Raw genomic sequence first — 115,343 nt, 5'->3', positions numbered from 1 at the left:
GGTGTCAACACATATGGGATGAACAAGATTGGGTTCAAGACAACGGGTAACCCAAACATCACTGGTTCATTGATCATGAACACACCTGGTGCAACGGATAGTTTTGCGACAGTCATATACGCTTTATGATGACGAGCAACTAAAAAGATCGCAATCAGAAGACCTAGTGTCGCGCCTGTTCCGCCGATGTTCACGAAAGAATCAAAGAATGGTTTGTTGACGATATAAGGCAAATCTGTTCCTGCTTCTAATGCTCGTGCGTTTGCTTCGATCGCTGGCACATTGATCGTTTGCATGAACGGGTCGATGATGTTGGCACCATGCAAACCAAAGAACCATAAGAATGCAGAGATAAAACCTAATAGCAAAGCAGCTGGGTAAGAGTTTGCCAAGCCCATGAATGGTTGTTGCACCAATTCATAGAAGGACAATACGATACTTGTCACACCAAATGCTTGGAAAATTGCTGTAAACAAAGCAAAGATCGATACGGTGATCATTGCTGGGAATAACGCAGCAAATGAACGTGAGACTGCTGGTGGTACGCCATCAGGCATGTTGATGACTAAGCGTGGGTTGCCAGCTAGACGACGGAAGATCTCAGTAGAAATGATCGATACGATTAATGCTAAAAATAATCCTTGAGAACCAAGTCCGGCAGCTGTTAACAAACCATCTGGGCCTGTCGCCATTGCACCTAATGCGAAGAAACTTGCAACTGAGATCGCCCCAGCACCTAATGCGTCTTGATTGTAGCTTTTAGCTAAATTATACGCGACTGTGAAAGCGATTAACAGACCAAGTATTGAAAAAGTACCTGCTGACAAGTTGTTCCCAAAGGCTTGCCATGTCCCTTCACCAAAAATGCCATTCATAAAATCAATATAGGCAGGAATTGGTAAGTTGTTGATCAATACCCCAAAAGAGCCTAAGATCATCAACGGCATCGTTACGATAAATCCGTCACGAATGGCCACTAGATGTCTTTGAGAGCCTATTTTAGAAGCGATCGGAATAAAGTGCTTCTCCATAAATCCAATAAATTTATCCATTGTTTTTTCTCCTTTCAAACCCTAAACAAAATAATGAAACCGATTTCTACTAAAGAATACCACGAGAACGTTTCCATGTCTAGTCTTTTCTTTATCAAAACTGCGCTTTTGTTTAACCCAGCTTATCATTTGCAAAAACAGGTGGTTTTTTAATAGAGAATTCCCTTCGGAACAAGACAGAAAAATCCGCGATTTTACACAAAAAAAGCAATGCTGGCCCCTACAGCATTGCTTTTTTCATTGTTATTAAAAGCCGTTATTATCTGAAACTTCTTTAAACCAACGACCTGATTTTTTCACTGTTCGTTTAGCATCATTTGCTAAGTCAACGGAGATAAATCCGTAACGGTTCTTGTAAGCATTGGTCCATGACCAGTTGTCCATGCAGGTCCACATATGGTAGCCAACACAATTGGTTCCTTCTTGGATCGCTTGGTGGACATACTTCAAGTGGTCAGAGACAAACTCGATGCGGTAATCATCTTCGATCACGCCATTAGCATTGACGAAACGTTCTTCTCCTTCGACACCCATGCCATTTTCAGAAATGTAGCACTTGATATTGCCATAGTTTTCTCGCGTGTTTGTCAAAATATCATAGATCCCTTTTTCATAGATTTCCCATCCACGATACGGGTTCATTTTCTTGTTCGGCATATCATAGTTATCAAAGTAATCATCTGGCATTGGACTTTTCGCTTGATCGATCGGTGATTCTTTCTTCATGATACGACGAGGTTGGTAATAATTGATCCCCAACAAGTCGATCGTATTTTCGCGAATTGTTTGTAAATCATCAGCTTCCATCGCTGGTACCATATCTAATTCCTTGACGATGGTCACTAATTCTTCTGGGAACGTGCCTTTGACCGCAGGGTCTAAGAAAGAGCGATTAAAGAAGGCATCTGCGATTTGCGCTGCTTTGACATCCTCTGGATCGTTCTCATCTCTTGGATAGCTTGGCGTCAAGTTCAAGATGATGCCGATCTCCCCACCAAGGTTCATCTCATGGTAGACTTTGATGGCTTTAGCACTCGCCAACGTTTCGTGGAACCCAACTTGGACTGCATGTTTCATGTTGATCTCATTCGGATAATGGAATTGGTAAAGATAGCCGCCTTCAACAGGGACGATCGGTTCATTATGAGTGAACCATTTCTTGACACGATCACCAAATAACGTAAAGCAGGTTTGCGCAAACGCGACATAGGCATCCACGGTCTCTCGGTTCAACCAGCCGCCTTTTTCTTGCAGCGCCATTGGCATATCGAAGTGGTATAAATTCATGAAAGGTTCGATCCCGTTGGCGATCAACTCATCAATGTAGGCATTGTAAAAATCAACGGCTTTTTGATTGACTTCTCCTTTGCCCTGCGGGAAAAGACGACTCCATTGGATCGACGTCCGAAACGTCGTATGGCCGGTTTCTTTCATGAGTTGAATATCTTCTTGATAGCGTGTGTAGACTTGCGAGGTTTTTTCAGGACCTACCCTATTGAAAAATTTCTCTGGTTCTTGCTGATACCAGTAATCCCAGATGCTTGCCCCTTTGCCATCACCTTCAAATACACCTTCTGTTTGTGGGCCACTAGCGGCTGACCCCCACCAAAAGCCTGCTGGAAATTGATAATCCATCTTCATTCACTCCTCATTTTTTCTTTGCTGCCCTAATCATAAAGGAAGCAGTTACAAAAATCAATCTTTTTTAAAATAAATGTATAGACATTTAAAATAAAACATGATACATTATCAATGTAATCGATTGCAAAAAGAAATTTAAGGAGTGAACTAATAATGAATGGTTTTATGGATAAGTTATCTGAAAAGATTTTGCCCTTGGCGAATGCCTTAGGACAAAATCGCTACCTGACCGTCTTGCGGGACGCGTTTATGCTTTCGTTCCCAATCACTATGTTTGGATCGATCGTGGTCGTTTTAAACAACCTGCCCTTCTTCAGTGATGCCACTAAAGGAACATTAGGAACGCTGTTTGGCAATGGGCAAAATGCAACAATGAGTATCATGACTGTTTTCGTTACTTTCGGTATCGGCTATTATTTATCAAAATCATATGATGTGGAAGGGATTTTTGGCGGCGCCGTTTCTTTTGCCAGCTTTTTGATCTTAACTCCTTTCTTTATGACTACTGAATCTGGCGAAACGATCTCCGGCGTGCTGTCTCTTGATCGTCTTGGCGCAAAAGGGATGTTTATCGGGATGATCGCAGCATTTTTGGCAGCTGAAATCTATTGCCGCATCACAAAACGCGGCTGGCAGATCAAAATGCCTGATGGGGTACCACCAGCAGTTTCTAAATCTTTTGCCGCTTTGATTCCAGCAATTATCACCTTAACGGTATTCTTAGTGATCAATGCCATCATGACGGGTGTCTTCAATGCCAACTTGCATGACCTGGTTTATGAATTGATCCAAAAACCATTGACTGGACTAGGCAGCAGCTTGCCAGCAACTCTATTGGCTTTGTTCTTTGTTCAATTCCTTTGGTTCTTCGGTCTACATGGTCAAATCATCGTCAACTCTGTGATGGACCCGATTTGGAATACATTGATGTTAGACAACTTAGAAGCGTATCAAAATGGGGATGCACTGCCGCATATCGTCACAAAACCATTTATGGAAACCTTTACTGTTGGATTAGGCGGTTCTGGTATGACGTTAGCCGTTGTTATCTTGATGGCTTTCGTATTGAAGAAAAAACAATACCGCGATGTGGGTCGCTTGGCTTTAGCACCAGGGATCTTTAACGTCAACGAACCAGCAATCTTCGGTATGCCGATCGTCTTGAATGCGACAATCCTGATTCCTTGGGTCGTGGCACCTCTTGTGGTAACGACCTTCAACTACTTAGTGATGGCGGCTGGACTTGTTCCTGCACCAACTGGTGTTTCTGTTCCTTGGACCGTTCCAGTGGTCTTCAGTGGTGTCTTAGCAACCAACTCTTGGTTAGGTGGTTTGCTGCAAGTCATTGACGTGGTGATCGTCGGCTTAATCTGGTATCCATTCTTACGTGTTTTAGATCGCCAAGCAGAACCATCGATCGATTAAGCGCAACGGCTGGCTGAATTTTTTCAGTCAGCCGTTCTTTTTATAAAAAAACCAAGGTTTGATTGTCGAAACCGCTTTTTTCAGCTATACTTCTTGCGAGGTGATCAGATGCCAAAATACCAAGAAATTGCCAATATTTTACGCACACGTATCAAAAACAAAACGTATCCGCCTGACAGCTTACTGCCGAATCAAACTGATTTAGTCGAAGAATTCGGAGTCAGCCGGATGACCGTCAAAAAAGCCATCGGTATTTTAGCCATGGAAGGACTGGTTTATTCTCAGCGGGGCGCTGGAACAAAAATATTGAACCACCCATTCTTAAAAAAAGACACCACTGCTTTAACGGTCTATGAAGGCTTGTCAACAGAAATGGGCAAAGCTGGCCGCAAGCTAGTCAGTCAGGTCATCGATTTTCAAGTCGAATTTCCTGACCAAACGATCCAAGAAAAGTTGATGTTGACGGAAGAACAGCCGATCTATAGTATTGTCCGCTTGCGGATTCTTGAAGACCAGCCGTTTATTTTAGAATATACCTATATGCCGGTCCATTTGGTGCCCAATTTAACTCGTGGCCATTTAGAAAGTTCTATCTATCGTTATGTCAAAGAGGAACTAGGGGTCCAGTTTGCTGGGGCCTACCGCACCATCGCCGCTGATAAAAGTACCGCGTACGATCAACAGTATTTGGACTGTAAAGCCGATGATCCGGTCTTAGAGATTGAACAGATCGTCTATCAGAAAAATGGCTCACCCATCGAATTTTCCCGTAGTCGCAACCGTTATGACGTGCGGGCCTACTCTTATTTAGATGTCCAGCACTAAAAAGACCTATCCACGGTTTTCTTCCATCAGAAACCGTGGGCAGGTCTTTTTGTTGTTGCATTCGTTGCTTCGTTTATTTTTTTGCTGAGGGTTGGAATCGTTTCAGCCGCAAGGCATTTAATAAAACGGATACCGAGCTGAAGCTCATGGCCGCCCCGGCGATCATTGGATTGAGCAAGGGGCCGCCGAAAAGATGCAACACACCCATTGCGACAGGAATGCCTAAGACGTTATAAGCAAAAGCCCAGAAAAGATTTTCTTTGATGTTTTTGATGGTTGCCCGACTTAACTCGATCGCTGATGGGACGTCCATCAGATCGCTGCGCATCAGTACGATGTCTGCCGATTCGATGGCGACATCGGTACCAGAGCCAATCGCGATCCCTACATCGGCTTGGGCTAACGCCGGCGCATCATTGATCCCGTCACCTACCATCGCAACCTTTTGGCCTTTGGCTTGCAGGCCGGCTACTTTGGCGGCTTTATCTTCTGGCAAGACGTCACTGATTACTTCATCGATACCGACTTGTTTGGCGATGGCTTGGGCTGTCCGAGCATTGTCGCCAGTGATCATTGCTACGTACAAGCCCATTTGATGCAGACGTTCAATGGCTTTTCGACTGCTTTCTTTGATAGTATCTGCCACAGCGATGATCCCGATCGCTTCGCCGTCTTTGGCAACATACATCGGTGTTTTCCCTTCGTGAGCCAATTGTTGGGCTTGCTCGATCAGGCCATCGATGGCAACGTTTTGTTTTTCCAGCCATTTCTGGTTGCCTAATAGGACTGGACTGCCAGCAATCGTGCCTTGAATCCCATGCCCCGGAATCGCTTCAAACCCGTCAACTTCTTGCAGGGCGAGGGCTTGCGTGCGGGCTTCGATCACAATGGCTTCGCCTAATGGATGTTCTGAGCCTTTTTCAACAGAAGCCGCCAGCTGCAGCAATTCCGTCGGCGTGTGGTTGCCGGCAGGCAGGAGATCGGTTACGACTGGTTTGCCTTCTGTGATCGTGCCGGTTTTATCAAAGACGATCGTCGTCACGTTTCTAGCTGTTTCTAACGCATCGCCGCTTTTGATCAAGACGCCATTTTCTGCCCCTTTGCCCGCACCCACCATGATGGCGGTCGGTGTCGCTAATCCTAAGGCACACGGACAAGCAATCACTAATACAGAGATCGTAATGGTCAATGAGAAGATCCAGGTTTCTTGTCCTAAGAAAAACCAGGCAAGTCCTGCAAAAACCGCCAAGACCATGACAATCGGGACAAACACACCCGAAACTTTATCTGCCATGCGGGCAATCGGCGCTTTGGAGCCTTGGGCATTTTCTACTAACTGAATGATTTGCGCTAACGTTGAATCTTCTCCCACATTGGTGGCTTCGTATTGAAACGAGCCATTTTTGTTGATACTAGCGCCGATCACCCGATCACCGACTTGTTTTTCGATAGGTAAGCTTTCTCCGGTGATCATTGATTCATCGATGGCAGAGCGTCCTTGGGTAACGATCCCATCCACAGGAATCTTTTCACCAGGTCGTACGACTAAGATATCGCCGGCTGCGACTTCTTCAATACCCACTTCGACTTCTTCGGCTTGATTCCCGCTGCCGCGAAGCACGCGGGCTTTTTTCGGTGCGAGATCCAACAACTTCTTGATGGCTTCGGAGGTTTTGCCCTTTGAGACCGACTCAAGGTATTTTCCTAAGGTCACTAATGCCAAAATAACGGCGGCCGTTTCATAGTACAAGTGCATCGCATAGTGGGTCGTGCCCAGGTAGACCATCACGGTCCCATAAATACTATAAAAGAAGGCAGCACTGGTTCCCAATGCGACGAGGGAATCCATGTTAGGATGGCCTTTCCAAAGCGCTTTGAAACCAGCAATGTAAAAGGCGCGACCGAGGACCATCACCGGTAAGACTAAAATCAATTGAGTGGTAACGAAATTGACTGGATAGGCCATTGGATCTAAAAAGCCAGGGATCGGCAAACCGATCATTTCCCCCATCGTCAAATAGAACAAGGGGATCGTAAAGAGCGCCGAAAGCCAAAACCGTTGCCATAAAGCACGAATCTCTGCCTGTTTTGAATCCGCCTTGTCGGCAGAAGCGGTCGGCAGCTGTGCGTCATAGCCCGCCTCTTTCACGGCAGCTGCGATCTTCGCGGCGGACACTTGGTCTTGTTGATAGCTGACCGTCAGTTTTTCTGTCGCCAGATTGACGGAGGCTTGCTCCACACCCGCTAATTTTTGGACAGCTTTTTCTACTGTTTGGGCACAAGACGCACAGGTCATGCCCGAGATGGCAAAGGTCTCTTGTCTTTGAGAGCCGATCAGTTGATAGCCCGCTGCTTTGATGGCCTCAGCGAGTGTTTCTTCGGTGAGCTGCTGCTCATCATAACGAATATGTAATTTTTCAGTAGCCAAATTGACAGCTGCTTGGTCGACCCCCGCCAGCTTGCTGACTGTTTTTTCGACTGTCTGGGAACAAGACGCACAGGTCATCCCTTTTACCCCATAATTCTTTTCGATCATTGTTTCCTTCCTCCTTGCTTGCTATGCAAACCCATTCACCTTTTGTGTTTACAGTTGTAATCTTCTTCTACTTTACAATTATCGTTTACACTTGTCAACGATAATACTCAAAAAAAGGACGTTCTCCTTTGAAGCGGCCCAAAAAGCGAGACTTTTGGTCTACCTTTGGGCGGTCGCTACAGGTGGAACGTACTTTTTTCTAAGAAACGATCACTGCCGTTGCAGGGGTCGTTTCGCTTATTCAGGTATTGGCTTTAGGAGGCTAGCACTCTTGCCCGTTGGTTTTGATCAGCTCTTGATACCAGTAGAAGCTGTCTTTCTTGTAGCGTGCCAGTGACCCTTCTTGGGTTTCATCTTGGTCGACATAGACAAAGCCATAGCGTTTTTGGTAGCCGTTCAACCAGCTTAGCAAATCAGTGAAGGACCAGGTGCAATAGCCAAGAACTTCCGCGCCGTCGCTGATCGCTTCTTTGATGGCATGGACATGCCCTGCTAAATAATCGATGCGGTATTGGTCATGGATTTGGTGATCGTCTGTTAGTTTATCGTATTCACCAAGTCCGTTTTCCGTAATGATCACAGGCACCCGATAACGGCTAGTGATTCGGCGTAAAGCGATCCGCAGCCCTTGAGGATCGATCTCCCAATCCCAATTCGTCCGTTCCACAAATGGATTTTCAGCTTTTTTGAACATTCCTGGTGTCCCGGTTTCTTCGGAGCTACCTTTTTTCCCAGTGGTGTTCATTTTACCGGCACCGACACCATCTAATGGATTGTAGGCATTCGTTGCTGTTTGGTAATAGTTGATCCCTAAGAAATCTGGTTTTGCTGAACGCAGCAAGTCCATATCTCCTGGTTCAATCGTTGGTGCGATCCCTTGCTCTTTCAAGTAATTCATTGCGGCAATCGGGTATTCGCCCCATAGATAGACGTCTAACCAATAATGCGCCATCAAGTCTTCGGCATTTTCAGCTGCCAAAATATTTTTCGGGTCGCTGTTGATTGGGTAGTTTGGTGAGTAGGCGAAACTTGGTCCGATTTTCCCTGGGATTTTCATCTCATGGAACTTGTTGATCACCGACGCATTTGCCAAGTTAGCGATATGATTGACTTCATACATCCGTTTAGGATCGGTCACTCCTGGTGGATGGGCAGCTAAAAGATAGCCTAAAGAAGTAAAGATATTTTGTTCATTCAAGCTGACCCAATAGTGAACTTTGCCGCGAAAGGCTTCAAATAATACGGCCGCATAGTTGGTGAAATCTTCAATGATTTTGCGAGATTCCCAGCCGCCATATTCTTCTTGCAACGTACGTGGCAGATCCCAATGGTACAAGGTCACCATTGGTTCGATCCCTGCTTTAATCAGCTCATCGATCAATGCTAAATAAAAGTCTAACCCTGCTTGATTGACTTCTCCTCGTCCTTCTGGAAAAATCCGTGTCCATGCAATGGAAAAACGATAGGTTTTCAATCCTTGTTCTTTCATCAAGGCAACATCTTCTTTGAAGCGGTGGTAATGGTCGACCGCGACATCTCCGTTCGTTGCTTTAAAGGTTTTGCCTGGAATGCGGACAAAATCGTCCCAAACTGAAGCGCCTTTGCCGTCTTCTTGCCATGCGCCCTCTACTTGATAGGCTGCTGATGCTGAACCCCATAAGAAATCGTTGGGGAATTCTTTTAGTTGTTTATGATCCAATTGTTTCCCTTCTTTCTGTTTGATGATACCCCTTTCTTAAGTATACCGATAATTGCCTGATTTGTCATAAGAAGATTTTTTACCTGTGCCAAGAAAGCCGATGGCACGCAAAAAACATCCGTGCAAGCAGTGGGTTACTCCTTGTACGGATGCGGACTAGCTATGGATCATGCGTCAAATTGTGCCTGATAGAGTGAGGCATAACGCCCCTCTTTGGCTACTAACTCTTCGTGGGTCCCTTGCTCTACGATATTGCCCTGTTCCACCACGAGGATCGTGTCGGCATGTCGAATCGTGGACAAGCGATGGGCGATCACAAAGGAGGTTTTGCCTTTCATCAATTTGGTCATCGCTGCTTGGATCAGCAGCTCCGTTTGCGTGTCGACATTTGATGTGGCTTCATCAAGAATCAGCAGATCGGCATCTAACAGCATTGCTCGCGCAATCGTCAATAGTTGTTTTTGCCCTTGTGAAATACCGGTCCCGTCTTCAGAAATCAAAGTATCATAGCCTTTTGGCAGGCTCATAATAAAGTCATGGATATGGGCGGCTTGTGCAGCAGCTTGGACTTCTGCCATCGTCGCATTCGCCTTGCCGTAGGCCAAATTTTCAAAAATCGTTCCCGTGAACAGCCACGTGTCTTGCAGCACCATCGCATAGCTTTGCCGTAAGCTGCGGCGTGTCGCTTGGCGGATATTTTTGCCGTCTAACCGAATCGCTCCTTGGTCAGGGTCATAAAACCGCATCAAGAGGTTCACGATGGTGGTTTTCCCGGCTCCGGTTGGTCCGACGATCGCGACCAAGCTGCCAGCTGGTACTTGCAGCGAAAGGTCTTTGATGATGGGCTGCTGTGCTTGATAGCCGAAGGTCACATGGTCAAAGGCGACCTCACCAGACACCTCGTGGTATTCGTAGGCTCCAGGAACATCAGAAACTTCCGGTTCTTCATCCAGCAAACGGAAGATCCGTTCTGCCGCCGCCAATGCCGATTGCAAATCACTGAAGATGTTGGCTAACTCATTGATTGGTCCTGAGAATTTTCTGGAGTAAAGAACAAAGGAAGAAACATTCCCTAATGTCAGATGACCGAACAAAAACAGCAAGGCGCCAAACATACTGATCAAGGACAACGACAGATTGTTGATAAAGTTGATGGAAGGACCAGTCATACTACCGTAGTACTCGGCATTGTAATAGGCATCCACCGCTTCTTGGTTTTTTTCGTCAAAACGGCTGATGATCGCTTCTTCTTGGTTATACAGCTTGATCGTTTGCTGACCAGAAATAATCTCTTCCACAAAGCCGTTCAGCTCACCTAATTTGCGGGAACGACGGCGAAACAATGGTTGAAATTTGCTCATCAAAAAGCGGGTCAAAAAGATCGAAGCGGGAACCGTTACGACAAAAATCAGCACCAGCAGCGGCGAAATCAAAACCATCATCACAAACGAACCAATGATCGTCACAAGACTGCTGAGGACTTGAATGGCATCGCTGGCCAATGACGTATTGATGGTATCGACGTCATAACTGATGCGGCTGATGATATCCCCAGTGGCGACCCGGTCAAAATACCCCACTGGCAATTCGGTGATTTTATCAAAAATCGCCTTGCGCATCGCTGCCACCACCCGCTGACTCAAGCGGATCATCATGAGCGAAATCAGATAACTAAGAAGGGAAGACGCAAGATAAAACAGGAGCATCAGCCCACAATAAAAGAAGACTCGTTCAAAAATGACCTTGCCGGGACCCGGTTGAATAGCATCAATGGCGTACCCGGAAAGCAACGGGCCCACCAAGGCGAAGATGTTGCTGACCATCATTAAAATAGCGGCTGCCAACAGGAGTCCTTTGTACTCGTAGAGATAGCCCCACAAACGCCGGAGTGTTTTCTTGCTATCCTTGGGTTTTTCCGTTTTTTTCTTCGGCATCGTCGGCACCTCCTGTCTGACCTTGATAAATGGCTTGGTAGATCGCATTTTCTGCTAGTAATTCTTGGTGACTGCCAAAACCGTTCATTTGACCATTTTCCAGTACCAAAATTTTGTCGGCATGCTGGATCGAGCTGATCCGCTGCGCGATCAAGACCGTCGTCGTCTGTTGAAACTGCTGTTTCAGGACCTTGCGCAACTGAGCGTCGGTCCGATAATCCAGCGCACTGGCAGAATCATCCAAAATCAAAATTTCCGGATCCCCCGCCAATGCCCGCGATAACAAGACCCGCTGCTTTTGACCGCCGCTTAAATTGCTGCCTTTGGCATGCAGTGGATGAGCTAAGCGCATGGGTAGTTGATTGATAAACTCCTTGGCTTGGGCGCGAGCCGCCGCTTCTTCGATCTGCTCTTTGGAAAACCGCCGGCCAAAAGCGATATTTTCTTCGATCGTTTCCGCAAAAAGCACGTCTTTTTGTAAGACGACACCGAATAACTGATGCAGCTCCGTCGGATCGATGGAGCGAATGTCGCGACCAGCGATGCGAATCATGCCCTTCGTTGGGTCATAGAGCCGCAGCAGTAGTTTGACGATCGTTGATTTTCCACTACCAGTCGCACCGATGATCCCTAAGGTTTCTCCCGGCTGCAAGGAAAAATCGATGTCTTTCAGCACCCGAGTGCCATTAGGATAAGTGAAGGAAACTTTTTCAAAAACGATATGCGCCGACTCTTCTTTGACAGGCGCCTCAATGACTTGCATATTTTGCGGCAGGCGCAAGACGGATTGGATCCGATCGGCAGAAGCGAGCCCCTTCGACACGATTACAAAGATGCGAGTGATACTGAGCATGGCATTCAAAATGATCGTAAAATAGGTCAAAAAGGCAATGATGACCCCTGGTTGGGTCAACCCTTGATTGACGCGAAAGGCACTGACGACGATCACTAGCGTCAGTCCGATATTCAAAAATAGGTCCATCAGGGGTGGTGTCGCAGCCATGGTTCGATTAGCAGTGGTTTCCGCAGCTACTACGTCTTGATTGACGTGGTCAAAGCGCTTTTTCTCGTAATCTGCTTTAGACAAGGCCTTGATCACCCGAGCCCCAGTTACATTTTCTCGGACAGTCCGCACCAACACATCCACTTGCTTTTGCAATGAGGCAAACAAGGGGATCCCCCGTTTTGAGATGGTGACTGCTGCCACTAAAGTGAAGGGCAAGACGCCTACTAAGACCAGTGTCAAAACGGGATCTAATGTAGCAGTGATCATGATTCCCCCTAATAACAGAATCGGGGCACGAATCCCCATCCGTTGGATCATCCCTATCGTTTGATGGATGTTGTAAGTGTCTGTCGTCAAGCGAGACACCAAGGAAGGGATCCCGACTTCTTCGACTTGCGGAATCGACAGATAGGAAACTTTTTCAAATAAGTCATGGCGTATACTACCAGTGGTATCGCGAGCAACACTGGAGGCCATCCGATTGGCGATGATATTGGTGACAACTGCGATGATGGAGCAGACCACCATCGCCCCGCCCCAAGCAAAAATTGCTGATACTTGCTTCGTGGGAATCACAGAATCGATGATATACGCCAAAATCCAAGGCAATAGCAAGTCCATCAATGACCCGAAGAATTTGATGCTGACGCCAAGGGAAATGCGGCCGATATAGGGTTTTAAATATTGAGTCAAAAGATTCATTCCATCGCCTCAACTTTCGCTAAAAGCCGTTGGGAATTTTCTTTGACGATTTCCAGATCAGCGATCAACTGCTGCTGTTGGGCAGCAGAAAAACCTGCTACGACTTGTTCATTCCAGCTTTGAAGCAGCTGTTGGATCTTTGGTTGGACAACAAGTGCTTTTTCGGTTGGATAAACCAGTAATTGTCGTTTGTCGGTGGGACTGCTGGTTCTAGTGACAAATCCTCGTTCTTCTAAGATCGCTAGTTGACGGGCAACATTGCTTTTATTAACAAAAATCTTCTTGGCTAAGGCTTCTTGACTGATCCCCGGTTGACGGCAAATGTTTAAGATATAGGTATGATGCATCCCACCTAAACCAAATTTTTTCAGTTCTTTTTCCCGATAAAGGGTGGCGAGACGGGCAATATGATTGATTGAGCGGATAATGGCTTCCATGAGCACTCCTGCCTTTCTTGGTTCTTCAAAGTGTCTTATCTATTATAAGGAATAATCGTTGCGCACGCAACGATTATTGTTTCTCTCGGAAAAAAATAGGTACACTGTTGCTGATCAACAAAAAAAGAACTTCAGCCCTCTCGCTGAAGTTCTTTTCTGATTCATTTTATTCAGATTCTTTCAATAAAGCTTGTACGACCTTACGACGACGATACAGCTGTCTTGTTTTCCAGCTGATAAAGCCGATGAGTAAAGCGATCCAAGAAATGATCGTCAGCCATAAAGCTCCGTCGAAAAACCAAGGTGCGTCATAGTCAACGACTAAGACATTCTCCCCTGCTTGCTGTTGGACAGAAACGGCACCAATGGCACTCAAAGAGACATCTTTCTCAGTTAGTGGCTGCTGATTGAGGGTCAATTCAGTATAGCGGTAATTGATGATCGGTAACGCCTTCCACGCCTCTTGATCACCTTGCCAACGTAAAGTAAGTTTCCCGTTTTCTACGGTTTTTGCCACGGTATCATTTTTTTCAATGATTTCTTCCCCGTACAAATTGTACTTGTTCTTCTTGGTCTCTTGATAGAGGGGCAGATAATCTGGGGTAGAACGTTGATACAGCGCTAATGCTAAGGACTTGTCTTTACTAAAATAGGCTTCCTTCAATTGCGCTTCAGATTCCGCCGAGAGATAGGTGTGGTTTCGCAGTGAAACTGCCGCTTCATCGGAGTGCCAGTCCTGCATTTTGACCGTGTTTTGGATCAGGATTTGACCAACACTCAAAACTAAAACGAGGACGAACCAACGCGGATTTGCCAATGGCTTGCCCCGATAATAAGGAACCAGCAGGCACAAACCGACTAAGATTAAAATCGTGGCAGGAACAAAGAACCGAAAAGGGAATTGTAGTAAATTGATCACACCATTGTCCAGACTGCCTAGCCATTGCCAAGGAATAGCGTTCGATGATAAAACGAAAAAGACCGCTGCAGCTGCTGTCATTAATTTGAAGCCGCCGGATAGACGAGGCCATACACGAATCGCACCGCAAAAGAACAAGGCACATAAGATTGGCAGCAGGTACGGAGTCGTCCACCAATAGCTGCTGGTTCCAGTAATGGTATTGTTCTGCATGTTGCGATTCACAAAAGGCGCGATCAACGTGTTACTCGTATAGAGATCCAACATCCCTAACCAAATATTGGCGGTCAGCAGCAAGAAAATCCCGATCGCTCCTGCTAAGCGCAGCACCAATTGTCGTTTTTCTTCGCCGGAAGTTCCAACAAAAAAGGCGCGTAAGAAAAAGGGCACATATAAGAGCACTAACAAGATGCTTGAAAACACATGGATTTGAAATAAGACCGCCACGGAAACCCCTACCGCAAAAGGCCGCAACCGTTTATGTTCCCCTAGTGCGATCAGTGGAATCAGACACAGCGGTAACACGGCTGCTCCCCAAGCAGAAAAGCCCTGCCGCTCAATCCAATACTGGACAGAATAGGTCGCCATAAACAGGATGCTCATCCCCACTGACAGCCAGCCATTGACTCGTAGTTTCTTTAATAAGCCAAACATCGAAAACCCTGCTAGCAGATAGAGCAGCCCATTGGCGAGCAGTTGGTAGGAAAACCACGAAGGACTCAGCAAGACCAGCAGACCTTGGAAATAGGCAAAAAAGGGACCGTATAATGCATTGACGATACGAGCAGATTGCTGAAACCCGTAGATAGAAAGAAAATATTGAAAATTGCCCTCTTTGATCTGCTGGCTGGTCTCATAAAAACGATTGAAGTGAAAGACCACATCAGAGCCCAAAATCATGCCTTGGCCTAAGATCTGCGGTAATAAAAAAACACCACTCATTGCAATCAGAATCACCACTTGCCAGAAAAGCGGCTTTTGTACTATTTTTTGTTTCAAAAAAAAACCTCCTTGCACCTTTTCGGTACGCTCATAAAAAGAGTACCAGATAGGGACGAGGAGGGGAAAAAGAAAGCTTAGTGAAAAGGGATACATGGTAAAAATTTAACCAATTACTAAACTTTTCTAGGTTTTAGGTGGTCGTTTCTTTACTTTTTCTCAAATTTATTGGGTGATCGTTTGCCAGCTTTCCAGTAGTTCGCTTAAAAGCGGGACGACCGTTTCTGCAGGGGCTGCCTCTTTTTGGACATTGGCACTGACTAGCTGATCGTACATATAGCCATACAGCTGATCGAGATCTTCAGCAATAGCGCCGCCTTGCTCACGGTCTAAAGAGACCCGTAATTCCAATAAAATATTCTGCGCCTTGACAAATTGCTGATGGGCTTGGCTCAACTCTTCTTTTTCCAATGCGATCACTGCTAATTTGATGTTTTTGATGGCTGCTTGCAACAGCATTTCAATCAGTTTGTTGGGGGAGGCACTCATTACTTGGTTCTGCAGATAGTTGTTTTGCATTTTTTGATAATTCATCTTTTTTTCCTCACTATAAATCAAATTCGACGAAGGCGGCACTGTCTTCTTGCTGCAAATACGTTTTGACAAGATTGTTTTTGCGGTTCAAACGCCCCAATTCTTGTTTGATCTCTTGCTGCTGGGCTTTGACCTGGTCTAGGAACGCTTGATACGCTTGGATCACTTGTTGCGCCAATGCACTGGTTTGTGGACTATGGCTCTGTTCTTCTGCTTGCATGGCTGCTATGACCGCTGCATTGGCTGCCATCAAACGACTGGCTTCTTCGCTGTCGCCGCGCCATTGGGCAAAACCAGTTAAAATCTGATTCAAACGTTCATCTAATGATACGTGTGGCTCCATAGGTTGTTTCCTTTCTTGTTGACGAGGGTTTCTTATGCGAATGAAAAAGTGACTGCTTTAATCGGCTATCCTGCCTAGTTTGACGTATTGGCAAACTGATTGCTTAGGTAACTCAGCTGATTTTCAGCCTCCATCATCACGGAGTCTAATTTGGTAAACATTGTGATGTAACGCTCTTTTTTCATTGCTAAAATATCATCAAACCGTGTAATCTGTTTGTTCAAATCCTTGATGGTACTGTCATAGGTCGCAGATTTGGTGGCAATGATCCCTTTATTGGCTGAAGTATTGACGACATAGCTGTTGGCTAATTCTTTTAGCGCTAATGTATAGCCGGTCTCTTTCGTACTCGCAGTGCCATCGGCTTCTTTGGTTTTCGTACTTGCATAAAAGAAGGACTTCACAGCAGCGGGATCTTCCGCTAGGGCTTCTTTTAACTTGGTCGTATCCAGTCCCAATGTACCATCATTATCGACGGTGGAGATGCCTAGCTTATTAGCAGTCAGCTTTGATCCGCTGACGGCTGGAATGGTGATCAAATTTCGCAATTGAGTCTGTAGACGGGTCAACGCACTGTCTCCCACCAAGGTCCCCGTCTTGTTGTTTTCACTACTAGGATCTCCCACGGTCAAATTATCGCCGATAAAACTCATCAAGCTATTGTATTGATCCACTAATCCTTGTACTGCATCAACGACTTTCGAAGTATCATTGGCTAAAGAAAGCGTCACATGCTCCTCGCTTTTTTTCGCTAACGTCAGAGTGACACCATCGATAACATCCGTCACACTATTGCTGTCGCGGGTGATCTCCATGCCGTCTAGTTCAAAAATAGCCGGTTGGCCTTGCGTCGTAGCCGCAGTTGAACCGATCCCTAATCCTTCGGCGGCATTGCCGTCGATCAAGAAGTTTTTGTCGCCCATTTTCGTATTCGTTAAAATCAAACGGTTATCCACGATGCTCGCTGCAACGAAGGTCGTCTTGCTTTGGCCATTGATCTTAGCTGCCACATCTTTTAAGCTGTCTTCGGCAGTGATCTCGATCGAAGCGGTGATCGGTTTGCCATCTTCATCGACTTCCGAACTGGTCAATGACAGCTGACCACTGACATTTAGGGCCGTTTTGCTACTTTGAGCTACTTGACTCCCCGTCACCTTCGTGGCTGTTGCTAGTTGGTTGACTTTTAGATCATAGGTGCCTTCTGGGGCTTCCGTTGTTCCTGCAATTGAAGCGATACTACTATTGGTGGTCGTCGCTTTTTTTGTTTGATAAGCATCATCTTTTTGTAACGCATCGACTTTTGACAAAAAGTTAGTCAAGCGAGTGCTGATATCACTCCATGCCGTTTTTTGTGCTTTAAGCGACGTGATTTTATTCTCAGCACGGGTCTTATTGATCGCATCTGCCGCCAATAATTTTTCAATATCTTCTGAAGTCACGCCAGAATAACTCCCTAGCGTTGTACTGATTCCTGAACTGCTGGTTACACTTGCCATAGTTTCATCCCTTTCGATCGACCGCAATGCCCATGTCATCCCATATTTTTCCAATCACATCTAGCATGTTGGCTGGTGGGATCTCTTTGATCACTTCGTTGGTCTGCATATCCACTAAACGCACCATCGTACGCCCTGTGCGCTCATGTACTTCATAAGCCAATTTCATATCTTTGCCAAGTAGTCGCTGATTCACTTCCTCCACGGAGGCTGCGATCTTGTGCTGATCGGCTACTGAAAAATAGTGGATCGGCGGTTCAGTGACCACTGTCCGTTCCTTTTTCTCCGCCATTTTCCCCTCTTGGTGTTGCGGCTGAAGGTTGGCGGTCTCTGGATCTAGGGATTCGATCGGACGTGCTTTAGCGACCGACGCAACGGCTTCGATCGGGTGTATTCCTGACATTGGCTGAATATCCATCAGAGCTTCCTCATTTCTAAGCGTTTTTGTGCTGCTATGTAAAACACAAGAACTGCGCTTCCCCTAGGCAGTCCTTGTGTCAGTGGTTCACTTGATCAAAAATTATCCTTGTAACAAGCTCAATACGCTGTTAGGCATTGAGTTTGCTTGTGCCAACATTGAAGTTGCTGCTTGAGAAAGGATGTTGCTCTTCGTAAAGCTCATCATTTCTTGGGCCATATCAACGTCACGGATACGTGAGTTTGCTTCAGATAGGTTTTCTTGTGTTGTACCTAAGTTGTTGATTGTGTGTTCTAGACGGTTTTGCGCCGCACCAAGATCCGCACGTTGTGCAGAAACTGCTTTGATCGCTTCATCGATTTTCGTGATTGGGTTGTTTTCAACGCTGACAGTTGCCGCTGCTGCTTTGCCTTCATCAGAAGCGGTAAATGTTGCTAAAGCATCATCGTATGTTTTTTGAGCTGTTGCTTTTGCTGTATCATCCGCAGCTGTATCGATGGCTGTTTGTAATTCAGCAACTGTTTTACCAGCTGCCGCATCAACTGTGCCGTCCGCTGCATATTTTGTTGTAGCATCTGCTTTGAAGGCAGTCGCTACTGCTTTATCTTTTGCTGCAGCAACAGCTTTGGCATCGCTTGTGTCAATGGCTTGTGTTAAATCTAAGCCTTTTACTTTCAATGCAGATGAGCTCATGTTGTTGATTGAAACGCCCATTGTTTGGTTTGCGTTGGCACCGATTTGGAAAGTGAATGATTTCGCATCATCGCCTTCACCAGTTAACAAGCTTTTTGTATTGAATTCAGTGGTATTGCTGATACGATCGATTTCATCAGACAATGCGGTGTATTCTTTGTTGATCGCACTGCGGTCGTCATCACTTAACGTACCGTTTGAACTTTGAACCGCAAGGTCACGCATACGGCCTAAGATGCTGTGGGTTTCATTTAATGCACCTTCTGCTGTTTGGATCAATGAGATACCATCTTGTGCATTGCTTTTTGCTTGTGACAAACCGCCGATTTGGCCTTTCATTTTTTCAGAAATTGCTAAGCCAGCTGCGTCGTCCCCAGCTTTGTTGATGCGTAAGCCTGAAGATAATTTAGACAAAGAATTGCTTTTAGAAGCATTTGCTGCCGTTAGGCGTGAGTAAGTATTCAATGCTGAAACGTTTGTATTGATTCTCATGTGTAGTTCCTCCTAATTTTTATTCGCTAAGGTTTCCCTCTGCTACTATTTATCGGAAGAAACCGTTCAGGGTTAAGCCTTTTTTCTAAAAAAAATAAAAAACTTTTGCTCCCGTCAAAGAACAAAAGTTTTTTGGGTTAATTTAAATAATCTAGAATGGACATCTGCATGATCTTTGTTCCCATTGCTAATGTTGAGCGGTAGGCAGTCATTTGATTTTGATATTCCATATACTTTTCCGCAATATCGACGTCTTGTTTGTTGGACAGTGTTTCGGTCAAGTTCAGCTTTTCCGTCTCATTTCGATCAGCTGCCGCCTCCAAGCGATTGTAGAGGGTGCCGATCTGCGCCCGTACATTCACTACATTGGTGGCATGCTGGTCATGAGCAGTTAAAAGCTCGCCCCCTAAGGCATCTTTATCATCACTGCGCAACGCAGACAATAAATCATTGAAGTAGGTGCTTAAATTTTGGGGATCCGTAGCGGTGCCCGTCTCGTTCATCAGTCGATCACCGCTGGCTAACAGATCCACCGAGACCCCGTTTGCGATTTCTCGGGGCAAGTCTTCACTGGTGCCATTGTATTTGATACCGACGATGGCGTCATTTTCTTTGACGATCTCAAAAGGCGCCGTCGTCGTATTCGTTCCGCTAAATAAATAGCGGCCATCAAAGTTGGTATTTAATGATTCAACGATACCTGCGATCTCTTGCTCGATCTCTGAACGATTTGCGCCTAATTCCTCACTGCCGGCTGTCGCATTGGCAGAAGATTGAACCAATGAGCGAATCCGCAGCATCGAGGTACTGACGCTTTCTAAAGCAGAATCTTGGGCTTTTGTCCAAGAAATACTGTCTTTGATCGTATTATTGTAGGTTTTGTTTTGATTTAACGACACATTGAGATCCATGATTTTTGAAACCAGCAGTGGATTATCCGAGGACTTGCTGACTTCTTTCAAGCTCGATAGCTGATTCAACGTGGATTGGACTTTGGAGGCGTTGGTTCCTAGATTTCGTAAAAAATCATTGTAGGTGATTGAATTGGAAATACGCATGTTCTACACTCCTGTTCGATTGATCAATGTGTCTAACATTTCAGAAACGACCGATAATATGCGGGCATTGGCCTGAAATCCTTGTTGGAAACGAATCACATCTGACATTTCTTCATTTAATGAAACACCGGACACCGATTGATTTTTGTATTCTAGTTGATTCAGCAGCGACAATTGGGCACTGACCGTATTGTCGGCTTGCTGTTTTGAGATCCCGTTTTTGGTGACGATGCTGTTAAAATAACTGCTGACACTCATGCCGGATGCTGCATTAGCAAACGTCAATGTCTCAGAATCAAAAGAAGCGATCGTCTTTTCTGACAACGGGAAATCCAATTTGGCACTGCTGAGTTTGGCCATTGCAGCAGCTCTTGAACCATCTCCTGCTGCATTGCTCGTTCCGCCGGTCACCAGACTTGGGTTATCTAACAGTGCTTGGCTGACCCGAATCGTCGTCGCTGTGCCGGTATCATCTTGGCCGATCTCAAATAGTCCGCTTGTACGAGAAGCGCCGCCGGTAAAGACCATGTTCATGGCTTGCGCGATCGTCGTCGTAAAGTTGTTCAATTCCGTCAAGCGACTGCCGATTTCACTAGATGATGCTTGCAGGCCACCGATCGCCCCTTCTTTGATCGGCAATTCTGTATAGGCGGTGTCGCCATTGTCGGTGGTTTTCGTCAACAAGACGGTTCCAGCTGGATAAGACCCCGTGATGGTTTCGGCAGGATTCAAGGCGTTGCCGTCTTTGGAAACTAAGGCGCCTGTGTCGCTTTGTCCCACCACCACACTAAGGGTATTGCGTTCCTCCGCACTTAAAATCGTCTGTCCGCTCATAGATACAAACCCACGGCCATATTGATCGGTCTTGGTTTCGATCCCTGCTAGACCCGAGAGATCTTTCAACAGACTGTCTCGACGATCTAAGAGATCATTGGGTGTTTCACCACTTGTCGTCAACCCATAGATTTGTTCATTCAAGGATTGCAGCTGCTTGACCTTCTCATTGAAGTCCAGCGCGGATTTTTCGATGGTATCCAGCGTGTCGCTTTGCAGCTGCGTCATTTGTTTGCCCATTTGGTTGATGGTATCGGCAAACGTACTGCTGTTTTCCAGCACAAGGGTCTTAGACGTATCCAGTTCAGGATTGTTGGCTAATGCGGTCCAAGAATCAAACATCGTTGCCAGCTGTTTGGACAGTCCGTTGTCGGAAGGCTCATTCATTAAACTTTCCAGCTGTCCTAATATGTCTGCTTTTTGTTCATAATATGTATAGGTAGAATTGGCATTGCGTACTTGTCCAATGACAAAATCATCGACGATCCGTTCGACACTGCCGACTTTCACACCCATACCGATGCTGCCGACACCCGCTAGATGGTAAGACGCTTCGGCTTGCAAGTTGACTCGTTGTCTTGAGTAGCCGTCTGTATTGGTATTTGCAATGTTGTGGCTGCTGGTTTGCAACGCTGCTTGATTGGCGGTCATGCCCCGGGTTGCGGTGCCTAATGAACCGAATAGTCCTGTCATAGTAGTACTCCTTACATTTTTTGATCGATGATCGCTGTTGAGACTGCTTGTTTTTCTTGGTATTTCGAATACGTATTTGCCGGTGTCTTGATATTTTCTTTGACTGCATCCATCAAAACGGTTTGGAAACTAATGGCTTGTTCCGTCAGCAGGAGATTCTCGGCTTGCTGCACTTGGATCTGGCGGATGAGTTCTTTGATCGCCACTGAAAGAGTTCCTTCATACGTGGAAAAAACGGGTACGAAGGCGGTTTTTTTCTCGACGAGTTCTGGTAATTTTTCTGCTTGATTTTTGATCAAGCAGGTCTTTTCTTTTTGCAGCAACCGCAAGAACTGCTGTAGCTGACGCTCAAATTCCCGTTCTGTCATCTAGTCGACCTGCTTTTCATCTTGCTGCAGCATTTTATCGGCGATTGTTTCGGCAGATATTTGGTAGGTGCCTTCTTTGATCGCTCGTTTCAATTCTGCCACTCGTTCACTGCGACTGGCTGTTTGATTGGCACTCTTTTGAATGGCTTGAGCTGTTTCGGACAATTGAACATCGACGGTTTTTTCTGTCTGAGCAGCAGTTGGCTTTTCTTGTTTGACCGCTTCACGTTTGATAGCCTTGTCGCTGTATTCTGCGTAACCTCTTTCGATTTTCATAGGTTCTCCTCCGTTCTCATTCTTCTACCCTCTACTATCGGTCAAATCACAAAAAAGTTAAACCCATATGTTTAACTTTTTGCGATTTCTTCAAATTAATGCAAATTGTGGATGCGTTGTTTTTGCGAAAGAATGTTGGTGATCCGTACGCCGAAGTTTTCATTGATGACCACGACTTCCCCAGTGGCGATCAGTTTGCCGTTCAACAAAATCTCTAGCGGTTCATCCGTCAGTTTTTCCAGTTCGATGACGGACCCTGTATTGAAAGATAAAATGTCCTTAATGGTTTTTTTGCTGCGGCCTAACACGACACTTAGATCCAGTGGCACATCAAGAATCAAGTCCAAATTATCCCCATCGCTCACCCCGCTAGAGGCCAATGTTTGAAACGCCGGTTTGCTGACTTCAACGGGTTTTGATGTAGCCGCCGGTTCAGGGGTAGGCGCAGCAACGGGTGCCGTTGGCTGCGGTGTTGGTGTTTCTCGAGTAACGACAGTCGCTTCATCGGACAGCATCGCACTGGCGATATCGTTAACCACCGGATCCGTAAAGATCTGCATGATTTTGCTTTCGATCAGACCTTCGACGCGCAAAGAAAATGAGATACAATAAATCTCTTCCTCTGCCTCGATCCCGCTATACTCAATGTTTTCTGGTGTCTCCCATAGTTTGACGATCGGCGGTAAGATATCCACTTTACGGCTGATCATCGTCGCCATCGAAGTCGAGGCAGTCCCAATCATTTGGTTCATGGCTTCTGCCACAGCACTTAGCTCTAATTCCGTGAATTGGGTGTTGCTGGTTTCACCGGTTCCCCCCATCATCAAATCAGCGATCACGATGGCATCTTTGACTTCTAACAGCATCAAATTACTGCCTAAAAGGCCTTCTTTAAATTCAACTGTCGTTGCTACTTTTGGTGCAACGAGGTCGTTTAAGATCTCACCAAATTTGATTTTAGACACCCGGGGAGTCGTGATGCTGACCCGACGATCAAGAATGGACGACAACGTCGTCGCCGCTTGCGACATGGAGATATTGCCAACTTCGCCGATAATGTCGACTTTGACTTGCTCTTCTAATCCTTGCGGCTGGGCTGGGGCACTTTGATTCAACAATGCATCGATTTCTGCTTGGGATAAACGTTCACTCATAGTTCTTGCTCCTCTTCTAACTTGTCTAATAATTCAATGGCTAAATGGTCCTCTTGCTTCCCAGGTTTTGCTCGGAAGTAAGGTTTTCCATCGATGAAGGTCTCTAATGGTTCAGTAATTTTTTTGTCTAGTTTGATGACATCGCCTTCTTCTAAGTGGAGAAACTCAGAAAGACTCATTTGAGCATGGCCCAGCAGAACTTCTAGATTCAATCCGACCCCATTCAAACTTTTTTGCAACTCGCGGCTATCGTCTTGGTTGACTGGCTGATTGCTATCAAACCAATTGCGGAAACTTAATTTATCAATGATCCCTTCAAAGAAGACATAGGGGATACATAGATTGATAAAATGTTTCACTTCAAAAATTTTGATAGTAAAGGTCACTAACACGACGGGTTCGTTGGGCGACATGTTTTGCATCAATTGCGGATTCGTATCGATTCCATCCAAAACCGAATCCAAGGCAACGATGTCCTTCCAAACATTTTGGTAGACCCGTACAAATTGTGCTACTACTTCTTCCAAGATCGCTGTTTCAATATCAGTAAAACTTTTTTTCTCGCTAAAATCCATTTCGATCGGCTTGTTTTGATAAACATCCAATCCGCCGCACAACAACTCCACCAACATCATACACAGTTGTGGGTTCATCTCGATCATTTGGATCCCGCTCAAAGGCTGCGAATGAAAGAGCCCCAACAAAGTAAATTTTGGTATCGAATGGATAAATTCGTCATAACTGACTTGTTCGATAGCTGCCAACTGCAAAGAAACATTGGTCCGCAGTTGGGTAGAAAGCATGCTGCTGCTCATCTTCGAGAAATCCTCGAAGATCATGTGCAGGGTATTGACGTATTCTTTCGACAGCTTTGTTGGTCGGCGAAAATCGTAGGCTTTCACTTTGGCTTGTTTGTCTTCTATCTCAATAATTTCTTGATCGATCTCTCCGCTGCTCATCGCATTCAACAATAAATCAATCTCTTGCTGCGTCAATACCTGATCCACACTAATCCCCCATTTTTTTAAAAAATCATGTGATCGATTTGAATCACACTGGCTACTTTTTCACCGATCGTCACGACCCCAACGGCATGTTCTGTCTCTTGATTGCTTAGTTGGATATCGTCTTCGGTGATATCAAGAACTTCAATTACTTCTTCTACGAGGACCCCTTTGGTCTCCTCTTGCTTCTTCATGATCAATATGTTTTTTTCGTAGGCTGGTTCCATGATGGGAATCAATTTTGCCAAACGAATCACCGTTACGACAGACCCCCGCAGATTGATCAACCCTTCCACCCACTCTGGTGCTAAGGGCACCTTCGTAAAAGAAGGGGCATCAATGACCTCGTCCACCGAGTCCGCCGAGATCAAATAGTACTGCTGAGCCATTTTGAAAAGAATCATCTGCATGTCGCTATCCTCCTAGGCATTAGGCAAAGGCTTTGTCGATGGCAGTGATTACGCGGTCCGTGTCAAAGGGCTTCACGATAAAGTCCACCGCACCGGCGCGAATCGCATCCATCACCATTCCTTGTTGTCCCATGGCACTGCACATTACGACTTTGGCCTGCGCATCAAACGTGCGGATCATTTTTAATGCCTCTAAGCCATCCACTTCTGGCATCGTGATATCCATAGTCACTAAGTCTGGTGTCGTTGCTTGGTATTTTTCAAAAGCCTCTTGGCCATTTTGGGCTTCCCCCACGACTTCATAGCCGTTTTTTTCTAAAATATCCTTTAATTTCATGCGCATAAATACCGCATCATCCACGATCAATACTTTTTTTGACATTGTATTTGCCCCTTTCAAATTCCTAATGAATCAAATATGTTTTCTAGTACACCGATTTCTGGAATCAAAAATAACGATGCCTCTAATGTTTCTTTGGCGTAGACGAACTCATTACGAATCACCATCACCTGCTCATCATACTGGGCCATCGCCAGATAGATGGAGCTGATCGCTGCGCCAAAGAAATCATAGCTGGCGCTTGGTAAAGACGCACTCAGCTGAGTTTCCAATAGTTGGCCGATCGCGATCAAAAAAGAATTGGTAAGAATGTTAGTCAACTCGTTGATGACCGATTGCTTCAATTCTTCAGACGGATCGATTTCTTGGATCATCAACTGACGCAATTTTGCGGCGGATTCATCCGTTAAGACAAACAAGAAGATCCCTCGAAACGCCCCTTCGATCTGGCTCATCACCACATGAACTTCTTTGTCTTCCGCCATGATCTGCTGATACAGGTCCTCATACGCTAGAATCTCGACTTCCGGTACCCGCATATCGATCGGTTGTTGGACGAGCTTTGATAAACTAGTCGCAGCGTGACCACCGCCGATATTGATCAGTTCTTTTAGGCCATCGATTTGCAGCGCTGTATAACTCATAGGCGGTCATCCTTTTTTTCCTGACAGATGGCATGAATGTCTAGGATCAATGCGATCGAGCCGTTGCCCATAATCGTTGCCCCTTGATAGCGATTCAGCTTTTGCAGCAATGGATCGATTTTCTTGATGACGATTTCTTGCTGGCCGATCAGCTCATCTGCCAAAATGCCGTGAAATTGCTGGTCATTGTTGACGATGATGGCGAATTTTTTCTCAGATGGATCGCCTTCGATCGCTAAGAGTTGATCGGTCCGAACCAAGGGAATCAACTCCTCTTGAAAACGATAGACCTCATCCGAGACCGTCTGGATGATCTCTTCTTCTTTGACCATCACCACGCGTTCGACGAGATTTAGTGGAATCGCAAAGGTTTCTGCTCCGACGCGAACCATCAACGCTTGAATGATCGACAGAGTCAATGGCAATTTGATCACAAACTGCGTGCCTTTATTTGGCTGGCTCTTCATTTCGATCGTGCCCCCTAGTTGGGTGATCTTCGATTGCACGGCATCCATCCCGACACCGCGCCCAGAAATGTTAGTCACTTCTTGCGCCGTTGAAAAACCAGGATGGAAAATCAGCTGCTGCAACGCTTCATCGGAAAGACCTTCCGTTGCTAAGCCTTTCTTTTCAGCACTTGCTTTGATTACTTGCGGATCAAGGCCTTTGCCATCATCCTCTAAAGTAATGATCACGCGATTGCCTTCTTGGTAGGCCGCCAAGCGAATCGTGCCCTTGCGCGGTTTGCCCAGTTTTTCCCGAACATCGGGTGCTTCGATGCCGTGATCGACAGAATTACGCAATAGATGGACCAGAGGTTCACTCAACTCAGAAACCACTGTTTTATCCAATTCCGTTTCTTCCCCAAAAATGACAAGTTCCATTTCCTTTTGCAGTTCATTGGATAAGTCCCGAACCATTCGCGGAAAGCGACTAAAGACGACATTGACTTGCTGCATGCGGATCCGTAAGACCAAATCTTGCAGCTCAGAGGTCAATCGTGAAACTTGCTCTAAGGGGTCTTTGACTGCTTCGATGTTTTCCCGCTCACTGACATCTTCTAATTGATTGCGATAGACCACCAATTCGGACACGAGATCCAAGAATGAATCTAAGCGATTCAAGTCGACTCGGATCGATTGATTTTGGGCGGACGCATGATGCGCGGGCGCCGGCGATTTTTCTTTCGTTTCTCTTGTCGCTTGCTGAAGAGCAGAAGTCTCTGACTCTGGGGTCGGCACTGGTTGAAGCAGCTCTTCTGTCTCCTCCAACACAGCAGCTGAAGGATCAAACGGTGCCACCACGAAGGCTTCGATCTCACTATTGCTGGCGATGTTTTGCTCGACATCAGCCAGTGTTTGCTGCGTCAAATACAGCAGTGAAAAATCTGATTCAAAGGTGCCTTCTTCGAGTGTTTGGGCATCTGGTTCTGTATAGAGAACATCCCCTGCTTGGCCAAGCTTTTCCATGATCAAGAAGGCACGAGCACCTTTTAACATGGATTGGGCATCTAAGCGAACAGCAATTTGGACCGCTTGATAGCCATCTCCAGCCGCTTGCTCGATCACATACAGATCAGAAGGATCGATCTGTTGAAGCTGTGGGGTTAACGCGCCCACTGCGGTGGGTTTTTGGTTTGCTTCTGTCTCGGTTGATATACCGCCAGAATGTTCCGTTTGGTCAAGTTCGGCCAATAAATCGGCAATTTGAGCTGGCTGCAGGTCACGTTCTTCCCGCAGATCCTCCACAAGTTCTGACAGACGATCTAGACATTTGAAAATCAATGAGATCGATTGCTGGGTCACTTGCAAGGTCCCTGTTTTAAATAACTCAAAAATATTTTCCATTTTATGGGTCAGCTGCGTCATGACGTCATAGCCCATCGTTGCCGCCATCCCTTTAAGGGTATGGGCAGAACGGAAAATATCATTCAGCAAGGCGCTATCTTTTGGATCGTTTTCCAATTGCAAGACATGATCATTCAACTGCGCTAAATGATCGTCTGTTTCTTCAAAGAAAAGGGTACGATAGACACTATTGTCATCCAAATGGGTCCCTCCTTTACAAAATTATACTTTTTGATAGATAAACGAATCGATTTTCTTGAGACCGAATTGTTCCGCAAAATTGATCGTTTCTGTCGCTCCCGTAAACAAAATGCCCCCTGGCACCAATGCATCGCTGAATTTTTGATAGACGGCATCCCGAGCATCACTTTTGAAATAAATCGTCACATTGCGGCAAACGATCACATCAAAAGGCCCATTGTACGGGTCTTTCAAAAGATCGTGTTGCTTAAAATGAACTCGCCGTTTGATTTCTGGTTTGATCTGAAACTGGTTCTTTTCTTTTGCATCAAAAAAACGGGTACGTTCTGCCGCTGAGACATTCCGCAATTCGTGGTCTCGATAGAGTCCTTGCTTGGCTTTTGCCAAAATTTGCGTATCGATATCAGTGGCCAAGACATTGGCTGCGGCAATTTGGTTTTTTTCTAGCAGCATGGCGATCGTATAGGGTTCTGCCCCAATCGAACATGCGGCACTCCAAATTTTTGGCAGCGTGGTTTTCGGGAGAACAATGGTTTTCAAGACGCGTTCAAAGGCGTCAAACAGTTCTTTGTTGCGATAAAATTCCGTTACGTTAATGGTGATATGGGCTAAAAAAGCCGCCCGCACCCCTTCATCTCCTTCGATCAACTGCTGGTATTCCCTCAACGTTTTTGCCCCGCTGTTTTCCATGATCGTAAGGATGCGGCGCTGCATTTGATTTTCTTTGTATGCGGCTAATGGAATCCCTAATCGGCGATCCACCCACGCATTAAATAAGGCAAATTCTTCTTCCATCTTCTTCACCTGACCATCTGTGCAATTTTTGCTTCAATGCCCTGCAACGGCAGGACTTCATCCACGACTCCTTGTTCAATGGCATACCGCGGCATCCCAAAGACTGTACACGTTTCTTTGTCTTGAACGATCGTATAGCCCCCAGCCGCTTGAATCTGTCGTAAGCCAGCGGTGCCGTCTTTTCCCATCCCCGTCAAAACGATTGCCGCTAGTTGCGGGCCATAGTAGTCAGCTGCTGAGGAAAAAAGATAATCGACGGTTGGCCGCGTCCCATGTCGTTTTTCTCGCTGGTCCAGTTGCAAGTGCCCTTGTTTGACCGTCATGTGGTAATCCCCTGGGCAAAGATACACTTGATTTTCGATCCGCATGCCATCGACTGCTTCTTGTACTCGGACGGTTGTCTCTGTGTCTAAGCGCTTTGCAAAGGAAGCCGTAAATCCCGCAGGCATATGCTGAACAATCAAAATGGGACAACGCAAACGCGCAGGCAAACGGCGGATTATCCCCAGCAAGGCACGCGGTCCGCCTGTTGAAGCACCAATGACTAGCGCATCAAGTGATACCGGCAAGCTGTTTTGCGTCAGCTTAGTGGGCTGGGCAATCGTTGGCATCAGGGTTTGAACCGTGCCGGCTTCATGATCCATCGCCAAAATTTTTTGATGAAATTCAGCGATCCATTCTTTTTCGATCATCGATAGACTGACCGGTTTTTCGACAAAATCTCGGGCGCCTAGCGCCAATGCCTCAATCGTGGTTTCTTGATTGGTTAATGAACTAAGCATGATGACGGGAATGGCTGATTGCTGCTTCATCCTCCGCAAGGTCTCTAATCCATTCATCACAGGCATCTCCACATCCATTACTACCAAATCGATCGCTTCTTTGGTCAGATAGTCCAATGCTTGTTTGCCATTGCGGGCAGCGACGGTCACTTCGATATCAGGCAGCTGATTCAATAAATCTGTCACTACTTTCCGCATGAATGCCGAATCATCGACGATCATTACTTTTTTCATATCCCTGTACTCCTTTTACAAATAAACGATTTCTTGTTTGACTTGCCGAACCATGGTCTTGAAATCCTGAAGATCTACGATCATCGTTCGACCAGCGCTGCCGCCAACATGTTTGGCTACGATCGGAATGTTTAGCCGAGCCAAGACTTCCTCGACGGCTTCAATATTGCGCTGACCAATGTTGCTGGCAGCGTTAAGCGTCTGGAACTGAAACATATTGGCGCCCCCAACGATTTTCGCTTGAAAGCGAGGCCGACGGATCTTTTGTTCCAGCTCAGCCACCATCGCTGGCAATGCCAAATCCGCAAACTTCTCGGGCTTGATTTCCCGCTTGTGCAAAAAAGGCTGACTATCTGGCAGCATAATATGACTCAAGCCGCCGATATGACTGGCTTCATCGTAAATGATCGTGCCGATGCAAGAACCTAAACCCACCGTGATCAAACGCGTTGGCGCTTGGGCGATCTTATACTCCGAGATCCCCACATGCAGTTCCTCATTCACGGTCATCATTGTCATCGTCATTGGCGGCTGCCAATTCCTCTGTCTGATAGGCGTCTAACTCAGCCGTCATCTCAGCGGCTTGTTCATAGCTAAAGAGAAACGGCAGCTCCAATGCCAGCACAAGTTCATCGTCTTTTTTCAGAAAGGCTTCGATATAGTTTTGCTTGAGTCCTGATGTATTTAGTTCCGCATTGCTAGGACTTTCAATTAGCGGTAAAATGCCGACGATCTCTTCCACGTATAGGCCGATCGCCTGCTCTTGCCAGTGACACAACAAGACCACATTTTGCCCAGTTTCCGGTGTAAATTCATCAAACAGCTTTTTGCGGATGTCAATGATCGGCACCATCGCCTCTTCAAAAGGCTGGATCCCCAGCACGAAATCTGCCACTTCTGGCAGCTGTGTAAAAGGAGCAGCCTCAATGACCCGTACCACATAGTCGATACGCAAGGCAAAGAGTTGTTGATGACTTTTAAATACAACGTATTGTTCCATTGGCGTCACTGCTCCTTTTAGAATTTAAAACTATCCACTTGGAATTTAAGGATAGTGGCGATCGTTTCGATCTCTTGCACATTCCGTTCAAAGTCTTCGATGACTAAGTGGAAGTCTTCTAAGTTTGCCGTTACTTCTTGGGTGCCGGCAGAGGTTTCCGAAACAGCAGCCGAAATGTTGCTGACGGAAACTTGAACCATGTCTTTTTTCTCAACGATCCCGTTAATATGGGCTTCCACGGCTTGAATACTTGAAACCAATTTTTCGACAATATCAGAGATCTCATTGGCTGACTCGATCGCTTTGTTGATATTGTTGGTTTGTTTTTCGCCGCTTTCAAAGGAATCCGTCACTGCAGAGACCACTTTTTCCGATTTTTTGCGGATCGTTTCAATGATCGAACGAATGCTTTTCGTTGATTGACTGCTTTGTTCCGCCAAGCTGCGGACTTCTTCCGCAACGATGGCAAACCCTCGGCCCGCTTCTCCAGCTCGAGCTGCTTCGATGGATGCATTCAATGCCAGTAAGTTGGTCTGATCAGAAATGTCATTGATCAGCTGAACGATCTTACCGATGCTTTGGACATCTTCGTTCATGTCGTTCATGCTTTCTACTAATTCTGCTTGGTTTTGCCGTTCGATCTCCCAGCTTTCAAATACATGGAACATCATTTCTGAATTGTGGACATTGCTGCTTTGGGATTGACCGACATAGCCGTTCATCAATTCGATCTCTTTGTGGATCTCTTCGATACTTAAGGCTAGCTCGTCCATATCAAAGGAGGTTTGTTCCGCTTCGGAGGCTTGTGAACTAGTGGCATCTGCGATGGCATTCATCGTCTGACGCACATTTTCAATTGAATTTTTGGCATTTTTTGAGGTTGTCGTTAGGCCGCCTACCATTTTTTCCATTCGGCTGCTTTCTTCGTGCATACCAACGATCACCGCTTTGAAGGTGTTTAAAACCCCTTGAAAACGATTTTGAACTTGCCCAAAAAGAGAAGTCTGGTCGCTGCTGCCGATCTCATCGATATGCGACAGATCGCCAGAACCGACTGCTTCTAGTTCTGTCAATAACGTATCCATGCCCGAATGGGTCTCTTTTTTTACCAAATAGGTCATTCCTACTAACACTGCGATTTCTAGCAGCAGTACGATTACTGAAAAAATAAAGAAACTTTTTGCTGCTTGTCCGTCTCCGTGGGTGCGGATCACGAAGAAATAGCATCCTAATAATACGATCAGGGTAAATCCTAGCGGAATCAACGCCGCCAAGCGGATTTTTTTGATGATAGCTTGTACCTTCTTCTTCATAACAGTATCCTTTCCTATGCAAAATGATCAGTCGTGCTGTTTATCAAGATTCGCTCTTCACTTGATAATCGTTGGGTCACTCCTTCTTTATCCGATTATGAAAACAATCTTCTAGTTCTTTAATCGGATCTTTTGCTAGAAAAGTTAAGCATCTTCACCAGACATATGTATCTTTTGGATCAGCAAAGCGCGTATAGCCGCCTTGATATTCATCACGAACCAAACGACCGTTTTGCAGCTCGACTACCCGATTACGGACCGTATTGACCATCGTGCTGTCGTGGGTCGCCAAGAGGATCGTGGCACCGACTTGATTGATCCGCAAGAGTAGTTTCATGACTTCAACGGCTGATTTCGCATCCAGATTGGCGGTGGGCTCATCGGCGATCAAGACTGCTGGCTCTGTGACGATCGCCCGCGCGATCGCTACTTTTTTGCGCTGTCCCACGGAAAGCTCTTCAGGATAGTGATCATTTTGAGGAAACATACCCACCAGTTGCAGTGCTTTGGCGGTTTTTTCCTGACGCAGCTTACGGGGAGTGCCTAGTACTTGCAGCGCATAGTCAACGTTTTTGGCAACCGTCAGATAAGGAAGCAAAAGGTCTTCTTGTCCGACGATACCGACTTGTCGTCGAATCATATAGAGATGGCGGTCTTTGAGTTGTTCCAACAAGACATTGCCGACTTGGATAGAACCGGCCGAAAGCTCTTCTTCTTTCAAGAGCAATTTGAATAATGTCGATTTGCCGGCACCACTGGGACCCACCACATAGATAAATTCTCCTTGAGGGATCGCAACAGAAATATCGGCCAATGCCAACGTACCATTGCTGAATTTTTTACTGACCTTGGTTAAGCGAATCATGTTCTTTCTCCTCTAATCTGTAAAACGATTGATCACGGACCACATCTCATCAGCAGTCTGCATGGCTTTCGTATTCAATCCATACGCACGCTGGGTCGTTAACAAGTCTGTCATGGACGTCGCTAGATCCACCGTCGACTGTTCTAACTGTCCTTGCAAGACGCTGCCAAAGGCTGCTGGATTGGTTTGCGAAGTAAGCAACGCTTGATCACCGGCACGGTACAGTTGGTTGCCCACTGGCGTGATGTTTTCTGTATTCGTCGGCTGATAAAGGGTCAGCTGCCCCAACACGCGAGTCTGACCATTTTCTTCCGTCGTCAGCTGACCGCTGGCATCTATTGCGATTTGCTGCGCATCTGGCCACTGAGGGGTTGGTACGTTTGTGGTCATTGCCACAGGGTACCCTTCACTATTGACTAATTGCTTGTTCTCACTTAAATGAAAATTGCCTGCTCGACTCAGCAGCAATTGACCAGTTTGGTCCCGGACCCCGAAAAAGCCGTTGCCTTGGATCGCGAGATCTAATGGCTGAGCGGTGCCCGCCAGATTGCCTTGGGCAAAACTGGTAGTCGTAGTCGCTTTTGCCCCCATTGACGCACCATATTGGGCGGCGTTGCCATTAAATAGCGTTTCTTCTGCACCGATGGCATTTTCCATCAATGCTTGAAAATGGGTCGTTTGTGCTTGATAGCCATTGGTATTGACGTTGGCGATGTTGTTGGCTGTCGTGTCTAAGTTTGTCTGCAAATGATTCAACCCAGAACGGCTGATTCCTAATAATCCACTGATATTCATTGACTCATCCTCAAATCTTTCCTAATTCGTTGACCGCTTTTTGCAATGTCTGATTCGTTGAACTCAAGGCTTTCTGATTGGCTTCAAATTCGCGAGAAGTCTGGATCATCGCCACCATTTCATCGGCAACCGCTACATTGGCTTGTTCTAAGGCACCTTGCTGGATCACGGGTGCATTCACAGTGGTTCCTGCTGCGTTGCTAGTCACGTAGTTTTGACCAGCTGTAGTCAATGCTTCTGGGGGGAATGTTTGGATCTGAAAGTTCGCTGGTCCTAAGGCGCTGACTGCTTGTCCATTGGCACCCAAGACAAGATAGCCTTCTTGTGTCACGTATTGATTCTGCTGATTGACGGTAAAGTCGCCATTTCTCGTATACAACCGCTGCCCCGCATTGTTTTGAACGACAAAGTAGCCTTCGGAAAGCAGTGCAAAATCGCTGGCTTGTCCCGTCTGTTTGACAGCACCTTGGTCTTGACTGATGGTACTGCCCGCCAATTGGGTCCCTAAAGACAATCCACCGATGTCACGGCGGGTATCCGCATTGGGCCCGCTTTGGTAATTATGCAATGCCACTTCGTCTAGCGCCGACTGGAATAAGGTTTTTGCTTGATACCCTGTTGTATTGACATTGGCAATATTGCCGCTCGTCGTCTCTTGTCGCTTTTGTAATAATGAAATGTTCCGTGATAAGACATCCAGTCCTCGAATCATGCCAGTTCCTCCTCAATCAATGTGCGCAATTTGGCAATCGTTTTGCCATGAATTTGTGAAACTCGCGGAATCGAGACTTCTAAGATTTCAGCGATTTCTTTTAACGTCAGTTCTTCGGTATAGTACAAACTTAAAATCAATTGTTCCCGTTCCCCTAATTTTTTGATGCACGCAACCAAAGCGGTGCGTTTTTCTTCGGCGACCAAGGTATCTTCGACATTTTCGGCAGGATCTCGAACCATATCTTTTAACGTCATGCCTTCTTCTTGGTAAGCAAACAAGGTATCTTCCAAAGAGACGCTGGCTAAGTAGTGCAGACTCTCATAAATATCCGCTAGTTGACTTTGGTTGATTCCCAGCTGTTTGCAGATCTCGGTGTCGGTCGCTTCTCTTTTGAGGCTTTGCTCCAACTCTTGCCGTGCTTGATAAAACTGATTGACTGCCGCCATTTTGTAACGGGAGATTTTGGCGTGCTTGCGTACTTCATCAATGATTGCCCCTTTGATACGAATCGCTGCATAGCTTTCAAAAGGAACTTTTTTTGAGGGATCGAATTTCCGCAAGGCATCCATCAGCCCAATCACCCCAATATTGTAGAGATCGCCTGATTCATAATCGGCGGTTTTGATAGACAGGCGCTGAACCACCCGTTCCACTAGCGGCAGATACTTGATGATCTCCGCTTCTCGATCGACTTCATACATCGGCGATGCCCCTTCCTAAGAAAATTCTGCTTAAATGTCAATACTGCCCACCGTTTCGATCGCAATTTCATTGGGAATCTCATTCAGAGAAAGAACGGCGATATCTGGAAAATTAAAAACGATCATTTTTTTGAATGCTAACCGGATCTTAGGCGATGCTAAAATGACGAAATTGATATTTTGAGCGATCGCTGCATGTTGGATCCCACTGATGGAATCCAACAGCTTGGTCACGGTATCTGGTTTTAAGACCGGGTACGAGCCAGTTGCGGTTTTTTGGATACTTTGAGCGATGATTTCTTCTAGTTTCGGCTGGATCACCGCCACTTGCAGCTCGTGGTTCTCATTGGCATACTTGGCAGCGATCGTCCGTTTCAATGCTTGGCGGACATATTCTGTCAAAACTTCTACGTCTTTCGTGACAACGCCGTAATCGGCTAAGGTTTCTAAGATCGTTGCTAAGTCATTGATGGGAATTTGCTCATCCAATAAATTTTGTAAAACTTTTTGGACCTCGCCGAGCCGCAAAATATCGGGGATCAATTCATCGATCACGACATTGTACTGTTCTTTGATGCCCTCCAATAATTTCTTGACTTCTTGGCGACCTAACAGCTCTGGTGCATGGGCATAGATGATTTCTTTTAAGTGTGTTGCGATCACGGTCAACGGCTCGATAATCGTAAACCCTTGCAGATCCGCCATCTCCTTATCGGATTCATCGATCCACATAGCATCCAGATGAAAGGCTGGTTCTTTTGTTGCGATTCCTTGAAAAGGAAACGGCTCTTCATTCGGACTGATCACCATGACTTTATTCGGGTAAATATCGCCGCGGCCGACTTCGTTGCCGCGGATCTTGATCACGTAATCATTGGCATCCAAGTAGAGGTTGTCGCGAATACGAACGGGACTGACTAAGATCCCTAATTCTCTAGCACTCTGTTTACGGATCGCCACGATGCGGTTCATCAAGCTGTTGTCGATCGAACTATCCACGATAGGGATCAGACCATAACCGATTTCCACTGAGATTGGTTCCACTTGGAAGGAAGCCACGGAATCGTCTTCTTCCTGTGCTTCTTTTTTGCGTTCCAGTGCCAGTTTTTGTTCCCATTGTTTTTGTTCCACTCGCTGCTTTTCTTCTTTTTGCGTCACCAGAAAGCTGGCTGCGAAAAGGCCTAAGCCAATCAACACAAAAGGCACAAAAGGAAACCCGGGAACTAAGGCTAAAACGAAGAGAATCGCCCCCACGATCCGAAACAGTTGGGGATTACGCATCACATCTGCCGCAATATCCAAACCAAAGGAACTATCGTTATCGGAACGAGTCACGATCACCCCAGAAGCAATCGAAATCAGTAAAGAGGGAATCGAGCTGACCAAGCCATCCCCGATCGCCAGTTTCCCGAATTGGGCGAAGGCTTCCATGACGGTCATTTGTCCGCCCATGGAGAAAATGATCGCCCCACCAACTAAATTGATGACAGTGATCAAGATCCCTGCGATCGCATCTCCTTTGACAAACTTGCTGGCACCATCCATCGAACCAAAGAAATCAGCTTCTCGCTGCAGATCTTTTCGTCGTTTGCGGGCATCCGCTTCTGTGATCAAACCGGCATTTAGGTCGGAATCGATCGCCATTTGCTTGCCGGGCATCGCATCCAATGTGAATCGAGCAGTCACCTCTGAGACACGCCCTGCACCATTGGTCACGACGACTAGCTGAACGACCATGATGATCACGAACAAAATGATCCCCACGATATAATTGCTGCCGGCAACGACATTGGCAAAGGCATCGATCACGTGTCCGCCATTTCCTTGGGTCAAGATCAAACGAGTGGAAGATAGGTTCAAACCTAAACGAAACATCGTTGTGATCAGCAGCAAAGTTGGAAACGTAGTGAATTCCAACACTGATTTGGTAAACAGGGTGATCAGTAAAATGTTGATCGCAATCGTCAAATTGATAATGATCAAAATATCTAATAATGCACTCGGTAATGGAATAATAATCAAACCAATAATAGCTAGGACGATCACCGAGATTAAGATATCCGCCAGACCAATGCCTTTTTTCGGTTTTGAGGCAGCCTCATTCATTTTTGTTCCTCCTGTTTCCTTAAATCTTGCCGCGTTGGCTTTCTTCTAACTGATAGACCAAAGCGATGATTTCGGCAATGGCTTCATACATTTCAACAGGGATCAGATCCCCGGGTTCTACTTGACGATAAAGGGCCCGTGCCACTTCACGGTTTTCGATCTGTGGGATATTTTCTTTCAGGGCTTCTGCTTTCATCCGCTGCGCCAGCTGATCTGCCCCTTTGGCCAAGACCCGAGGCACCCCTTCACTGCTGGCATCGTAACGAATCGCAATGGCGAAGTGGGTCGGATTGGTGATCAAAACCGTCGCTTCTTTGACGTTGGCGATGGCATTTTGGGTCATCGCACGGTACTTCGCTTTGCGCTGTGCTTTGACTTGCGGATCACCTTCCATTTGCTTGAACTCTTCTTTGACTTCCTGCTTGCTCATCATCAAGTTCTTACGATGGCTATAGCGCTGGTAGCCGTAGTCGACTACGGCTAAAATGATCAAGAAAATCGAGATCTGTAAAAACAATTCTTTGGCCCGCAGCAGCATGAACAGGATCGTTTTTTCCAACCCCACTTCACTCAAACCCAGTAAAACAGGGACGGCGGCTAAAAATTGTTGATAGCACAAGTAGACGATCACGCCGAATTTCGCCAATGTTTTGCCTAAATTCATCAACGAGCGCAAACTGAATTGCTGCTTGATCCCGCTGATGGGGTTCAGCTTTTTAAAATCTGGTTTAATGGCCTTGCCGGAAAACAACAGACCGACTTGGGCATAATTCGTGATAAGCCCGACTCCGAGCGCAACCAGAAAGACGGGCGCACACAACAAAAGCAGCAGCAAGATACTCTGCACCCCCAGTTTTGGCAGATCCGCCAAACTGGTTTGATAATCAGCCAGCTGCGCCAAACTTTGGGAAAAATAAGGCAAAAAAGAAGCGGCGAAAAACTGCCATAAAGACAGGATCAAAAATGAGAAGACCAGCAGCGAAACAGCAGCTGCTAATTCCTGGGTCTTAGGTACCTCCCCGCGTTTGCGGGCATCCCGCAGCCGCTTGGCACTGGGTAGCTCGGTTTTGCCATCTTTTTCTGCCATCTTCTCACCTCCTGCTGGTTGCCTGTTACTTTATTGAAAGGACTCGATAAACTCCTGCAAGTAGCGGACCGTATCTGGCAAGTGTTTGCCTAAGTACGAAAGGACATTGGGTAATAGCAAGAGAAACACCACAAAACTGATGGCAGTTTTCATCGAGAGACTCATCATCAAAATATTGATCTGGGGGATCGAACGAGAGATCACACCTAGCACGAGGTCCACCAACAGTAGTGCAATGATCATTGGTGCCGCAAGATTGACTGCCATCACCATCATTTGGCTGAAAAGTTTGACGATGCCTTCAACCGTCGTGCCTTGGATCACCACAGAGCCTAAGGGCACGATCCGAAAAGACAACAGCAGTGCTGTGATCAGTCGATGATGCAGATCAAGACCAAAAAACACAGCGATCGTCAGCCAATAGTACGTTTTGCCATACTGGGAAGAGGCGATTTGCAACGTCGGATCATAGGCTTGCGCCATCGAAAAGCCTACTTGAAAGTCGATCAATTGGCCCGCAATTTCCACACCGGTAAAGACCATCTGGCTCAAATAGCCCATCGCCATCCCAAACAGTACTTCTTTGATGACGAAAACCGTCAGCATAAAGAGGGAAAGCTCGGGAATTGCAGGTGCCGTCGGCAGACATAGGACCGTCAACGCCATGCCGATCACGATTTTTGCCAGTGACGGAAAATTTTGCTGTGAGAAGATCGGACAAAGGACGACAAACGCCAATATTCGACAAAAAATCAACACCGTCGCTTGAATCGTCGCCATCAGGTTTCCTCCTTACATTGCCGCAATCATTTTGAAGATCATTTCGGTAAAATTCAACAAGAGATTCAGCATAAAATTCCCCGCCAAGATCAAGGTCAAAAAAATCGCTAATAGTTTCGGCACAAAGCTCAACGTTTGTTCTTGGATTTGGGTAGTGGCTTGAAAAATACTGATCACCAATCCAACGAGCATGCCGACCAATAAGGCAGGGCCAGATATCGCTAAAATTCGAAGAAAGGCTTCCCTTAGCACATCAAGTACCATTTCTACTGTCATTTCCTCTTGGCTCCTTTCTTAGCGGCTATTGAAAGCTCTTGATCAGCGACTCCACGATCAGATACCAGCCATCCACTAAAACAAAAAGTAAGATCTTGAAGGGCAGTGAGATCATGATCGGCGACAGCATCATCATCCCCATCGACATCAAGATACTAGAGACGACCAGATCAATGATCAAAAAGGGGATAAAAATCAAAAAGCCGATACTGAAAGCCGTTCGTAACTCACTGATAATAAACGCCGGTACCATAACGGTCAGAGGAACATCGTCAGAAGAATGATACTTTTCGGTCTCCCCATCAGCTTCCGCAAACAAGGCAATGTCTTTTTCCCGTGTCTGTACCATCATAAAGGCCTTGATCCGTTTTTCTGAGCGGTCAAAGGCTTCGGCTTGGCTGATCTCTTGTCGATCAAACGGTTCGATCGCTTGCTGATAGACGTCGGTATACACAGGTTTCATAATAAAAAATGTCAAGAATAAGGCCAACCCGATCAACACTTGATTGGGCGGGTTTTGCTGTGTACCTAACGAACTGCGCACAAAGGATAAAACCATGATGATACGAGTAAAAGAAGTCATCATGATCAGCAAGACTGGTAAAAGGGAAAGCAGCGTCAGCAACAAGAAAGTATTGATCGTATCACTTGAGCCATTCCCATTCGACAATAAATTGTTGATGGTGGAACTGACGTCTTCCGTGTCTAACGCAAACGCTGTCTGCGGAAGCATCAGACTGCTGAAAAGGACCGCAGCCATGATCTTGATATCTCTGCCTTTGATCTTCATTTTTGCTTGCCTCGTTTTCCAGCAATTTCCGCCTTGGCTTTGTTTAGCCATTCAGAAAAATCTTTGCCAGCTTGCACTTGGGTGCTTTCTAGGCTTTGCTGTAAAAAAGCGGCCGTTTCTTCTTGCGTCAACTCTTTGATGATCTGATTTTGCTGTTCAGAAAAGCTCATGACGTAACATTTGTCCATGATTTGGACGATCCCGATCGAAGACGACTTGCTGACGGCGATTTTTTGCAAAATACGCAACTGGTGATTGTGCTGGTTCGTGTAACGATTCAAATATTTCAAACTAATGTTGATCAAATAAAGAATAAGCAGCAAAAACCCAATCATTTTGACCAGCGATAAAAATGTTTCCATCAACATGCCTCTTTCTATTGGATCACTAAATCCGTCACATAAACATCCTTGGCGATTTCTGATCCGTATTCCTGATTAATTGTTTCTTTCAATGCTTTTTTTAAATTCGGTACACTTTCGGCGGAGCTCAAAATACCGCTGGCCTTTTGTTGGCGCAATAAGTTTACGACGCTGTCACGAATGACAGCCACATTTTTCGTGGCTTCCGCACTTTTTTCCTCATCCGCCACTAAAATCGATAAATTGACCTTCATGTATTGCTGCTCTTGGTTGTCTTCTTTTGCCAGATTGACTAAAAATTCATCCAACGCCACGATCGCTTCGTCTGAGGAGATTTTGCTGCTGTCTTTTGCTGTTTCAGCAGCTGCTGTTTTTTCCCCCGTCAAAAAGTGATTCGTCACTAAGGTTCCGCCGATACTGCCGCCGACTACCACGATCAAGAGGATCGGCAGTAAAACAACCATGCTCAAGCCTTTTTTCTCTTTTTCTGCTTTTGGTACTTTTTCTTCTTTTGCCATCTTTCCCACCCTTACGTTTTCACTTGGTTCGAATGGATCACCGTATGATACTCGATCACCCGCTGCGCAACTTCTTGCGCAGCTTCCGTCACCACTAAGGTTTTGCCGTCTGTCAGTGTGATCAATGTATCCGGCATTTCTTCGATCCGATAAATCAATGTTGGATTTAAATAGAATGGCTTGCCATTCAATGCGGTCACTAGAATCATGGTCAAACTCCTCTCAATGATGAAGCGTCACGTTCTTAACGTTTTAGATTCAATAATTCTTGCAGCATTTCATCAGAAGTCGTAATACTTCTTGAATTTGCTTGATAGGCACGGCTCGCAATGATCATTTCGGTAAATTCTGTCGAAAGATCGACATTCGACATTTCCAAGGCACCTGCTTGCAGCGTTCCCGCTCCATTATTGCCGGGGCCTGCAACGATCGCATTTCCTGAGTTGCTGGTTTGGATATAGTTGTTGCCGCCGACTTTTTCTAAGCCTTCTGGGTTATTGAAGGTTGCGACACCGACTTTTCCCATCACAAAGGTTTGATTGCCGTATTTTGCCAACACTAAGCCATTGGCATCGATTGCCATGGAGTTATAGGTCAAGGTTTCCCCATTGACGGTCAGTGTGCTTGGAATCGACAAGGGAGCTACCGCACCTTGTCCGCTCAATGCCGTGTTTTCATCAAAGTTGTCATCATAGACAACTGGTTGACCGCCATTGACTGAACGACCTAAGACTTGCATCCCATCACTATTGGTCAAGGTTCCGTTGCTGTCGCGAACAAATGCGCCATCTCGTGTGTAATAGGTTTCGCCATTTGCTCCTGGTCCTTGTACCATAAAGTAGCCTTGTCCGCTGATATAAAAATCCATGCTGCGGCCAGTCGATTGCGGGGCACCGACTGTATTGATGGTATCGATGGAGCCCGTCTGAACCCCTAAACCGATCTGCGTTGCATTGATCCCGCCTAAGCCGTTGCCTGGTGCAGTTGCGTTAGACATCGTTTGGCTCATCATGTCTTGGAAAAGGACTCGACTTGATTTGAACCCAACCGTATTGACGTTGGCGATATTATTTGAAACCACGTCCATTTTCGTTTGAAGATTTTTCATTCCACTGACACCTGAATATAATGATCGTAACATGCTTATTTTCCTCCTTATGGTTGGCGTATTTTCCTCTGTCATTCAGAAAATACTTGCAGCCCCTTTTCAGTCCAGCTGCTATTTGATAAATGTGGCGCTGTCAATATTGGTGACGGTGTGAAGCTCATTCATCCCCATCGCCGTAATGATGGTTCGTGAATGGACATCGGCGATCAAGCCCATATCTTTGTAAACAAGCAGTGATTCTTTGCTGCCTTTTTCCGCTAGCTCGCTAAGCGCCGTTGAAAGGGATTGGTAATCATCGTCTTGTAAGGTCAATTCCCTTGCGGTCAAACGCTTTTGCGCATGGTGCGAGACTTTGATGTCATTTTGTTTTTGTTCAAGCATTGAAGAGAAGGCTTGTTTGTCCACGGCTTTGCGGGGATTTTGATAAGGCTCCCCGGCAACTTTTTGCAGCCCCTGTTGAATCGTCAAACTCATTTTGCTTCGCCGCCAATCTCTTGGATCGCACTCATACTGTATTCTTTGCCATTTACGACGATCGTGGCGTAGCCATTGGCAAAGCGGACCTTTTCGATGGTTCCTGACAATGTTTCTGTGCCGTCCATCAGAGTGACTTGTTTATTGATCAAGCTAAAAGCTTGCTGCTGTTGCTGTAAAATCACCGAGGTCGTCAACGTTTCGCTCAATTCATTCAAGCTCTCTAAGGTCGTAAATTGAACCAGTTGCGAGATATAGTCGGTGCTACCACCACCAGAAGAATCGCTGCCTCCCATCGATGGGTTGCTCATAGATGCTGCTAAGATCTTCAAAAAATCATCCATGGAGATATCTGAAGATTTTTTTGTTTGCGTTAATGCCGATGTATTGGCAATGCCGGCCGCAGCTGCTGTAATTTCATCTGCCATAGGTCTCCTCCTTTACACTAAAATACTGATCCCATGATCGATCGGTGCTAATTGCTGCTCTTCTTCAACCGTATTGCTTTGATGAAATGGCTTTTTGCTTTGTCCTTTTTGAGCCTGTAAAAAACGCTGTTGGTTTAACTGACTGTCACTTGCCATCATACTGCCGGCAAAGGATTGATTTGACAGCGGACCAGCCTGCTGGACAGAAGCTAACGTAGGTTCTTTGATTGCTAGGATCGGCTGCTCTTGCTTTTGCAAAACTTGCTCTAGCTCATGCTTGATGGACAGCAATAATTCTTTGGCTTGCGGCTGCTGAACGGTCAGTTCTAAGCGGCTGCCTTGGGCATTCGTTTCTAGAGAAAGCTGGATCGTGCCTAATTTCTCGGGAACGAATTGCAACGTGATTTTTTTCTCGCTTGACGTGCTGCTCGTTTGGACGAGTTGGGCAGTCGCTTTTGCTAAGGGCAGAGCCGCTTGCTCCATACTCGCTTTTGTTGGCGCTAGTCCTTGCTTGCTCAAAAGGGGAGAAACATCAAGCAGTTGCAGTGCTGGTGTCGCCATTTCATTGTCGGTTACTGCCGAAAAAGCAATGGCTTGTGCAGAAACAGCTTCCGTATTTTTGGCGACTGTTTCCTTCGTGCTTTGCAAGGTGCTAGTCGTATCCGTCGCTTGGTGGGTCACTGGCGACACTTGATCCAATGGTCCCGTTTGGCCCAATTGAGCGGTCCCTTCGGTGGACTGTTTCAGCTGTGCTTCTGTCGTCTGCGCAATCGCGGCTTTTGTTACTGAATCGATTTCCTTGAAAGTCGCGATCCCTTTTGCCGTGGACTGCTCTTCGCCTACTAAGTCTTCTGGCAAAGGCGTTTCAAGCGTTGGTGCTGCGGCTTCACTTCTGTCATTTGTCATCAAATCCAGACCTTCAAGCGTAGACTCGGAGGGGTCGATGACTGTGGTGGCTACGTCTATTGGTGCTAAAGCTGCTGTGGCGCTTGTTTGGTTCTGCTCCGTCGTTACCATTGATGCCTGTGCCGCTTCCTGAACCAAGCCTGCAAAAGGTGTCTGGCTGATCTGGCTCATTTCTGGCGCTTGCGTCGTTGCAGATTGTTCAGCTGCTGAAGTGATTTCTGACTCCTGCGGCAGATGTTCCATACTGCTGGCCGTACCCATTTCTGGTGCGGCGGCGATTTGCTCCGTCATCCCTGATGTTTCGATAGGGGCTGGCAGGTTGCTGCCTGCTTGAACTGTCAGCTGTCGCATCATCAAACTGAAGACCTCTGGTGACGCCTCCATCTTTTTTGATTTGCTACCGACAGGTACAGCGGTTGCGGCACTTGTTGTGATCTCTTTCATTGTTCACCTCCTCTCAGCTGATGCTTTAAAACCAAGGTCATCTCATCACTAAAACATTAGTTCTTTAAGAAAATAAGGCGCGATTGCCGAACTCATCCAATTGTTTTTGCTCTTCCAATTGCTGTTCATAGGTGTATTCAGCAAATTGTTTTTCTCGCAGTTTTTCCACGATCTTGCGTTCCTGCTGCGCTTCTACCACTACCGATAAAGACTCTGCCAATTCTTGCTTCACGTGAAACATTTTGTTCTGAACCTCATCGATGGTGGCATTCAAAGCAAGCAAATAGCGTTGCTGCACTTGCATCCGCCCAATGGTCATTTCATTGACATCAAAAAGCTGGGCTTTTTCCTGTGCCAGCGTGTTCAGGTGCTGTTCTTGCTGAATCAACAATTGCTGTTTTTGGGCGTACGCTCGTTTGGCTTCTTGCTCAATGGTTTTTCGGTGATCCAATACTTTTTCTAAGGAAAAGTGAAATGCTTGCATGTTTGCTCCTTTATGATCTGTTTTACATGGTCGAACGCTGGCGCTCGATCAGCGCTTCTTCACTGAACAAATGCGCCAATTCAAAAATCGTTTGTTCAAATGGGATCCGCTCATCCACTTTTTGCTGTAAAAACCTTAGGATGGGGTGATGCAACGCGATCGCTTGGTCGGTCAACGCATTACTGCCGCTTTTGTAAGCACCGATATCGATCAAATCCTTGGCCTCTGCATAAACGGCCATGTTTTCTTTTAGTTCCCCCGCATGTTCATGCTGTTCCTCAGAAACGAGGGTCTTCATCAAACGGCTGAGGCTGTTTTGAATATCGATGGCAGGATAATGGTTTTGAGCGGCGATTTTCCGTGACAACAGAATATGACCGTCAAGAATCCCACGCACCGCATCAGCGATCGGTTCATTCATGTCATCACCTTCTACCAAGACGGTATAAAAGGCAGTGATCGAGCCTTTGTCAGACATCCCACTGCGCTCTAACAACTTCGGTAAAGCTGTAAACACAGAAGGGGTATAGCCTTTGGTCGTCGGTGGTTCACCTGTCGATAAACCGATCTCCCGCTGCGCCATCGCAAAACGGGTCACCGAATCCATCATCAATACGACTTTCTTGCCTTGATCGCGGTAATACTCAGCGATCGCCGTTGCCACATGAGCCCCTTTTAGTCGTACAAGGGGTGGCATATCGGAGGTAGCACAGACAACGACCGACTTGCGGTAGCCTTCTGGGCCTAGATCATTTTCAATAAATTCTTTGACTTCTCGTCCTCGCTCGCCGATCAAGCCGATTACGATGACATCTGCTTCGCAATAACGAGCCAGCATCCCCAATAAGGTACTCTTACCGACCCCACTGCCAGCAAAAATGCCGATCCGTTGGCCAAGGCCGACGGTCAAGAGACCATCGATCGCCCGGACACCTGTCGGCATGATCTCAGCGATTTTTTGACGACGAAAGGGGTCAGGAGAATCTTGACTAACTGGATATTCTGACGCAGTTTCCAGATCCAGCGCCATATCTAACGGTCGCCCTAGTCCATCTAAGGTGTGCCCTAGTAGCGTATCATCGATTTTTACCGTCAACGATTTGCCAGTTGGCCGCACCAAACAGCCCGGTCCGATGCCTTCTAGCTGATCAAGGGGCATCAGGAGCACGGTTTTTTTCACAAAGCCCACGACTTCGGCTAAAGCTGTATGTGTCTTGTTTTGCAGTGCGACTTCACAAATTTCTCCTACGAAAACTGACAACCCTTCGACTTTGATCAGCAGACCTACGACTTCGCTGACTTTGCCGTAAGTGGTAAAGAACGGCTGTGCTTGCGCTGTTTTGCGCAGCGCTGTGATCGGTAATTCAAACGTCATTCCTTCACACTGCTTTCTAAAAATTGGCTCAAAAAGCGAGCGATTTCTTCCCTCAGTTCAAAAACCACCAAGGCATTTTCAGATTCGATACAAAAATCGTGTTCCGCCAAGCCGTCATCTGCCATGAGTAAATAGCGAAACCCGCTGATCGTCTGTTTTTTGGTTTCCAACAATTCTCGCAACCCTGCAAGGTGCTGCTCTTGGCTGCGAATAGTCACAAATTGATCGGGTTGTTCAAATTGCCATAGCACAGACTCCACAAAAGGCAGGAAGCCTGCTTGCTCGTCTGTAAAACGTTGATTGATCAAGGCTTCGGCGATTGCCGTGCCGTAAGCGATCATTTCTTGCTTTTTCTCTGAGCGAAAGGTGTTGATTTCAGAAACGGCTTCAGCGACATTGGCTTGGGCTTGTGTCATCAATGCTTGCGCGGCTTCTTTGCTGGCATTGAGTCCTTCTTGATAGCCTTGTTGAAAGCCGTCTGCTTGTCCTGCTTGAAAGCCTTCCGTTCTCGCTTCTGCTAGAATTTGCGTCGCTTGCGCTTGTGCATCGGTCAAGATTTGCTGTTTCAAGGCTTCCATTTGCTGCAGATGCCGTTCCTGCTCCAACTGGCGTGCACGTCTAGCCGCTTGCAGTTCTGGGTCTAAGCTCGGTTTCTCAATCGGCGCTTTGATGGTCGTATCCGTCAAAATACTGCGAGCAGCTTCAGTCGTTTTGACCGCCTGCTGCTTCAATAAACTGCTATTTGACCACTGCATCTTGGTCGCCCCTTCCGATGTAGATCTCACCGGTTTCATCTAGCCGTCGAATCACAGCCACCACACTTTGTTGGGCTTCTTCTACAGCAGACAAGCGGGTAGGACCCATAAATTGAATTTCTTCTTGCAGATTTTCCACCGCCCGTGATGAGAGGTTGGAGAAAATAAAGTTCTTGATGTCGTCGGTCGTGCCTTTAAGCGCTAAGACTAAGACATCGTTTTGAACATCTCGCAAGACTTTTTGAACATCCAAGCGATCGAGGGTCACGATATCCTCGAAAGTAAACAAGCTTGATTTCACTTCGTTGGATAGTTCCGGTTGCCGCTTTTCCAAGTCGTTCAAAATGTTCTTTTCAGTACTGCGGCTGACTGAGTTCAAGATTTCTACCAGTGTATGCACACCACCGACATTTTCCGTATCGTTCTCAATGTAATTCGAGAATTTGTTCTCGATCACTTTTTCAATCCGTTCGATCACCAAAGGCGACGTACTGGAGATCGTCCCGATCCGTTCAGCGATCTCCACTTGCAAATGATCGGGAAACTGTGACAAGACGCTGGCCGCTTTGTCCGGCTGCATGTAGCACAAAATCAACGCTACCGTTTGTGGATGTTCGCCGATCAACAGATTGGTCAACTGTTGAACATCGGCTTTGCGAGCGATATTAAAGGGCCGTTCCCGCAGCTGAATCTGAGTCAATACGTCAATGACTTCTTTGGCTTTTTGAGGGCCTAATGCTTGGTTCAGCAAATTTTTGGCATAATCGATCCCGCCGTCTAAGACATATTTGCGGGCCGTTGCGGTATGAGAAAATTCCTCCAACACTTGATCCCGCTCTTCGGGACTGACAAAGTCGATGTTGGCGATCTCATAGCTCACTTTTTGTATAAATGATTCTGGCAGCAGCTTCATGATCTTTGCAGAGGTATCTGATCCTAGAGAAATCAGAAGAATCGCTGCTTTTTTTACCCCGTCTATTGTATCCATGGCTGCCCCCTTATTTTTCTTTCATCCAAGCTTTGATCAATTCCGCCGCTACTTCAGGATTGCTTTCGGCATAATTTCTAGCCGTTTGATCCAATGTTGGTTCTCCTGTATGTTCTGCTGTGGCTTCTTGTGTGGATGCTTCTGGCACCGCTGGTTTCGTTTCAGCAGACCGGTTACCGACACCGCCAAAAACGACTTCTTGTGCAACCGGGTTACTCGCTCCGATGCTAGCAGCGGATGGTTGTGCAAAAGTGACCATTTCATCCGTCACATCCACTTCCAACTCGTCTTCTTTGCGTCGGCGTCGGATCACGCCAACGATCATTAAGATCACCAAGAACAAGGTCAACACGATACCGCCGATGATGGCATACTTGACATAACCTTTGGCAGCTGCAATCTGTTCATTCCCTTGAGGATCAGCGGCTGGATCAACCTCTGCTTGGGCAAAGTCAAACCCTTGGATCGCAATTTGATCGCCACGATCATTGTCATAGCCGACGGCGCTAGCAATCAACTGCTGCAATTCTGCTTGATCCGCTTGCGAAAGGTTCGCATTGATCACGATTGAGCTGGTCATTCGTTCGATCATGCCAGGAGCCGTAATGGTCGTAGTGGTCTCGGTATCCAATTCATTTTCAACGGAGCGACTGTAGGAATTGTTCCCCTCTCCGTCCGTGCCCGTCACATTGGAGACATTGTCATCCACAGTCCCTGTTTGGGCTTCTTGGACGGTCCCTTGCGAACCAGCAGCCTGCACTGTTTCACTCTTGATCTCTGGGTCATCATAAGTGACTTTCTTCCGCTCGATCGAATCAAAATTCAAGTCTAAATTGATCGACACTTGGAATTTGTCTGCACCATAGATCGGTGTCAGCAACTTCGCTACTTTTTCTTCTAGCGTTTTTTCATAGGAATCTTTGATGGCAATGTATTTATTGTTTAAGCCACTTAATTGACTGGCTTCATCTTCGGTTCTAGTCAACGTATTGCCCGCGCTATCAACGACTTTTACATTTTCAGGCTTCAGCTTTTCCACTGCGCCGGAAGTCAAGGTAACGATCCCTTGCATGGACTCGTCTGAGATTTGCTGATTTTTCAAGGACAACACGATAGAGGCCGTCGGCGCACTTTCCTCCGAAGAAAAGACACTTTCTTCTGGCATCACGAGTAAAACTTTGGCGGATTTGACCGCATCGATCGACTCGATTGCTCGCTGTAGTTCGCCCGTTACTGCCCGCTGATACATGATTTTGCGGTCTTCATCCGTTGTCATCATGTTGGCATCATCAAATAATTCAAAGCCTGTACTGGTATTTGGTAACTTATTGTCCACGGCAAGATTGATGCGGTATTCATCGACTTGGTCCTTATCGATCAAAATAGTCGTCCCATTGTCGGCTAATTTGTAGGCGATCTGCTGTTCATCCAAATCCTTGCTGATCGTTCCCGCATCGGCATCGCTTAGATCCGTAAACAAGATACCGTATTCAATTCGCGTATTTAAATAATAAACAGCTGCTGTGATTCCGAGAACGCTGATAACGGAAAGAACAACGATCATTTTCTTTAAAGAGCTTTGCATTTGCCAACGGTCTTTGAGTTGTTCTGTCCATTCTTTCACTTTATCCATCATTTATTCTTATTCCCTCACCCACTGCTAAAACTGCATATTTTTCACGTCATTGTAAGCTTCTAAACACTTGTTTCGTACTTGAACGGCTGTTTGTAGCGCCAATTGCGCCTCCGTCATGCGAATCATCACATTGCCTAGATCGCTTTCATCGCCGGTGATCAAATTGACAGTATCTTGATCCATGACCGCCGTTTTTTGATTCAACTGATCGACCGCATTGGTCAAGTAGGAAGAAAACTGGTTTTCCTTGGTGCCCACAACACTAGTCTCTTTTGAAGTAGCCCCCGTGCCTAGTGTCCGCAAAACGTTTTGGTAGTCTGTTAATCCTGTCGTTAAAAGTCCATCCATTTTCTCGTTACCCCTTTGATATTTCTAATGCTTTTTTCAAGATTGTTTTATTCATTTCTGAAGCAGAAACATTGGCTTCGTACGTTCGAACCGCTTGCAACATTGCCACCATTTCATCGGCAATATCCACATTTGATTGACCGACATATCCCTCAGCGTTGGCAGCGGGATTGGTAGGATCATAGGTCAGTTTTTCCGTCTCATCGGCAGCGATCCCCGTCACTTTGACACCGTATGTAGCCGGTGTTCCTTCACGACTATTTTTTAAATTTTCTGAAAAAAGAATACTCTTTTTTTGATAAGCCGCGGTTGTTTGTGTTTGATTTGTATTTACATTTGCGATATTGCTGGAGATCGTATCTAGTTTTAACCGTTCCAATGCTAGACCGCTCGCGTTGATCGTTAGTCCGTTAAATATACCCATTTGTTTTTCCTGCGCTTTCTATCAATTACTCAAGACAAGGTTCATCATTTGCAAGCGTCCGTTGACTTGTGCGGTCAATGCACTGTAATACAACCCATTGGCTGCTTGATCCAACATCTCTACCTCAAGATCCACGTTATTGCCGTTGTCTTTGATACTGGTAGTTGCATTTTCAGTGATTTTCGGTTTTACTTGAGAAACTGACGCTTCTGTTACAGCGTCGGTCCCTGACGAAGCGAGTGCCTGCTTTAATTCGCTTTCAAACACGATGCGTTTTGCTTTGTACCCATCCGTGTTGACATTGGCGATATTAGACGAAATCAATTCTGCGCGTTGTGCAGAAACGTTCATAGCTGTTTTTAATAAATCATAGGTATCCAACAATAATTGCTCCTTCCACCTTCTGTACCAAACGTTTTTTTCATCGATGGAACAGAAACAAATATTTTTATTTATTTTTTTGTTATAGATTAAAAAAACAAGAAGACGTGATGTCATTATAGTAGAATTATTTTTATTTTACAATTTGATTTTTGCAACTTTACGGATATGACATTTAAGTTACAGACGTGTTATGTTATTTGTTAAACACTGTTTCATCGCAATTTCGTCCCCAGTTATAAAAAGCAAACGATCGATATAAAGCGTTTTACAAGCATATCTATGCCTTTTGATCAAAATCAGTTTTTTGATAAAAAAACAAGCATTATTCGAAAAATTGATTAAAATATTTTCATTTGTGCCTGATGACATGACAAACCCTGAGAAGCGCTTCACGAAAAAAAACGGTACCATCTATAAATATTCACAAAAATTGCAAGCTGTACCATTTCAACAATTTGACGAAACTTGTCAAAAAAAGAACAAAAAAAGGAGAATCAGAAAATTTATTTTAGTTATTTTTTGGATTATTTTTTTTTGCTATTAAGAATGATTTTAATTCACCGATAAAATAAATGAGGGTTTAAAACCTGGAAATAGAATTTAGGAGGACGCAACAAATGGATTTTTTCTTGCTGATCGGTATTATTTTAGGATTGATATCTGTGGTGGTTGGGATGATTGTAAAAGGTGCCAATGTGGCCGTTTTGATCAATCCGGCAGCCGCGATTATCATTTTCGTCGGTGTGATCGCAGCCGTTATCAATTCATTTCCCAGCAGTGATATCAAAAAAATCCCGAAGATCTTCGGCGTTCTGCTGAAAAATAAAGAATACGACTTAAAAACAACCATCAATACCATCGTTGAATTAGCTAACCAAGCTCGGCGCGATGGCCTACTATCTCTTGAAGGTGCTATCCAAAACTTAGAAGATCCTTTTTTAAAAAAGGGCTTGGAAATGGTGGTGGATGGCATCGCTGCCGAACAGATCCAAGAAATCATGGAAAATGAGATCTATGGGATCGAAGAACGGCATCGCATCGGCTCGGCTATTTTTAAAACCGCCGGCACGAGTTCCCCGACCTTAGGGGTGTTAGGAGCCGTGATCGGGCTGATAGGGGCGCTAGGCAATTTAGAGGATGTAGAAGCACTGGGTCATATGATCTCGGCGGCTTTTGTGGCGACCCTTTATGGTATTTTCTTCGGTTATGTGCTGTTCATTCCTTTTAGCTCACGATTAACTTTGAAATCGGAGCAAGAAGTCCAAATGATGTCGATCATCGTTGAAGGGGTCTTAGCGATCCAAGCCGGACAATCGCCGAAAAGTATTGAGAAAAAATTATACAGCTTGATCGATCCGAAAAAACGGCAAGAACAATTATAAAGGGTGAAGCGACATGAAGCGAAAAAAGAAACATGAAGAACATGTAGACGAAGCGTGGCTTTTGCCTTACTCGGATATGTTGACCTTGCTGCTGGCCTTATTCATCGTCATGTTTGCCATGGCGAAAGTCGATGATGAGAAGTTTCAAGAAATCCGAAGCGAATTCGGCACCATCCTTTCCAGCCACCACAGCAACGCCTCCGTCATCGGGTCAGTGATCGATATGGGCGAGACCACGCCGCGAAAAAAAGCCGCCACTTCTGCCGAAGCACAAGCGCAAGAAGCAGCGGTCCGGACCCAACTGGAAAATCAGCAGCTAGAAAAAATCAGCGACCAGCTGTCACAAGAACTCGCCGCTTCTGGCTTAAAAGACCAGACAGAAGTCCGCTTGGAATCCGATGGCTTGCATATCACGCTAGCCAGCAGCATCTTGTTTGCCTCTGGTAGCGCCGAGATCACGGACACCACTCGTCAGTCACTGGATCTACTATCGGACTCACTGAAAAAACTAAAAGCCAACAAAATCGTGATCGCCGGGCATACCGATAACGTACCGGAAAAAGGCAATGGTCGCTACCAATCTAATTGGGATCTTAGTTCCGCTCGTGCGATTACCGTTATGGAATACTTCATCAGCAAAGGCGCCGTTTTAGAAAAAAATGCTGCCATCCAAGCCTTTGCCGATACCGAACCGAAAGCCGATAACAACACCCCACAAGGCCGCTCGGAAAACCGCCGCGTGGAGATGATCATTCAGCGGACTGAAACGGTAGCTGCTCAATAAAAAACCTTATCCAATCTAAAAAACGATCCCCTTTCAAAGGCGATCGTTTTTTTTATCTATAAATAAATTGTAGTAGCCGTAACAAATGATGACAATGCCCACCAATGTGGAACGGTCAATAAAAGGAATCTCAAAAACCATAAAAAGCAACCCTTTTAAGCCTAAAATGATGATACCCATAACTAGCATCAGCCAAGAGGCGAGACGAATCAATTGGTATTCTTTTCCAAAAATCTTCAGCAACCGTACCCCTCCTTTTCTCAACTTAAAGTGTACGCTTTCTTAATGAGCAATCACAGTTCACCTGTCTGATGTTGCTGCTTGGCAAAAGTCGACAGCCATTGGTTGCTTCTTCTCATTATAACAGATGCTTCATGCCTCACCCTACGGTTTCCTAACTGACCTTCTTTTTTTGTAGTTGGACAATTCTGATTTAACCATACACATCAAAAAACCCCCGTTACCAACGAATTTATTGGTAATGGGGGGTATGATCAGCTTTCGCTAGTCAATCATTTATTTTTCCACTTCAAACCGATTGGTCAATCGCTTCAACTCTTCTGCAATGTCTCTGAGGTCGGCCACATGGTTGGTAAATTCATCCATGGTTGCCAAGACTTCTTCTGCATTTGCGGAAACTTCTTGTGTGCCAGCGGCATTTTCTTCCGTTGATGCGGAAATGTTTTCTAAGTTTTCCAGTACACTGTTTTGAATATTTTCGATACGGGCACTGGCTGCTTCAATATGATGGATGCCTTCGATCATATAGCTACTGCGTTGGAAAACTTCTTTTGAAGATGAGATCGCTTCTTTGATCAAGTTGGTTTGGCGAACGCCGCCTTTGACAGACGCCGACGTTTGTTTGACCATTTGACTAGACTGCTCACGAATTTCTTCAATGATCGCTTCGATCTCTTTGGTAGAAGCTTTGCTTTGTTCCGCCAATTTACGGATCTCAGCAGCCACGACGGCAAAGCCTTTGCCAGACTCGCCAGCACTTGCGGCTTCGATTGATGCATTCAAGGCTAGCAAGTTGGTTTGGTAAGAAATATCGTTGATGACCCCGATGATCGAGTTGATGTTTTGGATACTATCATTCATTCCCGTCATATTCGACATCAAGCGCTCCATCTGTGCCAACTCTTGTCGCCAACTGTCATCGACTTGATCCATGATCGTTAAGTTTTCTTGATTGATCTTCGTAGATTCTTGCGACTTGCTGCTCATGCCGCCAACATTTTCTCGTAATTCTTTCACGACTTGCGACAGATTTTGCATTTGTGACACGCTGTATTCTGTTTCTTGGGCTTGAGCACCGGTCACTTCAGCTATCCCCGTAATGGTTTGAGAGACTTCTTCTGTCGCAATATTGGTTTGTTTTGACAATTCTAATAAAGAATCCGACATTCCTGCGACACTGTTGCTTTCTTTTTGTACTTTTTGGATCAATGCACCCGTGCCTTCGATCATCACATTGTAATTGTCCGCCATTTGCTGGATCTCATTGCCTGCTTTGTCTGGATATACAACTCGGCGTGCCAGTTGATCCCATGTCCATTTTTCGCCTTTGGCTCGTTTGGTTTTGCTCATCTTCTCTAGTTTGCCTTCACCGACTTTTCTAAAGTAGCGATTGAAGCAATCGATGATCGCTGCGACTACTTTGATCGCGGCATACGAAACCAGTCCTACAAAGAGCAGCATCAAGATCGTAACGATAATCGTGGTGCGGACTAACGCCCCTAACTCTTTGTCTAGATCACTAGCTTTGACTTCGGAGTACGCCCAAACATTGGAATCAGCAGACTTGTCATACAACACATCATTGACTTTATTCGAGTCGCCTAAGCCAACCATGCCTGTCGGATCTTTGGCGTCTTTGATTTTTTGGAACACTTCTTCTTCTTTGATATTCTTACCGATTTGCTTGGTATTTTTTGAGGTCACGATGACCCCAGATTCTGAAACTAAGGTGACATTCCCAGTCCGCCCTACGGTAAAGGAAGACAAGATGTTTTGAATGCTTTCATAGGAAACATCGACGCTTAAAACCCCCACTTGATTATGGGAATTTTTGACCCGGATCGAAGCCGACGTCACAAATTGATTCGACACCGTATCTAAATAAGGTGCTGTCCAATACACTTCTCCTTCGGCTTTCACGGCCCCTTTGTACCACGGCCGAATTGTAGGCTTGTAATCATCCGGTAAGGGATTGAAGGTCACATACTCATCATCTTCTGTCCCAAAAGTTACTGCTAAGAAGCTGTTGCTCCCAGCAATCGCTAAAGAAAGATCTGAACGGATACGTCCCATGCTGAATTCTGTTTTCATCGCTGGCAGTTCAGCCATTGATTTCAATTTGCTTTCCGTCGATCGGCGCAAACTCTTTTCTTCCGCCAAGATCAAATTGACGGCACTTTCTTTGTTCAAATCATTTCGTTCAATCAATAAGTTCTTGGTGGTTAAATAGGAACTTGTCAGCATGACAATGATCGGGATCCCCGCAACCAGCATCAAGGTGATCATCACATAAATTCCTATCGTCTTTTTTCTTTTTTTCACAACTGTGCCACTCCTTCATTTCCAATTTCACACGATCCACTGAAGACTCGTCCGTAGACGACCCTTAGTAAGGATAATCGGTCATTTCTTTGAATATTTAAGAGGATTCATTGTCAGAAACGGCTGCAAGCGCATTTTCTTTTTTGCTAAGGCTTACAGTTGCTGTTGTAACGAATAGAAAAGCTCCTCAGTCATCAAGGAGCGTTGCGACTGCATAAAAATAGCCAGTACGGAAGTTTCCGCACTGGCTGTAGGGTCCCTTTAATAGGACCGCTTCTATTGCCTATAATTCTTTGATGACGGCTTTTTCTTCCGCCGTCAAAGCGAAATCAAAGAGCGCTAAATTTTCGGCTTGATGTTTTTCTGAATGGGATTTCGGAATCACGATCACCCCACGCTCGATTTGGTAACGCAAGACCACTTGGCTCCAGGTTTTTTGATGCGCTTCCCCGATTTGGGTCAAGGTTTCCCGTGCCGCTTCCGAAATCCGGGAAAGCGGACCCCAGGCTTCTGGAACTACCTGATTGTCTAAGGAATACGAGATGATCGCATCATTCCACTTGCCTGGATGCGATTCGATCTGATTGACCGCTGGTTTGATCCGACTGTTTGCCAATAAATAGCTGAGTTCTTCTTCTTGGAAATTGGACACCCCGATCGCTTTTAAGACTCCTTTATCGACATAAGCCTCAAGAACCGCCCAGACAGCGGCGATCTCTGCCAAGTTGTCCCACGGATGATGGATCAAATAAAGATCGATCGATTCCGTCTGCAAGGCTGCTAAACTCGCTTCGACAGACGCTTTCACGGCAGCTGCATCTTGCGTATGCTCTGGTTTGCCAGGAATCTTAGAAGTCAGGAAAAATTCGCTGCGGTCAATCCCGCTTTCCTTGATGGCTTTGCCAACCACGGCTTCGTTGCGGTAAGAAATCGCCGTATCAAAATGCCGATACCCAAGCTTGATGGCAGTCAATAGCTCTGTCGTATCATCATTGATCGCACCTTGGTATTCTCGGTTTTCTTTCCCAAATGTATTCGTCCCGCTGCCGATCACTGGAATCTGAATGCCGGTATTCAATTCAATCGTTTCCATGCTGCTTCCCCCTTTGTGTTGTTTCTAGTCTATCAAAAAAGCAGGAGTAAGGGGAAGAAAAACTCTTATTGCCGCTAAAAAACGGGGAAAAGCACAAAACGCATGTTCAAGCAGCCCCTCCTCCGTTATACTGAGGGTAAGATACGAAACACCCAAATAAGGAGGGTTACTTTTGAAAAAAACACTGTTTTTTCTTTGTGGATCACTGACATTCGGTTTAGGTACTTTAGGAATCTTCTTGCCTTTCTTACCTACAACCGTCTTTTACTTGCTGACGGCTTATTTCTGGCTGCGGAGTTCCGATACCTATTATCAACGCTTGGTTCAATCAGAGAATTATCAAAAATACATTGAAAAACCACTCGTACAAAAACAGCTGAGCACCAAGGCAATGGTTCGGATGTTTGCCATGATGCTGGTAGTCTTTGCAATTCCTGCACTGCTGATCCCCAATCTGCTGGTACGTTTCGTCCTCGCTGCCATCTACCTCGCCCATGTCATTGGGATCACTTGGTATTTAAAAGGACGCAAACCTGCGATCCAAAAAACGGATCAGCCCCTGTAAGGACAAAATTGTACGTACACACCGTAATCCACCAAGCAAGTGAACCTTGCTAGTGGACTGCGGTGTATTTTTTTCTCCTATTTTAGCGGGTGCTCACTGACGCCTCTTCGATAATGGGGGCTGATTGGGCGATCGCTAACCAAGCAGCAGGGATCCGGTATGGGGAACAAGAAACATAGTCGATGCCGATCTCTCGCAAAAATGCAATAGAATAGGGATCGCTGCCGACTTCGCCACAAACACCGATCGAGTGCTCTGGCTGACGATCTCTTACGCCGGCGATCGCTTGACGCATCAACGCGCCAACACCTACCTGATCTAAGTGCTGGTAAGGATCTTCTTGTAAGATCCCCGACTGCAAATAGGCTTGAATAAAGCTGCCGGCATCATCCCGCGAAAAGCCAAAGGTCATTTGGGTCAAGTCATTGGTACCAAAACTAAAGAACGCCGCCTCTTCAGCACACTCCCCAGCAATCAAGCACGCTCTAGGCGTCTCGATCATCATCCCGATCTCGATGTGCAACGGTTGCTGAAGGGTTGCTTCTGCTTGAGCGATCACCTGTGTCAACGTCTCTTTCAACACCTGCAGCTCTGCGGGCAAACTGATCAGGGGCAATAAGATCGCCGCCTCTACCTCGACTCCTTGCTGCCGCAACTCCACAGCCGCTTCACAAATCGCCGCTGTTTGCATTTCATAAATTTCTGGATAGCTGAGTCCTAAACGGCTGCCGCGATGCCCCATCATAGGATTGACCTCTTGCAGTTCGTCAATTCGCCGCTCGATCACTGCCAATGATTTTTTACTGCGGCGGGCCATCTCAAGGCGTTCATGCTCATGGGGCAAGAATTCATGGAGTGGTGGATCTAATAACCGAATCGTGCATTTCTTTCCTTGCGCGGCCTGCAGCATTTCTTGGAAATCGGCTTTTTGATAAGCCTTGATCTCAGCCAAAGCCGCCAATCGTTCCGCCTTCGTTTCTGCCAAGATGACTTCCCGCATTTTCCACAAACGCGCTTCCCCAAAAAACATATGCTCCGTCCGTGCTAAGCCGATGCCCGCTGCACCAAAGGCCAGCGCAGCCTCAATGTCATTTTTCGTTTCCGCATTTGCGTAAACCTTTAGATCTGCCTGGGCTTGTGCCCACGTCAAAAGCTGATCCATCAAAACCCGCTCCTGTACACTGGTCATAGGCAGCTGCCCTTGATACAGTTTGCCAGTGCTGCCGTCTACGGAAAGTACGTCACCTTCTTCAATCAGCAGCTCGCCGCAGCGGGCCTGTTTCAAAAATGCATCGACACTTAATGCCTCGCACCCTACCACACAGCAGACCCCCAGACCACGGGCGACCACCGCCGCATGAGAAGTCATCCCCCCACGAGCGGTAATGATCGCTTCACTCACCACCATGCCTTCAATATCTTCAGGTGAGGTTTCCTGCCGCAACAGCAGGACTTTTTCTCCTGTGCGGCTGGCTTTTTCCGCCGCCTCTGCAGTGAAATAGACATGTCCTGAAGCTGCCCCTGGACTAGCCGGCAAGCCCTGCGCAAAAGCTTCGGCTTGCTGCAAGGCTTCGGGGGCAAATAACGGGTGCAACAATTGATCGATCATTTCTGGTGTGATTCGGTCTAAGGCTTGCCTGATGGTGATCCGACCTTCTGCGACCATATCCGTTGCAATTTGCGCTGCCGCAGCGGCGGTTCGTTTGCCGTTTCTTGTTTGCAAGACAAACAACTGGCCGTCATCGATGGTAAATTCAATGTCTTGCATGTCTTGATAGTGATCCTCCAACCCCTCAGCCAGTTGCTTTAGTTCCTGATAAATCACAGGATGTTGTTGCGCCAACGCTTGGATCGGTTGTGGTGTACGAATGCCAGCAACCACATCTTCCCCTTGAGCACACACTAGAAATTCGCCGAAAAGTCCCGGTTCCCCGGTTGCTGGATTGCGGGTGAAGGCGACACCCGTCCCACTATTAATCCCGCTGTTGCCAAAAACCATTTCTTGAATCGTTACGGCAGTCCCTAGATCGTCAGGGATCCGATGGAGGGAACGGTAGGTCTTAGCCCGTGGGTTATTCCATGAGCGAAAAACTGCCGTGATGGCTGCCAATAATTGCTGAAACGGGTCTTGGGGAAACGCTTCTTGGGTATGTTCCATATAAATACTTTGAAACACGCGGCAGATCATTTGCCAGTCATTGCCGGTCATCATTTGGTCTGACACATAATTCTGCCGTTTCTTATAATCTGTCAAATAGGCTTCAAAGTGTTCTTTTGCTACACCTTTCACCACATCCCCATACATCTGGATCAAACGGCGGTAACAATCATAAGCAAAGACGGGGTCCCCCGTCTGCTGAGCCAACCCTTGGACGGTTTCATCATTCAACCCAAGGTTTAAGATCGTATCCATCATCCCTGGCATGGAAAACTTGGCACCACTGCGGACAGAAACCAATAACGGCGAGTGCAGTCCGCCAAATGTTTTGTTCCTGCGGACTGCCAATTCTTCGATGGCAGCTTTGACTTGCTTGATGATCGCCTCAGGAAGAACCTGTTCTTCTAAATAGGTCAGGCAAATGGTGGCCGGGACGATAAATCCCTGAGGAACAGGCAAACCCAAATTGGTCATCTCCGCAAGATTTGCCCCTTTCCCGCCTAATAATGCTTTTTGCTCTTTCGTGCCTTCTGAAAACCATACGACTGCTTTTTCCATCATGTTCCTCCTTTTAAATGTTATATACTATTTCGATTAATTAGCAGTATATAGTATGACACATTTAATCGTCAAGCCAAAAAAAGAAAACTTTTAAGGGATTTATCCTTTTTAAAAGAGTAGGATTGCCTTTTCATTCGGAAAATCATATAATCAATAGCATAGCACATAAAAGAAAGAAGGTGACACATTGGAATTAAGCCAAAGACAAATGAAAATCATTGAGATCGTCAAAGAGCATCAGCCGATCAGTGGGGAGACCATTGCGAAGCAGTTGGGTTTGAGCCGCGCAACCTTGCGGAATGACTTATCGATTTTGACCATGACCGGTTTATTAGACGCCCGACCGAAAGTCGGCTATTTCTACACAGGACAAACCGTTGAGCCTTTGCTTTTCGAAAAACTCTATCATACCAAAGTTGCAGAAGTCATGATCCCACCGTTGCTGATCTCACAAACGGTCTCCGTTTATGAAGCAGTCACGACTTTGTTTATGTACGATGTCGGTTCCCTCTATGTCAAGAATGACCAAGACGAACTGATTGGGGTACTCTCCCGCAAAGATCTGCTGCGCTTTGCGATCAGCAATGCCGCACCGGAAAAAACACCCGTAGCGATGATCATGACTCGCATGCCAAACATCGTGACCATCACACCGGAAGAAACGATCTTGACGGCTGGTACGTTGTTAGGACGACATGAAGTCGATACCTTGCCAGTGGTCGATCCACAGGAACCAAAAAAAGTCATCGGCAAAATCACGAAGACGCGGCTGATGAATTACTTTATTCAAGCAGGCAATGACAGTGACAACACACACTTTTAGGGGGCAAAAACAATGAAGAACGTTCGAATATATTTGATTTCAGATTCCGTAGGCGAAACGGCACAAAAGCTGATCGCCGCCGTTTCCGCGCAGTTTCCCACGATCGACCTTTCAGATATCCAGCTCTTTCCCTTTACTAATGATGAAGAGAGCTTAGGCGAGATCCTCAAAGATGCCTTGCTAGACAAATCGATCGTCGTTACCACCTTAGTCAATAAAGAATTAGTCGCTTTTGTTGATGCCTTTGCCAAACGGACTGGTTTGCAGCATGTCGACTTTATGTCGCCCTTGACCACGATGCTGGAAAAAACATTCGGTGTAGAAGCCGTCCAAGAGCCTGGTGCCTTGCATCGCTTGAACCAAGCATATTTCAGCCGGGTGGCCGCGATGGAATTTGCGGTGAAATACGACGACGGCAAAGACCCACGGGGATTTCTCGATGCTGACTTTGTCCTATTAGGGGTTTCGCGAACCTCAAAGACCCCATTGAGCCTATACATGGCAAATCGCGGCTACAAAGTGGCGAATCTGCCTTTGATTCCTGAAGTCGCTTTGCCAGCCGAAGTGCACCAAGTAGACCCACGGAAAATGGTCGGTTTGACTACGAATCCAGAATCCCTTACGGAAATCCGGCGGTCCCGGATGCATTCATTGGGCTTGAAAGAAGAAACCCATTACACCAATTGTGAACGAATCGAAGCAGAATTAGCCTACGCGAATGAATGGTTCAAAAAGCTGAACATTCCGGTGATCGATGTCAGCAAACGCTCCATTGAAGAAAGCGCGATGCTGATTGAAGAACAAGCCAAAGAACAGGCCCATGTTCAATAAAGACACCTTGGCAAACCTGACCGAGATCATCAACTTGGAAGCCATCCAGCAGCTGCCGAAAGCTACCGAGCATTTTGTCAGCGATCTGCATGGCGAATACGATGCCTTTGACCATATTTTGCGGAATGGTTCTGGCAGTATTCGAGAAAAAGTCGAGACTTTGTTTACCGGTGTCTTGACGAAAGAAGAACAGACCGAACTCTGTTTTGTCATTTATTATCCAGAGGAGCTATTACAAGAACAGGCCTGGACCCCTGCCGATTGGCGCTTGAAGATGGCACAGCTAGTGAAAGTTGCCCGCTTTACTTCCAGTAAATACACACGCTCCAAGGTACGCAAAGCATTGCCGACTTCTTTTGCTTACATCTTAGAAGAACTGTTGTACCAATATGATGCCGACTTCAATAAAGAAGCTTACTATCAGGCGATTTTTGATAAGATCATTGAATTAGAGGCAGCCCCGCTTTTTTGCCAAGAACTGGCGTACTTGATTCAGCGTTTCGTAGTGGACCATCTCCATGTCTTAGGCGATATCTATGATCGAGGACCGGCGCCAGACAAAATCGTCGATCGCTTGATGACTTTGCCTTCACTGGATATTCAGCTAGGCAACCATGATATCTTGTGGATCGGTAGCTTTTGCGGCTCGCTGCCCTGTTTGGCCAATACGATCCGCATCGCTGCTCGCTACGGCAATTTGGCATTATTACAAGATGGTTATGGGATCGATCTATCAAAAGCACTGGCTTTTAGCCAAAAATATTACACAGAAAATGCCGGCTTTTATCCGCAAAAAACAGTGGACCCTTTATCAAGCCAGCAAAAAAAAGCCGCCATGCTTTTGCAGCAGGCATTTGCCATCATCCAATTCAAAGTCGAAGCAGCCGTGATCCAGCGGCGACCGGCATTTGCGATGGCAGAGCGCTGCTTATTGCATCGCTTGTCTCAAGATCGACAACAAATCCAGCTAGACCAGACCTATCCTTTGATCAACGGCTGTTTTCAACTAGTAGATCCCGATGATCCTTACCGTTTGACAGCCGAAGAACATGAAGTACTGCAAGATTTGCTGAGCCAATTTCAACGCTCGCCCCGCTTAGCTGCGCATATGCGCTTTTTGGTCGAGCATGGTACATTGTACCAGCGCTTCAACGACAACCTACTGTATCACGGCTGCCTGCCTTGTCGGGAAAACGGCGATTTCCTGGCCTTTACTTTCCAGCAGCAGCCCTTGGCAGGCAAAGCGTTGATGGACTTTTTTCAGCAATGTTTGCAGGAAAGTTTTGCCCAACCAGAAAACCAAACAGACCTTGCCACCGATATGATCTGGTATCTTTGGTGTGGCGAAGGCTCTTCCCTCTTCGGCAAAAAAGCCATGAAAACCTTTGAGCGCTACTTTATAGAAGATCACAACACTCATAAGGAACAAAAAAATGCCTATTATTCTTTAAGGGAAAACGAAGACTTCTGCTGCCGTGTCCTAGCTGCCTTCGGTCTGCCGTCGACAGGTCACATCATCAATGGCCATACCCCTGTCAAAGTGCGTAAAGGCGAGACGCCCATCAAGGCAAATGGTCGTTTGTTGGTGATCGATGGCGGACTCTCTCGCTCCTATCAATCCGTCACAGGCATTGCTGGTTACACGCTGTTGTCAAATTCCTTCGGCATGACCTTAGCAGCCCATCAACCCTTTACAGATCGCCAGCAAGCCATCCAGCAGCGACGTGACATCGTCACTCAGAAAAAAATCGTCGTGCGGCAAACGGAAAGAACAACGGTAGGGCAAACAGATATCGGCAAGCGGCTGCAGCAAGAAAGCCGAGTGCTTTTTGAAGAATTAAAAAATCATCCGATCCCTTGACGAGTCATTCGTCAACCAATCGGATGATTTTTTTTACAGTCCTTTAGAACTATGAAAGGCTTTGAGTTTTTCCAACGCCTGCAGCACAATGATCAAGACCAAGATCGCTAAGGCCAAAAAGAGCGTTTCTAACCCTTTTCCTTGTGCCAAAAGTAGCTCTCTTAAAATTGCTGTAATACTGATCAAAATCAAGTAACGCACCGGAATATGGTGACCTTCTTTTACGTAACGCAATAACATCAAAATAATTTCCAGTAAAATAAACAATGTCGCGATCTCTTCGATCAATAAGGAAAGATCGCTAACTTCATGCAGTGGGATCACATGGACAACGATTTTGTAGATCGCTTCCGCCATCACCACCAAAACCAAAAGAACCAACAGTCCTAACATAATATCAACAATCACACTAATCATTTTTTCGAAGTGCTTAAAATACTTTCCCATAACACCCCTCCTCGCACTTATTATAGCGAAACTACTCAGAATCACTTTATGATATGCTTGCAAGTGCAGCTTTTTTTATGGAGGCAGTGAATAAAAACGTAAGACAGCTCTTTTCTGTTCCAGCAATCCGCCAACAAAACCTTCCTCTTTGCTATTTTTTGATGTCTCAGAGTGAGAAATCGCGCATCTTTCGTTCACTTGGTGTGTTCGTGGCTCTGACCATAAGCAAATAAAAAAGCTAGGCTCAAGGCCTAGCTGAAATGGTCCCTTTAGATGAGATTGATTTTTACAGTCAGGCTCAGTGAGCCCCTTCGACTGTTAGATCAACATTTTCACTCGTATCTTCCGCAGCTTCGTCGTCGCTATTGGAGGTTTCTGAAGACGGCTCAGTCGTTTCACTGCTGGAGCTGCTTGTTGTAGTACTGGTCGAACTCGTACTGGAAGAGCTTGAAGAACTGCTGCTAGCGCTACTGCTAGAAGTATCGCTGGTGGTGGTTGATCCGCCACTCGGCGCGGTACTCGAACTGCTTTCGCTACTTGCAGAAGTGCTGACGCTAGGATCTGTCTCTGCTTCACTTACGGAAACAGACGTGCCTTCATTTGTCGACGCTTCGATCGAGCGACTAGTCGTTGAAGGCGATGTGTAAGAACTAACACTGGCTTCATAAAAAATCTGACTGGAATCAGAGGTTTCTTCGATACTGCTGCTTGCTGTCTGGTAAGGTGGCTCGGAGGAACTACTGGAAGAATCTCGTACAAAGGGCGCAGCCACAAAGGCATTGGCGTCTTGATTGATCGCCACACTCAAAAAAACCGCAACAAAACAACTGACTAATGCCGACTGCATATTGAACTTAAATTTCATCGCACTCCCCATCCTTTCCCCAAAAATGTGGTTGGCTCTTCCGACAACGCTCTATCTCATTCTTATATTATACAAAAAAAAGCAATCGTCAACAAATTAAGTTTTATTTTCAAAAATGACAAAGACATAATTGTCCGTTGCACAAAAAAAGCCCGAGGACAACTGCCGATCACCTGCGGGCCCATCCCTTCACTAAGGGTTGGCAGATACGACGGACGCTTGTTCCTCTGGCTTTAATGATTCCTTTATTGTTTAACCCCTTCTATTTATAAGTTACGCAGATGGTTGGGGTCATGGATCGGTGCTTCAATATCGCTGTCTCCCATGCGGGGCGTTGGATGGACGGACTCATCTGGCATTGCTGTTTCACCTGGTAACGGTTGATCGATGATCGGACCAGTATCTGCATCACGATCGGTTATTTTGTCCATCGGCTGATAATCGTAGACACCGACAACGAGTTTGTCTCGTTCAAGGTCATCACGATAACCATATAACGGATCATGCTCATCATGCCTATGATCGGAATCGCCGAAAGAAAAAGCATCTTTGATTTTTTCCCAAAGCGAACGATCTTCATCCTCACTAGCTGCCTGCTCCACTTCCACATCGTCGATGGATTCTAACCCAAATTGATCGATGACTGTTTGATTCGCAAACAGCACGATATCCTCTTTGCCATAGCCTTCGTTTGTCAATTGCTCAATAACCGGTAATACTTCTGTTCGAGTGTCGTAACTGCCAATAATCGTTAGGTTTCTGTTGTGCATGTGAAATCCTCCTTATTTTGTGTACGCTTCGATCGTTCTGGTTCTGAAGCAATTCCTTTAAAACTAGCAATTTCTATTGCTTCTTTCATTCTAACGCAGGGTTCTATGATTGACCAAATAGTTTGATTGCGCTTACGGAAAACAAGCGGTTTCTTGAAAAAAAAACTAGCTGCTCCGGAAGAAGCGGATCCATCATAAAAAAACCGCGTGAGCCAATGGCTTGCACGCGGTTTTTTTGCTTGTTACTTGGAAACGATCAGTTTTTGACCGACAAAGATCGTATAGCTGCTGTTGATGTTGTTCCATGATGCGAGTTGGCTGATGCTGGTGTTATATTTTTGTGCCAGTGACCATAAGCTGTCCCCTGATTTCACCGTGTGCGTCTTCGTTGAACTGCTGCTGGTATTCGTATTAGAAGACCCACTGCTAGCAGACGTCAAGTAGGCACCACTGACCCAGCCTTTGCCAGAAACATAATACCATTTGTTCGTGCCATTGACGGTCGTCCCGGTTTTTGTTGCGGTAACCGTGACGGTTGCTCCTTTACTTAAAGAACCAGTAATACTACTGCTGGTAGAAGCATCGGAACGAACATTTAAAATCTCGGTGGTTTTCATTTGCTGATTTGTGGTTGTTGAACCGTTATTATTGGAAGAGCTGCTGGTTGTTGTCAAGTAGGCACCACTGACCCAACCTTTGCCAGAAACGTAGTACCACGTTTTATTGCCTTCCACTGAAGTGCCGTTCTTTTTCGCTGTCACGGTAACGGTCACCCCTTGACCAAGCGTTGTCACGACACGGCTGCTGGTAGAAGCATCGGAGCGGACATTCAATGCGGCCGTCGTTTTCATTTGTTGATTGATACTTGAACCATTGTCTTCTTTTTCCGCTTCAGAAGCATTATTGTTGGTCACTTCAGTAAGGTAGGCACCGCTGACCCAACCTTTGCCAGAGACATAATACCAATTTTTGTTGCCATTGACTGATGTGCCGGTTTTCATGGAAGTGGCAGTAAAGGTCGTGCCTTTGCTAAGTGACCCTACCACTGATCCGCTAGTGGACGCGCTAGAACGAATATTCATCGCTTCCGTCGTCTTCATTTGCTTGTTGATCGTCGTACCGGAATTGCCATTGTCAGAACCGGTGTTGCCTGATCCGCTATTGTTGTTTGAAGAGTCGGTCGAAACCTTCGTCAAATACGCGCCGCTGACCCAACCTTTGCCAGAAATCTTATACCACGTGGTGTTGCCATTGACGCTGGTGCCGGTTTTGGTCGCCGTTGCCGTAAACGTCGTATTAGCTGCTAACGAACCAGTAATAGAGGCACTGGTGGAAGCATCGGAACGAATATTCATAGATGACGTGGTTTTCATCTGCTGATTGATCGCTGTTTCATCACTGACGATCGTTTCATTGCTATTGCCGCCACCTGTGTTTGAGCTGCCAGTATCATATTGCGTTAAATTATACGTACTGATCAAATTGTTTAATTTGCTGGCATAAGAAGTATCGGTTGCATACCGCCCTTGTAGCCAAGCGGTTGCTTGCGTGTAAGAGGTCGTATTGCTTTTCCATGCACCGCTGTAATAGTAGTTGCCGCTAGAAAAACTCGTGTTGCGCAACACATATGCATTGTCTTCAAAAGACTCTTTTAATGATGGGTATTTCCGAAACTTAGCGCTGATCAAATAATAATTGCCAGAACCATCATCTTCATAGGTATCCATCGTCACGTATTGGCCGTTGTAGCTGCCTTTGATCCCAAACATATTGTTGGCTGTGGTCGTCAAAGTCGAGGCGCCCCAACCTGATTCCAAAATCGCTTGTGCCATCATAACAGAAGCATACAGATCGTTTGCTGCCGCCACTTCCGTTGCATAGCCGCAAATCTGACTGATAAAGGCAGCCGGATCGATCGTTGCCCGTGAAAATAATGCCCGACTAGTCAAATCAGAAAGGGCTGATGGTACTTCATCTGCTTCTAAGACATCATCACTAGCGACTGTTGTGCTTTCTGTCGTCGCTGTTTCTGATCCCTCAGTAACTGCTTCAGCTCCTGACTCCTCTGTTATTTCCGAAGTTTCTTCGGTCACAACAGGTGCTGTCGTTGATTCTGTCGTTTCCTCAACCGGCGTGCTGTCGGTTTCTGGTGTAGTGTTTGTTGTTTGTTCAACGACCTTAAGGTCATTGCTGGTTTCTGTCGTTGCCGTTTCAGCCGCATGCCCTAAGGTCGGGATAAACGTTGATCCCGCTACTAAAGTAGTAGCCATCGTAATACTTTTTTGGGTATATTGCGTGCGCTTCAAGCGCTTTTCTAAGCGGCGTCGTTCTTTACGAATTGTCATTTAATCCCTCCGTCGTATTAGCCTTTTATTATTGTAACACGATTTATTAAAAAATGGGGGGTTAAGATGAAAAAACAGTGAAATCAACGAGATAAATTCTTGCTATGAAACAGTTTTCTCTTTTGCTTTATCAGCCAATACTCTGTTCTAAAAAAAGAAAAAAGAGTTGTTTTAGCACCAAAAAAGCAGCCTTTATCAAAAAGACTACTTTTGGTGAATTGTTATTTAATAACAGGTGCGGGCTTTTTGGCTTTTTTTAGCATCGCATAGCCTATGTTGAGAACAAGCCCAAAAAGTGCTAAGAAAATTGCCGTATAGAAGGCTTTTGTATAATCTCCTTGGTTACTTTCTGCGATTGCTGCTGCAACTCTGGGGCCAAAGAATGCCGCCGTAGAATAACCAATAAAGACGATTCCATAGTTGACCCCTTGATTGATCGGTCCGTAATTTTCCATAACGATCGATGGGAAGACCCCCATCACGCCCCCGAAGCACAGTCCTAAACCGATGATCCCGACAGTGAAGATCACAGTTGTTTGACCAAGCGTCAATAAGAATAAGGACAATGCCACCACGCCATAGATGATCATCAACGTATTCGTCCGACCAATTTTATCAGAAACGGTGCCCCAAAGGACACGACCAAAACAGTTGCTCAATGAGTACAAGCTGACATAAAAGGCAGCGGCCGCTGCCGTCAAACCAAACATACTTTGCCCGATCACTGAGGCGTTGGAAGCAATCATCAAACCTGAGAAAGCCCCTACCCCTAACATAACAATAATCAAGTAAAAAGTTGGTGTCTTCAGCATGTCCAACCAATTTAGATTGATTTGAGGACCATTTTTTCCTTGATCCGCTGGTTGCCAACCTGCTGGACGGTAATTTTCTGGTGCTTTATGAATAAATAGACTAGCCACCAAGACGATCACGATATAGGCAATTCCTAAAATCCGAAACGCCGCTAAGACATCTTGTGATTCGATCAAACGATTCGCAATCGGTGCGGCAATAATCGCTGCCCCACCCATACCTGCTGTGATCAAGCCCGAAGCCAGTCCCCGTTTATCCGGGAATAACCGAATCGTATTGCTTAAACAAGCCGAATAGGCAAAGCCTTGCCCTAAACCAGCAAAGACTCCATAAGTCAGGTACAGCATAGCGGGTGAGTTGACCAAACCCGTCAGGAAGAAACCCGCTCCGAACAACACGCCTCCGCCAGCGATGACCCATCTAGCGGCTCCTCGGTCTGTCAGCAAACCACCCAAAATCATGGTAATCGGGCCAACTGCGGCATTGATGGTAAAGGCTAGCATGATCTCTTCCATGGACCAACCTTTTAATTGACTAAGAGGTCCTGCAAAGACACTAAAGGCGTATACAGCACCCGTACACAGCAACACTGCGGTCGAAGCGATCAGAATCAGCCAGCGATTGATTTTTGTTTCCATTTTTTCTCTCCTTTGTTTTAAGCATGTTACTTTATTCACATGTTTTTTCAAAAGCTAGCGCGCGTGACAAGTCACAACGCGCAAGGCTTTTTATTCGAGATGTTCTGCGACTGCTGTATTTCCAGCAATCCGGCCAAAAGTAAAGATGTCTGTCAACGAATTGCCGCCTAAGCGATTGCCGGCATGGATCCCCCCAGCAACTTCCCCTGCTGCATACAGCCCTTCAATGATTTGATCTTCCTTCGTCAACACATGGGTTTGCGGATCGATCTTCAATCCCCCCATCGTGTGGTGAACCGCTGGTTTTCTTGGTGTGGCATAGAAAGGCGCTTTTTCCACTTTCAAGTCGAAAACATCTTTGCCAAACTCTGGGTCTTTCCCAGCATCCACATAGCTGTTGTATTTCGCAACAGTCGCCTCTAAGACGGCTGGATCAACATTGATCTGCTCTGCCAGGCCAGCCAAGGTCTCACTGCGGAACAGCGTACCAGCAGCTACTTGCTTATCGATTTTTTCTTGACTCGTGTTATAAGCGGTTTTCTTGATCTCTTCATCCGCGATCAAATAGAACAATCCGCCATTATCGATCGCCGCTTGGGTCAATACATCGCGGCTTTCGTACTCATTGACAAAGCGCTCCCCCTTTTGATTGACCATCACAAAGTTAGCTGGCGGCACTTGCAGCCCACTGAATAAAGCCCCTGTGTTCGGATCAGATACGGGCATCATTTGTGAAAAGCCCATGCCAACAAGGTCCGCGCCAGCACTTTCCCCTAGTTTGATCCCGTCACCAGTGATCGCTGGTGAATTTGACGTTTTGATATCGTCTTCGATCTCTGTCCAATAGGTATTGTATTGTTTCAACATTTTGGTGTTCGCTCCGAACCCGCCGGAAGCCAAAATCACTGCTTTGGCATGGATTGTGATTTTTTGACCGTTACGGCCTTCCCCGATGATTCCAGTAACCTTACCATCTTCGATCAATAATTCTTTGACAGGCGTATCGGTTAAGATCGTTCCGCCATGTTCTTTCACGAATTGATGCAAAGCCGATACAAAGGCATACCCTTCGTTTTTAACTGGTTTATGCCCACGGCGCCATTTCGCTCCTACTGGCATATCGACATTGTTCATATCAAATTCTACGCCGATTTCTTCTAACCATTTCACTGAGGCCAATGCTTGATCCGTCAAGATTTTCACTAGCTCGTACCTCCCATAGATCGGTTGCCCATTCAAATCTTTGCGTTTTCCGCCTAGATAAGTTTGGATTCGATGCCACAAAGCAGAATCAAACAAGTATTCTTTTTCTGGCGTCGTTTCTGAAAGATACGCAGTGATTTGTGCCTTCAAAGCTTTGAAGTCTGGCAAGTATTCTGCATCGATGTCTTGTTCATCGATCGTCAGCACTTCTTCTAAAGCACTGCGTTCGCCAGGCAATGCGGAGAAGCCGTTTTGCCATTTTGGATCCGCAGCATTCATCGGTCCGCCAGTACGTACAGTATTGCCACCAATCGCTGGGAATTTTTCTACTAAGATCACGTCTTTATTGGCTTGCAGCACACTGGCAGCTGCACTCAGACCTGCGCCGCCACCACCTACGACAACGACATCGGTAGTGTACGTTTCATCTTCTGTTTGCAAAGCACTGGCGGCTTTTGGACGTTTGCGCAAGACATCTGGGTTCGCACCAGCCATTTTCACGGCTTTTGCTACGCCATCAACGACACCGTTACTAGTAACCGAAGCACCAGAGATCGCATCGACATTCAAGGTTTGCCCTTCAATGATCTCTTGAGGAATCCGTACGAAAACGACATCAGCGATCCCTTCTGATTCACCAGACGTATCGATATCGATGGCTTCGATCCGTTCTTCGCTTAATTTGACGACCATTGGCAGATCCCCGTTATGTCCTGGTGCTGTGACGGTGTATTCACCAGGTTCATAAACGACTTCTTCTGGTACGTTCAACAAATTGGCGACTTCCGTAAACCGAACGAACTTGCGGAAACAGCTTTCCAAAAAGTCGATCGTTCGTTGATCTTTTAAATTGCCTTGTTCATCAAAGGCTTGATGCGCACGTCCCAACAAGAACTCATTTCCTGGCATAACTGTCGCATTGACACCTGGAGCGTCAAGGATTTGGCGCAAATGAAGCTGTGCTCGGGAGGAGCCTTGCACATCGTAGGATGCGCCGACGATCATCACTGGTTTGCCATCAAAGGGATGGAGATTGAAGGAGAGCCATTCCAAGACGCTTTTCAATGCGGAAGGAATCGAATGGTTATGCTCTGGTGTTGCGATAATCACTCCATCGGCTGCTAAAATCTTGCTATTTAACCGTTGGATCACTTCGCTATTGGTTTGATCTTGTGTTTCATTGAACATTGGAACATCCTTGATTTCCAGCAGTTCAATTTCTGCTAGGGCAGCAAATTCTCGCTGCATAAACGCTACTAATTGGCGATTGGTCGATTTTTTGGCGTTCGTTCCGATTAGGCCGACAAATTTCATGACTAGTTCCTCTCTTTCTTATGCTTGTTCCCACGAAAATTTCTTTGCTCGTTCTTTAGCCGTTGAATATTCACTGACCAGACGGTTCGTGATTTCGACGAACAAGACAAATTCATTGAAACAGTCTTCTAGTTCGGCAACTTTTTCGTTATCGATCAAGTTTCCTTGTTCATCGAAGGCTTGCATGGAATGCCCTAACAAAAATTCCGCACTCGGCATGATTCGGGCTTTTACTTCAGGCGCATCTAAGATCTGACGCAAGTGGGCTTGGGCTCTCGATGAACCTAATGCACCAAGAGAAGCACCCGTGATCATCACTGGTTTATCGATCAAAGGCCGCGTCGTATAAGAAAGCCATTCGATCATGCTTTTTAACACCGCTGGGATCGAGTGGTCGTATTCTGGTGTACTGATGATTACCCCATCTGCTGCTTCGATCTTCTCTGACAAGGCTTGGACTGCCGCTGGTGCCGTCCGATCTTCTGGTTCATTAAATGCCGGCAGATCACTGATTTCGCAAAGTTCGATCTCCGCTTGGTCACTAAAATGGCTTTGAATAAATTGCAGTAAGCGACGGTTGGTCGAACGCGTCGAGTTGGTTCCTACGATTCCAATCAATTTCATTATCATCTCTCCTAATTGTGAATAATTTAACATTTAACAAAAAATAAAAAGTTTTTGACCATTGGCTTTGATTTCTTTTTTCAATCGTTTCTCAAGTTGTTTTTTACGACCTACTGAGATGAAAGGCTTCTTCCTAAACAAAAAAATCTTCCCCAAGTACCCATTAAGTGTACGGCTGAATTCTTTATTTGTGAAATATTTATTTAATTATCCATCGATAACAAATTTGTTATAATGAGAAAAATGACTAGGAGGACAACGCGATGGCACTTAAAGATTCCCATCTGATGCTGCAATACCTCGATACCTTGTTAAAGCATAGCAACTACACCAAAGCCGCCAAAGATCTCTACATTTCACAGCCTTACTTGACGCAAACCGTGAAACGAGCCGAGCAAGAGCTAGGGACCCCCATCATCAATCGGCAGCCGGGACATTTTCAACTGACGGAAGCTGGTAAAATCTATTATCAATATCTAGAAACCTTGGAAACAGAATCTGCCAAATTGAAAAGTCGGCTGTCTTGGTATACCGCGACCGAGAAGCGTTCTTTGCGCTTAGGCATCTTGCCAAGCCTTGGTTCTTACCTGCTGCCGCTCTTTTTGCCTGCGTATTATGAACACTATCCCGACGTGCACTTTTTCTTGCGGGAAGACCTGCCGAAGCACAATGAAAAACGCCTGCTGAATGGGCAGCTGGACTTTTTTATCGGACAAAACCCTGAGACGATCGCACCGAATCTAACGGTCCACAGTACCAATCAAGAACGGTATCTAGCGATCATTCCGCCTTGTTCTTCCCTGTATCAACCAGGGAAGCGGTATTTAGCGCCTGATTCATTGGCCGTCAAAGACTTGCTGCAAAGTCCATTGATTTTGACCGCCAGCGGCTCGGCGATTCGGCGCCAAATCGATCAATTGCTGCAAAAATACAAAGTAGAGGCGACGGTTCTCATAGAAAGCAGCAATATTTATACAGCAGCGGCATTGGCAGAAAACAACCTTGGGATTGCGATCGTACCAGAAAGCGTGCTACAAGCAGCGACCGCGACCCCTTTTAATCTTTATCCAATGCCAGAGGAACTCTTGTCCCTCACCTATTTTATTGCCCACCAAGCCGAACGGGCATTGTCAAACAGCGAAGCCGCCTTGATCGAGACCTTTTTGCACCACGTCTAACTTTCTTTTTTTACAAAAAAAACAAGCAGCGATCACCTATATTCCTAGGTAGTCGCTGCTTGTTTTCATTCTGCTGTTGGCGTTTCGATCAAACGTGCTAATTCTTGCGGATAGATCAATTCACCTTGTTTGGTAATGACTAATCCAGTGATCCCTTCTAACGGCGCCAGCTCCTGCAAGATGGCTGGTGGCTCTTTGCCGAATAAGCGGGTCGTCCAAATCTCTCCATCAACCGATTTGTCGGATAGAATCGTGACACTGGCAATGGCTGACTCTAACGGATAGCCCGTTTCTCGATCAAAGATATGATGATAGGTCTTGCCCGCTACCTGATAGGTTCGTTCATAGATCCCTGATGTAACGACTGACTGATTGTGTACCTTCAACGCGGCGACAAAATTCCCTCTTGGCAAGAAAGGATTTTGGATCCCGATCCGCCAATAGCCATCAGCATGGCTCGGGGCATCGCCGTAAGTAACCACATTGCCCCCAAGATCGATCAAAGCTGCTGTGACACCGACCTGCTTGAAATACGCCATCAACAAATCAGCAAAATACCCTTTCGCAACGGCCCCTAGATCAAGCTTCATGCCGGCAGCTAACCCAACGGTCTGCAGCGTTTCATCCAAAACGATCTTGGCGGGATCAGTCTTTGGCAGCAGTTCAGCGATTTTCTCAGGCGTTGGTAGATGGGCATCTTGAAACCCGATTCGCCATTCCTGCACTAAAGGACCGATGGCAATATTTAAGTAGCTATCTTTTGGCAAGCTATGGGTTTTCCCTAGTGCGATCAATTCAACCAATTCCGGTGTGGCGGCGATCGCTCCTTGTCCTGCCTGCTGATTGATCTGCATCAACTCCGACGTAGGGTCATTGGCACTAAAACGCTGTTCAAAGGCCGCGGCTCTTTTCGCTGCTTCCTCTAAGATCACTTCTGGGGTTTCATGCTGCACCCAAATCGTGATCACCGTTCCCATTCCCTGTAACACTCGTTGACCTTCTGCCATTGTCCTTGCTCCTTTGTCCTCTTCTTTTGGCTATCATAGCAGTTTCTGGGAGAAAAAAGTAGTCTGCGGGATGCCGCCACTGCTTTTTTTGAAAAAAAAACTGCGAGGTCACCCTCGCAGTCTGCTGTCTCTATTGCTCAATGATAAAAGTCGAAGCGGCCTTTCGCCAATACTTCTTTGACCCCACCGGTTTGGTACAAGGAACGGTCCATAATGGCTTTTTTCACCACGGAAGCGGGATAGCCTTTGATGCCCATTTTCCCTACTAAGCCAAAGGCATGGGTATTGCCGATAGACGCCACTGAACCTAATGATTCAAAGTGGAAATCTGTTGGTTTTTCCCCGTTCATTTGACGTAAGATATTTTTACCCGCATGCTGCCCCATCTTCAAAGCGATTTGAGCCGTTGTTGGATACGGGCGATTGGTCGCTGGGTCCATGACTGCTGAAACATCACCGACAACATAGACGTTACTATGATCAGGGTCTGTTAGGTCTTGATTGACCATCACACGACCACGACGAGCAGAAAAGTCTGATTCAGCCATCACATGGCTGCCGCTGACGCCTGTGGTCCAAACGATGGTTTTGGCTGATAATTCAGCTGTTGCTCCTGTATCGGCATCATCTTGATAGACAACGACACCCGGTTTGATTGATTTGATGGGTTTACCAGTCAGGAAGTTCACGCCCCATTTAACGAGATTTTTGATCCCATAATCCGATAGTTTTTCATCAAACATCGGTAATAAACGAGTCACTGCTTCGACACAATACAGTTTGATGTCTTCTGGCTTGACGCCTGCTGCTTTCGCAAAGGTTTTACGGTTTTCCACCAATGAACCTAGCAATTCGATTCCGGTAAAACCAGCACCGCAGACAACGATTTTTAGGTAGTCAGGATTTTGTGTTTCTTTGTATGCCTTCATTTGTTTCAACAAATGATGATAGATGTTTTCTGCGGAGTCGACATCCACCATTTCCAACGCATGCTCCTCGACACCAGGGATCCCAAATGATTCTGATTCAAAGCCTAACGCCACGATCAAATAATCATACGTGCACGTGGATTGATCTTTAAAAACGATCACTTGCTGGTTACGATCGATCGACGCCACTTCCTTTTGAACAAAGCTCGTCTTTTGGGGACGAACGACATCATTGATGGGATAGCAAATGCGGTCTCTTGGTTGCGTACCAGCCGCAACTTCATGAAGATCGGTTGCCTCATAATGATAATCGTTTTTGTCGATCAATGTGATGTGAAACGCTTCTTTTGCTCCTTGCAGTACGTGCAATGCTCGCAATCCAGCATACCCTGCTCCTAAAATGACAACTTCCTTCATGTTTCCTTACTTCCTTTCTTTGCTGTAAAAATTATAAAATCAAACCAATCGCAAAACACAGCACTTGTACGCATGCTCCGACCGCAAGGATCCGAACGGCACAAATGAAGGTCTCTCTTTTGATTTGTTTTTGCATAAATCGTTTTGTCTGTTGCCAGACAAAGGGCGCCGCGAAAAAGGTCAGAACCAGTGACCAAGGCGCAATGTTGAGAGCAACTGAGGCAATGATCGCAACAAACGCCAAGACGTTCATCACGATAAATAATTTCAACGCACGGGCTTTACCAAGGTAATGCACCAGCGTATAGCGCTCATTTTTTTCATCCTCTTCCAGATCACAAATGTTGTTTGCCAGCATCAAGTTGGCGATCCATAATGTGTTGGGTAATGAGATCAAGAAAATACTGCCAATCGTGGCAATGTTCCATTCAAAGGTTTGATAGGCATTAAGATAGACACAGATCAATGAGATCATAAAGCCCATCGTAAAGCCGGAAAAGAACTCGCCTAAAGGCAAACTAGAAAGCGGCCGTGGACCAGAGGAATAAAAGATCCCGACTAGGTAACAATACAGCCCCATCCAAAAGAGCGGCCAGCCAACCACCATTGCCAAGGCGATCCCCATGGCAGCGGAAAGGATGATCATGGAGACCATCAACCAAAAAACCAATTTGACAGACAATTGTTCCCGACCAATGATATTGGTTTTTTCTTTGTAATCATGCCCTTCTGTGGCATGATGGTAATCGTTGTAGTTATCTAAAATATCCACCGCCATATTGAAGATCAGCATGGCAATGAAATACAACAAGACATAGCCAAGATGAATCGTTTGATAATTGTACCAGCTGTAGCAGACACCAATAAAAAATGGCAAAATACTGGCGGTTTTTGCTTTAAATTCGACAAGTTCTAAAAATACAGGTAGCGTCACAACTTCACCTCCTTTAGTGAGTGCATTAAACTAGTCAATCACGCCCCTTTACGCTAGAATAAGGGCTGAATGACTGTTAGAAAGGGTTATACTATGTTTGACTTTTGGATCGATTATCCGACGATCGAACAACGATTGAAAACCGTATGTTCCATCATTGAAGAACACGTTACTGTTCGTAACAAAGAGATACAAGATGTTTTGATCGACTTTACTTATTCAGGTGGAAAAATGCTGCGGCCAGCGCTCTTTTTTTTGTTTGCTGACTTAGGCGATCCCCATTATAAAAAAACCGACCAATTAACAAAAATTGCTGCTTCTCTAGAAATTTTACACATGGCCACTTTGATCCATGACGACATTATTGACGATTCGCCGCTGCGGCGCAGTCAAGTCACTGTTCAAGCCAAATATGGCAAGGATATCGCGGTCTACACGGGTGATCTTCTGTTCACCCAATTTTTTGAGCTTTTGATCGAAAGTATGAATGGCTCCCCGTTTTTAAAAACCAACGCACAAGCCATGAAACGACTCCTTTTAGGCGAACTTGATCAAATGCACACTCGCTACAACATCCATGAATCGATTGACGACTATCTGCAAAGCATCAACGGCAAAACCGCTGAACTGTTTTGGCTCGCTTGTCTCGAAGGCGCTCATTTTGGCGGCCTCGACACAGAAAACCAAGAACGAGCTGGTGAGATCGGGCGCAACATCGGGATCGCCTTTCAAGTATTCGACGATATTCTCGACTACACCTCTGATAGCGGCACCTTGAAAAAACCGATTCTAGAAGATTTGGCGCAAGGGGTCTATACCTTGCCGCTGCTATTTGCCAAAGAACAGGCACCTGCAGCATTCGCTCCTTATTTGAATAAAAAAGCAGCACTCTCCTTGGCAGAAGCCCAAGAAGTTGCGGATCTTGTCGTCCGTTACGGCGGTGTCGAAAAAGCGCGCGCTTTCGCGGTCACCTACACGCAAAAAGCCTTAGACGACATCGATCTGCTGCCAGAAGCACCTAGCAAAGCCAAAATTCGTTCATTAACTGAACTGCTCTTGCAGCGCAATTACTGAGCCATAGAGCAATGATAAGAAAAGCGTCCATCACTGATTGATGGACGCTCTTTTTTATCGTCGTCCTTGGTCAATGGCCAATAAGTGCTGAAAATGTTTATTTTCTGCGGCCAATTCGGCAGGTGTTCCGCTCATGGTCAACTGACCATCTTCAATAAAAAGCACACGATCCATCATCGAAATTCCTTGCAAGTGGTGGGTGATCCAAATGATCGTTTTGTTCTCCAGCACTTGGAAAAAGGTTTCAAGTACGCCTTGCTCCGTGATTGGGTCTAAGCCGACGGTTGGCTCATCCAATAAGATGATCGGGGTGTCTTTTAGCAAGATCCGCGCCAATGCCAAACGATGCCGTTCCCCACCGGAAAAACGCAAGCCGGCTTCATCCACCATCGTCGCCAAACCATTAGGCAAAGCTGCCACCATTTCTTTCAACCCGACTTGCTCCAGTACGCGCCAGACTTCTTCTTCCGAAGCCGACTCATTGCCTAGCCGAATATTATTCAAGACGGTCGTATGGAAAAGATAGGGACTTTGATTGATGACACCGATCAAGTCACTGATCGACTCACTCAATGCCGTCACTGGCACGTCATTTAAGGTGATCGCCCCTTGCGTCGGTTGCAGATCGCCTCGCAACAAGGAGGCAAATGTACTTTTCCCAGAACCGCTGCGGCCAAGGATTGCTAGTTTTTGATGCGCAGGAATCGTTAGATCCAGCCCATGAAGCACTTCTTTGCCTTCAGGATACTGAAAATGCAAGTCCTTGACTGTGATCGACACGAGACCCGTCACTTCAGGTACTAACGGTTGCTCCATGGAGACCTCTTGGCGATTTTCTTCTGGCAATGCATTGAAGCGATCGATGGAGTCTTTGTACCGATTGGTTTCTTGAGCAGCTGACGGTAATGGCGCAAATGCATCAACTAAAGGAAAGACACACAGGACAAAGGCAGCGATCCAGTTGGCTGCTCCTCCGTGGTTACCTGGAAAGCGAATGCTGGTCCAAAGCAGCAATGCGACAGCGATCACCCCAAAGATGCTTTGTAAAAGAAAATCACGCCGGCGATCAAAGGACAGCATCTGTTCATCCACCGCCCGCAACTGCGTTTCCAGTTCCTTATGGGCAGCCACGTACTCGCTCCCTCTTTGAGAGAAGACCCAATCAGAAACCCCTAATACATTATCCGTCAGTGTCGTATACAAGTTGTTTTTCATATGTTTTTGCTTTTCTTGCCGCGCGCCGTTGATGATCACCGACCAAAGTGGCAAGACAAAGACGATGGTTCCTAATAGCAGCAGCATCACCAAAGCAAACCACCAAGAAAAATAGCCGAGTCCAATGATCAAGAACGCATACAAGATCCAAGCGATCACGGTAGGAAAGATCGTCCGCAAATACAGGTTTTGAATATGGTTGATATCTTCTGCCAATAAGCCCAAGATATCCCCCGTGCGATGCGCTTGCTTAAAGAAGATCGCATCTTTTTCTACTACGTTATACAATTTCAATCGTAAATTAGAAGTCATGCGTAGCACCCAGCTATGACTGGTCAACCGTTCCAAATAGCGAAAAACTGGACGGCCGATCCCAAATGCTCGGGTCAGTACGATGGGGATGTAAACCAATAGAATGTTTTCCGGGATCGACGCCGAGCGGCTGATCAGGTACCCAGAATTAAACATCAGTGCGCCACCACAGAAAAAGGTCAAGAAGCCTAGGAATAAGGCCAACGCCAAAACGTTTTTGTATTTTGACAAGAAAGGCTTGACCCAGGTATCGGTTTTCAATGAGCGCAATAAGCCGATTTTATTCAAGCTGTTCCCTCCTCATTCCATTGACTAGTTCTGTAAAAGCACCTTGCTTTTGCTGCAGTTGTGCCAAGGTTCCTTGTTCCACGATTCTTCCTTGATCCATCACGATGATTTCATCCATTTCTTCCATCCAGTGCAAGCGATGGGTTGCAAAAAAGACTAACCGGTTTTCCATCAGCGGCAGCATCCGTTCCTTGAGGGCAACTTCAGTTTCAATATCCAAATGTGCCGTTGGTTCATCAAACAAAAGAATCTTTCGTTGCTGATCTAAAAAGGCACGGGCTAAAGCGATCCGCTGGGCTTGTCCACCACTTAGATGCCGTTCCCCTTCTCCTAACATCGTATCCAACCCTTGCGGCAGCTCTGCCAAAAGCTCAGTCAAGCCTGCCACTTCAATGGCTTTCAGTACGGCTTCTTTGGTAGCTGTCGGCTGATAAAACGAGACATTTTCCTGCAAGGTCAACCGATAGATATAAGGATTTTGCGGAATATAGATCAGCTGTTCTTGCCAGCTTGCTTGGCGAAAGGCCGTGGTTTGGGCTCCCCCAAGAGTGATCTCGCCACTGTCTGGCACGAGAAAGCCACTCAAAGTATTGATCAAGGTAGACTTGCCAGAACCGCTCAGACCGATGATCCCAATCTTTTTGAAGCCAGTCACGTTCAAGTTGATATCCCTCAAAGCTGCTTTTTCCTCGTAGGAAAAAGCCAGCTGATCAATCGTTAACTGGGTGTCTTCCTGCCAACGAGGCACCGTTACTGCCGGTACTTGGGCTTCCGGCTGATGCAAGATCTCCGTCACCGCAGTCATCGCATTTTTCCCGTCTAAGGTTGCATGATAATCACTGGAAAAGTCGCGGATTGGCAAGAAATATTCTGGTGCTAAAATCAAGATAGTTAACGCCGGAAACAGCAAGATCCCTTCATTGATCAGCCGCAAGCCTAGCAAGACTGCCACGACGGCAATCGATAAGGTCGTGAAAAAGTCTAAGGCGAAGGTCGATAAAATACCGACTTTTAATGAAGCCATCGTCGCTTTCCGAAACCGTTCGCTGGAAGCAAAGATACTTTTGCCATATTTTTTACTGACCCCAAACAATTTCAGCGTGTCGATCCCTCGCAAAGAATCGATGAAATGATTGGACAATAATTGAAACGTCCGGTATTGTTTTTCCGCTTTGCTTTGGGCGGCATAGCCCAAGATGATCATAAAAATGATGATCAAGGGGAACACCAACAGCAAGACCAAGCCGGATTCCCAATCCAGATAAAAAACGAGTGCCAAAATGACCCAAGGAATGATCGACATATTCATGATTTTGGCAAGAATCAATTTCAAGTAGTTTTCGACTTGGTTGATCCCTTCCAAGACCATCGTTGTTACATTTCCCGTCCCTTGCTGTTGTGCGATCTGAGGACCGACCCGAAACAATTTCTCCAATAATTGATCCCGCAGATCGGCAGCTTGCTGGTAACTGTAATCATCGAGTCTTTTGGAACGGAAATAGATAACGGCTTGCCGGGCGATAAACGAACAAAAGAACAGCAGAATCCAGCCCCACTGTTCCTCTAATGGTCGTCCTTCCCATAAGCCAGTGATGGCACGTGCCAATCCATACGCCTGCCCAATAATGAAGAGCGCCTGCAGGAACGAAAGTCCCGCAAGCAGCCCTAAAAGTTGTTTCATTCCTGGGAGCTTCATGATTTGTTTATCAATCATTTATACCCCTCCAACGCCTCCGTATGACTGATCCGCTTACGGAAGATATAGTAACTCCAAGCCGTATAGGCCAAGACGAAAGGCAAGATCGTCAGTGAAAGATAACTCATGATCTTCAATGTGTAGCGGCTTGAAGACGCATCAGCGATCAACAGGTCATAGCTTGAATCGATCGAACTGATCAAGACTCTTGGGAATAACCCTGTGAAGATCAATGCCACCAAAGCGATCAACGTCAAGCCGCTCGCAATGAAAGCCATCATTTCTTTGCCTTTAAAGACGCCGATATTTGCAATCAGTGTCAGTACAACGATCACAAGCAACAAACCAAGCGTTGTCGCAAAATGATTCTCAAAGAAATCCGTTTGGAAGTAAAGCATCACAGCAAAGACGATTAAGCCTGCATATAGGATGCCATAAAAAATACTTGCATAGTTGCGTGCCCGTGCCCGAATCGGACCTTCCGTTTTCAAAGCGATATAGTTTAATCCGTGCAAGTAGCACAACAAGGTCAACGCGATCCCGCCAACGATTGAAAAGGGATTGACGTAATCCGTAAAGGTTGCGGTCATGTTGCCATCTTCACCCAAAGGCATTCCTTGGATCATGCTGACAAACATCAGACCGAAGAAAAACGGTACGATCGTACTGCCGATCGTCAACGTCCAGTTCCAAATGTTTTTGTGCTCTTTCGGGAAGTTCGCTCGAAACTCAAAGGAGACACCACGAATGATCAACCCAACTAAGATCAACAGCAAAATCAAATAAAACCCGCTGAACAAAGAAGCATACCAGTATGGAAATGAGGCGAACATCGCTCCGCCGGCGGTCAATAGCCACACTTCATTGCCATCCCAGACAGGCCCGATCGTTTTAACGATCTGGTCTTTTTCCTCTTCATTGTGAGCCAATGTCTGCACAGACATCCCCACACCAAAGTCAAACCCTTCTAAGAAGAAGAATCCGGAAAATAAAAGCCCAATCAACGTGAACCATAGTAATTGCAGACCGGTCATCCTTCAAACGCCTCCTTATCAAATGGGTCTTCGTACCCATCTTGGTTGTCTCCTTGGCTGATTTCACCAAAGGCTTCTTTTTCAGGTCCATGATCCATTTCCCGTTTCACAAGATAGACCATTGTTCCGCCTAAGCCAGAGAATAAGAGGAAGTAAACGATATTTGAGATCAAGAGAGAGGTCACGGAAACGTTTGGTGACACACTATCTTCGATCGTAAACAAGCCGTAAACCGTCCATGGGTAACGCCCTAACTCCGTGATCAGCCAACCAGCTGTATTGGCAATAAATGGGGTGAACAAAGTGATTGCCACTACCCAAAGTAACCAGCGTTTTTCAAAGAGCCACGGTTTCTTCTTACGCGTAAAATACAACCCCAGACCAGAAACCAACAGCATCAAGGCACCAAAACCAGCCATGATCCGGAAGCTCCAAAAGAGTGTGTTGACCGGCGGGTAGTAATTACGGTCGCCGTAGGTTTCAATCAATTGCTGATTGACCGTATCCATCCCATCGATTGAGCCGAAGGGTTCATTGAAGGCTAAGATACTCAACATATATGGAATCGAAATACCGAAAACTTGGTGATGTTCCGCTTCATTCGCCCAAGCAACGACAGTCCAAGCCGCAGGACTCCCGGTATCTTCATAAGTGCCTTCCATTGCGGCAAATTTCATTGGTTGTTCTTCAACCAAGTATTTCATTTGTTCATCCCCGGCTAGCAAGACGGTGAATGAACCGAACAATGCCACCGCAAAACCGATCCGCATTGATTTTTTGAAGAAGTCGCGGTCAATGTCTTTGTCTTTCTTCAATAGACGAAAGGCTGATAAACCAGCAACAATGATCCCGCCCATCGTGATGGCTGCGGTGATCACGTGTAAAAACTCATACCACACTTGTGGATTTGCCAATAAAGCACCGAAGTCAGTCATTTCTGCCCGGCCATTGTTCAAGGTATACCCCACTGGATGCTGCATAAAACTATTGGCAGCTAAGATCCAAAACGCCGATAGCATCGAACCAAGCGTCACCAACCAGAAAAAGGTGGCGTGCAGCTTCGGACTGACCCGATCCCATGTAAAGATCCACAGTCCTAAGAACGTCGATTCTAAGAAGAACGCCAACAAAGCCTCCAAAGCCAAGGGCGCACCAAAAATATCCCCGACAAAACGAGAATAGTCTGACCAGTTCATCCCAAATTGAAATTCTTGAATGATCCCTGTCACGACCCCGACAGCAAAACTTAATAGAAAAATATTTCCCCAAAACTTCGTCATCCGGCGATATTTTTCATCTTTTTTGATCACATAAAGTGTCTCCATAATTGCAACGACGACACCAGTTCCGATCGAAAACGGTACAAAGAAAAAGTGAAAAATCGTCGTCATCGCAAACTGGATTCGCGCTAGTGTCACAATATCCATCCTACATCCTCCTATTTCATAAAAAAGTGCATTAAAATAATTCTAAAGAAAGAAAAATTCCAACTTCGAATATACTCCTCTAATCAGTAAAAAAGAAGCAAATTGCTTGCATTTACTGATTTTTAATCACTTCCTCTCCGATTCTTAAACATAAGGCGCTTTCATCAGCGGAATATAGCTTTTTAGGGCTCTTCCCACCCGTAACGAGTTCCCTCAGAAAGCAAAGGATCACTCAATAAAATTCCCGGGAAATCCTCCTTTAAAACAAACGTGCTTAATGATTGATACATGGAAAACGTGGTCTTCATCCCTAATCTTTCCAATTGATCTAACGTTTGTTGCATTAAGTCCGCCGCTTTTGGCTTGTTTTGTTTTAATAGACATGTCCAGCCTTCAAAAAACGGCATAAAGATCGCTTGCTCAATGTGTTCTTTTTCATAAACATGATCTCGCCATAAATGAAAGGTCTTTTCCGCATAATCCACCTCATCAAAAACAGCAAAGACGGAAAACACCGTCTCAAACGTGTTGTATAGAATATCTTTGTTGCCGGGGATTTTTGCAAAGCGCTGACTCTTTTTGATGGCGATCGTCAAACAGCGCCAAAGCAAAGCTGGCTCCATCGAAACTGCTACGCGGGCAAATAGCCGCAGCTCATAAACACCCCATGTATCGGTATTCAGCAAGTAATGTTTCGCAGAGTCCAAACAATAATTGTGTTTCGGGTACGCCTCCTGGATGGGCACCCCTTTAAAAAGCTCCTCTTTCATCAAGTAGTCAAAACGGATCAGTTGTAAGAAGTGGTCCAGCTCCAAGGAGTAATGTCGTTGAAAGTAGGCGGTGAGCTTTTGATATTTCTTTTTTAGTTTAGGTACTTCATCAATAGATTCGATCCCCATCGAACGGACATAGTCGACCATTAGCTTTTGAGCCTCCGAATGATGCTCCCCCGTATGCAGCAGTTGAAATTCGGCAAAACTCACTTCTAGTTTATCTAGCAAACGATGAAATCGTTCGCAGGAAATCGTCGTTTTGCCATTTTCAAATTGCGATAACAAAGACATCGACAATTGTTCGTCCACTAATTCCTTCAATAGTAAGCCTTTGCTTTTGCGAAGCTCTTTCACTGTCGCACCATAATTGTTCATTTTTTCACCTTCTTTTTCAATATATTGAAATAAGCAGTTGCTTTTCCCGAAGAGCCTTTATAGTTGAATTATCTTATAGAAACGAGGGAAAAGCTATGGATACCCATGTAAAAAAGAAAATGCTTCACGTGAAACATTTACAAAAAAGTTTCAAAGACAAAACCGTTTTGAAAGAGGTCACTTTTGACGTCACTCCTGGCGAAGTATTTGTCTTACTAGGATCAAACGGCGCTGGAAAAACCACTTTAGTCAAAATTTTGTCCACTATCCTGCCTTTTGATCAAGGAACCGCGCTGATCGCCGGGATCGACTTGACTAAAGATCCAGCAGCGATTCGCGAAAAAATCAGTCTGACGGGGCAATTTTCCGCCGTCGATCAAGAACTAACCGGACGAGAAAACTTGCTGATGATTGCTGCCTTGCGCCATGTCAAAAACAAACAGTTGATCGTCCAACAGTTGTTAGAGCGTTTTGATTTGGTGGATGCCAGCAACAGACTCGTCAAAAATTATTCTGGTGGCATGCGACGGCGCTTAGACATCGCCATGAGTTTTATCGGCGAACCTGACCTGCTCTTTTTAGATGAACCGACGACCGGGTTAGACCCGCAAAACCGCTTAGCCACATGGCACATGATCAAAGAAATCGCCGCTCAAGGACGAACGATTTTCCTGACGACCCAATACCTAGAAGAAGCTGAATTTTTAGCAGACCAAGTCGCCATTTTGCATGAAGGGAAAATCATCTTGCAAGGAACACCAACAGAAGTCAAAGCACTGCACCCTTCGCAAACGATGGAAATCAGCGTATTGACAAAAGAACACTTGCAAACCGTGCGTCAGCATCTGTCTGATTTTCCGCTGCAAGTCAATGAGTCCAGTCTCTCTCTGGCATTTCCCGTCAGTCAAGACTTCCAGCATTCCTTCACGCTGTTGCAGGAACTCAATCAACTACCGATCACCATCACCAGTTTTAATCAAAAGAATGCTTCTTTAGAGGATATTTTTCTAACACTTGTCCAAGGAGGAAACCAATGAAAGCAATTATAGAAACCAACACCTTATTCAAGCGCAATCTCTTGCTATCGATTCGCAGTATGGAGACTCTGCTAAGTGGAATTTTGACCCCAGCGATTTTAATGATCCTCTTCGTCTATGTTTTTGGTGGAGCTATGAACGTCGGCGATACTTCTTATGTCGATTTTGTCGTTCCCGGTGTCCTCGTCCAATGTATCGCCCAAAGTGCTTCCTCCGTTGGGGTAACGGTGACGGAAGATTTGAAATCCGGCATGGTGGAACGGCTGATGACCTTGAATATTTCTAACTCAGCCTTTTTAAACGGCCATGTCTTCGCCGCGACCCTTCGGAGCTTGATCAGTACCTTGGTCGTATTGATCGTTGCCATGGTCATCGGTTTTCGCCCTCAAGCCACAGTTGCTGGCTGGGGGCTCGCCTTCCTATTGATCTTTTGCTTCACCTTCGCTTTTACTTGGGTCTCAGTTCTGGTTGGTCTCATCGCCAAAAGCCCCGAGACAGCTACCTTGTTTACTGTCTTGATCACCCTGTTGCCCTACTTAAGCTCTGGTTTCGTCCCTACGGAAACCATGCCGCGCCCGTTAGCCATTTTTGCTGAATACCAACCAATGTCGCCGATCATCCATTCTTTGCGAGGGCTTTTGTTAAACTTGAAAGATACCACCTTGATCAGTGCCTTTAGCTGGTGCGGCGGTATCGTAGTCGTGAGCTGGTTCTTGGCACGAATGCTTTATCAGAAACGGATACGCTAATGACGCCGGCTACCTTTTCTGACTCTCTTATAAAAAAAGCGGCAACGATCAAGCTTCTGCTTCGTCGTTGCCGCTTTTTTTTTAATCGAGGACTTCTCCGTTAGAAGCCGTCACTTTCTTATACCAGTCAAAGCTGGCTTTTTTGTACCGTTTTCCTGAACCATTGCCCCAATCATCTAGATCCACGTAAATGAACCCATACCGCTTGCTCATTTCTGATGAGGAGCAGCTAACAAGATCGATCGGTCCCCAAGGATAGTAGCCGATCAGTTCTACGCCATCATAGATTGCTTCTTTCATTTGTTCAATGTGCTGTTTCAGAAAATCAATGCGATACGTATCATCGATCGTTCCTTCTTCATTCAATGTCTCATAAAAACCCATACCATTTTCTGTGATCATGATCGGCAATTGGTACCGATCATAATACTCATTCAAAGCAATCCGTAACCCAATTGGATCAATCGCCCAGCCCCAGTCATTGGCTTCTAAATAAGGGTTAGGCGAAGCTGCGTCTTCTTTCCCGTAGTTTTCACTATGAATGATTCGCGTGTAGTAATAGGAGAAAGAAACAAAATCGACCGTATGCTTGAAGTCCGCTTCATCGTTTTCCCCAAATTGAATCTCGATGCCGTTTTCTTCAAAAAAGCGATAGGCATAATTCGGATAAGTTCCCCGCGCAAGTACATCTGAATAATAATATTCCATTTGATTATTTTTGAGAGCACTCAGAACATCCAACGGTTTACAAGTAGCTGGATAAACATTGCCATAATAAGACATCATACCAATTTGAAAAGAAGGATCAATTTCTTTCCCTACTTTGATCGCTCTCGCACATGCTACCAATTCATTGTGAACCCCTTGGTACTTAGCTTGCTTCAGATTGTCGACTCGGTCAGCGGGAATACCAAGGTGGTTAAATGATTCATGGGTAATTAAGTTCATTTGATTGACTAAGATCCAATATTTGACTTTTCCTTGGTATCGCTTGAATACGACTTGCGCAAAATGAACAAAGAAATCAATCAGTTTACGATTTGACCAGCCATCATAAGCCATCGCTAAATGGATCGGCATTTCATAATGAGACAAGGTGATCAAGGGTTCCATACCGTTTTCAAGGATACAATCGATCAATTCGTCATAAAAGCGCAACCCTTCTTCGTTGGGCGTTTGTTCGTCTCCCTTTGGAAAAATTCTCGCCCAGCTAATAGATGTTCGAAACGAATTCATGCCTGTTTCTGCCAAGAGTGCCAGATCCTCACGAAATGTATGGTAAAAATCGATCCCATCCCGTTTAGGGTAACGCCCTTCTTGATCATTTAAAGCAAATTCAACGTCTGCCGTCGTTATTTCTTTGTTGCTTTTCTTTTTTATATCGATATCATTACGAAAGCGATTGATGTCTGCCACGCTCCAGCCTTTTCCCCCTTCAAGATAGGCCCCTTCTAATTGATTTGCGGCAACTGCACCTCCCCAATAAAAATCGGCAGGAAATTGCTTCTTATTTTTCTTCATGTCATTGCTCCTCTTCTCAAAATTTGATTGCTCATCTCATAGACTTATGCTTCGGTTTGACCTTCTTCAAGCACTAATTTGCGCTCGTAGGCCTTGAAGAAAGGATAATAAATACCCAAATAAATCAAGAAATTCACCACTACTAAGACAGCACCGCGAATGCTGGCTGTTGCGATCACTGCTGAAAAAATACTCGGAACCGTCCACACAGCCGCTAATGGATACGCCATTCCGGGAACAAGATTGGACACAAACGCGAAATAGGTCACGAAAGTGGTGACGATTGGTGCCACGACAAAGGGAATCGCCAGTGCTGGATTCAAAACGATCGGCAACCCAAACAACAGTGGCTCATTGATGTTGAAGACCCCAGGAATAAAGCTGAGACGACCAAGTTGTTTTAAAAATTTTGATTTGGAGAAACACATCATTGCGCAAAGTGCTAAGGTTCCTCCGCCACCGCCGATCCATAAGAAAGTAAAGATAAACGGCTGTACCCCCAGATTAGGAATCGCTTGTCCGGCTTGTGCTGCTGCCATATTTGCTTCAGAATTGACTAGCCAGATCGGCAACATCACCGTCGCTAATATTTGCGGATGAATCCCGAATAGCCACATTATACAAGTCAATCCTACATAGACCAAGGGTGCTGCTAACGAGTTGGAAGAAACACTTAATAAGGGTGTGATCAAACTTGCAATCAGGGCATTGATGTCAAAGCCAATCAAGTGAACAATGATCCAAACGATCGTCATTGAAAAAAACACGGGAATAATCACTTCAAAACTGCTGCTGACATTCGTAGGTACTTGCTCTGGCAGTTTAAACCCGATATTGTATTTTTTACAAAGGCGCATGCACTCGACTGCTAATATAGCGGTCAAAATACTGGCGAACATGCCTTCTCCTCCAAGATATTGCGTAGAGATAAACGTTCCTTCATCTAAAGAAGTGAAGGTCAATGTAGTAAAAAAGGTAAAAATTGCAGAAACGCCCCCTGCCAAACTATCCAGTTGGTAGCTTTGCGCTAATCGTGCGCCGATGCCAAAAGCTGCATAGATCGAAAGCAGTCCCATACTCATATTGAAGGGAATGATCAGTTTTGCCACTAAGTCGGGATGATTGCCCATAAACGATACATAGGATTGAGGCCATGGAATGTACGGTATCAATAAAAAGATCGATCCGATCACTGTGATTGGAATCGTTGCGATCAATCCATCGCGAACAGCACTCAAGTGACGTTGATTAGAAAGTTTCATCATTGGCGGCATCACTTTGGTTTCAATAAATTGCATTAATTTATCCATCAGTAAATCCTCCTAAATTTTTTAAGATATATCTTAACTTGAATATAAGCGCTTTCTCATAAGGAAACAATAAAAGCTATTTTCCAAAAATGGAAAATAGCTTTTTACGTTTACTCTTTTCTCATATTCATAATCATAAAAATCATCCATAGATGAAGCACTTTTTGCGAGTAATAATTCGATGACATCAATGGAACGACCTCTTTAAACAAGACACGCTCTTCAAAGAGATTACTTTGAGCGGCTTGCTCGCTGAACGTCAATAAAACTTTCTGACAGGCCGTTTTTTCAAGCAAATAGGCCTTTTTATCGATCCAGCTGCCTGTTAGATTGATCACAAAACAAATATCTGTTTCCCGCAATACTTGATCAATCAGCTGATCTTCCGCATTACGGTTTACTTCAAAAACGATATAGCCCATTTGACTAAGCAGTTCCCGCAGGAGATTAACAACCGAAAAAGAATAGCTGTTACCCAAAATCGCCACTCGTTTTTTTCGTTTCATTTCTTCTGCGATCCGTGTGCATTGGTGTTGATCAAATTGGTCAAAAATCTGTTTTTGGACCATGTACTCTCGTGCTAAAAATTGGTCAACCATTTCAGATACTTTACTCTTTGTATCGAGATTCGCTAGCATCCCTTCAAACATCGTATTTGCTAAATGGTATTCTTGTTCAAAATAAATCGTGAGGTCATTACGCATTTCTTTAAAACTAGCATAACCAAGTTTCTTACAAAATTTAGTGATACTGGCAGGGGTCGTCTGTGCAGCATAGGCGATTTCTTCAATATAGATCGCAGGAAATTCATCGATTCGCTCAATTAAAAGTTTTGTTATCAAAAAATTCAAATCGTATTTTTTGCATTTAAATAGATGTTCATTTAAACGAATGTATACTTGACTTGTCGTTTTCATAGCGACCACCTCACTTGCTTATTTACGCTGCCGGTTTCTTCTATCTTAGCATAGGCATCCATTTCTTAGAACCTTTCACTTATTGTACTTTTTAATAGAAATCAAAAAAAGAGTCCGCCTACGCGCAACTCTTCGATTCGGGTCCCCAGTTATTTCATTAACTGCTTTAACTGTTCATAAAAATTCTCATGGGTGCCACATAACAAGACTGGAATCACTTGGTCATCGATCACATCATAAGCAATACGACAGGTTGTCCCTGCATACTTAAAACCCTTCGACCAGATTCCAGCTAAATCGCCAGTTTTTTTGATCGCCGCTATACGGTTCGACAGCTATTTCATCATAAATGACATGAAGAAACTTTTGTTTCAGCGGTTTCTCCTTCAACTTTTTTAAATAATTCACTACTTGTCTAGATGGAATCACCTCATAAGCCAATTTCAGTTGCCAACTCCTCTTTGGTCATTGCTTTCCCGTCGGTAGCAGTATCCTTTGCAATTGTCTTAAATGAAGAAATCATCTTACTCTTACGCGCTTTAAATTCGGATAAAATATCTTCGTGTTCGTATCCCTCATTAATAATATCAGTCAAGATATCTTCACTGAAATCATCGAATGGTTTTACCGGTTCAATAAATTCATACAAGATTCCATTTTCTACTAGCTTTGCTTCTACTTCCACACCATTGGGAATACCAAAGTCTTTGGGCACCGTCAACATAATGGAATTCCCTTGTTTTCTTGTTTTCGTAATCATCGTTGCACTCCTCTCTCTGTTTTTGTAATTACTCTGTAAGAACATTATATCGTAATCGAATGTAATGACAAGTAATGCCGAAAGCTGAGTGTCAAATTGAGAAAATAAACCGCCTGCTACTTTACCTTATTTATGACTATCGATGCAGCAGGTGATACGGCTCATTAAACCAAAGAGCCCAATCTCCTTTTCCAGCGAAATATTGGCAAAAATACGGTATACTGGAGTTGAATGAATAAAAAGGCAGGGATACCCATGGATCTTAAAAACCGTCTGATCGCATTCGCTCAGACCTTCAATGATGTTCAGATCGACCATCCATTTGCAAAGTTTCCCGAGTACCAAGTCTTGCGGCACCGTAAAAGCGGCAAATGGTTTGGCTTGCTGATGACTGTAGAAAAGCAGAAATTAGGCCTGGAAGGAACGGGAATGATCGAGATTTTAGATGTCAAAGCAGCGCCCGAAATGGTTTCGATCATCAATCAAAGTCACGGCTATTTACCCGCTTATCACATGAATAAAAACCATTGGCTCACCGCATTACTAGATGGCTCTGTATCAGAAAAACAACTCCAATCTTTGTTACGAGACAGCTATGAACATACCCGTTAAACCCAAATATCACAAAAAACCGATCAACGATGCGCCAGTATAGGAGCACCGTTGATCGGTTTTCTTTTATAACGGATCCTGCGTCATCCGTGAGTCTAACGAAACACTTAGGCCAACTCTTCTCCGTTTGTTGCAATAACTTGTTTGTACCAATCGAAGGATTTTTTCTTGGAACGATCCATCGTGCCGTTGCCTTCGTCATCAAAGTCAACATAGATAAAGCCATAGCGTTTGCTCATTTCGCCTGTTGAAGCACTGACAAGGTCGATACAGCCCCATGGCGTGTAGCCGATCAAGTCTACGCCATCAGCAATCGCTTCCCCCATTGCTTCAATGTGGCGGCGCAAGTAATCGATACGATAGTCATCTTCGATCTTACCTTCTTCGTTAAAGGTATCAATGGCTCCTAAGCCGTTTTCCACGATAAACAACGGTTTTTGATAACGATCATACAATTCATTCAACGCGATGCGCAGCCCTTCTGGGTCGATTTGCCAGCCCCATTCACTTGCTTCTAAGAATGGATTGCGGACGCCGCCTAACAAGTTTCCTTGCACTTCATCGGCTTCTTCTGTGGTGATATCCACGGCAGAAGACATGTAGTAGCTGAAGCCAACATAGTCAACAGTATGTTCAGCAATCAAGGCTAAGTCTTCTTCGGTAATCTCAAGATCCTCTTTATTGACGCCGTGTTCTTTGTACAAACGATCCGTAAAGGATGGGTATTTTCCACGTACCTGCACGTCGGCACAGTAGTAGTTGAAGGCTTGATTATGGATCATCGTCGCCACTTGGTTGACTGGGTTCGCATCAATGCTGTAAGTCGTTGCATAAATGATCATACAACCGATCTGTAACTCTGGGTTTAATTCATGGCCGATTTTGACTGCTTTACTGCTGGCAACAAATTGGTTGTGCCACGCTTGGATCACGTTTGTAAAGTCGCTGGCACCCGTGCTGTTGACCATTCCTTGACTCAATGCAGAGAAATGGAAAGCAGAGTTGATCTCATTGAAGGTCATCCAGTATTTGACTTTGCTGTGGAACCGTTCCAAGACGACTTTTGCAAAACGCTCATAGAAATCGATCAATGCTCGATTTTTCCAGCCACCGTATTCTTTGGCTAAATGCAAAGGCATTTCATAGTGGGAGATCGTAACCACTGGCTCGATCCCGTATTTCAAACATTCATCGATCAGCGCATCGTAAAATGCTAGCCCAGCTTCGTTTGGTGTCGTTTCATCGCCTTTTGGAAAGATACGTGTCCAAGCGATAGAAAAACGATAGCTCTTGAAGCCCATCTCTGCAAACAACGCAATGTCTTCTTTGAAACGGTCATAATGGTCGATCCCGCGATGATTTGGATAAGTGTATTTGTCCTCATCGATCGTCCAATCAAACGTATCACTACCTAAAATCGCTAAACGCTGTTTGCCGCCAGGCATTGCATCCGCCACTGACAATCCTTTGCCATCGCGATCGAACGCCCCTTCTAATTGATTCGCTGCGGTCGCGCCGCCCCATAAGAAATTTTCTGGAAATTTTGCCATTTGCTCGTTCTCCTTTTGTTTTCTTTTGATAAACCTACCTAGCTGGTTACTGAAAAATCTCCGATAAAAAAACAAAAAACCTAAATAAGAGCCGCTGCTAAAACGAGAATAGCGCTTTCTTATTTAGGTCTTGCCTGATCGAGTCAGTAACAATCCACGTGGGTTTTCTTTCTTTAACTATAGCACTAACTCGTTGGCTTGTCATCATAAAATCGGTTTCTTCTGTTTAAGACAGCTCTTTTTTTTCTCTTCATGAGAAGGGATTCAACTACTTTTTACACGGATTCTTCAACAGCCCCATCTTCTAGGGATTTCACATATAATCGCCAAAAAGGTAAATATATAACCAACCCTATAATAAATGCCATAACTGGAATAATGATCGTTTTCCAATCTCCTGTTCCTAATGGACCTAAGAGAAACGGTGGCGTTGCCCAAGGAACTAGAGCGTAAAATTTTCCTAACAAGGGCGTAGACATTAGCAAGTAACCGATTCCTGTAGCCACGGTACCACTTAATATAAAAGGAATCATGAGGAATGGATTTAAAGCAATTGGCAATCCATAAACTACTGGCTCAACGATCGTAAAAATTCCAGGTCCAAATGTAGTCCACCCTAATGTTTTTAAAAATTTGTTTTTGGAAATGACCATTAGAAAGATCAACGGCCATACTGCAGAGGTCCAGATAGATAAACGCAACAATCCTGTTTGACCGATTCCCGCCAAAATTTGCGGTAACTCGTTTGCTGGCACACCATTACTTAGTGCTTCAGCATTTTGATTAATCCACATCAGCCCAAAGGGTGTAAAAAGCGACAGTAGCATATTATCACCGTGCAAACCTACACTCCATAACAATAAAACTAAGAATGATAACAACATGGCCGTCCAAATGGAATCTGACCCTGAAATAATAGGCTCCAGAACTGAATTTAGGAAAGAAACAAAATCAAAGTTTAGAAGAGAGCGGATAGACCAAGCTAATGTAAAAGAAATTGCATAAGGAATCAGCGAAGCAAAAGCCAGTCCGACATTCGGAGGTACTGAACTAGGCATTTTAATAGTGACATTATGTTCAATACACCACTTCAATATCGACACACTGATCAAACTGGTTAAAATACACGCAAACAACCCACTTGCACTAAAAGAATTAATAAGAATGCCACCTTCGCTATCTAAGCCCCCCACTGTAAATAAGATAAATGTAGCCATCCCCATCAACGAGGCACTTTTTGTGCTGACTTTTTTTCTTTCCGCAAATGTATAAGGAATCGCTACAGAGCAATACAAAGCCATCATCCCCAGAGTAGCGTTATTTAACCAAACAAAATTTTGTGTCCACGGTGATAGAAATGGTAATAAGGCTTTGCCACTTGTCCCCACATCAGGTGAGCCTAATACATAAAATATAAGAAATATTGAGCCTATCATAATGATCGGCATCACCGCAGTCAATCCTGAAACAATAGAAAAAATAGCATCTGTATTAGCAAACTTTCCTAATGGCTCAGATATCTTCAATGCGAAATCCGTAAACTTGTCCATAGTACTTTTCTTTTTCATCTCATCACTTCTTTCTTTATGTTTAATAAAAATAAGAGATCATTGCTTTGCTTGGGCCTCAAGAATTCATTGATCGCCTTAAAGTTAACAAAAAGCACCACTTTTTGAAACCGCTCTCTTAGCGATTGATTTTGGCTTTCATATATTCTTCATTTAAGTGAAATCTATTTTCATGAAATTGATTTGTTCCCTAATTAATGAAATTGGATTTCACTAACTATTTCTTTTGATGAAAATCACTGCCAATAACCTGTTTCTCCATATTTTTACTCCCTAAACGACTGCTATACTGATGACGAAAAAAGAAAGGAATGATTCTATGCTAACAGTAGCTTATATTGGGTTTGGAAACAGTGTGACACACTACCATTTGCCCTATGTAGAGAAGAAAAAAGAAAAGATAAAAGTGAAATATATTTATCGAAGAGAAGAAGATCGAATCGGTGATACGGAAAGAGAAGCATGGTACCCAAATTATACTTTTACTTCTGATATCGATACTATTATGGATGATCCTGAGGTCAATTTAATCGTTATTAATACACCAGATGCATTTCACGTGGATTATTCTCTCTTATCTTTGAAGAAAGGTAAGAATATTCTTTGTGAAAAGCCTTTTGCATTAACAAAAAAAGCAGCAGAAGAAGTTTTTACACTAGCAAATGAAAAAGGATTGATTGCTACTGCAAATCAAAATAGGCGATTTGATGCTGATTTCCTAACCGTCAAAAAAGTGATTGATTCTGGTGTTCTAGGTGATCTAGTTGAAATTGAATCTCATTATGATTACTTTCGCCCAAGTATCAAAGAAAATAAGCGCATGGGGTTCTTATATGGTCTGGCGGTTCACCCACTTGACCAAATCATTAGCAAATTTGGGATACCAAACAGAACTTGTTTAGATTGTAGAAGTATTGATAACCCTGGAATATCAGACGATTATTATGATATTGACCTTTTTTATGACAATGGCTTTAAAGCAACTGTGAAAACTAGTTGTTATGTAAAACTTGACTACCCAAGATTTATTGTTCACGGAAAAAAAGGAAGCTTCTTAATGCCTAGTTTGGGCCATAATTCCAATAAAAAATACAAGCCAGGACCAATTGTATTAGCAGAGGAAAATTATCCCGAAGAATTATGGGGAACCCTTTCTTACATTAATGATGCTGGAGAAGATAATTACTTGAAGGTACCGATTGAAAGTACGGACTATGGTGCGATTTACGAGAACCTTATCGCCGCAATTGAAGGGAAACAGGAAAAAATCGTCAAAGATATTGAGGTATTGAAAGTTTTGGAGATTATTGAAGATGGCATAGCTGTTGCAAAGGAGGCAAAATAATGAAACTTGGTATTGTTGGCGCAGGCATGATTGTTCATGATTTTTTAACTTTTGCTCATGAGCTTCCTAATATAGAAATAGTTGCTATTTGTGCTACACCTGCAGAAGAAGAAAAAATCCAGAACTTGGCAAAGGAGAATAAAATCGCAAAAACTTACACTAATTATGGCGAGATGTTAAAAAATGATAGTATCGATACAATCTATATCGCGGTTCCGAACCATTTGCATTTTCATTTTACAAAAAAAGCACTTGAGAGTAAGAAACATGCTATTTGTGAGAAACCATTTACTTCAAATAGTAAGGAAGCAAAAGAACTGGTTGAAATTGCCCGCTCCAATCACCTGTTTCTTTTTGAAGCAGTTAGCACGAGATTTTTGCCAAACGTTCATAAAATCAAAGAGATGCTGCCTCAGCTAGGGAATATTAAATTATTTACAGCAAATTATTCTCAATACTCCTCTCGCTATAATGCCTTCAAAAATGGCGAGATCTTACCTGCTTTCGATGTAAAAAAATCTGGAGGAGCATTGATGGACCTGAATATCTATAATATTAATCTCGTAGTCTCACTATTTGGTGCACCCGAAAAAGTTGATTACCATGCAAATATTGAACATGGGATCGATACCTCCGGCATACTAACGCTAGACTACCCTACTTTTAAATTTGTCGGTATTGCCGCGAAAGATTGTAAAGCGCCGATTATGTCTACCATTCAAGGAGATGCAGGCTATATCAGTATCGATTCTTCCGCAAATATCGTTAAAGACTTTTTATTTGCTACAAACAGCAATAATGACAGCCCTGAACGTTTTGACAGCAATCAAGGAAAACATCGTATGTTTCATGAATTTTTAGCATTCATAAAAATGATTGAAGAAAATGATTTGGAACAATGTAATGAGTTGTTACAAACAACTTTAATTACAATGGCGATTCAAACAAAAGCACGGAAACAGGCATCGATCGTTTTTCCAGCTGATTGATAGACAGCCCTGCCTTTCGGTAGCACCATTTATGTGCTATGTTAGAAATACTACTAACATACAGAGGTGAAAGCTATGATCCACCAACAGCTTGCTGACGATTCAAAGTTTACTTTCCAAGAACAGGCAATAGTCGCATTCATCCGCGAATTTCCTGAGAGCATCCTAGAATTATCAGCGAAAGATTTGGCATCTGCTAGTTATACAAGTCCTGCAACCGTCGTGCGTTTTTGTAAGAAACTTGGATTCAAGGGTTATCCTGATTTTCAACTAAAGTATGTAAAAGAATACGGAAAGCTCTACAATCAAAAAAAACTATCTTTCTCAACTTCTTTATCTAATCTCGATGTTTCCGAATATGTTTCCTCTGTTTATATAGATACAATTCAAGAGACAAAAGAATTGATAAATAAAGACACGTTGAATCGAGTCATCAATCTACTTTGTCACACAAAAAAAATTGATTTTTATGCAAGCGATATCAATTTCCCTCGTGTTCAATCTGCTTGCATTAAATTAAATAATTTAAATATCCATGCTCAAGCATTTAACTCATTAAACGAGTTTTATATTTCCTCGACAAATGCACGTGAGACTATTTCATTCATTATCAGTCATTCTGGGAAGAATCAAACAATGATCGATATCGCGTATAAATTGAGAAAAAGAAACAGTAAGACAATTGCTATCACTAGCTTTGTCGAAAAAGATCTATCACTGATCTGTAATGAAAGCTTTTATCTCTACTATTCATCCAACGATGCTTTCAGTGCCCTTCAATATGGGCTATCCCTCGAATATATACTGGATATGATCTATTCTTGCTTGGTCATAAAAAGAAGGCTGTAAAAAACGATGGCGGACGTAAGTCCCCATCGCTTTTTTATGCACTCCTTTTTCGTCATAAACCCCATCAAGAAATCACTCGATCCATGCTTTGTTCTGCTGCTTTTTCTTGCGTTTCTTGCGCCAATTCTTGTTCGGCATTTTTCTTATCCAAAATGCGGACAAATGGGTAATAGATCAAGGCACACAAGGGAATCATCAGTAACTGGGCTACCCCGAGTTTCCAGCTTCCTTGCAGAATACCTGAGAGAACGATCGGGGCACCAAAAGGCACTTGCATCCCGATAGGAATTGGTAAAATATTCGTGATGGTTAAGATATAGCCAATCACCACGCAGACAACTGGGCTTAAAATGTAGGGAATCGCCAGAATTGGGTTCATTACAATTGGTAATCCGAAAATCAGCGGTTCATGAATCCCGAAAAGTGCTCCTGGTGCTCCCAGCTTCCCGATAATTTTGAATTGTTTACTCTTTGATAAAAAGAGTAAAACTACTACTAGACCAAGCATGGCGGAAAAATTAGCATAAATACTCCAAAAAGAACCAGTCACTAAGTTAGGCATCGGTTCTCCTGCTTGATACGCAGCTAAATTCTCAAGATCCAGAGCAGTCATTATTGGACGAATAACCGCTAATACAACGATTGCTCCGTGAATCCCAAAGACCCACAACAACTGCATGATCAATAAGGCGATACAAATCGACCAGATCGAACCTCCGAGACTTTGCAGTGGAATTTGTAGAATCGTGTATACAAATTGATGGAAACTACCGAATTCCGTCATCTTCCACAAACCGGCTGTTATCGTAAATAAGACTGCTACTAACACTGCTGGAACCAGTCCCGAAAATGTTTTGGCAATCGTTGGTGGTACCCCCTCCGGCATTGTGATAACCAAGTTTTTATCGACAAAAAACACATACAAACGGGCAGTTAAGACACCCACGATCATCGCCGCAAACAACCCTCTAGCCCCCAGCCAGTCAAAGGTCAAGGCATTGATCACAAGCTCTCCATCTTCAAAAAAACTGATTGGTGTTAAGACTAAAAAGGAAAATAAGGAAACAAAGCCAGGGATCAAGCCTTCTTTTCCATACAAGCCTGCCAATTTGTAAGCGATGGAAAAAGCGGCATAAATAGCTAATGCATTTGTCGTAAATTGTGCCGGTAAGGCGATAATATCACGAAATGGGGCGATCATTGATTGATAGACTTCGATTTGCATGGAAGACAACAGTGTACTGAATGCGCCGATGATCATGATCGGCAATAGCGACATCAACCCATTAGAGATTGCTTGCATATACTTATTTTGCTGAATCTTACTTGCGTAGTACTGGCCTTTTTCGGTGAACGTCTCTGCGAAAGTCATATAATACACTCCTTTTTGATCTGTGTCCGAGAAACAAAACGTCTTGATAGCAATTGTGGGGGAGCAGCTGGTATCTTTTTTAAAAAGACCCACACTGAGTAAAATCAAAAATCAGAAAATCTATTTGTGTCACATTTGCATTGGGATCATCGGCGTTTCCCCGAACCATTCGATTACTAAGTAGATCAATCAGAGCCTATCTGCTTTCGGGAATGGCCGATCATTGACTGGATTCACCGTCTTAAGAAATCAAGTGTGCAAAAATTCACCTTGTCCCTTGTTGAAGAAGAACAAGGTCCTGCCTTTTACGCATTGTTCCCCTGAAGTCAGACGGTTTCTCCAGCTGGATCGATACTTTCAGTTTGAACCTCCGCTTGCGCAGCTTCTGCTTCTGTTTTTAATTTTCCTTTATCTAAGACTTTAACAAAAGGAATGTACAGCAAGCAGCCTGCCAAAACGCAAACGACTTGTAGAACTGCGACCTGCCAACCTCCAGCTAGAAACCCATTTAGAAAAATCGGTGTGCCAAAGGGAACTTGTACGCCACTAAGTCGTGGAACGATCCCACTCCAGATCGCTAGGTACGCCACAAGCACTTGAACCAATGGTGTTAATATGAACGGAATCGCCATGATTGGATTCAAAATCAGCGGTAAGCCAAAAATCACCGGCTCATTAATGGTGAACAATCCAGGAACGGCACTTAGGTTAGCGACTGTCCGTGATTGTTTTGATTTCGCCAACAGCAAAATAACGATAATCAATGACAATGTTCCCCCAGCCCCACCAATACCAGCAAACAAATCATAAAACGACTTGCTCAAAATATTTGGCAGCTCGGAACGAGCAACACCGCTAGCTAAAGCATCCATATTTTCTACATCCATTGGTAAGTACAAAGCGGTGACAAAGCTACCCACCACCAACGAACCATGGATACCGAAGAACCATAGCACCATTTGGATCAGTACAATAAATAACAACGAACCGACACTAGAAGACAAGCTTTGCAGCGGCATTGCCAAGATTTGATAGATGAAATCTGAAAATGAGCCATAAGAAGTAAAACTGAATGCCCAGCTAATGACGATCGCGGTAAACCCAGAAATAATTGCTGGAATCAAACCGGCGAAGGTATCCGTCACAAATTGCGGCACGCCTGCTGGCATTTTGATGGCGATATTTTTTTCTAAAATAAAGCAGTACAAACGAGCAAAAACTAAGCCGCAGATCATAGCGGTAAACAAGCCTTGAGCGCCGAGTTTGCTCATGTCGAGGGTCGTTGTTTCCTCCAAGGTGACCATTGGCGTCATCATCAAAAAGGCAAACAACGAAACGATGCCGGCAGGGACTGCCGACTGCTTAAATTCTGTCGCTAAACGGTGACCGACAAGAAAGGAAGCGTACACTGAGATAACCCCAACGGTCATACTGTAACCGACGGAAAAATAACCGCCAATATTGATCGAGTTGATAAAATCTGTCCACCCTTGAATCGGCAAAACTGCTAACAACAAGGCGATCGAGCCAATAATGTTGATCGGCAGCGTCGCCATCAACCCGTTTGAAATTGCCTTTAAATACCGATTGTTGGAGATTTTATCTGCAAATACTAATACCTTATCCATATATTTATCCATTTTCTTTTCACTCCTTTATTTGGATGACGAACAATACATCTTCATGACAATTGTGGGGATGGAAAACAGTGATACCATCAGTAACTGTCAGTTTTGGTTTCAAGAAACGATTGGTGTTCAAATCGATCAATGTGACGGGCGCTGTAGAAAGATCTCCTTGCAGGCGAACTGTTGTATTGCTTGGCAAGTAAAGCAAGGCATCCTTCCTTCCTGCGATAGCTGCCATACGAATCTGTTCATCTGCATCGATCAAGCGCTCTTGGCAAGGCACAAGCTCCTGAATATTTAATAATTCAAATAATTGCTTGATAAAGCCATAATCATCTGCCCCAGGAAAAGACAAAGCTTCTGGCCAAATCATCGGACGGTCAAACGCTTCCCCGATTTCTTCCGCAAAGGTTGCCGTCGGGGTTTGCCAACTCCAGATGCCGTGGGCACCGTACGTGATCCCAGCCGAGCCGCCGGCTAACAATGATTGCCATGCTGCTTTGCGGACATCTTTTTGACCAAATCGACCGTATACGTGACGGGCATAGCCCATTTGTTCATAGCAAGGTTCTGAGTTGATGATCGGCAGTTGCGGTTCTCGTTGATAAAAACGCTCTGCCAAATAATAAGGCATATTCAAAAAGGCGCTGTTATGACCTGATTGGTATAAAAATAAGTCCAAATGTTCGACGATAGGTTCAGGGATTTCTTCAAAACGTCCCTTGATATGAATCGTTTTCAAGGTATTGGGCGAATGCTTTTCAAAGAAAACTAAGGCTTCTAGATACGTATCGATGGTTGGCTGTGTTGGGAAGTCCGTATCGCCACCAATAAAGTAGATCGGATGGAAGGCATCAAACGTCTTAATCACTTTTTGATAGTAGGCCTGGCGGCAATCCTCCGGCAACACGTTGCGTTCTTTGTCCAACTGGCTAGCCCAAGTGCCAGCGACATAGTTTGACCACAAGACAACCAATGCTAAAGTAAAGCCTTTCTCATCGGCAATTTTACAAAGACGCTGAGCCCGTTCGAAATAGGCATCCTCCCAAACCGTAAAATCAAAGACGCCCGCATCAAGGGGAAACGGCAAGCAGTCAAATTGACCACGGCTGCGATCCCATTGCGGTAACACATTGATTTGAAGGGTATTGAAGCCCTGCTCTTTGCGTTTGTCTAAGTAGGTGATCCAGTCATTTTCTTGAATACTAGTAAAGGCACTCCAGCAAGTATCGGCTAAATAAAAGAAATGCTGTCCGTCTCGCAATAAGGTGCGGTTATTTTGGCTTACGGTGATTTTCACGGTGGTGCTCTCCTTTCATCGGCACAAGTTGTGCACTGGCGGTTATTAATCAATATAACTACTGAGCCAGCCTTCGCACAGCTCAAACCATTTGGCGACATGGGCATTGAGGTGACTTGACTTGCGTGCCGTTGTTCGATCCGCTAATGCCAGTCCGTGTTCGCCTTTTTCAAAAATATGCAGTTCGAATGGAATTTCTGCTTCTCTTAATTTGACCGCCAACTTCAACGAGTGCGCCACATCGACTAAGACGTCTTCCGTCGTATGCCAGAGAAACATCGGAGGTGTCCACTGATCGACATGATGCAAAATGTTCATGGATTGAATGGCTTCTTCCGTCGGTTGTTTACTCCCAAAAAAGCGCTCGTTGGCAGTTAAAGGTGTTTCGATTAGACGAGCGGCAAAGCCTAGCTCATCGATTGGGAAAGCATGCTCTTGATAAACCAATGGGTAGCCAGCGATCGCCAAATTCACTTTCAGTAAGTCACTGCTGACGCCCAACACTTCTGCCAGCTCAGCATCGTGCCAGCGCGTCGCTAACTGTAATGCTAGATGTCCGCCTGCTGAAAAACCGCAAACGATGATTTGATCCTCATCCACCAACCATTCTTGAGCATGCTCACGAATGATTTTGACGGTTTGGGCGGCTTCCATCAAGGCATTGTGGGGAACGTTTTTCACCTGATCACCGGTGGTGTACCATAAAACAACGCTATTTAGCCCGATACTATTGAATTTCAAGGCAATGACTTCCGCCTCTCGATCACTGGTAAAGGCGTAGCCGCCGCCTGGACAGACGATCACTAGCGGTCGTTTCTTGCCGACATTGTACTCTTTGGATTGGTGCAATAAATAGGTATCCACGTAAGCCGTTTGATTCAGTTGAATTCGTTGAATCTCCATATAGTTCCTCCTTTATCCTTCACTAAAAGCAGCTGACTTCTCAATGAACCGTTTCCATTTTTCATATTTCAAACGGATCACGGCCTGTTCGGCTTGCGGAACGATCGTGGTTTGCTGAATAGCTGGTTCATTCATGGTTGGTTTGGCAACAAGCATTGTGCCGATGGCTGAAAATTCTTCGACTTCGCTGACGATGACGGGTTTATTGATCAAAGTCGCCAATAAGCTCATCAAGGCGCGGTTTTTCGAAACACCGCCATCAATCATTACCTGATTGATCAGTCGTTCAGCGACTTCTTCCATCACATCGATCACTGCTTTGATTTGAAAAATGATGCTTTCTAAAACGGCTTTCAACAGCTCATGAGTCGTCGTTGTGCGTTTCATGCCGACAAAGCTGGCAGTCATCGTATTATCCCAAAAAGGGGCACCCATTCCTTGCAATGCTGGGATAAAATAGATGTCTTCTTGACTGTCACTGGTCAGGACTTCTTGGCAGATCTCAGCTACATCTGGCAGCGGAGCCACTTGCTCACTGAACCAGTTGATGGCGTCACCACAGGAACGGATGATGCCTTCTAGCGCAAACGCTGTTTCCTGGCTAGTTTGCCAGCCGACCGTCGTCAAAATGCGGCGATCCCGCAACGTCTGCTCCTGCTGCACTTGCATCATGATCGAACAACCGGTGCCCATCGTGATTTTTACATCCCCAAGGCTTTGACAACCTTCCCCAAATAATGCCGCTTGTGAATCGGCTAAGATCCCTTTGATAGGGATTCCGTGATAGCTACCGAAAACCATATCAGCAGGTTTGATCGCTGGCAAGTCTGCTAAATGGATGCCAAAAAGTTTGACGAGTTCTGCATCCCAACGGCCCTCTTCAATATTGTAAAACAATGTTCGGCAAGCGTTGCTGGCTTCTGTCGCAAATACTGTCCCTTGCGTTAAATTCCACAACAGCCAGCTATCCATCGTACCGATCGCCAATTCGCCAGTCCCCGACTTTTCTTTGATGGCCGATAATTCTTGGGCCAACCATTTCACTTTGGTGCCGGAAAAATACGGATCTAAGCGCAAACCGGTCTTTTTATTGATCGTCTTTTCCCAGCCTTGTGCCGTCAATTCTTCACAAATCGTAGCGCTGCGGTTGCATTGCCACACGATCGCATTGTACAGGGGATTGCCGGTCAATCGATCCCAAGCAACGATCGTTTCTCGCTGATTGGTCAATGACAAGGAAACGATTTGATCTGCAGTGATCGCTTGTTCTTGAAACACTTGTGCCAGCAATTCTTGGACATTTTGCCAAATCTCGAGGGGATCATGTTCGACCCACCCGACTTTTGGATAAATTTGGCGATGTTTTTTATCGTAACGCTGCAGGATTTTCCCTTCTTGAAACAGTAAGAGCTTGGTACCGGATGTACTCTGATCTAAAACAAGCTGATAGGTCTTGTCCATCTTAAGCTCCTAGAAACGCAACCGCTGTTTTCGCTATGGAGGCACCGTCTAATCCATAATGGGCAAACAGTTCTGACGAAGAACCAGTAATCAAGGCTTCATCCGGAAAAGCAATGATTTTTTGTCGAATGTCCGTTTCTTCTGCCAGCGTTTCCGCCACGGCAGCTCCTAAGCCGTTGTATCGGCTGTGTTCTTCCACAGTGATCACGGTGCCTGTTTCTTTCGCCACTCGTTTGACCGTTTCTGAATCAAAGGGCTTCAAGGAATGAACATTTAAAACGGTAGCAGTGATACCTTGTTTTTCCAATAGCTCAGCAGCATCCAACGCTTGGCGCACGGTTTCGCCAGTGGCGAGCAATGCGACATCTTGACCGCTTCTCAGCTCAATGGCTTTGCCGATCTCAAAAGGATAATCTGCAGAATCATAACAATCTTCAACAGGATTGCGACCGAGACGGATATAGGCTGGTTCATTTGATGCCGCTAAGGCTTTAAACATTTGGATCGTTTCAAAGCGATCTGCTGGCAACAGCACTTGCAAATTAGGGATCGCTCGTGCCACTGCGATGTCTTGCAAGGAATGATGACTCATGCCTAATGCCCCATAGCTGACACCGCCGCTGATGCCTACGAGTTTGACATTTTTATTCGAATACGCGACATCGACTTTGATCTGCTCGATACTGCGCATGCTGAGAAAACAAGCAGGGGATGCAACGAAAGGGTGTTTGCCCATATGGGCTAAGCCGGCCGCAATACTGACGATGTTTTGCTCTGCGATCCCTACTTCCACCAATTGTGTCGGTAATTCCTTGGCAAAAGGTGCTAACGAAGCGGAACCACGAGAATCACTGGTCAACACCGTGATCGCAGGATTCTTTTTTCCTTCTTCAATCAATACGTCGCACATCGCTTGGCGATTGGCAATATTATTTTTTCCCATGAGTCAAAACCTCCATTTGCTGATCAAGTTCGGCAATAGCTTGTGCAAGCTCTTCTGCCGTTGGCACTTTATGATGCCATTGCGCTTGATTTTCGGCTGCAGAATAGCCTTTGCCTTTGATGGTTTTAGCAATGATCAGCTTCGGTTGATTGGGCTGATGCGGTTTTTCTAATGCAGCCACCAAGGCAGCCATATCATTGCCATCAACGATATGCACATCCCAACCAAAGGCACGCCATTTTTCATCTAGCGGCTCCACTGCCATCACATCTTCCGAGGCTCCAGTGATCTGCAAGCCGTTGCGATCAATGATGGCGGTCAAATTGTCCAGCTGGTAGTTGGCAGCCGCCATGGCTCCTTCCCATACCGAGCCTTCTGCTAATTCGCCATCTCCCAACAACGTATAGGTTTGATACGTGCGGTGATCCAGTTTGCCTGCCAAGGCGATCCCTACTGCGACGGGTAAGCCGTGACCTAGCGAACCAGTATTCATCTCAACCCCAGCTACTTTATTGTTTGGATGACCGATCAGTCGTGAACCAAATTGCGAAAAGGTGGCTAATTCTTCTTTCGGCAAAAAACCTTTGTCCGCTAAAACGGCCCATAGTACTTCTGCAGCATGTCCTTTACTTTGGATATACTGGTCACGATCTTGCTTTTGAGGATCTTTCGCATCCACATTCATTATCTGATAATACAGGGCCACTAAAATATCGGTACAAGAAAGATCCGAACCAGTATGACCCGTTTTTGCTTGATAGATCAGCTCTAACAAGGATTTTCGAATCGTTAAAGCCTTCATTTCCAGCTCGTTTATTTCCATGATTGATCCCCTCTCAAGTATGCTTTGACGTCTTCTTCGATCGGATCATAAAAATCTGGCTGCACGCCGATATATTTGCACGCTTCGTACAAGATCGGCACCACATTTTTTCTGACCGCCGCAACATGATGAATATAAGGGCCCTCAACGAGTTTGAATTCCAAGCGATTCAAATTCGCAAATTCTAGATAGAGATAGGTCCCTTGATTGTATGGTCCATCGATCCCTCTGCCGGTGCCCATCAGCAACGAATACTCGCCGTTGTCTCCATCAAAGCGACACAACGTATACTCGTCTTTGATTGCCCGAAAAGCGACTGATCCTGGATAGTCAAAAACAAAATGCCGTTGCGGCAAAATGGGTTTGGTCTCCGCGGTGGAATAAGCAAAAACCCCTAAGTGCTGCAGCAATTCGCCATTCTCGTTTTCTGGATGGCGGCAGTTGACATCCGCAAAGATCGCACGGTGTTCCCCCAACGAAGCGGCTTCGACCAACAGTTCCGAGATCGCCCCATGAACATCCGTCTCACAGACAAAAGGCAGACCTTCTTCTTGTAAAAGCGACAGGGAGGCATACGGTAAAATACCGATTTCGTCTTGTAAAGCCGTCCAACACTGGATGACCCCTGCATTGCAGCCGTAGCTTTCACATAAGTTTTGCAAGGCCACTTTAAGGGCTGCCACCATCTCCAAATCTTTCGCCGAAATTTGGACTTCCGTATTGGTTTCGAAATAATCAATGACTGCTTGCAATTTATCTGGCTGCTGTTCTTTGACTTTCTTGATTTCTTGCACCACTTCTTGGATCGGTACTGGTGATAGCGAGATATTGAAACGCTCCAATAGTTCGCCTTCGTTGCAGATCACGGTCCAAAAATCAAAGGGGCGTGGGCCAACTTGCAAGATTCGTGTTTGTTTGAAGGTCTTGACGACATTGCAGACTTTGATAAAGTCTTGCAAGCCGCGGGCAAATTCCGGTGAATCAATATCAGAATTTTTGACATAGGTGAAAGGTACCTTGAAACGGCGCAAGACTTTACCGATAGCGAAAAGACCGCATTGCGTATCCCGCAAACGTGAACCGTCGGCGGCTGGTGTCTCGTCTTTGGGTCCCCATAATAAGACGGGAACATCTAGTTTTTTGGCTAGACGAGCACAGGCATATTCCGTACCAAAGTTTTCATTGGCTAGAAAAAGACCGTCGATTTTTGCTGCTTTGAATTTTTCGGCGATTTTTTCAACCCCTTCATCATCGTATAGCAAGCCGTCTTCGTTGATATCTAAAATATCTACATAATCAATGGCCAGTTCGTCCATTTTTTGTCGTGTCAGATTGGCGTACTCAATGGCTGCTTCTGCACTAAATAAATTTCTTCTAGTCGGGGCGAACCCGATTGTTACTTTATCCATAAAACCACCCTTTGCGTTTTAGTATATTTAGCTAAATTTTTATTTCTTCGACGATTCGTGCTACATTTCTGCTCAGAAATTCCTTATCCGTCAGTAAAACGATTTTTTTATTAGGAAAGGCTGTTACGACTTTCGCTTGATTGAAGCGGGTTTGAGGAGCTAAAATCAAAAAATCATAGTCATTTCCCACCATAAATATTTCTGAAAAAGGCGCGGAATTCACTTGGTAATGCTGATCATCCGCTAGTTGTTCTTTGAGCGCTTTGACGAGCAGTGCGCTGGAGAGCCCAGTTGCACAAAAGAGACCGATCTGTGTCATCTATTCACTTCCTCAAAATGTAATCCCTTACTTTTTACACCTTAAATATAGCATAAGCTAAATATTTTGCAATAGTTTTAGATAAATATTTTTGTTTAATAACTAAAAAAAGACAAAACGCTTGCTAAACGTTTTGTCTTCTTCTTATTTTTTTCTTATTTGATGCTTTCGCGTTCGACGATCGTCGTGGCGACCAGCATTTTCAGATGGTTTTCATCTTCACTGGTGATTTTCTCGATCAAGCGTCGCACGGCTTGGCGACCAAGGTACACTTTATCTACTTTGACGGTGGTCAGCGGTGGGTTGCAAAATTCCGCCAAAGGAATATCATCGAACCCAACGATGGCCAACGGATGATCGGGGAACACTTCGCGAATGGCTTTCATTGCACCGATGGCGATATTGTCATTGACCGCAAAAAAGGCGCTTGGTAACGGCCGCTGATCGGCACGCAAGGATTCCAAATAGACCTTCATGTCTTGATATGAGCCCTCCAAGGTGGGTTCTACTAAGGCTTCCGTCTCTTCATAATGGATCAGATCATGCTCTTGGATCGCTTGAATAAACCCTTGCTTGCGTTCACGGAAATTGTTGATTTGAAAGGTTGAGTTGATGATGCCAATGTCTCGGTGGCCTTTTTCGATCATCTTTTCAACGATCTCATAGGCGCTGTCACGATTATTGATGGCGACAAAATCAAAGTCCTGCGAATTAAAAATCGTATCTAAAATCACTAAGGGTACTTCCAAATGACGGAAGACTGCTAAATCTTGTTTTTCCAATTCCGTTCCTAACAATAGCAAACCATCTACTAATTCTGGGCGGATCTTTTCGATCGGGTCTTCCTCTGGCGCCAATGTGATATGGGAAATGACCAATTCATAGCCTAACGCGCTGCATTCCATTTCGATCCCCCGGATCAATTCAGAAAAGAAAGGCGTATCCCCTACGACATTTCCTTGTTTGTTCATTACAACAAATTTGATCTTTTGGCTTTCCGTTTTTTTAATTTCTCGCTGATCAAAATACCCCATCTCACGAGCGATCTTCAAGATCGCTTGCCGTTTCTGTTCACTGATCCCCTTACGATTGTTGATTGCATTAGAGACAGTTCCGCTGGAAACGCCAGCTTTTCGGGCAATATCAGAGATCACAACTTTCATTTGCTCACCGCTTTCTGCTTCTCATTCTGTTAAAAGTATAGCAAAAGAATTGTTTTTTTACTACCAAAAAAGCTAAAACAAACTAAAATTTTTAGTTTGTTTTAGCTTCTACTTTGATTAGTTACTTTGTTCCGCCAAAATGCAGAAGGACAAGGGGTCGATGGTTATCCCTGACGCTGCTACGCCGCGAGAAGTGATCCCAGCTCCTTTGGGGTCAGCAATGATGTGCCAAGAAGCATTTTCTGTTGCCGTCGGTAAGTCAAAGGACCAGCTTTCTTCCGTGCTATTGAGTATAACGAATAAAGAACGCCATGGATGCTGTTTGTCACGATTGGGTACTTGATACGCCAAGCGATTTTCATTCTTTGTCTCATAAAAGACCATGCTTTCAGCCGTTTGGGTCGTGGCATCTCTCAATGGTGCATAGGACTGCCGCAATGCCCACAAGCCCCGATACAGCTCGCGCAACTCTTTGAAGGTTTTGGCACGTGACCAATCCAGCTGATTGACTGCCAGTGGCGAACGGAAGGAATTTTCATCGCCTTCTTTGGTACGGCCAAATTCTTCCCCAGCTTGAGTCAGCACTGCTCCTTGGCTAGTAAACAAAATGGCTGCTGCTAGTTTATTGCGGGCTAAAAGCTCAGGATCAAACTCATAATTTCTTTCCTTCACTGAAGCCTGCATGGTTGCCACCAGCTTGTCCCATAAGGTCAAATTATCATGGACTGAAGCATAGGCGATCACTTGGCGGGGCGATTTTGCCCAGCGCTCGGCGCCTTCTTGTGCGGCAACTTTCGTATTTCCTTGAATCGCCGTTGCCAAATTTGCTGCATAAAAGGTTTGCTTGACTTGCGGTTGACCATTCATTCCTTGAATAAACGCGCCGTCTGTTTCTTCAAAGACATCGCCTTTGATACTGTCTCTTAAATCATTGCTAAAAACCGCAACGCCTTCTGACAGTGCCCAAACATTACTTTTATTTGCTGGGATATTCGGCTGAATAATTTGATTGCTGCCGGCATCCCATGGCTCGCCGTATAAAATCACATGGCTGAAGCCGGCATCATCTAGGCGTTGACGCAATTGGTTCATGGTTTCCACATCGATCAAGCCCATCAAATCAAAACGAAAGCCGTCGATTTTGTATTCTTGCGCCCAATATAAAACTGAATCAATGATAAATTTACGCATCATTTTCCGTTCAGAAGCCACTTCATTGCCGCAAGCAGAACCGTCCGCAAAATTCCCTGCATCATCTTGACGGTAGTAATAATCAGGCACCGTCAAATTAAACCATGATTCTTCCGTGATCGCAGTGTGATTAAAGACCACATCCATCACAACGCCGATGGCTTCTTCGTGCAGCGATTGGATCATTTGCTTGCATTCACGAATCCGCGCCTTGGGATCACTAGGATCAGAAGCGTATCGTCCTTCAGGTACATTGTAATTTTTCGGATCATAGCCCCAGTTGTAGGCAGACGAAGTTTCATCATTGTCAAAATCGAAGATCGGCAGCAGATGAACATAATTGATCCCCAGCTCTTTTAAATAGGCCATGCCAGTTGGTTGACTTTCATCTCCCACCAGATGGGTCTTTTTTTCAGTGAAGGCTAAATATTTTCCGCTATTTTCTGGTGAAATACCGCTGTTTTCGGCACCACTGAAATCTTCGACATGTAATTCCCAAATATAGGCATCTGTGATCGACTGCTGACCGACGCCGTGACTTTCCTGCCAACCTTCAGGATCTGTTTCCTTTAAATCAATGATCGCACCGCGGTTTCCGTTGATCCCTACTGCCTTGGCATAAAGATCCATCGCTTCTATTTTCTGCCCATCTCGTTGAAACTCAAAGGTATAAAACAGCTCCTTGACGTTTTCTTCCGTCGTGACTTGCCAACAGTTGTCTTCTTGAACCATCGGCAGCGTCAGCAGACGATCGTCAGTCCCAGCAACACCGCTTTGATAAAGCAATACTGAAACGGCCTCTGCCTCTGGTGACCAGCATTTGAACGTGGTTTGCTGTCCTTGAAAAGTCACACCAAGATCATTCCCGTGATACGTATGTTCTTCTAAAAAACCGATCCTGCGATCGATCGCAATCTTTTTTTCTCCATACTGCGTGTTTTGTCCCATCAAAATTCCTCCATTCAACGTTTCTAACTATAAAAGCCAGTTACTTTTCTGCTATTTCTACCTTCTCATATTTCTTGAAAATTGCCAACAATAACTGACAGCGTGCATACAAAAAACAGCTAAGACCAAAAAAGCAGGCAATGTACATGCTGAAAACCAGCGCATAGGGTGAAAGAAGCATGATGACAATAGGGGCTGCAGTCAGAATATGAAGACTAAGTATTTTAAAAGGGTGCTTTGCGGCGACTTTTATGCTGTTCAAAAGGATCGTTTTGATTCCGCTATCGTAACGTGCGAGTAAGAAAAACGAAACTTGGAAAAATTGAAGCCACATGAACGTACAAATTACTAAGCCTACGGTAAAAAGATCAGGCGTCCCTTTTAGTTGGAAATAATACAACCAATCAGCAGTCAAAAGCCACAAAGAAAAAAGTAGACTGAGCCAGATAAGAGTGCTCTTTCGAAAGCTTTGGCAAAAGACCGACCAAAACTGCTGAACAACAGCCGGTGCTTTTCCTTCTATCAGATCAGTCGCCACTTTAGAACCCGCAGTAATGGCTGCACCGATCGTGAAGAGCGGCAAACTAAAAAACAAGAGTAGTACATTTAATAGGAGCAACTGGCTGAATTTCCAAGCGATTCGTGCGAAGAAGTTTTCTGAATGAAAAAAGTGTATCATGTGGGTTTACTCCTTTACTGATCCGACAACGATTCCTTGAACGAAATATTTTTGTAGAAGCGGATAAATAATCAATAACGGCACCACTGCCACCACGATCTTCGCTGCATTCAAGTTTCGATCAGAGACCGCTAGTAGACTTTGTAGCTGCTCGGAAGTCAAATTCCCGGCTTGTTGCATTGTTTCAGCAATGTTGACTGATAGTGTTTGGATATAGGTCATTAAAGGATAGTTTTCAGTCTTGGTCATATAGATCAGTCCACTGAAAAAATCATTCCAACTACCGACAATACTGAATAGAGAAACGGTTGCCAAACACGGCAAAGACATTGGAATATAGATTCGTCCCAAAATCTGCAGTGGGTTGGCCCCATCGATCCGAGCAGATTCTTCCAATGATTTGGGAATTCCCCGAAAGAAATTCATCACCAAGATCACACTGCCGATAGGGACTGCACTAGGTAAAATCAGGGACCAAATCGTATTCAATAATCCTAGATTGCGAACGACCAAATACGTTGGGATCATGCCGCCACTGAAGAGCATAGCGAAAACCATCACACTCATGAATAATTTTCTCGTTCGAAATACTTTTTTTGATTTAGATAGCGGATAAGCCATCGTTACGATCATCACCAAATTCAGCAATAAAGAGATCACCACACGAATGACTGAAATACCAAAAGAACGCCAAAACTGCTGATCGCTCATGATGCGCTCATAAGCCGCTAAGGTCAGATCCACTGGCCATAGCCCCACAGCATTTGCCGCGACGGCACTGCTGCTGCTTAAAGAAAGTGCCACGACATTCAACATCGGTACTAAACAAGAAAGAGCCAAAACAATGACGATCAAATAAATTACTGCATGCCGTATACTAAATTTTTCTTTCATCTCTTTTTTCCTTTCCTTAAAACATCACTCTGTCAGTCTTCTTCTCCGCAATTTTGTTGGAAGACCAAATCAAGAATAGACCGATCACCGATTTGACCAGACCAACGGCGGTTCCTAAGCTATAGTCTCTACCGATCAGACCGATTCGGTAGACATAGGTATCGATAATATCGCCGCTTTGATACACAACCGGAGAATACAGGTTATAAATTTGGTCGAAGCCGGCATTCAAGATATTAGGCAGCGACAAAATCGTCATCAGCAAAATAAAAGGCATCATCCCCGGCAGGGTTACGTGCCAGACTTTTTTTGACCAAGAAGCACCATCCATCGTTGCTGCTTCATATAATCCCGGATCAATCGAGGTAATGGCAGCAAGGTACACGATTGAACTGTAACCAAAACTTTTCCAAACATCGGTCCCGATCAGCAAACGAGGAAACAGCTGATTACTACCCAAAAAGTTTAATGGTTCTACACCAAAGTTTTGTAAAATCTGATTCACCGTTCCATCAAGACTGAATAAATTGACCACTACTGAAGCCAATATGACCCATGAAAGAAAATGGGGCAAATATACGATGGTCTGAATGGAGCGTTTCATCCACTTTACACGTACTTCATTTAATAGAATCGCAAAAAGAATCGGTACGATCGTATTAAAGACAATTTTCCAGAAAGCGATGAAAATCGTGTTTTTAGTTACTAAGAAAATATCCGGTAAACTGAACAAATAGCGAAAGTGCTCGAATCCCACAAATTCAGAACCAAATACACCTTTCGCTGGCACATAATCTTGAAATGCCATCAACAACCCAAACATAGGACCATAAGAAAAAATCAAAATAAAAATTATGCCTGGTAAAATCATCCCTAGAAAGAAAAGCTGATCTCGAGAAAACCACTTTTTCTTTTCTTTTTTGCTTTCTTTTTCAACAGAAAGTTCCATTTACTTACTCCTCCATAAATTTTTTGCCTCACCAGCCGCTTGATGAAAAAATTCGAACAAAGAAAAGGCACCTGCAGTCGGTTTTCCTGCATACAACCTTGCTTTTCTTTGTTCGAAAGACGAGTGTCAGAACCGCTGGAGTGGCCGCTTAATTATCTGCTCGCTGATCTACTACTTCTTGCATTTCTTCAAGTATGGCTGTCCCACCTTGGCTATTCCAGGTTTCAACATAGTTGTCGAAGTTTTCCAGGGGTTCTTCTCCAGTGATAAACTTAATGAAGGTCTCTTCCTCCAGTTTCCCTACTTGTGCGCCGTTTCGTTCATTGGCTTTGATCGAATCAAAACGCGGTGGTTTCACTTCATTCAAGCGTCCTTGCTCTCTGATACCGCCCATCACATTATTGACGGCTAAATAGCGGGAGGCATAGCGGGTCCAGTCCACCGGATCAGTTTCTTCAGGGCTATCCAGATATTGCTTGATTTTTTCGGCGTTTTCTTTGATGAAGAAGTTGGAGATATCCTCGATAGATGTTTCGCCAACCGCCGCCTTGGAAGCTTCTACTGCATCATCAATCTCACTATAGGCTTTTAAGAAAACAACATTCCATGGACGAACCGTCCCATCGACATCCACTTTCGCATAGTCATAAATTTCCGGAAACTCGGCTTCAATATCTTCCGAGTTGGCAACTTCACCATAAATCAGATTGATCATCTCCATGATTTTTTCCGGCTCAGAAAAACCTTTGCGCACCACGATGTATTGCCCAGTGCCGCGGTTAGCCACGGCATTGACCCCTCCATCGCCGTTAGCATTTTCAAGGGCATAAGGAACAAATTCAGCATTTGGATCATTTTGTTTGGCTTGTACTAAGCCCCAGTCAGGCATGTGCCAAGGACCAAAAGCGATGCCCGTTTCTCCATTAACCATCATGGCATGGATATCGTCATACGTGCGGGTACCAAATTGCGGATCCATGAACCCTTCATCTTGCCAGTCCTT

The 115,343-nt window shown here is 45.1% G+C and carries 108 protein-coding genes and 1 pseudogene (2 of these 109 cut by a window edge); 16 read left to right on the top strand and 93 right to left on the bottom strand.

The features are described 5' to 3' along the window. Together IGJ01_RS00805 and IGJ01_RS00800 are read right to left on the bottom strand one after the other, a co-directional pair. Positions 1-1,052, bottom strand: partial view of a PTS sugar transporter subunit IIC gene (locus tag IGJ01_RS00805; protein ID WP_005232725.1) — the 5' portion only. The gene continues 229 nt to the left of window position 1, outside the view; only the first 1,052 of its 1,281 coding nucleotides appear in the window; it begins with the start codon at positions 1,050-1,052; its stop codon lies off the left edge, out of view. 246 nt (positions 1,053-1,298) lie between these two features. Then, positions 1,299-2,687 (bottom strand): glycoside hydrolase family 1 protein, encoded by a 1,389-nt coding sequence (locus tag IGJ01_RS00800; RefSeq protein WP_008376549.1) that lies wholly within the window; start codon positions 2,685-2,687, stop codon positions 1,299-1,301. 159 nt (positions 2,688-2,846) lie between these two features. Here IGJ01_RS00800 and celB point away from each other — a divergent pair, with 159 nt between their 5' ends. Both celB and IGJ01_RS00790 read left to right on the top strand, forming a co-directional pair. Continuing rightward, positions 2,847-4,118, top strand: a complete 1,272-nt coding sequence (celB, locus tag IGJ01_RS00795; protein WP_005226670.1) for a PTS cellobiose transporter subunit IIC — start codon at positions 2,847-2,849, stop codon at positions 4,116-4,118. Between the two features lie 108 nt (positions 4,119-4,226). Then, on the top strand, positions 4,227-4,943 hold the full coding sequence (locus IGJ01_RS00790) for a GntR family transcriptional regulator (RefSeq protein ID WP_005226669.1): 717 nt from the start codon (positions 4,227-4,229) through the stop codon (positions 4,941-4,943). 73 nt (positions 4,944-5,016) lie between these two features. Here the strand turns inward: IGJ01_RS00790 and IGJ01_RS00785 are convergent, their stop codons facing one another. From IGJ01_RS00785 to flgB, 50 genes are all read right to left on the bottom strand, one after another. Beyond that, positions 5,017-7,479, bottom strand: a complete 2,463-nt coding sequence (locus tag IGJ01_RS00785) for a heavy metal translocating P-type ATPase (RefSeq protein ID WP_016619548.1) — start codon at positions 7,477-7,479, stop codon at positions 5,017-5,019. A gap of 262 nt (positions 7,480-7,741) precedes the next feature. After that, positions 7,742-9,178, bottom strand: coding sequence for a glycoside hydrolase family 1 protein (locus IGJ01_RS00780; protein ID WP_008376556.1), 1,437 nt, complete (start codon positions 9,176-9,178; stop codon positions 7,742-7,744). A gap of 167 nt (positions 9,179-9,345) precedes the next feature. Then, complete coding sequence (locus IGJ01_RS00775; protein WP_016611591.1) at positions 9,346-11,112, bottom strand: ABC transporter ATP-binding protein; 1,767 nt, start codon at positions 11,110-11,112, stop codon at positions 9,346-9,348. Next, positions 11,078-12,820 carry an ABC transporter ATP-binding protein gene (locus IGJ01_RS00770; protein ID WP_016611593.1) on the bottom strand — a complete coding sequence of 581 codons (1,743 nt, stop codon included), beginning with the start codon at positions 12,818-12,820 and terminating at the stop codon, positions 11,078-11,080. The genes IGJ01_RS00775 and IGJ01_RS00770 overlap by 35 nt, the downstream gene beginning before the upstream one ends. Next, on the bottom strand, positions 12,817-13,257 hold the full coding sequence (locus IGJ01_RS00765; RefSeq protein WP_016611594.1) for a MarR family winged helix-turn-helix transcriptional regulator: 441 nt from the start codon (positions 13,255-13,257) through the stop codon (positions 12,817-12,819). Before IGJ01_RS00765 ends, IGJ01_RS00770 begins: the two co-directional genes overlap by 4 nt. A 166-nt stretch (positions 13,258-13,423) precedes the next feature. Continuing rightward, complete coding sequence (locus tag IGJ01_RS00760; RefSeq protein ID WP_008376564.1) at positions 13,424-15,175, bottom strand: hypothetical protein; 1,752 nt, start codon at positions 15,173-15,175, stop codon at positions 13,424-13,426. 165 nt (positions 15,176-15,340) lie between these two features. Continuing rightward, on the bottom strand, positions 15,341-15,709 hold the full coding sequence (gene fliS / locus IGJ01_RS00755; protein ID WP_008376567.1) for a flagellar export chaperone FliS: 369 nt from the start codon (positions 15,707-15,709) through the stop codon (positions 15,341-15,343). A 13-nt stretch (positions 15,710-15,722) separates the two neighbouring features. Continuing rightward, positions 15,723-16,052 (bottom strand): hypothetical protein, encoded by a 330-nt coding sequence (locus IGJ01_RS00750; protein WP_081117664.1) that lies wholly within the window; start codon positions 16,050-16,052, stop codon positions 15,723-15,725. A 74-nt stretch (positions 16,053-16,126) separates the two neighbouring features. Then, on the bottom strand, positions 16,127-17,548 hold the full coding sequence (fliD, locus tag IGJ01_RS00745) for a flagellar filament capping protein FliD (RefSeq protein WP_016611598.1): 1,422 nt from the start codon (positions 17,546-17,548) through the stop codon (positions 16,127-16,129). 4 nt (positions 17,549-17,552) lie between these two features. Beyond that, positions 17,553-17,966 (bottom strand): flagellar protein FlaG, encoded by a 414-nt coding sequence (locus IGJ01_RS00740; protein WP_016611599.1) that lies wholly within the window; start codon positions 17,964-17,966, stop codon positions 17,553-17,555. A gap of 102 nt (positions 17,967-18,068) precedes the next feature. Then, complete coding sequence (locus IGJ01_RS00735) at positions 18,069-19,151, bottom strand: flagellin (RefSeq protein WP_008376575.1); 1,083 nt, start codon at positions 19,149-19,151, stop codon at positions 18,069-18,071. Positions 19,152-19,288: 137 nt separating this feature from the next. Continuing rightward, entirely contained in the window at positions 19,289-20,209 is a 921-nt protein-coding gene (flgL, locus tag IGJ01_RS00730) for a flagellar hook-associated protein FlgL (protein WP_008376577.1), read from the bottom strand. 3 nt (positions 20,210-20,212) lie between these two features. After that, positions 20,213-21,736, bottom strand: a complete 1,524-nt coding sequence (gene flgK / locus IGJ01_RS00725; protein WP_016619540.1) for a flagellar hook-associated protein FlgK — start codon at positions 21,734-21,736, stop codon at positions 20,213-20,215. An 11-nt stretch (positions 21,737-21,747) separates the two neighbouring features. Beyond that, positions 21,748-22,104 (bottom strand): hypothetical protein, encoded by a 357-nt coding sequence (locus IGJ01_RS00720; protein WP_016609029.1) that lies wholly within the window; start codon positions 22,102-22,104, stop codon positions 21,748-21,750. Continuing rightward, positions 22,105-22,380 carry a flagellar biosynthesis anti-sigma factor FlgM gene (gene flgM / locus IGJ01_RS00715; protein ID WP_016619539.1) on the bottom strand — a complete coding sequence of 92 codons (276 nt, stop codon included), beginning with the start codon at positions 22,378-22,380 and terminating at the stop codon, positions 22,105-22,107. Between the two features lie 95 nt (positions 22,381-22,475). Beyond that, entirely contained in the window at positions 22,476-23,534 is a 1,059-nt protein-coding gene (gene fliY, locus IGJ01_RS00710; RefSeq protein ID WP_016619538.1) for a flagellar motor switch phosphatase FliY, read from the bottom strand. After that, entirely contained in the window at positions 23,531-24,541 is a 1,011-nt protein-coding gene (fliM, locus tag IGJ01_RS00705; protein WP_008376586.1) for a flagellar motor switch protein FliM, read from the bottom strand. Before fliM ends, fliY begins: the two co-directional genes overlap by 4 nt. A gap of 17 nt (positions 24,542-24,558) precedes the next feature. Then, positions 24,559-24,948, bottom strand: a complete 390-nt coding sequence (locus IGJ01_RS00700; RefSeq protein WP_005226635.1) for a chemotaxis protein CheW — start codon at positions 24,946-24,948, stop codon at positions 24,559-24,561. A 19-nt stretch (positions 24,949-24,967) separates the two neighbouring features. Further along, positions 24,968-25,330 (bottom strand): response regulator, encoded by a 363-nt coding sequence (locus IGJ01_RS00695; protein ID WP_003129084.1) that lies wholly within the window; start codon positions 25,328-25,330, stop codon positions 24,968-24,970. Positions 25,331-25,344: 14 nt separating this feature from the next. After that, positions 25,345-25,932, bottom strand: coding sequence for a chemotaxis protein CheC (locus IGJ01_RS00690; RefSeq protein WP_008376598.1), 588 nt, complete (start codon positions 25,930-25,932; stop codon positions 25,345-25,347). Further along, a complete protein-coding gene (locus IGJ01_RS00685; RefSeq protein WP_430601297.1) occupies positions 25,929-27,980 on the bottom strand; it encodes a chemotaxis protein CheW in 2,052 nt (683 codons plus the stop codon). Before IGJ01_RS00685 ends, IGJ01_RS00690 begins: the two co-directional genes overlap by 4 nt. A gap of 21 nt (positions 27,981-28,001) precedes the next feature. Next, the gene (locus IGJ01_RS00680; protein WP_034878173.1) at positions 28,002-28,775 is read right to left on the bottom strand and encodes a CheR family methyltransferase; all 774 of its coding nucleotides are present in this window, start codon (positions 28,773-28,775) and stop codon (positions 28,002-28,004) included. 5 nt (positions 28,776-28,780) lie between these two features. Continuing rightward, complete coding sequence (gene cheB, locus IGJ01_RS00675) at positions 28,781-29,791, bottom strand: chemotaxis-specific protein-glutamate methyltransferase CheB (protein ID WP_151195379.1); 1,011 nt, start codon at positions 29,789-29,791, stop codon at positions 28,781-28,783. 15 nt (positions 29,792-29,806) lie between these two features. Then, positions 29,807-30,316, bottom strand: a complete 510-nt coding sequence (locus IGJ01_RS00670) for a chemotaxis protein CheD (RefSeq protein WP_005226629.1) — start codon at positions 30,314-30,316, stop codon at positions 29,807-29,809. Beyond that, complete coding sequence (locus IGJ01_RS00665; protein WP_061053559.1) at positions 30,288-30,791, bottom strand: chemotaxis protein CheW; 504 nt, start codon at positions 30,789-30,791, stop codon at positions 30,288-30,290. Before IGJ01_RS00665 ends, IGJ01_RS00670 begins: the two co-directional genes overlap by 29 nt. A gap of 17 nt (positions 30,792-30,808) precedes the next feature. Next, the gene (locus IGJ01_RS00660; RefSeq protein WP_430601296.1) at positions 30,809-32,104 is read right to left on the bottom strand and encodes a methyl-accepting chemotaxis protein; all 1,296 of its coding nucleotides are present in this window, start codon (positions 32,102-32,104) and stop codon (positions 30,809-30,811) included. A 154-nt stretch (positions 32,105-32,258) separates the two neighbouring features. Then, positions 32,259-32,969: a cell division ATP-binding protein FtsE gene (locus IGJ01_RS00655; protein ID WP_430601295.1), complete on the bottom strand. Its 711-nt coding sequence runs from the start codon at positions 32,967-32,969 to the stop codon at positions 32,259-32,261. A 12-nt stretch (positions 32,970-32,981) separates the two neighbouring features. Then, positions 32,982-33,764, bottom strand: coding sequence for a flagellar hook-basal body protein (locus IGJ01_RS00650; RefSeq protein ID WP_005226625.1), 783 nt, complete (start codon positions 33,762-33,764; stop codon positions 32,982-32,984). Positions 33,765-33,774: 10 nt separating this feature from the next. Continuing rightward, complete coding sequence (locus IGJ01_RS00645; RefSeq protein WP_061053556.1) at positions 33,775-34,476, bottom strand: flagellar hook-basal body protein; 702 nt, start codon at positions 34,474-34,476, stop codon at positions 33,775-33,777. Continuing rightward, the gene (locus IGJ01_RS00640) at positions 34,473-35,180 is read right to left on the bottom strand and encodes a sigma-70 family RNA polymerase sigma factor (RefSeq protein WP_015508736.1); all 708 of its coding nucleotides are present in this window, start codon (positions 35,178-35,180) and stop codon (positions 34,473-34,475) included. The genes IGJ01_RS00645 and IGJ01_RS00640 overlap by 4 nt, the downstream gene beginning before the upstream one ends. Before the next feature lie 30 nt (positions 35,181-35,210). Further along, positions 35,211-37,286, bottom strand: a complete 2,076-nt coding sequence (gene flhA / locus IGJ01_RS00635; protein WP_005232779.1) for a flagellar biosynthesis protein FlhA — start codon at positions 37,284-37,286, stop codon at positions 35,211-35,213. A gap of 19 nt (positions 37,287-37,305) precedes the next feature. Continuing rightward, a complete protein-coding gene (locus tag IGJ01_RS00630) occupies positions 37,306-38,373 on the bottom strand; it encodes an EscU/YscU/HrcU family type III secretion system export apparatus switch protein (RefSeq protein ID WP_005232780.1) in 1,068 nt (355 codons plus the stop codon). A 30-nt stretch (positions 38,374-38,403) separates the two neighbouring features. Continuing rightward, positions 38,404-39,153, bottom strand: a complete 750-nt coding sequence (gene fliR, locus IGJ01_RS00625; RefSeq protein WP_430601294.1) for a flagellar biosynthetic protein FliR — start codon at positions 39,151-39,153, stop codon at positions 38,404-38,406. Positions 39,154-39,165: 12 nt separating this feature from the next. After that, positions 39,166-39,429 carry a flagellar biosynthesis protein FliQ gene (fliQ, locus tag IGJ01_RS00620; protein ID WP_005232782.1) on the bottom strand — a complete coding sequence of 88 codons (264 nt, stop codon included), beginning with the start codon at positions 39,427-39,429 and terminating at the stop codon, positions 39,166-39,168. Positions 39,430-39,454: 25 nt separating this feature from the next. Beyond that, complete coding sequence (fliP, locus tag IGJ01_RS00615; RefSeq protein ID WP_005232783.1) at positions 39,455-40,219, bottom strand: flagellar type III secretion system pore protein FliP; 765 nt, start codon at positions 40,217-40,219, stop codon at positions 39,455-39,457. After that, positions 40,216-40,581, bottom strand: coding sequence for a flagellar biosynthetic protein FliO (locus tag IGJ01_RS00610; RefSeq protein ID WP_008376622.1), 366 nt, complete (start codon positions 40,579-40,581; stop codon positions 40,216-40,218). Before IGJ01_RS00610 ends, fliP begins: the two co-directional genes overlap by 4 nt. 14 nt (positions 40,582-40,595) lie before the next feature. Beyond that, positions 40,596-41,099: a flagellar basal body-associated FliL family protein gene (locus tag IGJ01_RS00605; RefSeq protein WP_005232785.1), complete on the bottom strand. Its 504-nt coding sequence runs from the start codon at positions 41,097-41,099 to the stop codon at positions 40,596-40,598. Positions 41,100-41,110: 11 nt separating this feature from the next. After that, on the bottom strand, positions 41,111-41,308 hold the full coding sequence (locus tag IGJ01_RS00600; RefSeq protein WP_005226609.1) for a flagellar FlbD family protein: 198 nt from the start codon (positions 41,306-41,308) through the stop codon (positions 41,111-41,113). A 35-nt stretch (positions 41,309-41,343) separates the two neighbouring features. Beyond that, positions 41,344-42,240, bottom strand: a complete 897-nt coding sequence (locus tag IGJ01_RS00595) for a flagellar hook-basal body complex protein (RefSeq protein ID WP_194195022.1) — start codon at positions 42,238-42,240, stop codon at positions 41,344-41,346. A gap of 78 nt (positions 42,241-42,318) precedes the next feature. Continuing rightward, on the bottom strand, positions 42,319-42,681 hold the full coding sequence (locus IGJ01_RS00590) for a hypothetical protein (protein WP_005232787.1): 363 nt from the start codon (positions 42,679-42,681) through the stop codon (positions 42,319-42,321). Next, positions 42,678-43,109, bottom strand: a complete 432-nt coding sequence (locus IGJ01_RS00585; protein WP_003129052.1) for a flagellar hook capping FlgD N-terminal domain-containing protein — start codon at positions 43,107-43,109, stop codon at positions 42,678-42,680. Before IGJ01_RS00585 ends, IGJ01_RS00590 begins: the two co-directional genes overlap by 4 nt. Before the next feature lie 12 nt (positions 43,110-43,121). Beyond that, positions 43,122-44,459, bottom strand: coding sequence for a flagellar hook-length control protein FliK (locus IGJ01_RS00580; protein WP_430601293.1), 1,338 nt, complete (start codon positions 44,457-44,459; stop codon positions 43,122-43,124). Between the two features lie 64 nt (positions 44,460-44,523). Further along, positions 44,524-44,943: a flagellar export protein FliJ gene (gene fliJ / locus IGJ01_RS00575; RefSeq protein ID WP_005232789.1), complete on the bottom strand. Its 420-nt coding sequence runs from the start codon at positions 44,941-44,943 to the stop codon at positions 44,524-44,526. A 22-nt stretch (positions 44,944-44,965) separates the two neighbouring features. After that, positions 44,966-46,318: a flagellar protein export ATPase FliI gene (gene fliI / locus IGJ01_RS00570; RefSeq protein ID WP_244732837.1), complete on the bottom strand. Its 1,353-nt coding sequence runs from the start codon at positions 46,316-46,318 to the stop codon at positions 44,966-44,968. Next, a complete protein-coding gene (locus tag IGJ01_RS00565; RefSeq protein WP_008376626.1) occupies positions 46,315-47,073 on the bottom strand; it encodes a hypothetical protein in 759 nt (252 codons plus the stop codon). The genes fliI and IGJ01_RS00565 overlap by 4 nt, the downstream gene beginning before the upstream one ends. Next, positions 47,057-48,061 carry a flagellar motor switch protein FliG gene (gene fliG, locus IGJ01_RS00560; RefSeq protein ID WP_005226586.1) on the bottom strand — a complete coding sequence of 335 codons (1,005 nt, stop codon included), beginning with the start codon at positions 48,059-48,061 and terminating at the stop codon, positions 47,057-47,059. Before fliG ends, IGJ01_RS00565 begins: the two co-directional genes overlap by 17 nt. A 10-nt stretch (positions 48,062-48,071) precedes the next feature. After that, positions 48,072-49,694, bottom strand: coding sequence for a flagellar basal-body MS-ring/collar protein FliF (fliF, locus tag IGJ01_RS00555; protein WP_430601622.1), 1,623 nt, complete (start codon positions 49,692-49,694; stop codon positions 48,072-48,074). Positions 49,695-49,721: 27 nt separating this feature from the next. Further along, positions 49,722-50,045: a flagellar hook-basal body complex protein FliE gene (fliE, locus tag IGJ01_RS00550; RefSeq protein WP_016619528.1), complete on the bottom strand. Its 324-nt coding sequence runs from the start codon at positions 50,043-50,045 to the stop codon at positions 49,722-49,724. A 7-nt stretch (positions 50,046-50,052) separates the two neighbouring features. After that, positions 50,053-50,469, bottom strand: coding sequence for a flagellar basal body rod protein FlgC (gene flgC, locus IGJ01_RS00545; protein WP_005232807.1), 417 nt, complete (start codon positions 50,467-50,469; stop codon positions 50,053-50,055). Between the two features lie 21 nt (positions 50,470-50,490). Next, a complete protein-coding gene (gene flgB / locus IGJ01_RS00540; protein ID WP_034872092.1) occupies positions 50,491-50,850 on the bottom strand; it encodes a flagellar basal body rod protein FlgB in 360 nt (119 codons plus the stop codon). 620 nt (positions 50,851-51,470) lie between these two features. Between flgB and motA the strand changes: the two genes are divergently transcribed. Continuing rightward, complete coding sequence (gene motA, locus IGJ01_RS00535) at positions 51,471-52,235, top strand: flagellar motor stator protein MotA (protein WP_005232810.1); 765 nt, start codon at positions 51,471-51,473, stop codon at positions 52,233-52,235. A 13-nt stretch (positions 52,236-52,248) separates the two neighbouring features. Next, complete coding sequence (locus tag IGJ01_RS00530) at positions 52,249-53,019, top strand: OmpA/MotB family protein (protein WP_005232811.1); 771 nt, start codon at positions 52,249-52,251, stop codon at positions 53,017-53,019. A 33-nt stretch (positions 53,020-53,052) separates the two neighbouring features. On the opposite strand, the gene IGJ01_RS00525 is transcribed toward IGJ01_RS00530, so the two are convergent. From IGJ01_RS00525 to IGJ01_RS00515, 3 genes are all read right to left on the bottom strand, one after another. Next, positions 53,053-53,262, bottom strand: a complete 210-nt coding sequence (locus IGJ01_RS00525) for a hypothetical protein (RefSeq protein ID WP_005226572.1) — start codon at positions 53,260-53,262, stop codon at positions 53,053-53,055. Positions 53,263-53,535: 273 nt separating this feature from the next. Beyond that, complete coding sequence (locus tag IGJ01_RS00520; protein ID WP_016611618.1) at positions 53,536-55,581, bottom strand: methyl-accepting chemotaxis protein; 2,046 nt, start codon at positions 55,579-55,581, stop codon at positions 53,536-53,538. 283 nt (positions 55,582-55,864) lie between these two features. Beyond that, positions 55,865-56,674 (bottom strand): aldo/keto reductase family protein, encoded by an 810-nt coding sequence (locus tag IGJ01_RS00515; protein WP_005232814.1) that lies wholly within the window; start codon positions 56,672-56,674, stop codon positions 55,865-55,867. A gap of 172 nt (positions 56,675-56,846) precedes the next feature. Between IGJ01_RS00515 and IGJ01_RS00510 the strand changes: the two genes are divergently transcribed. Continuing rightward, positions 56,847-57,239, top strand: coding sequence for a YbaN family protein (locus tag IGJ01_RS00510; protein WP_005232815.1), 393 nt, complete (start codon positions 56,847-56,849; stop codon positions 57,237-57,239). A gap of 82 nt (positions 57,240-57,321) precedes the next feature. On the opposite strand, the gene ppdK is transcribed toward IGJ01_RS00510, so the two are convergent. After that, positions 57,322-59,955: a pyruvate, phosphate dikinase gene (ppdK, locus tag IGJ01_RS00505; protein WP_430601292.1), complete on the bottom strand. Its 2,634-nt coding sequence runs from the start codon at positions 59,953-59,955 to the stop codon at positions 57,322-57,324. A gap of 190 nt (positions 59,956-60,145) precedes the next feature. Here ppdK and IGJ01_RS00500 point away from each other — a divergent pair, with 190 nt between their 5' ends. Genes IGJ01_RS00500 through IGJ01_RS00490 form a run of 3 tightly spaced genes read left to right on the top strand, consistent with a single transcriptional unit; the run spans position 60,146 to position 63,473 of the window. After that, entirely contained in the window at positions 60,146-60,781 is a 636-nt protein-coding gene (locus tag IGJ01_RS00500) for a helix-turn-helix transcriptional regulator (protein WP_005232817.1), read from the top strand. A gap of 12 nt (positions 60,782-60,793) precedes the next feature. Next, positions 60,794-61,612 carry a pyruvate, water dikinase regulatory protein gene (locus IGJ01_RS00495; protein ID WP_005232818.1) on the top strand — a complete coding sequence of 273 codons (819 nt, stop codon included), beginning with the start codon at positions 60,794-60,796 and terminating at the stop codon, positions 61,610-61,612. After that, positions 61,602-63,473 carry a fructose-1,6-bisphosphatase gene (locus IGJ01_RS00490; protein WP_430601291.1) on the top strand — a complete coding sequence of 624 codons (1,872 nt, stop codon included), beginning with the start codon at positions 61,602-61,604 and terminating at the stop codon, positions 63,471-63,473. The genes IGJ01_RS00495 and IGJ01_RS00490 overlap by 11 nt, the downstream gene beginning before the upstream one ends. A gap of 33 nt (positions 63,474-63,506) precedes the next feature. Here IGJ01_RS00490 and IGJ01_RS00485 read toward each other — a convergent pair whose 3' ends face one another. The 7 genes from IGJ01_RS00485 to IGJ01_RS00455 all read right to left on the bottom strand — a co-directional run bounded on the left by IGJ01_RS00485 (position 63,507) and on the right by IGJ01_RS00455 (position 72,492). Beyond that, entirely contained in the window at positions 63,507-63,920 is a 414-nt protein-coding gene (locus IGJ01_RS00485) for a phosphate-starvation-inducible PsiE family protein (protein WP_010748527.1), read from the bottom strand. Positions 63,921-64,218: 298 nt separating this feature from the next. Further along, entirely contained in the window at positions 64,219-64,785 is a 567-nt protein-coding gene (locus tag IGJ01_RS00480; RefSeq protein ID WP_430601290.1) for a hypothetical protein, read from the bottom strand. Positions 64,786-65,051: 266 nt separating this feature from the next. Beyond that, complete coding sequence (locus IGJ01_RS00475) at positions 65,052-65,555, bottom strand: general stress protein (protein ID WP_008376644.1); 504 nt, start codon at positions 65,553-65,555, stop codon at positions 65,052-65,054. 242 nt (positions 65,556-65,797) lie between these two features. Then, positions 65,798-67,900, bottom strand: coding sequence for an SH3 domain-containing protein (locus IGJ01_RS00470; protein ID WP_086332851.1), 2,103 nt, complete (start codon positions 67,898-67,900; stop codon positions 65,798-65,800). A 221-nt stretch (positions 67,901-68,121) separates the two neighbouring features. After that, complete coding sequence (locus IGJ01_RS00465; RefSeq protein ID WP_086298937.1) at positions 68,122-69,351, bottom strand: L-lactate MFS transporter; 1,230 nt, start codon at positions 69,349-69,351, stop codon at positions 68,122-68,124. Between the two features lie 90 nt (positions 69,352-69,441). Beyond that, a complete protein-coding gene (locus IGJ01_RS00460) occupies positions 69,442-71,868 on the bottom strand; it encodes a flavocytochrome c (RefSeq protein WP_086298936.1) in 2,427 nt (808 codons plus the stop codon). Positions 71,869-71,886: 18 nt separating this feature from the next. After that, positions 71,887-72,492 carry an NADPH-dependent FMN reductase gene (locus IGJ01_RS00455; RefSeq protein ID WP_008376652.1) on the bottom strand — a complete coding sequence of 202 codons (606 nt, stop codon included), beginning with the start codon at positions 72,490-72,492 and terminating at the stop codon, positions 71,887-71,889. A gap of 263 nt (positions 72,493-72,755) precedes the next feature. Between IGJ01_RS00455 and IGJ01_RS00450 the strand changes: the two genes are divergently transcribed. Continuing rightward, positions 72,756-73,670 (top strand): LysR family transcriptional regulator, encoded by a 915-nt coding sequence (locus IGJ01_RS00450; RefSeq protein WP_005232829.1) that lies wholly within the window; start codon positions 72,756-72,758, stop codon positions 73,668-73,670. A 65-nt stretch (positions 73,671-73,735) separates the two neighbouring features. Here IGJ01_RS00450 and IGJ01_RS00445 read toward each other — a convergent pair whose 3' ends face one another. The 3 genes from IGJ01_RS00445 to IGJ01_RS00435 all read right to left on the bottom strand — a co-directional run bounded on the left by IGJ01_RS00445 (position 73,736) and on the right by IGJ01_RS00435 (position 76,957). Beyond that, entirely contained in the window at positions 73,736-74,677 is a 942-nt protein-coding gene (locus IGJ01_RS00445; protein WP_005232830.1) for an FAD:protein FMN transferase, read from the bottom strand. A 137-nt stretch (positions 74,678-74,814) separates the two neighbouring features. Beyond that, a complete protein-coding gene (locus tag IGJ01_RS00440; RefSeq protein WP_005232831.1) occupies positions 74,815-76,023 on the bottom strand; it encodes an NAD(P)/FAD-dependent oxidoreductase in 1,209 nt (402 codons plus the stop codon). A 31-nt stretch (positions 76,024-76,054) separates the two neighbouring features. After that, entirely contained in the window at positions 76,055-76,957 is a 903-nt protein-coding gene (locus IGJ01_RS00435; protein WP_086294333.1) for a prenyltransferase, read from the bottom strand. A 93-nt stretch (positions 76,958-77,050) separates the two neighbouring features. On the opposite strand from IGJ01_RS00435, the gene IGJ01_RS00430 reads away from it, so the two are divergent. Further along, entirely contained in the window at positions 77,051-78,031 is a 981-nt protein-coding gene (locus IGJ01_RS00430; RefSeq protein ID WP_005226544.1) for a polyprenyl synthetase family protein, read from the top strand. A 54-nt stretch (positions 78,032-78,085) separates the two neighbouring features. Here IGJ01_RS00430 and cydC read toward each other — a convergent pair whose 3' ends face one another. The 5 genes from cydC to IGJ01_RS00405 form a co-directional block, all read right to left on the bottom strand. Then, positions 78,086-79,846: a thiol reductant ABC exporter subunit CydC gene (gene cydC / locus IGJ01_RS00425; protein WP_005232834.1), complete on the bottom strand. Its 1,761-nt coding sequence runs from the start codon at positions 79,844-79,846 to the stop codon at positions 78,086-78,088. Next, positions 79,839-81,560 (bottom strand): thiol reductant ABC exporter subunit CydD, encoded by a 1,722-nt coding sequence (gene cydD, locus IGJ01_RS00420; RefSeq protein WP_430601289.1) that lies wholly within the window; start codon positions 81,558-81,560, stop codon positions 79,839-79,841. The genes cydC and cydD overlap by 8 nt, the downstream gene beginning before the upstream one ends. Then, on the bottom strand, positions 81,557-82,576 hold the full coding sequence (cydB, locus tag IGJ01_RS00415) for a cytochrome d ubiquinol oxidase subunit II (RefSeq protein ID WP_005232836.1): 1,020 nt from the start codon (positions 82,574-82,576) through the stop codon (positions 81,557-81,559). Before cydB ends, cydD begins: the two co-directional genes overlap by 4 nt. Then, positions 82,573-84,003, bottom strand: a complete 1,431-nt coding sequence (locus IGJ01_RS00410; RefSeq protein ID WP_005232838.1) for a cytochrome ubiquinol oxidase subunit I — start codon at positions 84,001-84,003, stop codon at positions 82,573-82,575. The genes cydB and IGJ01_RS00410 overlap by 4 nt, the downstream gene beginning before the upstream one ends. 182 nt (positions 84,004-84,185) lie before the next feature. Continuing rightward, complete coding sequence (locus tag IGJ01_RS00405; RefSeq protein ID WP_061053539.1) at positions 84,186-85,151, bottom strand: Rgg/GadR/MutR family transcriptional regulator; 966 nt, start codon at positions 85,149-85,151, stop codon at positions 84,186-84,188. Positions 85,152-85,246: 95 nt separating this feature from the next. On the opposite strand from IGJ01_RS00405, the gene IGJ01_RS00400 reads away from it, so the two are divergent. Both IGJ01_RS00400 and IGJ01_RS00395 read left to right on the top strand, forming a co-directional pair. Further along, positions 85,247-86,188, top strand: coding sequence for an ABC transporter ATP-binding protein (locus IGJ01_RS00400; RefSeq protein ID WP_087664747.1), 942 nt, complete (start codon positions 85,247-85,249; stop codon positions 86,186-86,188). Further along, on the top strand, positions 86,185-86,937 hold the full coding sequence (locus IGJ01_RS00395) for an ABC transporter permease (protein ID WP_016611635.1): 753 nt from the start codon (positions 86,185-86,187) through the stop codon (positions 86,935-86,937). The genes IGJ01_RS00400 and IGJ01_RS00395 overlap by 4 nt, the downstream gene beginning before the upstream one ends. Before the next feature lie 81 nt (positions 86,938-87,018). On the opposite strand, the gene IGJ01_RS00390 is transcribed toward IGJ01_RS00395, so the two are convergent. The 5 genes and pseudogenes from IGJ01_RS00390 to IGJ01_RS00370 form a co-directional block, all read right to left on the bottom strand. Further along, on the bottom strand, positions 87,019-88,458 hold the full coding sequence (locus IGJ01_RS00390) for a glycoside hydrolase family 1 protein (protein WP_016611636.1): 1,440 nt from the start codon (positions 88,456-88,458) through the stop codon (positions 87,019-87,021). Positions 88,459-88,502: 44 nt separating this feature from the next. Further along, on the bottom strand, positions 88,503-89,768 hold the full coding sequence (locus IGJ01_RS00385) for a PTS sugar transporter subunit IIC (RefSeq protein WP_008376678.1): 1,266 nt from the start codon (positions 89,766-89,768) through the stop codon (positions 88,503-88,505). Between the two features lie 110 nt (positions 89,769-89,878). Beyond that, on the bottom strand, positions 89,879-90,685 hold the full coding sequence (locus tag IGJ01_RS00380) for a MurR/RpiR family transcriptional regulator (RefSeq protein ID WP_008376679.1): 807 nt from the start codon (positions 90,683-90,685) through the stop codon (positions 89,879-89,881). A 149-nt stretch (positions 90,686-90,834) separates the two neighbouring features. Next, positions 90,835-91,126, bottom strand: a pseudogene (locus IGJ01_RS00375) (type II toxin-antitoxin system RelE/ParE family toxin). Continuing rightward, a complete protein-coding gene (locus tag IGJ01_RS00370; protein WP_086298932.1) occupies positions 91,116-91,445 on the bottom strand; it encodes an AbrB/MazE/SpoVT family DNA-binding domain-containing protein in 330 nt (109 codons plus the stop codon). The pseudogene IGJ01_RS00375 and the gene IGJ01_RS00370 overlap by 11 nt, the downstream one beginning before the upstream one ends. Before the next feature lie 255 nt (positions 91,446-91,700). On the opposite strand from IGJ01_RS00370, the gene IGJ01_RS00365 reads away from it, so the two are divergent. Beyond that, positions 91,701-92,057, top strand: a complete 357-nt coding sequence (locus IGJ01_RS00365; protein ID WP_005232842.1) for an MmcQ/YjbR family DNA-binding protein — start codon at positions 91,701-91,703, stop codon at positions 92,055-92,057. A 107-nt stretch (positions 92,058-92,164) separates the two neighbouring features. Here IGJ01_RS00365 and IGJ01_RS00360 read toward each other — a convergent pair whose 3' ends face one another. Together IGJ01_RS00360 and IGJ01_RS00355 are read right to left on the bottom strand one after the other, a co-directional pair. After that, positions 92,165-93,607: a glycoside hydrolase family 1 protein gene (locus IGJ01_RS00360; RefSeq protein ID WP_005226517.1), complete on the bottom strand. Its 1,443-nt coding sequence runs from the start codon at positions 93,605-93,607 to the stop codon at positions 92,165-92,167. Positions 93,608-93,882: 275 nt separating this feature from the next. Further along, positions 93,883-95,175: a PTS sugar transporter subunit IIC gene (locus IGJ01_RS00355; RefSeq protein ID WP_430601288.1), complete on the bottom strand. Its 1,293-nt coding sequence runs from the start codon at positions 95,173-95,175 to the stop codon at positions 93,883-93,885. Between the two features lie 319 nt (positions 95,176-95,494). On the opposite strand from IGJ01_RS00355, the gene IGJ01_RS00350 reads away from it, so the two are divergent. The 3 genes from IGJ01_RS00350 to IGJ01_RS00340 all read left to right on the top strand — a co-directional run bounded on the left by IGJ01_RS00350 (position 95,495) and on the right by IGJ01_RS00340 (position 98,358). Further along, positions 95,495-96,520, top strand: a complete 1,026-nt coding sequence (locus tag IGJ01_RS00350) for a Gfo/Idh/MocA family oxidoreductase (RefSeq protein ID WP_430601287.1) — start codon at positions 95,495-95,497, stop codon at positions 96,518-96,520. After that, complete coding sequence (locus tag IGJ01_RS00345; protein ID WP_430601286.1) at positions 96,520-97,509, top strand: Gfo/Idh/MocA family protein; 990 nt, start codon at positions 96,520-96,522, stop codon at positions 97,507-97,509. The genes IGJ01_RS00350 and IGJ01_RS00345 overlap by 1 nt, the downstream gene beginning before the upstream one ends. A 75-nt stretch (positions 97,510-97,584) precedes the next feature. Then, positions 97,585-98,358, top strand: coding sequence for a MurR/RpiR family transcriptional regulator (locus IGJ01_RS00340; RefSeq protein ID WP_005232850.1), 774 nt, complete (start codon positions 97,585-97,587; stop codon positions 98,356-98,358). Positions 98,359-98,422: 64 nt separating this feature from the next. On the opposite strand, the gene IGJ01_RS00335 is transcribed toward IGJ01_RS00340, so the two are convergent. From IGJ01_RS00335 to IGJ01_RS00265, 15 genes are all read right to left on the bottom strand, one after another. Continuing rightward, a complete protein-coding gene (locus tag IGJ01_RS00335; protein WP_430601285.1) occupies positions 98,423-99,730 on the bottom strand; it encodes a PTS sugar transporter subunit IIC in 1,308 nt (435 codons plus the stop codon). A gap of 326 nt (positions 99,731-100,056) precedes the next feature. After that, positions 100,057-101,370: a PTS sugar transporter subunit IIC gene (locus IGJ01_RS00330; protein WP_167822580.1), complete on the bottom strand. Its 1,314-nt coding sequence runs from the start codon at positions 101,368-101,370 to the stop codon at positions 100,057-100,059. A gap of 7 nt (positions 101,371-101,377) precedes the next feature. After that, positions 101,378-102,658, bottom strand: a complete 1,281-nt coding sequence (locus tag IGJ01_RS00325) for a DUF4038 domain-containing protein (RefSeq protein ID WP_061053533.1) — start codon at positions 102,656-102,658, stop codon at positions 101,378-101,380. Positions 102,659-102,703: 45 nt separating this feature from the next. Beyond that, the gene (locus IGJ01_RS00320; RefSeq protein ID WP_061053532.1) at positions 102,704-103,561 is read right to left on the bottom strand and encodes an alpha/beta hydrolase; all 858 of its coding nucleotides are present in this window, start codon (positions 103,559-103,561) and stop codon (positions 102,704-102,706) included. Positions 103,562-103,573: 12 nt separating this feature from the next. Then, positions 103,574-105,022, bottom strand: a complete 1,449-nt coding sequence (locus IGJ01_RS00315; RefSeq protein WP_430601284.1) for an FGGY-family carbohydrate kinase — start codon at positions 105,020-105,022, stop codon at positions 103,574-103,576. Between the two features lies 1 nt (position 105,023). After that, a complete protein-coding gene (locus tag IGJ01_RS00310; RefSeq protein ID WP_430601283.1) occupies positions 105,024-105,965 on the bottom strand; it encodes a transketolase family protein in 942 nt (313 codons plus the stop codon). Continuing rightward, the gene (locus IGJ01_RS00305; protein ID WP_244732809.1) at positions 105,952-106,788 is read right to left on the bottom strand and encodes a transketolase; all 837 of its coding nucleotides are present in this window, start codon (positions 106,786-106,788) and stop codon (positions 105,952-105,954) included. Before IGJ01_RS00305 ends, IGJ01_RS00310 begins: the two co-directional genes overlap by 14 nt. Continuing rightward, positions 106,779-108,197, bottom strand: a complete 1,419-nt coding sequence (locus IGJ01_RS00300) for an L-fucose/L-arabinose isomerase family protein (RefSeq protein ID WP_086298926.1) — start codon at positions 108,195-108,197, stop codon at positions 106,779-106,781. Before IGJ01_RS00300 ends, IGJ01_RS00305 begins: the two co-directional genes overlap by 10 nt. Before the next feature lie 31 nt (positions 108,198-108,228). Further along, complete coding sequence (locus IGJ01_RS00295) at positions 108,229-108,516, bottom strand: PTS cellbiose transporter subunit IIB (RefSeq protein ID WP_086372491.1); 288 nt, start codon at positions 108,514-108,516, stop codon at positions 108,229-108,231. Positions 108,517-108,671: 155 nt separating this feature from the next. Beyond that, on the bottom strand, positions 108,672-109,679 hold the full coding sequence (locus IGJ01_RS00290; protein WP_016611647.1) for a LacI family DNA-binding transcriptional regulator: 1,008 nt from the start codon (positions 109,677-109,679) through the stop codon (positions 108,672-108,674). Positions 109,680-109,796: 117 nt separating this feature from the next. Continuing rightward, a complete protein-coding gene (pulA, locus tag IGJ01_RS00285; protein WP_430601282.1) occupies positions 109,797-111,818 on the bottom strand; it encodes a type I pullulanase in 2,022 nt (673 codons plus the stop codon). A 40-nt stretch (positions 111,819-111,858) separates the two neighbouring features. Next, positions 111,859-112,497, bottom strand: a complete 639-nt coding sequence (locus IGJ01_RS00280; protein ID WP_016611649.1) for a DUF624 domain-containing protein — start codon at positions 112,495-112,497, stop codon at positions 111,859-111,861. Between the two features lie 6 nt (positions 112,498-112,503). Then, the gene (locus tag IGJ01_RS00275; protein WP_005232877.1) at positions 112,504-113,391 is read right to left on the bottom strand and encodes a carbohydrate ABC transporter permease; all 888 of its coding nucleotides are present in this window, start codon (positions 113,389-113,391) and stop codon (positions 112,504-112,506) included. Positions 113,392-113,407: 16 nt separating this feature from the next. Continuing rightward, a complete protein-coding gene (locus tag IGJ01_RS00270) occupies positions 113,408-114,340 on the bottom strand; it encodes an ABC transporter permease (RefSeq protein ID WP_008376715.1) in 933 nt (310 codons plus the stop codon). Between the two features lie 148 nt (positions 114,341-114,488). Further along, positions 114,489-115,343, bottom strand: the 3' portion of a protein-coding gene (locus tag IGJ01_RS00265; RefSeq protein WP_430601281.1) for an extracellular solute-binding protein. It continues 816 nt past the right edge of the window; the window shows 855 of its 1,671 coding nt (coding positions 817-1,671); the start codon falls outside the window, past its right edge; its stop codon occupies positions 114,489-114,491.

It is taken from the genome of Enterococcus sp. AZ089 (assembly GCF_050547225.1).
GTDB lineage: Bacteria > Bacillota > Bacilli > Lactobacillales > Enterococcaceae > Enterococcus_D > Enterococcus_D entomosocium.
Note: the sequence above shows the minus strand (reverse complement) of the source record. Positions and strands in the feature narration are given on the sequence as shown.

Bases quoted from the DNA above. Each gene is read 5' to 3' on its own strand.
- IGJ01_RS00440 (WP_005232831.1), bottom strand. From the start codon at position 76,023: ATGAAGGAAGTTGTCATTTTAGGAGCAGGGTATGCTGGATTGCGAGCA.
- fliP (WP_005232783.1), bottom strand. From the start codon at position 40,219: ATGAAGATCAAAGGCAGAGATATCAAGATCATGGCTGCGGTCCTTTTC.
- IGJ01_RS00460 (WP_086298936.1), bottom strand. From the start codon at position 71,868: ATGAAATTTGTCGGCCTAATCGGAACGAACGCCAAAAAATCGACCAAT.
- fliG (WP_005226586.1), bottom strand. From the start codon at position 48,061: ATGGATACAATAGACGGGGTAAAAAAAGCAGCGATTCTTCTGATTTCT.
- IGJ01_RS00295 (WP_086372491.1), bottom strand. From the start codon at position 108,516: ATGACACAGATCGGTCTCTTTTGTGCAACTGGGCTCTCCAGCGCACTG.
- IGJ01_RS00735 (WP_008376575.1), bottom strand. From the start codon at position 19,151: ATGAGAATCAATACAAACGTTTCAGCATTGAATACTTACTCACGCCTA.
- cydB (WP_005232836.1), bottom strand. From the start codon at position 82,576: ATGACCGGTCTGCAATTACTATGGTTCACGTTGATTGGGCTTTTATTT.
- flgC (WP_005232807.1), bottom strand. From the start codon at position 50,469: ATGGGTATATTTAACGGACTAACGATCAACGCGAGCGGTCTAGCATTG.
- IGJ01_RS00695 (WP_003129084.1), bottom strand. From the start codon at position 25,330: ATGTCAAAAAAAGTATTGATCGTGGATGATGCGGTATTTATGCGCATG.
- fliJ (WP_005232789.1), bottom strand. From the start codon at position 44,943: ATGCAAGCATTTCACTTTTCCTTAGAAAAAGTATTGGATCACCGAAAA.
- fliQ (WP_005232782.1), bottom strand. From the start codon at position 39,429: ATGACAGTAGAAATGGTACTTGATGTGCTAAGGGAAGCCTTTCTTCGA.
- fliF (WP_430601622.1), bottom strand. From the start codon at position 49,694: ATGGATAAAGTGAAAGAATGGACAGAACAACTCAAAGACCGTTGGCAA.
- IGJ01_RS00475 (WP_008376644.1), bottom strand. From the start codon at position 65,555: ATGCACAACAGAAACCTAACGATTATTGGCAGTTACGACACTCGAACA.
- fliY (WP_016619538.1), bottom strand. From the start codon at position 23,534: ATGAGTGAACGTTTATCCCAAGCAGAAATCGATGCATTGTTGAATCAA.
- IGJ01_RS00720 (WP_016609029.1), bottom strand. From the start codon at position 22,104: ATGACAGAACGGGAATTTGAGCGTCAGCTACAGCAGTTCTTGCGGTTG.
- IGJ01_RS00280 (WP_016611649.1), bottom strand. From the start codon at position 112,497: ATGATACACTTTTTTCATTCAGAAAACTTCTTCGCACGAATCGCTTGG.
- flgM (WP_016619539.1), bottom strand. From the start codon at position 22,380: ATGAAAATCGAAAGAGGTTACGCAGAATACAGCGACAAGGCTATCAAA.
- IGJ01_RS00630 (WP_005232780.1), bottom strand. From the start codon at position 38,373: ATGGCAGAAAAAGATGGCAAAACCGAGCTACCCAGTGCCAAGCGGCTG.
- IGJ01_RS00335 (WP_430601285.1), bottom strand. From the start codon at position 99,730: ATGACTTTCGCAGAGACGTTCACCGAAAAAGGCCAGTACTACGCAAGT.
- IGJ01_RS00305 (WP_244732809.1), bottom strand. From the start codon at position 106,788: ATGGAAATAAACGAGCTGGAAATGAAGGCTTTAACGATTCGAAAATCC.
- flhA (WP_005232779.1), bottom strand. From the start codon at position 37,286: ATGAATGAGGCTGCCTCAAAACCGAAAAAAGGCATTGGTCTGGCGGAT.
- IGJ01_RS00480 (WP_430601290.1), bottom strand. From the start codon at position 64,785: ATGAAATTTAAGTTCAATATGCAGTCGGCATTAGTCAGTTGTTTTGTT.
- IGJ01_RS00380 (WP_008376679.1), bottom strand. From the start codon at position 90,685: ATGAAAACGACAAGTCAAGTATACATTCGTTTAAATGAACATCTATTT.
- IGJ01_RS00605 (WP_005232785.1), bottom strand. From the start codon at position 41,099: ATGGCAAAAGAAGAAAAAGTACCAAAAGCAGAAAAAGAGAAAAAAGGC.
- IGJ01_RS00270 (WP_008376715.1), bottom strand. From the start codon at position 114,340: ATGGAACTTTCTGTTGAAAAAGAAAGCAAAAAAGAAAAGAAAAAGTGG.
- IGJ01_RS00340 (WP_005232850.1), top strand. From the start codon at position 97,585: ATGATCCACCAACAGCTTGCTGACGATTCAAAGTTTACTTTCCAAGAA.
- IGJ01_RS00390 (WP_016611636.1), bottom strand. From the start codon at position 88,458: ATGAAGAAAAATAAGAAGCAATTTCCTGCCGATTTTTATTGGGGAGGT.
- IGJ01_RS00650 (WP_005226625.1), bottom strand. From the start codon at position 33,764: ATGAATATCAGTGGATTATTAGGAATCAGCCGTTCTGGGTTGAATCAT.
- IGJ01_RS00660 (WP_430601296.1), bottom strand. From the start codon at position 32,104: ATGAAGAAGAAGGTACAAGCTATCATCAAAAAAATCCGCTTGGCGGCG.
- fliE (WP_016619528.1), bottom strand. From the start codon at position 50,045: ATGGATGGACTTTTAACGACAGGATTAACAGACTACCAAAACGTTTTG.
- IGJ01_RS00610 (WP_008376622.1), bottom strand. From the start codon at position 40,581: ATGGAAACATTTTTATCGCTGGTCAAAATGATTGGGTTTTTGCTGCTT.
- IGJ01_RS00490 (WP_430601291.1), top strand. From the start codon at position 61,602: ATGTTCAATAAAGACACCTTGGCAAACCTGACCGAGATCATCAACTTG.
- IGJ01_RS00360 (WP_005226517.1), bottom strand. From the start codon at position 93,607: ATGGCAAAATTTCCAGAAAATTTCTTATGGGGCGGCGCGACCGCAGCG.
- flgL (WP_008376577.1), bottom strand. From the start codon at position 20,209: ATGCGTATTTCCAATTCAATCACCTACAATGATTTTTTACGAAATCTA.
- IGJ01_RS00790 (WP_005226669.1), top strand. From the start codon at position 4,227: ATGCCAAAATACCAAGAAATTGCCAATATTTTACGCACACGTATCAAA.
- IGJ01_RS00665 (WP_061053559.1), bottom strand. From the start codon at position 30,791: ATGGAACAATACGTTGTATTTAAAAGTCATCAACAACTCTTTGCCTTG.
- IGJ01_RS00595 (WP_194195022.1), bottom strand. From the start codon at position 42,240: ATGTTACGATCATTATATTCAGGTGTCAGTGGAATGAAAAATCTTCAA.
- IGJ01_RS00640 (WP_015508736.1), bottom strand. From the start codon at position 35,180: ATGTATGAAGTCGATCGAGAAGCGGAGATCATCAAGTATCTGCCGCTA.
- IGJ01_RS00580 (WP_430601293.1), bottom strand. From the start codon at position 44,459: ATGAAAGAGATCACAACAAGTGCCGCAACCGCTGTACCTGTCGGTAGC.
- cydD (WP_430601289.1), bottom strand. From the start codon at position 81,560: ATGATTGATAAACAAATCATGAAGCTCCCAGGAATGAAACAACTTTTA.
- motA (WP_005232810.1), top strand. From the start codon at position 51,471: ATGGATTTTTTCTTGCTGATCGGTATTATTTTAGGATTGATATCTGTG.
- flgK (WP_016619540.1), bottom strand. From the start codon at position 21,736: ATGACAGGACTATTCGGTTCATTAGGCACCGCAACCCGGGGCATGACC.
- IGJ01_RS00775 (WP_016611591.1), bottom strand. From the start codon at position 11,112: ATGCCGAAGAAAAAAACGGAAAAACCCAAGGATAGCAAGAAAACACTC.
- IGJ01_RS00430 (WP_005226544.1), top strand. From the start codon at position 77,051: ATGTTTGACTTTTGGATCGATTATCCGACGATCGAACAACGATTGAAA.
- IGJ01_RS00485 (WP_010748527.1), bottom strand. From the start codon at position 63,920: ATGGGAAAGTATTTTAAGCACTTCGAAAAAATGATTAGTGTGATTGTT.
- IGJ01_RS00690 (WP_008376598.1), bottom strand. From the start codon at position 25,932: ATGAGTTATACAGCGCTGCAAATCGATGGCCTAAAAGAACTGATCAAT.
- fliS (WP_008376567.1), bottom strand. From the start codon at position 15,709: ATGAATTATCAAAAAATGCAAAACAACTATCTGCAGAACCAAGTAATG.
- IGJ01_RS00330 (WP_167822580.1), bottom strand. From the start codon at position 101,370: ATGGATAAATATATGGATAAGGTATTAGTATTTGCAGATAAAATCTCC.
- IGJ01_RS00770 (WP_016611593.1), bottom strand. From the start codon at position 12,820: ATGAATCTTTTGACTCAATATTTAAAACCCTATATCGGCCGCATTTCC.
- IGJ01_RS00700 (WP_005226635.1), bottom strand. From the start codon at position 24,948: ATGCAGATGATTCTTTTCAAAATGGCTCAGCAGTACTATTTGATCTCG.
- IGJ01_RS00365 (WP_005232842.1), top strand. From the start codon at position 91,701: ATGGATCTTAAAAACCGTCTGATCGCATTCGCTCAGACCTTCAATGAT.
- IGJ01_RS00405 (WP_061053539.1), bottom strand. From the start codon at position 85,151: ATGAACAATTATGGTGCGACAGTGAAAGAGCTTCGCAAAAGCAAAGGC.
- IGJ01_RS00565 (WP_008376626.1), bottom strand. From the start codon at position 47,073: ATGCAGTGGTCAAATAGCAGTTTATTGAAGCAGCAGGCGGTCAAAACG.
- fliR (WP_430601294.1), bottom strand. From the start codon at position 39,153: ATGGCGACGATTCAAGCGACGGTGTTGATTTTTTGTCGAATATTGGCG.
- IGJ01_RS00800 (WP_008376549.1), bottom strand. From the start codon at position 2,687: ATGGATTATCAATTTCCAGCAGGCTTTTGGTGGGGGTCAGCCGCTAGT.
- IGJ01_RS00410 (WP_005232838.1), bottom strand. From the start codon at position 84,003: ATGGATATTGTGACACTAGCGCGAATCCAGTTTGCGATGACGACGATT.
- IGJ01_RS00455 (WP_008376652.1), bottom strand. From the start codon at position 72,492: ATGAAATTGATTGGAATCGTAGGAACCAACTCGACGCGTTCGACCAAC.
- IGJ01_RS00515 (WP_005232814.1), bottom strand. From the start codon at position 56,674: ATGGAAACGATTGAATTGAATACCGGCATTCAGATTCCAGTGATCGGC.
- IGJ01_RS00395 (WP_016611635.1), top strand. From the start codon at position 86,185: ATGAAAGCAATTATAGAAACCAACACCTTATTCAAGCGCAATCTCTTG.
- IGJ01_RS00765 (WP_016611594.1), bottom strand. From the start codon at position 13,257: ATGGAAGCCATTATCCGCTCAATCAATCATATTGCCCGTCTCGCCACC.
- IGJ01_RS00450 (WP_005232829.1), top strand. From the start codon at position 72,756: ATGGCACTTAAAGATTCCCATCTGATGCTGCAATACCTCGATACCTTG.
- IGJ01_RS00310 (WP_430601283.1), bottom strand. From the start codon at position 105,965: ATGGGAAAAAATAATATTGCCAATCGCCAAGCGATGTGCGACGTATTG.
- IGJ01_RS00750 (WP_081117664.1), bottom strand. From the start codon at position 16,052: ATGGAGCCACACGTATCATTAGATGAACGTTTGAATCAGATTTTAACT.
- IGJ01_RS00680 (WP_034878173.1), bottom strand. From the start codon at position 28,775: ATGGAAGAAGAATTTGCCTTATTTAATGCGTGGGTGGATCGCCGATTA.
- IGJ01_RS00300 (WP_086298926.1), bottom strand. From the start codon at position 108,197: ATGGATAAAGTAACAATCGGGTTCGCCCCGACTAGAAGAAATTTATTT.
- IGJ01_RS00645 (WP_061053556.1), bottom strand. From the start codon at position 34,476: ATGATTCGAGGACTGGATGTCTTATCACGGAACATTTCATTATTACAA.
- IGJ01_RS00670 (WP_005226629.1), bottom strand. From the start codon at position 30,316: ATGACGATGACAATGATGACCGTGAATGAGGAACTGCATGTGGGGATC.
- IGJ01_RS00470 (WP_086332851.1), bottom strand. From the start codon at position 67,900: ATGACAATTCGTAAAGAACGACGCCGCTTAGAAAAGCGCTTGAAGCGC.
- IGJ01_RS00445 (WP_005232830.1), bottom strand. From the start codon at position 74,677: ATGGCAGAAGGTCAACGAGTGTTACAGGGAATGGGAACGGTGATCACG.
- fliI (WP_244732837.1), bottom strand. From the start codon at position 46,318: ATGACGTTTGAATTACCGATCACAGCGCTGCGCAAAACAGCGCAAGCA.
- IGJ01_RS00495 (WP_005232818.1), top strand. From the start codon at position 60,794: ATGAAGAACGTTCGAATATATTTGATTTCAGATTCCGTAGGCGAAACG.
- IGJ01_RS00585 (WP_003129052.1), bottom strand. From the start codon at position 43,109: ATGGCAGATGAAATTACAGCAGCTGCGGCCGGCATTGCCAATACATCG.
- IGJ01_RS00530 (WP_005232811.1), top strand. From the start codon at position 52,249: ATGAAGCGAAAAAAGAAACATGAAGAACATGTAGACGAAGCGTGGCTT.
- celB (WP_005226670.1), top strand. From the start codon at position 2,847: ATGAATGGTTTTATGGATAAGTTATCTGAAAAGATTTTGCCCTTGGCG.
- IGJ01_RS00275 (WP_005232877.1), bottom strand. From the start codon at position 113,391: ATGAAAGAAAAATTTAGTATACGGCATGCAGTAATTTATTTGATCGTC.
- IGJ01_RS00590 (WP_005232787.1), bottom strand. From the start codon at position 42,681: ATGAGTTTGACGATTCAACAGGGGCTGCAAAAAGTTGCCGGGGAGCCT.
- IGJ01_RS00350 (WP_430601287.1), top strand. From the start codon at position 95,495: ATGCTAACAGTAGCTTATATTGGGTTTGGAAACAGTGTGACACACTAC.
- pulA (WP_430601282.1), bottom strand. From the start codon at position 111,818: ATGGGACAAAACACGCAGTATGGAGAAAAAAAGATTGCGATCGATCGC.
- IGJ01_RS00400 (WP_087664747.1), top strand. From the start codon at position 85,247: ATGGATACCCATGTAAAAAAGAAAATGCTTCACGTGAAACATTTACAA.
- IGJ01_RS00320 (WP_061053532.1), bottom strand. From the start codon at position 103,561: ATGGAGATTCAACGAATTCAACTGAATCAAACGGCTTACGTGGATACC.
- IGJ01_RS00740 (WP_016611599.1), bottom strand. From the start codon at position 17,966: ATGGATATTCAGCCAATGTCAGGAATACACCCGATCGAAGCCGTTGCG.
- fliD (WP_016611598.1), bottom strand. From the start codon at position 17,548: ATGGCAAGTGTAACCAGCAGTTCAGGAATCAGTACAACGCTAGGGAGT.
- IGJ01_RS00370 (WP_086298932.1), bottom strand. From the start codon at position 91,445: ATGATTACGAAAACAAGAAAACAAGGGAATTCCATTATGTTGACGGTG.
- cheB (WP_151195379.1), bottom strand. From the start codon at position 29,791: ATGAAAAAAGTAATGATCGTCGATGATTCGGCATTCATGCGGAAAGTA.
- IGJ01_RS00345 (WP_430601286.1), top strand. From the start codon at position 96,520: ATGAAACTTGGTATTGTTGGCGCAGGCATGATTGTTCATGATTTTTTA.
- IGJ01_RS00290 (WP_016611647.1), bottom strand. From the start codon at position 109,679: ATGAAAGTTGTGATCTCTGATATTGCCCGAAAAGCTGGCGTTTCCAGC.
- IGJ01_RS00785 (WP_016619548.1), bottom strand. From the start codon at position 7,479: ATGATCGAAAAGAATTATGGGGTAAAAGGGATGACCTGTGCGTCTTGT.
- IGJ01_RS00655 (WP_430601295.1), bottom strand. From the start codon at position 32,969: ATGATTCGCTTAACCAAGGTCAGTAAAAAATTCAGCAATGGTACGTTG.
- IGJ01_RS00465 (WP_086298937.1), bottom strand. From the start codon at position 69,351: ATGGAAACAAAAATCAATCGCTGGCTGATTCTGATCGCTTCGACCGCA.
- IGJ01_RS00355 (WP_430601288.1), bottom strand. From the start codon at position 95,175: ATGAAAAAGAAAAGTACTATGGACAAGTTTACGGATTTCGCATTGAAG.
- IGJ01_RS00315 (WP_430601284.1), bottom strand. From the start codon at position 105,022: ATGGACAAGACCTATCAGCTTGTTTTAGATCAGAGTACATCCGGTACC.
- IGJ01_RS00600 (WP_005226609.1), bottom strand. From the start codon at position 41,308: ATGATTCTAGTGACCGCATTGAATGGCAAGCCATTCTATTTAAATCCA.
- IGJ01_RS00385 (WP_008376678.1), bottom strand. From the start codon at position 89,768: ATGGATAAATTAATGCAATTTATTGAAACCAAAGTGATGCCGCCAATG.
- ppdK (WP_430601292.1), bottom strand. From the start codon at position 59,955: ATGGAAAAAGCAGTCGTATGGTTTTCAGAAGGCACGAAAGAGCAAAAA.